This window comes from Neopararhizobium haloflavum (genome assembly GCF_002750855.1).
GTDB lineage: Bacteria > Pseudomonadota > Alphaproteobacteria > Rhizobiales > Rhizobiaceae > Georhizobium > Georhizobium haloflavum.
This window is the reverse complement of the sequence record NZ_NWUC01000005.1, coordinates 171,010-284,027: the sequence shown is the minus strand read 5'-3', so window position 1 is coordinate 284,027 and position 113,018 is coordinate 171,010. Positions and strand designations below refer to the sequence as shown.

At 63.2% G+C, this 113,018-nt stretch carries 110 protein-coding genes, 1 pseudogene and 1 riboswitch (2 of these 112 only partly in view); of the genes and pseudogenes, 59 read left to right on the top strand and 52 right to left on the bottom strand.

Annotation, left to right across the window (positions count from 1 at the left end):
- Positions 1–102: the start of a tRNA (5-methylaminomethyl-2-thiouridine)(34)-methyltransferase MnmC2 gene (gene mnmC2, locus CN673_RS13120; RefSeq protein ID WP_099866905.1), read on the bottom strand. Its footprint begins 609 nt before the window's first position; 102 of the gene's 711 nt are visible here — the first part of the coding sequence; it begins with the start codon at positions 100–102; its stop codon lies off the left edge, out of view.
- A 33-nt stretch (positions 103–135) separates the two neighbouring features.
- On the opposite strand from mnmC2, the gene CN673_RS13115 reads away from it, so the two are divergent.
- The 5 genes from CN673_RS13115 to CN673_RS13095 are packed head-to-tail and all read left to right on the top strand — an operon-like array spanning position 136 to position 4,344.
- A complete protein-coding gene (locus tag CN673_RS13115; protein ID WP_099866801.1) occupies positions 136–1,311 on the top strand; it encodes an NAD(P)/FAD-dependent oxidoreductase in 1,176 nt (391 codons plus the stop codon).
- A gap of 58 nt (positions 1,312–1,369) precedes the next feature.
- A complete protein-coding gene (gene puuE, locus CN673_RS21330; RefSeq protein ID WP_099866904.1) occupies positions 1,370–2,272 on the top strand; it encodes an allantoinase PuuE in 903 nt (300 codons plus the stop codon).
- Positions 2,273–2,281: 9 nt separating this feature from the next.
- On the top strand, positions 2,282–2,779 hold the full coding sequence (uraD, locus tag CN673_RS21325; RefSeq protein ID WP_099866800.1) for a 2-oxo-4-hydroxy-4-carboxy-5-ureidoimidazoline decarboxylase: 498 nt from the start codon (positions 2,282–2,284) through the stop codon (positions 2,777–2,779).
- A complete protein-coding gene (gene alc / locus CN673_RS13100; protein WP_099866799.1) occupies positions 2,780–3,826 on the top strand; it encodes an allantoicase in 1,047 nt (348 codons plus the stop codon).
- On the top strand, positions 3,823–4,344 hold the full coding sequence (locus tag CN673_RS13095) for an ureidoglycolate lyase (RefSeq protein WP_099866798.1): 522 nt from the start codon (positions 3,823–3,825) through the stop codon (positions 4,342–4,344). Before alc ends, CN673_RS13095 begins: the two co-directional genes overlap by 4 nt.
- A gap of 42 nt (positions 4,345–4,386) precedes the next feature.
- Here the strand turns inward: CN673_RS13095 and guaD are convergent, their stop codons facing one another.
- The 4 genes from guaD to CN673_RS13075 form a co-directional block, all read right to left on the bottom strand.
- Positions 4,387–5,691 carry a guanine deaminase gene (gene guaD / locus CN673_RS13090; protein WP_099866797.1) on the bottom strand — a complete coding sequence of 435 codons (1,305 nt, stop codon included), beginning with the start codon at positions 5,689–5,691 and terminating at the stop codon, positions 4,387–4,389.
- A complete protein-coding gene (locus CN673_RS13085) occupies positions 5,688–6,920 on the bottom strand; it encodes a urate hydroxylase PuuD (RefSeq protein WP_099866903.1) in 1,233 nt (410 codons plus the stop codon). Before CN673_RS13085 ends, guaD begins: the two co-directional genes overlap by 4 nt.
- 88 nt (positions 6,921–7,008) lie before the next feature.
- Positions 7,009–8,097, bottom strand: coding sequence for a patatin-like phospholipase family protein (locus tag CN673_RS13080; protein ID WP_099866796.1), 1,089 nt, complete (start codon positions 8,095–8,097; stop codon positions 7,009–7,011).
- A gap of 2 nt (positions 8,098–8,099) precedes the next feature.
- Entirely contained in the window at positions 8,100–8,882 is a 783-nt protein-coding gene (locus tag CN673_RS13075) for a 3-hydroxybutyrate dehydrogenase (protein WP_099866795.1), read from the bottom strand.
- Positions 8,883–9,249: 367 nt separating this feature from the next.
- Between CN673_RS13075 and urtA the strand changes: the two genes are divergently transcribed.
- From urtA to urtE, 5 genes are all read left to right on the top strand, one after another.
- Positions 9,250–10,521 carry an urea ABC transporter substrate-binding protein gene (urtA, locus tag CN673_RS13070; RefSeq protein ID WP_245409897.1) on the top strand — a complete coding sequence of 424 codons (1,272 nt, stop codon included), beginning with the start codon at positions 9,250–9,252 and terminating at the stop codon, positions 10,519–10,521.
- Positions 10,522–10,638: 117 nt separating this feature from the next.
- A complete protein-coding gene (gene urtB, locus CN673_RS13065) occupies positions 10,639–12,279 on the top strand; it encodes an urea ABC transporter permease subunit UrtB (protein WP_099866902.1) in 1,641 nt (546 codons plus the stop codon).
- Positions 12,276–13,427 carry an urea ABC transporter permease subunit UrtC gene (gene urtC / locus CN673_RS13060; protein WP_099866793.1) on the top strand — a complete coding sequence of 384 codons (1,152 nt, stop codon included), beginning with the start codon at positions 12,276–12,278 and terminating at the stop codon, positions 13,425–13,427. Before urtB ends, urtC begins: the two co-directional genes overlap by 4 nt.
- Positions 13,428–13,432: 5 nt before the next feature.
- Complete coding sequence (urtD, locus tag CN673_RS13055; RefSeq protein ID WP_099866792.1) at positions 13,433–14,200, top strand: urea ABC transporter ATP-binding protein UrtD; 768 nt, start codon at positions 13,433–13,435, stop codon at positions 14,198–14,200.
- 30 nt (positions 14,201–14,230) lie between these two features.
- Entirely contained in the window at positions 14,231–14,926 is a 696-nt protein-coding gene (gene urtE, locus CN673_RS13050) for an urea ABC transporter ATP-binding subunit UrtE (protein ID WP_099866791.1), read from the top strand.
- A 21-nt stretch (positions 14,927–14,947) separates the two neighbouring features.
- Here urtE and CN673_RS13045 read toward each other — a convergent pair whose 3' ends face one another.
- Positions 14,948–15,520, bottom strand: a complete 573-nt coding sequence (locus CN673_RS13045; protein ID WP_198585990.1) for a superoxide dismutase family protein — start codon at positions 15,518–15,520, stop codon at positions 14,948–14,950.
- 58 nt (positions 15,521–15,578) lie between these two features.
- Complete coding sequence (locus tag CN673_RS13040) at positions 15,579–16,091, bottom strand: MarR family winged helix-turn-helix transcriptional regulator (RefSeq protein ID WP_099866790.1); 513 nt, start codon at positions 16,089–16,091, stop codon at positions 15,579–15,581.
- Between the two features lie 93 nt (positions 16,092–16,184).
- On the opposite strand from CN673_RS13040, the gene hmgA reads away from it, so the two are divergent.
- From hmgA to CN673_RS13000, 8 genes are all read left to right on the top strand, one after another.
- Positions 16,185–17,510, top strand: coding sequence for a homogentisate 1,2-dioxygenase (gene hmgA / locus CN673_RS13035; RefSeq protein WP_099866789.1), 1,326 nt, complete (start codon positions 16,185–16,187; stop codon positions 17,508–17,510).
- Complete coding sequence (locus tag CN673_RS13030) at positions 17,507–18,409, top strand: MBL fold metallo-hydrolase (RefSeq protein ID WP_099866788.1); 903 nt, start codon at positions 17,507–17,509, stop codon at positions 18,407–18,409. Before hmgA ends, CN673_RS13030 begins: the two co-directional genes overlap by 4 nt.
- A complete protein-coding gene (locus CN673_RS13025) occupies positions 18,406–19,422 on the top strand; it encodes a fumarylacetoacetate hydrolase family protein (protein ID WP_099866787.1) in 1,017 nt (338 codons plus the stop codon). Before CN673_RS13030 ends, CN673_RS13025 begins: the two co-directional genes overlap by 4 nt.
- A 6-nt stretch (positions 19,423–19,428) precedes the next feature.
- The gene (locus CN673_RS13020) at positions 19,429–20,379 is read left to right on the top strand and encodes an MBL fold metallo-hydrolase (protein WP_099866786.1); all 951 of its coding nucleotides are present in this window, start codon (positions 19,429–19,431) and stop codon (positions 20,377–20,379) included.
- Between the two features lie 178 nt (positions 20,380–20,557).
- A complete protein-coding gene (locus CN673_RS13015) occupies positions 20,558–22,180 on the top strand; it encodes an FAD-dependent oxidoreductase (RefSeq protein WP_099866785.1) in 1,623 nt (540 codons plus the stop codon).
- Entirely contained in the window at positions 22,177–22,374 is a 198-nt protein-coding gene (locus CN673_RS13010; protein WP_099866784.1) for a DUF2783 domain-containing protein, read from the top strand. Before CN673_RS13015 ends, CN673_RS13010 begins: the two co-directional genes overlap by 4 nt.
- A gap of 66 nt (positions 22,375–22,440) precedes the next feature.
- The gene (gene mgrA / locus CN673_RS13005) at positions 22,441–23,490 is read left to right on the top strand and encodes an L-glyceraldehyde 3-phosphate reductase (RefSeq protein ID WP_099866783.1); all 1,050 of its coding nucleotides are present in this window, start codon (positions 22,441–22,443) and stop codon (positions 23,488–23,490) included.
- Between the two features lie 53 nt (positions 23,491–23,543).
- Positions 23,544–23,729, top strand: a riboswitch (cobalamin riboswitch).
- Between the two features lie 50 nt (positions 23,730–23,779).
- Positions 23,780–24,388 (top strand): HupE/UreJ family protein, encoded by a 609-nt coding sequence (locus tag CN673_RS13000; protein WP_099866782.1) that lies wholly within the window; start codon positions 23,780–23,782, stop codon positions 24,386–24,388.
- A 70-nt stretch (positions 24,389–24,458) separates the two neighbouring features.
- Here CN673_RS13000 and znuA read toward each other — a convergent pair whose 3' ends face one another.
- Positions 24,459–25,490 carry a zinc ABC transporter substrate-binding protein ZnuA gene (znuA, locus tag CN673_RS12995; protein ID WP_099866900.1) on the bottom strand — a complete coding sequence of 344 codons (1,032 nt, stop codon included), beginning with the start codon at positions 25,488–25,490 and terminating at the stop codon, positions 24,459–24,461.
- 109 nt (positions 25,491–25,599) lie between these two features.
- Here znuA and CN673_RS12990 point away from each other — a divergent pair, with 109 nt between their 5' ends.
- Genes CN673_RS12990 through CN673_RS12980 form a run of 3 tightly spaced genes read left to right on the top strand, consistent with a single transcriptional unit; the run spans position 25,600 to position 27,687 of the window.
- Positions 25,600–26,493 (top strand): ATP-binding cassette domain-containing protein, encoded by an 894-nt coding sequence (locus CN673_RS12990; protein ID WP_099866781.1) that lies wholly within the window; start codon positions 25,600–25,602, stop codon positions 26,491–26,493.
- Positions 26,486–27,289 (top strand): metal ABC transporter permease, encoded by an 804-nt coding sequence (locus tag CN673_RS12985; protein WP_099866899.1) that lies wholly within the window; start codon positions 26,486–26,488, stop codon positions 27,287–27,289. Before CN673_RS12990 ends, CN673_RS12985 begins: the two co-directional genes overlap by 8 nt.
- Positions 27,280–27,687: a Fur family transcriptional regulator gene (locus CN673_RS12980; RefSeq protein ID WP_370853042.1), complete on the top strand. Its 408-nt coding sequence runs from the start codon at positions 27,280–27,282 to the stop codon at positions 27,685–27,687. The genes CN673_RS12985 and CN673_RS12980 overlap by 10 nt, the downstream gene beginning before the upstream one ends.
- Before the next feature lie 10 nt (positions 27,688–27,697).
- Here the strand turns inward: CN673_RS12980 and CN673_RS12975 are convergent, their stop codons facing one another.
- A complete protein-coding gene (locus CN673_RS12975) occupies positions 27,698–28,123 on the bottom strand; it encodes a VOC family protein (RefSeq protein WP_099866898.1) in 426 nt (141 codons plus the stop codon).
- A 66-nt stretch (positions 28,124–28,189) separates the two neighbouring features.
- Between CN673_RS12975 and CN673_RS12970 the strand changes: the two genes are divergently transcribed.
- Positions 28,190–28,789 (top strand): TetR/AcrR family transcriptional regulator, encoded by a 600-nt coding sequence (locus CN673_RS12970; RefSeq protein ID WP_099866779.1) that lies wholly within the window; start codon positions 28,190–28,192, stop codon positions 28,787–28,789.
- A 120-nt stretch (positions 28,790–28,909) separates the two neighbouring features.
- Here CN673_RS12970 and CN673_RS12965 read toward each other — a convergent pair whose 3' ends face one another.
- A complete protein-coding gene (locus tag CN673_RS12965) occupies positions 28,910–29,332 on the bottom strand; it encodes a PilZ domain-containing protein (protein ID WP_099866778.1) in 423 nt (140 codons plus the stop codon).
- Between the two features lie 27 nt (positions 29,333–29,359).
- The gene (locus CN673_RS12960) at positions 29,360–31,993 is read right to left on the bottom strand and encodes a sensor domain-containing phosphodiesterase (protein WP_099866777.1); all 2,634 of its coding nucleotides are present in this window, start codon (positions 31,991–31,993) and stop codon (positions 29,360–29,362) included.
- A 426-nt stretch (positions 31,994–32,419) separates the two neighbouring features.
- Here CN673_RS12960 and CN673_RS12955 point away from each other — a divergent pair, with 426 nt between their 5' ends.
- From CN673_RS12955 to CN673_RS12940, 4 genes are all read left to right on the top strand, one after another.
- A complete protein-coding gene (locus CN673_RS12955) occupies positions 32,420–33,385 on the top strand; it encodes a DUF4214 domain-containing protein (protein WP_198585988.1) in 966 nt (321 codons plus the stop codon).
- Positions 33,386–33,662: 277 nt separating this feature from the next.
- Positions 33,663–34,103, top strand: a complete 441-nt coding sequence (gene copM / locus CN673_RS12950) for a CopM family metallochaperone (RefSeq protein ID WP_245409896.1) — start codon at positions 33,663–33,665, stop codon at positions 34,101–34,103.
- Between the two features lie 224 nt (positions 34,104–34,327).
- The gene (gene dusA / locus CN673_RS12945; protein WP_099866775.1) at positions 34,328–35,356 is read left to right on the top strand and encodes a tRNA dihydrouridine(20/20a) synthase DusA; all 1,029 of its coding nucleotides are present in this window, start codon (positions 34,328–34,330) and stop codon (positions 35,354–35,356) included.
- A gap of 144 nt (positions 35,357–35,500) precedes the next feature.
- Positions 35,501–35,947, top strand: a complete 447-nt coding sequence (locus CN673_RS12940) for a Kazal-type serine protease inhibitor domain-containing protein (protein WP_306456961.1) — start codon at positions 35,501–35,503, stop codon at positions 35,945–35,947.
- Between the two features lie 72 nt (positions 35,948–36,019).
- On the opposite strand, the gene CN673_RS12935 is transcribed toward CN673_RS12940, so the two are convergent.
- Entirely contained in the window at positions 36,020–36,232 is a 213-nt protein-coding gene (locus tag CN673_RS12935) for a cold-shock protein (protein WP_099866896.1), read from the bottom strand.
- A gap of 361 nt (positions 36,233–36,593) precedes the next feature.
- Here CN673_RS12935 and CN673_RS12930 point away from each other — a divergent pair.
- A pseudogene (locus CN673_RS12930) lies at positions 36,594–37,064 on the top strand (cell wall hydrolase); the annotation flags it as partial.
- 148 nt (positions 37,065–37,212) lie between these two features.
- Positions 37,213–38,715, top strand: a complete 1,503-nt coding sequence (locus CN673_RS12925) for an inorganic phosphate transporter (RefSeq protein ID WP_099866772.1) — start codon at positions 37,213–37,215, stop codon at positions 38,713–38,715.
- A gap of 50 nt (positions 38,716–38,765) precedes the next feature.
- Here CN673_RS12925 and CN673_RS12920 read toward each other — a convergent pair whose 3' ends face one another.
- Complete coding sequence (locus CN673_RS12920) at positions 38,766–39,233, bottom strand: NUDIX hydrolase (RefSeq protein WP_099866771.1); 468 nt, start codon at positions 39,231–39,233, stop codon at positions 38,766–38,768.
- A 111-nt stretch (positions 39,234–39,344) separates the two neighbouring features.
- On the bottom strand, positions 39,345–40,886 hold the full coding sequence (locus CN673_RS12915) for a sensor histidine kinase (RefSeq protein WP_099866770.1): 1,542 nt from the start codon (positions 40,884–40,886) through the stop codon (positions 39,345–39,347).
- Positions 40,887–41,109: 223 nt separating this feature from the next.
- Here CN673_RS12915 and CN673_RS12910 point away from each other — a divergent pair, with 223 nt between their 5' ends.
- The 3 genes from CN673_RS12910 (at position 41,110) to CN673_RS12900 (ending at position 42,998) form a co-directional block, all read left to right on the top strand.
- Entirely contained in the window at positions 41,110–41,721 is a 612-nt protein-coding gene (locus tag CN673_RS12910; protein WP_099866769.1) for a glutathione S-transferase family protein, read from the top strand.
- A gap of 104 nt (positions 41,722–41,825) precedes the next feature.
- Positions 41,826–42,404: a uracil-DNA glycosylase family protein gene (locus CN673_RS12905; RefSeq protein WP_306456960.1), complete on the top strand. Its 579-nt coding sequence runs from the start codon at positions 41,826–41,828 to the stop codon at positions 42,402–42,404.
- A 111-nt stretch (positions 42,405–42,515) separates the two neighbouring features.
- Positions 42,516–42,998: an Lrp/AsnC family transcriptional regulator gene (locus CN673_RS12900; RefSeq protein WP_099866768.1), complete on the top strand. Its 483-nt coding sequence runs from the start codon at positions 42,516–42,518 to the stop codon at positions 42,996–42,998.
- Positions 42,999–43,028: 30 nt separating this feature from the next.
- Here CN673_RS12900 and CN673_RS12895 read toward each other — a convergent pair whose 3' ends face one another.
- A complete protein-coding gene (locus CN673_RS12895) occupies positions 43,029–43,904 on the bottom strand; it encodes an NAD(P)-dependent oxidoreductase (protein WP_280951182.1) in 876 nt (291 codons plus the stop codon).
- Between the two features lie 84 nt (positions 43,905–43,988).
- On the opposite strand from CN673_RS12895, the gene CN673_RS12890 reads away from it, so the two are divergent.
- From CN673_RS12890 to CN673_RS12880, 3 genes are all read left to right on the top strand, one after another.
- On the top strand, positions 43,989–46,445 hold the full coding sequence (locus CN673_RS12890; protein WP_157928893.1) for a penicillin acylase family protein: 2,457 nt from the start codon (positions 43,989–43,991) through the stop codon (positions 46,443–46,445).
- A 152-nt stretch (positions 46,446–46,597) separates the two neighbouring features.
- The gene (locus CN673_RS12885; protein WP_099866765.1) at positions 46,598–47,770 is read left to right on the top strand and encodes a PAS domain-containing protein; all 1,173 of its coding nucleotides are present in this window, start codon (positions 46,598–46,600) and stop codon (positions 47,768–47,770) included.
- Positions 47,757–48,185, top strand: a complete 429-nt coding sequence (locus CN673_RS12880; RefSeq protein ID WP_099866764.1) for a response regulator — start codon at positions 47,757–47,759, stop codon at positions 48,183–48,185. Before CN673_RS12885 ends, CN673_RS12880 begins: the two co-directional genes overlap by 14 nt.
- Before the next feature lie 26 nt (positions 48,186–48,211).
- On the opposite strand, the gene CN673_RS12875 is transcribed toward CN673_RS12880, so the two are convergent.
- The 11 genes from CN673_RS12875 to CN673_RS12825 all read right to left on the bottom strand — a co-directional run bounded on the left by CN673_RS12875 (position 48,212) and on the right by CN673_RS12825 (position 59,469).
- Entirely contained in the window at positions 48,212–49,735 is a 1,524-nt protein-coding gene (locus CN673_RS12875; protein ID WP_099866763.1) for a sensor histidine kinase, read from the bottom strand.
- A 299-nt stretch (positions 49,736–50,034) separates the two neighbouring features.
- The gene (locus tag CN673_RS12870; RefSeq protein ID WP_099866762.1) at positions 50,035–50,865 is read right to left on the bottom strand and encodes an ABC transporter permease; all 831 of its coding nucleotides are present in this window, start codon (positions 50,863–50,865) and stop codon (positions 50,035–50,037) included.
- Positions 50,862–51,635: an ABC transporter permease gene (locus CN673_RS12865; protein WP_099866761.1), complete on the bottom strand. Its 774-nt coding sequence runs from the start codon at positions 51,633–51,635 to the stop codon at positions 50,862–50,864. The genes CN673_RS12870 and CN673_RS12865 overlap by 4 nt, the downstream gene beginning before the upstream one ends.
- Before the next feature lie 127 nt (positions 51,636–51,762).
- Complete coding sequence (locus CN673_RS12860) at positions 51,763–52,542, bottom strand: ABC transporter substrate-binding protein (protein WP_099866894.1); 780 nt, start codon at positions 52,540–52,542, stop codon at positions 51,763–51,765.
- Between the two features lie 166 nt (positions 52,543–52,708).
- Positions 52,709–54,007, bottom strand: coding sequence for a molybdopterin molybdotransferase MoeA (locus tag CN673_RS12855; protein WP_099866760.1), 1,299 nt, complete (start codon positions 54,005–54,007; stop codon positions 52,709–52,711).
- On the bottom strand, positions 54,004–54,543 hold the full coding sequence (gene mobB, locus CN673_RS12850) for a molybdopterin-guanine dinucleotide biosynthesis protein B (RefSeq protein WP_099866759.1): 540 nt from the start codon (positions 54,541–54,543) through the stop codon (positions 54,004–54,006). Before mobB ends, CN673_RS12855 begins: the two co-directional genes overlap by 4 nt.
- Positions 54,540–55,184 (bottom strand): molybdenum cofactor guanylyltransferase MobA, encoded by a 645-nt coding sequence (gene mobA, locus CN673_RS12845; RefSeq protein ID WP_245409895.1) that lies wholly within the window; start codon positions 55,182–55,184, stop codon positions 54,540–54,542. Before mobA ends, mobB begins: the two co-directional genes overlap by 4 nt.
- Complete coding sequence (locus tag CN673_RS12840) at positions 55,181–56,071, bottom strand: formate dehydrogenase accessory sulfurtransferase FdhD (protein ID WP_245409894.1); 891 nt, start codon at positions 56,069–56,071, stop codon at positions 55,181–55,183. The genes mobA and CN673_RS12840 overlap by 4 nt, the downstream gene beginning before the upstream one ends.
- Before the next feature lies 1 nt (position 56,072).
- Positions 56,073–57,329 (bottom strand): multidrug effflux MFS transporter, encoded by a 1,257-nt coding sequence (locus tag CN673_RS12835; protein WP_099866755.1) that lies wholly within the window; start codon positions 57,327–57,329, stop codon positions 56,073–56,075.
- Between the two features lie 78 nt (positions 57,330–57,407).
- A complete protein-coding gene (locus CN673_RS12830; RefSeq protein WP_099866754.1) occupies positions 57,408–58,319 on the bottom strand; it encodes a DMT family transporter in 912 nt (303 codons plus the stop codon).
- A gap of 124 nt (positions 58,320–58,443) precedes the next feature.
- Positions 58,444–59,469 carry a CHAD domain-containing protein gene (locus CN673_RS12825; RefSeq protein WP_099866752.1) on the bottom strand — a complete coding sequence of 342 codons (1,026 nt, stop codon included), beginning with the start codon at positions 59,467–59,469 and terminating at the stop codon, positions 58,444–58,446.
- Positions 59,470–59,573: 104 nt separating this feature from the next.
- On the opposite strand from CN673_RS12825, the gene clpS reads away from it, so the two are divergent.
- Positions 59,574–59,942 (top strand): ATP-dependent Clp protease adapter ClpS, encoded by a 369-nt coding sequence (gene clpS / locus CN673_RS12820; RefSeq protein ID WP_099866893.1) that lies wholly within the window; start codon positions 59,574–59,576, stop codon positions 59,940–59,942.
- 148 nt (positions 59,943–60,090) lie between these two features.
- Here the strand turns inward: clpS and CN673_RS12815 are convergent, their stop codons facing one another.
- Positions 60,091–60,723: a DUF922 domain-containing Zn-dependent protease gene (locus tag CN673_RS12815; RefSeq protein WP_099866750.1), complete on the bottom strand. Its 633-nt coding sequence runs from the start codon at positions 60,721–60,723 to the stop codon at positions 60,091–60,093.
- A 60-nt stretch (positions 60,724–60,783) separates the two neighbouring features.
- Between CN673_RS12815 and CN673_RS12810 the strand changes: the two genes are divergently transcribed.
- The 3 genes from CN673_RS12810 (at position 60,784) to CN673_RS12800 (ending at position 64,525) form a co-directional block, all read left to right on the top strand.
- Positions 60,784–61,131, top strand: coding sequence for a hypothetical protein (locus CN673_RS12810; protein WP_099866748.1), 348 nt, complete (start codon positions 60,784–60,786; stop codon positions 61,129–61,131).
- 958 nt (positions 61,132–62,089) lie between these two features.
- A complete protein-coding gene (locus CN673_RS12805) occupies positions 62,090–62,449 on the top strand; it encodes an endonuclease domain-containing protein (protein ID WP_099866746.1) in 360 nt (119 codons plus the stop codon).
- 120 nt (positions 62,450–62,569) lie between these two features.
- Positions 62,570–64,525, top strand: coding sequence for an ATP-dependent nuclease (locus tag CN673_RS12800; protein ID WP_099866744.1), 1,956 nt, complete (start codon positions 62,570–62,572; stop codon positions 64,523–64,525).
- Between the two features lie 79 nt (positions 64,526–64,604).
- Here the strand turns inward: CN673_RS12800 and uvrB are convergent, their stop codons facing one another.
- The 3 genes from uvrB to CN673_RS12785 all read right to left on the bottom strand — a co-directional run bounded on the left by uvrB (position 64,605) and on the right by CN673_RS12785 (position 68,984).
- Entirely contained in the window at positions 64,605–67,688 is a 3,084-nt protein-coding gene (gene uvrB / locus CN673_RS12795; protein ID WP_099866743.1) for an excinuclease ABC subunit UvrB, read from the bottom strand.
- Between the two features lie 152 nt (positions 67,689–67,840).
- Positions 67,841–68,428, bottom strand: a complete 588-nt coding sequence (locus CN673_RS12790; protein WP_099866741.1) for an SH3 domain-containing protein — start codon at positions 68,426–68,428, stop codon at positions 67,841–67,843.
- A 121-nt stretch (positions 68,429–68,549) separates the two neighbouring features.
- Positions 68,550–68,984: an acyl-CoA thioesterase gene (locus CN673_RS12785; RefSeq protein ID WP_099866738.1), complete on the bottom strand. Its 435-nt coding sequence runs from the start codon at positions 68,982–68,984 to the stop codon at positions 68,550–68,552.
- 173 nt (positions 68,985–69,157) lie between these two features.
- Between CN673_RS12785 and CN673_RS12780 the strand changes: the two genes are divergently transcribed.
- Both CN673_RS12780 and catB read left to right on the top strand, forming a co-directional pair.
- On the top strand, positions 69,158–70,447 hold the full coding sequence (locus tag CN673_RS12780; RefSeq protein WP_099866736.1) for an extensin family protein: 1,290 nt from the start codon (positions 69,158–69,160) through the stop codon (positions 70,445–70,447).
- Between the two features lie 203 nt (positions 70,448–70,650).
- Positions 70,651–71,277 (top strand): type B chloramphenicol O-acetyltransferase, encoded by a 627-nt coding sequence (gene catB / locus CN673_RS12775; RefSeq protein ID WP_099866892.1) that lies wholly within the window; start codon positions 70,651–70,653, stop codon positions 71,275–71,277.
- Positions 71,278–71,397: 120 nt separating this feature from the next.
- Here catB and CN673_RS12770 read toward each other — a convergent pair whose 3' ends face one another.
- Positions 71,398–72,492 carry a Shedu immune nuclease family protein gene (locus CN673_RS12770; protein WP_099866735.1) on the bottom strand — a complete coding sequence of 365 codons (1,095 nt, stop codon included), beginning with the start codon at positions 72,490–72,492 and terminating at the stop codon, positions 71,398–71,400.
- Positions 72,493–72,495: 3 nt separating this feature from the next.
- On the bottom strand, positions 72,496–73,503 hold the full coding sequence (locus CN673_RS12765; RefSeq protein WP_157928891.1) for a hypothetical protein: 1,008 nt from the start codon (positions 73,501–73,503) through the stop codon (positions 72,496–72,498).
- 123 nt (positions 73,504–73,626) lie between these two features.
- Here CN673_RS12765 and CN673_RS12760 point away from each other — a divergent pair, with 123 nt between their 5' ends.
- Complete coding sequence (locus CN673_RS12760; RefSeq protein ID WP_099866731.1) at positions 73,627–73,923, top strand: acylphosphatase; 297 nt, start codon at positions 73,627–73,629, stop codon at positions 73,921–73,923.
- Positions 73,924–74,084: 161 nt separating this feature from the next.
- Here the strand turns inward: CN673_RS12760 and CN673_RS12755 are convergent, their stop codons facing one another.
- From CN673_RS12755 to CN673_RS12740, 4 genes are read right to left on the bottom strand one after another with little or no spacing between them, the layout of a single operon-like run.
- Positions 74,085–74,537, bottom strand: a complete 453-nt coding sequence (locus CN673_RS12755) for a VOC family protein (RefSeq protein ID WP_099866730.1) — start codon at positions 74,535–74,537, stop codon at positions 74,085–74,087.
- A gap of 13 nt (positions 74,538–74,550) precedes the next feature.
- A complete protein-coding gene (locus CN673_RS12750) occupies positions 74,551–74,961 on the bottom strand; it encodes a VOC family protein (RefSeq protein WP_099866728.1) in 411 nt (136 codons plus the stop codon).
- 30 nt (positions 74,962–74,991) lie between these two features.
- Positions 74,992–75,372, bottom strand: coding sequence for a DUF1428 domain-containing protein (locus CN673_RS12745; protein WP_099866725.1), 381 nt, complete (start codon positions 75,370–75,372; stop codon positions 74,992–74,994).
- Between the two features lie 46 nt (positions 75,373–75,418).
- On the bottom strand, positions 75,419–75,895 hold the full coding sequence (locus CN673_RS12740; protein ID WP_099866723.1) for an SRPBCC family protein: 477 nt from the start codon (positions 75,893–75,895) through the stop codon (positions 75,419–75,421).
- 137 nt (positions 75,896–76,032) lie between these two features.
- Here CN673_RS12740 and CN673_RS12735 point away from each other — a divergent pair, with 137 nt between their 5' ends.
- Positions 76,033–77,136 carry a helix-turn-helix transcriptional regulator gene (locus CN673_RS12735; protein ID WP_099866721.1) on the top strand — a complete coding sequence of 368 codons (1,104 nt, stop codon included), beginning with the start codon at positions 76,033–76,035 and terminating at the stop codon, positions 77,134–77,136.
- Here the strand turns inward: CN673_RS12735 and CN673_RS12730 are convergent.
- Both CN673_RS12730 and CN673_RS12725 read right to left on the bottom strand, forming a co-directional pair.
- Positions 77,115–78,410, bottom strand: a complete 1,296-nt coding sequence (locus CN673_RS12730; RefSeq protein WP_099866719.1) for an RNA polymerase sigma factor — start codon at positions 78,408–78,410, stop codon at positions 77,115–77,117. The two genes, CN673_RS12735 and CN673_RS12730, sit on opposite strands and share 22 nt — an antisense overlap.
- Entirely contained in the window at positions 78,407–78,790 is a 384-nt protein-coding gene (locus tag CN673_RS12725; RefSeq protein WP_099866718.1) for a YciI family protein, read from the bottom strand. The genes CN673_RS12730 and CN673_RS12725 overlap by 4 nt, the downstream gene beginning before the upstream one ends.
- A 339-nt stretch (positions 78,791–79,129) precedes the next feature.
- Between CN673_RS12725 and CN673_RS12720 the strand changes: the two genes are divergently transcribed.
- Positions 79,130–80,356 carry an ATP-grasp domain-containing protein gene (locus tag CN673_RS12720; RefSeq protein ID WP_099866716.1) on the top strand — a complete coding sequence of 409 codons (1,227 nt, stop codon included), beginning with the start codon at positions 79,130–79,132 and terminating at the stop codon, positions 80,354–80,356.
- 127 nt (positions 80,357–80,483) lie between these two features.
- Complete coding sequence (locus CN673_RS12715; protein ID WP_099866714.1) at positions 80,484–82,493, top strand: hypothetical protein; 2,010 nt, start codon at positions 80,484–80,486, stop codon at positions 82,491–82,493.
- A 76-nt stretch (positions 82,494–82,569) separates the two neighbouring features.
- Here the strand turns inward: CN673_RS12715 and CN673_RS12710 are convergent, their stop codons facing one another.
- Complete coding sequence (locus CN673_RS12710; protein WP_099866712.1) at positions 82,570–82,785, bottom strand: hypothetical protein; 216 nt, start codon at positions 82,783–82,785, stop codon at positions 82,570–82,572.
- A gap of 149 nt (positions 82,786–82,934) precedes the next feature.
- Positions 82,935–83,861, bottom strand: a complete 927-nt coding sequence (thpD, locus tag CN673_RS12705) for an ectoine hydroxylase (RefSeq protein WP_245409893.1) — start codon at positions 83,859–83,861, stop codon at positions 82,935–82,937.
- A gap of 305 nt (positions 83,862–84,166) precedes the next feature.
- Between thpD and CN673_RS12700 the strand changes: the two genes are divergently transcribed.
- A complete protein-coding gene (locus tag CN673_RS12700; RefSeq protein WP_099866710.1) occupies positions 84,167–84,982 on the top strand; it encodes a sulfite exporter TauE/SafE family protein in 816 nt (271 codons plus the stop codon).
- Here the strand turns inward: CN673_RS12700 and CN673_RS12695 are convergent.
- From CN673_RS12695 to CN673_RS12685, 3 genes are all read right to left on the bottom strand, one after another.
- On the bottom strand, positions 84,972–85,673 hold the full coding sequence (locus tag CN673_RS12695; protein WP_099866709.1) for a retropepsin-like aspartic protease family protein: 702 nt from the start codon (positions 85,671–85,673) through the stop codon (positions 84,972–84,974). The genes CN673_RS12700 and CN673_RS12695 overlap by 11 nt on opposite strands.
- A gap of 2 nt (positions 85,674–85,675) precedes the next feature.
- Positions 85,676–85,897, bottom strand: a complete 222-nt coding sequence (locus CN673_RS12690; RefSeq protein ID WP_280951181.1) for a DUF1289 domain-containing protein — start codon at positions 85,895–85,897, stop codon at positions 85,676–85,678.
- 106 nt (positions 85,898–86,003) lie between these two features.
- Positions 86,004–86,780, bottom strand: coding sequence for an adenosylcobinamide-GDP ribazoletransferase (locus CN673_RS12685; protein WP_099866707.1), 777 nt, complete (start codon positions 86,778–86,780; stop codon positions 86,004–86,006).
- Positions 86,781–86,917: 137 nt separating this feature from the next.
- Between CN673_RS12685 and cobT the strand changes: the two genes are divergently transcribed.
- The 5 genes from cobT to CN673_RS12660 all read left to right on the top strand — a co-directional run bounded on the left by cobT (position 86,918) and on the right by CN673_RS12660 (position 90,340).
- Positions 86,918–87,937 carry a nicotinate-nucleotide--dimethylbenzimidazole phosphoribosyltransferase gene (gene cobT / locus CN673_RS12680; protein WP_099866705.1) on the top strand — a complete coding sequence of 340 codons (1,020 nt, stop codon included), beginning with the start codon at positions 86,918–86,920 and terminating at the stop codon, positions 87,935–87,937.
- A 58-nt stretch (positions 87,938–87,995) separates the two neighbouring features.
- On the top strand, positions 87,996–88,397 hold the full coding sequence (locus CN673_RS12675; protein ID WP_099866703.1) for a GFA family protein: 402 nt from the start codon (positions 87,996–87,998) through the stop codon (positions 88,395–88,397).
- Between the two features lie 92 nt (positions 88,398–88,489).
- Positions 88,490–89,293 carry a DODA-type extradiol aromatic ring-opening family dioxygenase gene (locus CN673_RS12670; RefSeq protein ID WP_099866701.1) on the top strand — a complete coding sequence of 268 codons (804 nt, stop codon included), beginning with the start codon at positions 88,490–88,492 and terminating at the stop codon, positions 89,291–89,293.
- 102 nt (positions 89,294–89,395) lie between these two features.
- The gene (locus CN673_RS12665) at positions 89,396–89,746 is read left to right on the top strand and encodes a diacylglycerol kinase (RefSeq protein ID WP_099866700.1); all 351 of its coding nucleotides are present in this window, start codon (positions 89,396–89,398) and stop codon (positions 89,744–89,746) included.
- A gap of 15 nt (positions 89,747–89,761) precedes the next feature.
- On the top strand, positions 89,762–90,340 hold the full coding sequence (locus CN673_RS12660) for a hemerythrin domain-containing protein (RefSeq protein WP_099866698.1): 579 nt from the start codon (positions 89,762–89,764) through the stop codon (positions 90,338–90,340).
- Between the two features lie 29 nt (positions 90,341–90,369).
- Here the strand turns inward: CN673_RS12660 and CN673_RS12655 are convergent, their stop codons facing one another.
- The gene (locus CN673_RS12655) at positions 90,370–92,307 is read right to left on the bottom strand and encodes a diguanylate cyclase domain-containing protein (protein WP_099866696.1); all 1,938 of its coding nucleotides are present in this window, start codon (positions 92,305–92,307) and stop codon (positions 90,370–90,372) included.
- A 161-nt stretch (positions 92,308–92,468) separates the two neighbouring features.
- On the opposite strand from CN673_RS12655, the gene CN673_RS12650 reads away from it, so the two are divergent.
- Positions 92,469–94,142, top strand: coding sequence for an NAD+ synthase (locus tag CN673_RS12650; protein ID WP_099866695.1), 1,674 nt, complete (start codon positions 92,469–92,471; stop codon positions 94,140–94,142).
- A 234-nt stretch (positions 94,143–94,376) separates the two neighbouring features.
- Here CN673_RS12650 and CN673_RS12645 read toward each other — a convergent pair whose 3' ends face one another.
- Genes CN673_RS12645 through CN673_RS12635 form a run of 3 tightly spaced genes read right to left on the bottom strand, consistent with a single transcriptional unit; the run spans position 94,377 to position 96,965 of the window.
- Positions 94,377–95,270 (bottom strand): DMT family transporter, encoded by an 894-nt coding sequence (locus tag CN673_RS12645; RefSeq protein WP_099866694.1) that lies wholly within the window; start codon positions 95,268–95,270, stop codon positions 94,377–94,379.
- Between the two features lie 10 nt (positions 95,271–95,280).
- Entirely contained in the window at positions 95,281–96,042 is a 762-nt protein-coding gene (locus CN673_RS12640) for an ABC transporter permease (RefSeq protein WP_099866693.1), read from the bottom strand.
- On the bottom strand, positions 96,039–96,965 hold the full coding sequence (locus CN673_RS12635; protein WP_099866691.1) for an ABC transporter ATP-binding protein: 927 nt from the start codon (positions 96,963–96,965) through the stop codon (positions 96,039–96,041). Before CN673_RS12635 ends, CN673_RS12640 begins: the two co-directional genes overlap by 4 nt.
- A 416-nt stretch (positions 96,966–97,381) precedes the next feature.
- On the opposite strand from CN673_RS12635, the gene rpsU reads away from it, so the two are divergent.
- Complete coding sequence (gene rpsU, locus CN673_RS12630; RefSeq protein ID WP_099866889.1) at positions 97,382–97,612, top strand: 30S ribosomal protein S21; 231 nt, start codon at positions 97,382–97,384, stop codon at positions 97,610–97,612.
- Positions 97,613–97,640: 28 nt separating this feature from the next.
- On the opposite strand, the gene CN673_RS21120 is transcribed toward rpsU, so the two are convergent.
- Positions 97,641–98,006 carry a hypothetical protein gene (locus CN673_RS21120; RefSeq protein WP_198586000.1) on the bottom strand — a complete coding sequence of 122 codons (366 nt, stop codon included), beginning with the start codon at positions 98,004–98,006 and terminating at the stop codon, positions 97,641–97,643.
- Between CN673_RS21120 and CN673_RS12625 the strand changes: the two genes are divergently transcribed.
- Complete coding sequence (locus tag CN673_RS12625; RefSeq protein ID WP_099866690.1) at positions 97,912–99,159, top strand: MFS transporter; 1,248 nt, start codon at positions 97,912–97,914, stop codon at positions 99,157–99,159. The two genes, CN673_RS21120 and CN673_RS12625, sit on opposite strands and share 95 nt — an antisense overlap.
- Before the next feature lie 61 nt (positions 99,160–99,220).
- A complete protein-coding gene (gene gltX / locus CN673_RS12620; RefSeq protein WP_099866888.1) occupies positions 99,221–100,600 on the top strand; it encodes a glutamate--tRNA ligase in 1,380 nt (459 codons plus the stop codon).
- Here the strand turns inward: gltX and CN673_RS12615 are convergent.
- Positions 100,518–101,258, bottom strand: coding sequence for a hypothetical protein (locus tag CN673_RS12615; RefSeq protein ID WP_099866689.1), 741 nt, complete (start codon positions 101,256–101,258; stop codon positions 100,518–100,520). The two genes, gltX and CN673_RS12615, sit on opposite strands and share 83 nt — an antisense overlap.
- Before the next feature lie 97 nt (positions 101,259–101,355).
- Positions 101,356–103,698 (bottom strand): NADP-dependent malic enzyme, encoded by a 2,343-nt coding sequence (locus CN673_RS12610; protein WP_099866686.1) that lies wholly within the window; start codon positions 103,696–103,698, stop codon positions 101,356–101,358.
- A 254-nt stretch (positions 103,699–103,952) separates the two neighbouring features.
- On the opposite strand from CN673_RS12610, the gene CN673_RS12605 reads away from it, so the two are divergent.
- The 5 genes from CN673_RS12605 (at position 103,953) to CN673_RS12585 (ending at position 109,453) form a co-directional block, all read left to right on the top strand.
- The gene (locus CN673_RS12605; RefSeq protein WP_099866683.1) at positions 103,953–104,777 is read left to right on the top strand and encodes a UDP-2,3-diacylglucosamine diphosphatase; all 825 of its coding nucleotides are present in this window, start codon (positions 103,953–103,955) and stop codon (positions 104,775–104,777) included.
- A gap of 227 nt (positions 104,778–105,004) precedes the next feature.
- Positions 105,005–106,219 (top strand): MlaE family lipid ABC transporter permease subunit, encoded by a 1,215-nt coding sequence (locus CN673_RS12600; protein ID WP_370853041.1) that lies wholly within the window; start codon positions 105,005–105,007, stop codon positions 106,217–106,219.
- A gap of 13 nt (positions 106,220–106,232) precedes the next feature.
- Complete coding sequence (locus tag CN673_RS12595; RefSeq protein ID WP_099866681.1) at positions 106,233–107,078, top strand: ABC transporter ATP-binding protein; 846 nt, start codon at positions 106,233–106,235, stop codon at positions 107,076–107,078.
- A gap of 6 nt (positions 107,079–107,084) precedes the next feature.
- Entirely contained in the window at positions 107,085–108,770 is a 1,686-nt protein-coding gene (locus CN673_RS12590) for an MlaD family protein (RefSeq protein ID WP_099866680.1), read from the top strand.
- Positions 108,771–108,862: 92 nt separating this feature from the next.
- Entirely contained in the window at positions 108,863–109,453 is a 591-nt protein-coding gene (locus tag CN673_RS12585; RefSeq protein ID WP_099866678.1) for an ABC-type transport auxiliary lipoprotein family protein, read from the top strand.
- 53 nt (positions 109,454–109,506) lie between these two features.
- Here CN673_RS12585 and CN673_RS12580 read toward each other — a convergent pair whose 3' ends face one another.
- Complete coding sequence (locus tag CN673_RS12580) at positions 109,507–109,929, bottom strand: VOC family protein (RefSeq protein WP_099866676.1); 423 nt, start codon at positions 109,927–109,929, stop codon at positions 109,507–109,509.
- A 234-nt stretch (positions 109,930–110,163) separates the two neighbouring features.
- Positions 110,164–113,018, bottom strand: partial view of an apolipoprotein A-IV repeat region-like domain-containing protein gene (locus CN673_RS12575; RefSeq protein ID WP_099866675.1) — the 3' portion only. The gene runs 3,355 nt beyond the window's last position; 2,855 of the gene's 6,210 nt are visible here — the last part of the coding sequence; its start codon lies off the right edge, out of view; it ends in the stop codon at positions 110,164–110,166.

Sequence of the window (113,018 nt, the reverse complement as noted above, 5' to 3'; positions counted from 1 at the left end):
ATCGCTCGTCGTGTAATAGTGATCGTCAAAGCGTGGCGAATAGGGCATATCACCCTCATGCCAGATCAGTCCCGCGCCCAGATCATCGTTTCTGTCGCTCATGCGCTTCTCCGCCGACCGGAAGATTGACCGGTCATGACCGGACGGCACCGCTATAGCCCCTCAGTGCGCCGCTTGTCTTGCGATCTTCTCGTCGCAGGGGGCGGCGTTGTCGGTCTTTGGACGGCGTATCTTGCTGCGGGGGCGGGCATGCGCGTCATCCTTTGCGATGCCGGCTGCATCGGAGCGGGCGCCAGCGGCGGATTTCTCGGCGCGCTCATGTGTCATATGCCGGAGCGCTGGAACGCCAAGAAGCAATTTCAGCTCGACGCGCTCGTCTCTCTGGAAGAAAGGATCTGCGATCTTGAGGCTGAAACCGGTCTGTCGACTGGCTATGGCCGTGTCGGACGCATCCTGCCGCTCAACAGCGCCGAGCAGCGGGCGCTGGCCGAAACTCGAAAGACCGATGCCGCGCGCAACTGGCGGGTGGCCGGTCGAACTTTTGATTGGCAGATCGTCGAGCTTGGCAGCCTGGCGAACTGGCCCGGCACGAGGGCTGTGGCGCACGGTGCTGTGGTCGAGACGCTTTCGGGGCGGGTCGATCCGCGTGCGCTTCTCGCAGCGCTTGGCGCCGGTGCGATCGCGCGGGGCGTCACGCTCATCGAAGAGCGCGGTCTCAAATCGGTGGACGGCGAGGTCGGCCTGCTCTCCGACGGCGCGGAAGTGCATGCCGGCGCCATTGCGCTTACTGCCGGGATCGCCACGCCCGCGCTTCTTCAATCGATAATGGCGGTTCCAGAAACGCTCGGCCGCCCTGTGAAGGGGCAGGCGGCCTTGCTGGCGGCGGACCTGCCGGCGGGGCGCCCACTCGTGTTCCGCGATGGCGTCTACGTCGTGCCGCATGCGAACGGCACTGTCGCCGTCGGCAGCACGAGCGAAAACGCATTTGCCGATCCTTGCTCCACTGACGGCCAGCTGGACACCATCATCGATCAGGCAGGGCGGCTTTGTCCTGAACTCGCCGGTGCGTGTGTGATCGAGCGCTGGGCTGCGCTGAGGCCGCGCGCTGTCTTGCCGGATCCGATGATCGGGCGCATTCCGGGCCGGGCGCGCACCATCGTGGCGACAGGCGGGTTCAAGATCACGCTCGGTATCGCGCACGAAATGGCCCGCGCCGTTCTCCTCATCCTCGATGGCGATGAGGACGCAGGCTTGCCGGAAACCTTTCGGCTTCAGACCCATCTTGCCCGCGCCGGCCTCAAGCAGACTTGACGTTCCACCCGATCGGCGATCAGGCTCGCCGCTGGCAATGCTCCGTCTTGAAAGGATGATGGTGACTTACCCGCGAGACATGATCGGCTACGGTCGAATCCCTCCCGATCCACGTTGGCCCCATTCAGCCCGGATCGCCGTTCAGTTCGTCATCAATTACGAGGAAGGCGGCGAGAACAACGTGCTGCATGGCGATGCCGCATCGGAGGCCTTTTTGTCCGAGATCGTCGGCGCGCAGCCCTGGCCTGGCCAGCGGCACATGAACATGGAATCGATCTACGAATATGGATCGCGTGCCGGGTTCTGGCGGCTGTGGCGCCTGTTCACCGGGCGCGCGCTCCCCGTCACGGTCTACGGCGTCGCCACCGCGCTCCAGAAGAACCCCGAAGCCGTCGCGGCCATGAAGGAAGCTGGCTGGGAGATCGCCTCGCACGGGCTGAAATGGATCGACTACAAGGACTATGAAAAAGCGGCCGAGCGGAAGGAGATGGCCGAAGCCATCCGCATCCATGAGGAAGCGACGGGCGAGGCGCCGCTTGGCTGGTACACGGGCCGCTCTTCCATCCATTCGACCACGCTCGCCGCGGAGGCAGGTTTTGCTTATTCATCCGATGCTTATGCTGATGATCTCCCATACTGGATCGACGGACCCCGTGGTGCGCACCTGATCGTCCCCTATACGCTCGACACCAACGATATGCGCTTTGCCACCGCACAGGGGTTCAATACCGGCGACCAGTTCTTCACCTATCTGAAGGACAGTTTCGACGTGCTCTATGCCGAAGGTGCCGCAGGGCAAGCCAAGATGCTCTCGATCGGCCTGCACTGCCGCCTCGTCGGGCGGCCGGGGAGAACGGCGGGGCTCGCCCGTTTTCTGGACTATGTGGCCGGGCATGACCATGTCTGGATAACGCGGCGCATCGATATCGCGCGGCACTGGCATGCCCACCACAAACCATGAGGACGTGACATGGACAGATCTGAGTTCGTCGACCGGTTCGGCGGCATCTTCGAACATTCTCCCTGGATCGCCGAGCGCGGGTTCTCGCACCTGCCGGATCAGGAGGCTGCTCCAAAGGCCTCGCAGGTTCACGTCGCGCTCTGCCAGGCCTTTCGAGAGGCCGACCGGGAGGACCGGCTCAAAGTTCTTGAGGCGCACCCGGATCTCGCGGGTAAGGTCGCAGTTTCTGGCGGTCTGACGGAAGCCTCACGCGGCGAACAGGCCGGTGCCGGTCTCGATCGTTTGAGCGAGGACGAACACCAGCATTTTGCCGACCTCAACCGGCGTTATCGCCAGCAGTTCGGCTTTCCTTTCATCATCGCCGTCAAAGGGCTTGGCAAGGAGGACATTCTTCGGGCATTCGAGAAGCGGCTGACCCATACGCAAGCCGAAGAATTCACCGCCGCATGCGATGAAGTGGAAAAGATCGCGTTGCTGCGGCTGGAGGCCATGAAGCCGGAGACCTGAATGAACCATTCCGCACCTGCATCGACGCAAGAGACCGCCATTCCCGAATTCGTCCGCGGTACGATCAATCTGGCTTCCGCCCGTCTCGGCGCCGTCGGACTGTTCTCCACCGACGCGTTCTTCGCGCCGCTGGAGCGGATGCTGAATGACGAGCCAGCCGTTTTCCTGCCGGACGAATACGACGACAACGGCAAGTGGATGGACGGCTGGGAATCGCGGCGCAAGCGCACGCCGGGGCATGATTTCGCGATCGTTCGCCTTGCCATGCCCGGTCGCATCCTCGGTTTCGATGTCGATACCAGCTTCTTCACGGGCAACTATCCGCCCCATGCCAGCATCGAAGTTGCGCGGATCGATGCGGGCGAGCCGGACGAGGCGACCGAATGGACCGAGATTCTGGCCAAGACACCGCTTGGCCCAAATGCACATCACTTCCTGGAAATCACCGACCCGGCGATGCGCTCGAGGGTGTGGACCCATCTGCGCCTTCATATCTACCCCGATGGCGGAATCGCGCGGCTGAGGGTCTTCGGCGCCGCGCATTTCGATTGGTCACGGGTCGGCACGTCCGACGAGGTCGATCTCGCTTACATCTTCCACGGTGGACGGGCGCTGGCCTGGTCGGATGCCCACTATGGCTCGCCCGAGCGCATGCTCGGCCCCGGCCGCGGGATCAACATGGGAGATGGCTGGGAGACGGCGCGCCGGCGAGGTCCGGGCTACGATTGGACCATCCTCAAGCTTGGCCACCCCGGGGAGATCGCGCGGGTCGTCGTCGATACGGCACACTTCAAGGGCAACTTTCCAGAAAGCTGCGAACTTCTTGGCGCCAATCTTGCTGATCACACCGGGCCTCTGGACGACGAGGCCCTTCGCGACAGCGAGGAGTGGACCACCATCGTGCCGCGCCGCAAGCTGCAGATGGACCACATCCACGAATTTGCCGGCGACGACATCGCGGCGATCGGGCCTGTCACTCATGTTCGCTTCAACATCCACCCCGATGGTGGCGTCAGCCGGTTGCGGCTGTTCGGGACGAAGGCATGACGCCGACGCATCGTCTCGACATCGCGCCGTTGACCGCGCGCGCCTTCGCGCCGTTCGGGGAGGTTCTGGACGTCGCGGATGCGGAACTGCGGCTCATCAACGACGGCAATACGGAGCGCTATCACCGCCTGGCCGCCACAGATATGGACTCAGCCGGCCGTGCGATCGTCAGTCTGTTCCGCGGCAAGGCGCGGTCGTTTCCGTTCACGATCGCGATGATGGAACGCCATCCGGATGGATCGCAGGCATTCTGGCCGCTCTCGGGTCGGCCATGGTTGGTGGTCGTCGCCGAGGACGAGGAAGGACGGCCGGGCCGCCCGCGTGCCTTTCTGGCCAGCGCCAGCCAGGGCGTCAACTACCGCCGCAACGTGTGGCATCATCCGCTGATGGCGCTCGATGAAATGAGCGATTTCCTGATCATCGATCGGGAAGGGCCGGGCTCCAATCTGGAGGAATTCTTTTATGAGAAGCCCTACGAAATCGTAGTCGTGCCGGCAGCCTCGACACTCGCCCGATAGCCGCGTCCGGTCAGCGGTGCCCTGCCGATGCAGGGGCGCCCATCAGGCCGGCGAAGTCGTCTTGGCCGGTCGCCCCGCGACGTAGACCTGGTGGACGGCCCGGTCGTCGCCCATGGTCTGCAGCAGGAAAAGCTCTTCGGCCAGCGTCGTCGCGCGCTCCATCTTCAGGGCCATGGCCGGCGTAGCACTGGCGTTGAGAACGACGACATCGGCCTCCGTTCCCTCGTCCAGCGTGCCGATTTTGTCGACAAGCGACAGCGCCTCCGCGTTTCCGCGCGTCATGTGCCAGGCGGTCCTCAGGGGATGAACCCGATGACCCTGGAGCTGCTGGACCTTGTAGGCTTCATCCATCGTGCGGAACATCGAATAGCTCGTTCCGCCGCCGATATCGGTGGCAAAGGCGGTGCGCACGCCGGCCCCCTCCAGCCGCTTCAGCCCGAACAGCCCCGAGCCGAGAAACAGGTTCGAGGTCGGACAGGAGACGGCCACCGATCCCGTTTCGGCAAGCGCGCCGACTTCTCGGTCGCTGAGATGGATAGCGTGACCGAGCAACGTCTTCTCGCCGAGAAGGTCATAGCGCGCATAGATGTCGGTGTAGTCGGCAGCATCGGGGTAAAGCCGTTCTGCAAAGGCTATTTCTTCTCGATTTTCGGAAAGGTGCGTCTGAACGTGAAGATCGGGATTGCGCTTTGTCAGAGCGCCCGCCACCTCCATCTGCGCCGGCGAGGAGGTGATGGCGAAGCGCGGCGTTATGGCGACGAGACCTCGCCCTTCGCCATGCCAGCGGTCGATGACGGCCTGGCTGTCGTCGAATGCCGATTGCGGCGTGTCGCAGAGTGCTTCGGGCGCGTTGCGGTCCATCATCACCTTGCCGGCGATCATGCGCATGTCGCGCCGCCTCGCTTCTACGAAGAAGCAATCGGCCGAGGCGCGATGGACCGAGCAGTAAGCTGCGGCAGTGGTCGTGCCATGCCGGATCAGTTCATCGAAGAAATGGCGCGCGATGCGCTCGCCATGGGAGGCATCGGCGAAACGCTGCTCTTCGATGAAGGTGTAGCCATTCAGCCATTCCAGAAGCGAACCGGCATAAGAGCCGACCACCTGCATCTGGGGAAAGTGGATGTGCGGATCGATCAGGCCGGGCATGATCAGGTGAGGGCGGTGGTCGACCGTTTCGACGGAGTGAGGTGTTAGCCTGCGGACCTCGTCGAAGGCTCCGAATGCTGCGATCAGGCCATCGCGCAGAAAGAGCGCGCCATCGTCTTCATAGCGATAGCTTGCCACATCGTTCGGCCCCTCCGGGCGGCGCAGGAACGTCAGCAGTCGCCCTCTCAAAAGCAGGTTCATCTGGCGTCTCCGCGTGTGGTGCTTTCATACCAGGCGGCGACGAGGGCGCGCTCCTCGGCTTGCATCGCGGTCACGTTGCCCGGCGGCATCGCGTGGCTTCGGCCGGCCTGCAGGTAGATGTCGCGGGCCGCTGCGGCGATCTCGCCCTCCGTCTCCAGCTTGACGCCCTTGGGCGGCCACGTGATCCCTGGCCAGACGGGTTCTGCTGCATGGCACATGGTGCAGCGGCTTTGAATGGTTTCGCTCGCACCGGCAAAATGGGTATTGGCGGCGAACCGTTCGATCTGCTCTGACAGCGCGGCGTCGCTGTCGCCTATCGGGCGCGGGACCGTCGACAGCCACATGATGAGAACGAAGATGACCGCCGTTGCCAGCCACGTCCAGGTCGGGCTGCCCCTTCTGGCATGGCGTGTATTGAACCAGTGCCGGATCGTTACGCCCATCAGGAAGACCAGCGAGGCGATGATCCAGTTGTAATGCGTGGCAAAGGCCAGGGGATAGTGGTTCGACAGCATGAGGAAGATGACGGGCAGCGTCAGGTAGTTGTTGTGAAGCGAACGCTGCTTCGCCTGCATGCCGAGCTTCGGATCCGGCGCTTTGCCGGCCTTGAGGTCGGCCACCACGATCTTCTGGTTGGGAATGATGATGAGGAAGACGTTCGCCGACATGATCGTCGCCGTAAAGGCGCCGAGATGCAGGAATGCGGCCCGGCCGGTGAAAAGTTGCGTGTAGCCCCAGGCCATTGCGACAAGCATGACGTAGAGGAGGAGCATAAGGCCCGTTGTGCTCTTGCCGAGAGGCGATTTGCACAGTTGGTCGTAGACAAGCCAGCCGACACCGAGCGAGGCGAGGGAAAGGACGATCGCGGCCGGCGGCGACACATCCAGCACGGCCCTGTCGATCAGATAGAGGTCGGCGCCGGCATAATAGACGATGGCAAGCAGCGCGAATCCGGAAAGCCAGGTCGCATAGCTCTCCCATTTGAACCAGGTCAGGTGCTCCGGCATGGATGCGGGCGCGATCATGTATTTCTGGATGTGGTAGAAACCGCCGCCGTGCACCTGCCATTCCTCGCCCGACACCCCTTCGGGCAGGCCGGGGCGCTTGGTCAGGCCGAGGTCGAGGGCGATGAAGTAGAAGGACGACCCGATCCACGCGATGGCGGTGATGACGTGCAGCCAGCGCACGGCGAAGGAAAGCCATTCCCACGCAATGGCGAATTCGTACATGATGCGTCCATCCCGTTCGACGATGGTGATCCTTAGCGCGTCGCCCGATTCACGCAAAGACGGTTGATGGAGGCCGCTTCTTCTGACGTCAGACGCCGGACGCGCCGAGATACTCGCTTTTCAGGTCGACGGTGGTGGTTTCGCCGAGGTGCACGAAATTTTGGTCCAGCCAGATTCTCGCCTCCTCGCGCCCGCGATCGCGCAGGTCCTGGAGAAAGCCCCAGCCGAGATCGAACTTCGATGCCACGGAAAGATCGGCCAGGGCATCGTCCGAGCGGATCGAGTGCACGAGAATCTTTTTCAGGCGGTCGCGATATTCGTCCTTCAGCCACTCCTCGTCGATCAGCTTGCCGACGAAGTCGATCGCCCGCAATTCACGCACGAGAGATGAGTTGAACGAGATTTCGTTGATTCTGTTCATGATGTCGGGCGCCGACATGGGCACTTCGTCGCGGACCATCGGGTTGACGTGGACGATCATGACGTCGCGGCTGTGGCATCGATAGAAGAACGGGAAGATCGCGGGATTTCCCATGTACCCGCCGTCCCAGTAATGCTCCCCGTCGATCTCGACCGCCTTGTAGACGAATGGCAGGCAGGCCGAGGCCATGATGGCGTCCAGCGTCACGTCTTCGTTGGTGAACACCTTGACCTTGCCGGTCCGCACATTGGTCGCCGAGATGAAAAGCTTGGTCGATGCGCAGGCGTGCAGCGCCTCGAAATCGACCGACCTGTCGACGATATCGCGCAGCGGATTGAAGTTGAACGGGTTCCACTCATAGGGCGAGAACATCCGTGTGATGTTGTCGAACACGTTGAAAGTCAGCGATGCATCCATCGAATAGGGGCCGAGCAGCTTTTCCCATGGCAGTTGCTTGACCGGCGAGAACGCATCGCCGGCCAGCGACATGTCGCGCCAGAAGGCGGCGAGCGCTTCCCTCGCACCATCGGCGCCGCCGGTCATGTTGCCTTGGGCGTAGACGGCGGCATTCATGGCGCCTGCAGATGTGCCGGAGACGCCCTCGATCGCGATCCGGCCGTCTTCCAGAAGGCCGTCGAGCACGCCCCATGAAAACGCGCCATGGGCGCCACCGCCTTGAAGGCCCAGATTGATCGTCTTGACGGCGGACTTGCCGCGGCCGACCGCCGGGCTTTGAAGATCGACAGGACGATGCATGGTCACTGGGCCGTCCAACCTCCGTCCATTGCCAGCGCCGCACCGGTGATGGATCGGCCGGCGTCGCTGCTCAGAAAGAGCGCATAGTCGGCGATCTCCTCGACCGTCACGAATTCCTTGGTTGGCTGCGCCTTGAGGATGACGTCGTTCTTAACCTCTTCCTCGCTCATGCCGCGCGCCTTCGCCGTATCGGCGATCTGGCCGTCGACGAGCGGCGTCTGCACATAGCCAGGGCAGATCGCATTGACAGTGATGCCATCCTCGGCCGTTTCCAGCGCGATCGTCTTGGTCAGCCCGACGATGCCGTGCTTGGCCGCTACATAAGCGGCTTTGAAGGGTGACGCGATCAGCCCGTGAGCCGAGGCGATGTTGATGATGCGTCCGCTCCCGCGCGCCTTCATGCCGGGTACGGCGGCGCGGATCGTGTGGAAGGCGCTGGTCAGGTTGATCGCGATGATGGCGTCCCACTTTTCGGCGGGGAACGCCTCGATCTTCGCGACATGCTGGATGCCGGCATTGTTGACCAGAATATCGACGCCACCGAATTGCTTCTCCGCTGTCGCGATCAGATCCGCGATCTCGGCTGGTTTGGTCATGTCGGCGCCGTGAAAGATCACCTTTCCGTCACCGCGGTCGTCGACCGCCCGCCGGGCGGCCTCGGCTTCGTCCGGAGAACTCAGACCGTTCAGGACGACGTTCATGCCTTCTTCGGCGAAACGTTGTGCGATGCCAAGGCCGATGCCGCTTGTCGAGCCGGTTATGACGGCGGTTCTTCTATCGCTCATTGCTCATTCCTTGCTGCAGTCGCTCAATGAATTGTGCGTTGCAGCATATATAGTGCGCATCGGAGCGTCTGGCCAGCGATGGCCAGATCGGTGATATGAGAAAAAATTAAGCAACTATTGCTAAGTGATCAAATAGTATGCAGAGCTCGGCGAGATCGTAGGCGATTTCGCATTCCCCCGTGCGGCTCGCGCAAGTGTCTTTCGACGCTTTTGCTACGATGATCCAAAAAACCCTTTAATGTCAGAGGCATAAAATTGGTACGCCTCTGCTCCCGGCGATCTGGCATGCGGCTTGCTCCGATATTTCGGGTGCAAATCGAGACCGTTGGAGGGAAAACGGATGTCCGCATCGACAGGGAAATTCACAATGGCGACGGCAGCTCTGGCGCTGGCTGCGTCGACGGCATGGACCGGCGCATTCGCGCAGGACGAGGGGCCGATCAAGGTCGGCATTCTCCACTCGCTTTCGGGAACGATGGCGATTTCGGAGACCACACTCAAAGACGTGATGCTGATGCTCATCGAGCAGCAGAACGAGAAGGGCGGCGTTCTCGGCCGTCAGCTCGAACCCGTCGTCGTCGACATCGCGTCGGACTGGCCGCTGGCGGCCGAGAAGGCGCGCGAGCTCATCGAGGTCGAAGAGGTCGACGCGGTGTTCGGCTGCTGGACCTCGGTTTGCCGCAAGTCGGTGCTGCCGGTGTTCGAGGAGCTCAATTCGCTGCTCTTCTATCCGGTTCAATACGAAGGCGAGGAAAGCCAGCGTAACGTCTTCTACACCGGTGCTTCGCCCAACCAGCAAGCGATCCCGGCCGTCGACTATCTGATGAACGAGGTCGGCATCGAGCGCTGGGTGCTCGCCGGCACCGACTACGTCTATCCGCAGACGACCAACAAGATCCTCGAGCAATATCTCAAGGACGCCGGTGTCGCCGAAGACGACATCATGATCAACTACACGCCGTTCGGTCACACCGACTGGCAAACGATCGTCTCTGACATCAAGGCTTTCGGATCGTCCGGCAAGCCGACGGCCGTTGTGTCGACCATCAACGGCGACGCCAACGTTCCTTTTTACCGCGAACTCGGCAATCAGGGCATCGACGCGGTCGATATTCCCGTCGTCGCCTTTTCGGTCGGCGAAGAGGAACTGGCGGGCCTCGATACCGCACCGCTCGTCGGCCACCTCGCCGCATGGAACTACTTCATGTCGGTCGATACGCCTGAGAATGCCGAGTTCATCGAAGCGTGGACTGCCTTCATCGGCGATGAGGAGCGCGTGACCAACGATCCGATGGAAGCCCATTACATCGGCTTCAACATGTGGGTCGAAGCGGTGGAGAAGGCCGAATCCACCGATCCTGACGCTGTCATCGAGAACATCGTCGGCGTCGAGGTGCCGAACCTGACCGGCGGAACCGCCGTCATGCTGGCAAACCACCACATCACCAAGCCGGTGCTGATCGGCGAAATCCAGGATGACGGTCAGTTCGACGTGGTCTGGGAGACCGATGATCTCGTCGAGGGCGATGCCTGGTCGAACTTCCTGCCTGAATCGGCCCCGCTCGAAGCCGATTGGACCGATCCGATCATGTGCGGCAACTACAATACCGAAACCGAGACATGCGGCAGCGGATCCTGATCCTCTCCTTCCCGTGAGGGATTCGCGCAACGAGGGGAGGCGGTGGCCATGGCCGCCTCCCTTGATCCAGGGCACCGGCTCCGGCCGCTGCCGAACTGTCCGTCGGGGACGTCGCTCATGATCCGCACTTTCGCCGCCCGTTGGCTCGCCTGCCTCGCGCTCGGCCTCCTATTCTCTTTGAACGGTGCATACGCACAGGAAGCGCCGATCGATCCGGCCGGGCCGGTCGCCGATCTCGTCCGGCAGTTGCCGGATGGCTCCTATCGCGACCGCGGCGCCGTCATCGGCGAGCTTGCCGCTACCGGGGATAGCGCCCTTGTGCCGCTCCTGCGAACGCTCGAAGCGGGTGAACTCTTCCTGCTGACGGAAACAGGCGCCATCGTCACCATCGAACCGGAAGGCGACGAGGTCGTCGCGACCGATGTTCTCACGGGGGAGGCGATCGGCACCTTCGGCGAAGACGCGGTGGAGGAAATCCGGGTCAACAACCTTATCCGCCGGGAGGTGCGCGCCGCGGTCAGCCAGCTGACCTTGATGAGCGACAGCCCGTCGGTGCGCATCGCTGCTGCGCGCGAGATGTTCAACGGCGCAAATGCCGACAGCATCCCGATGCTGGACGAGGCGTTGGCGCAGGAGGACAACGAAACGGTCCGTGCCGTCATGGAAGAGGTGCGCGCAGTTGCGGTGCTGCGCTCCGATGCCGGTCCGGACGAAACGGCCGCTGCTGTCGATACGATCATCGAAAGGGGCGGGCGCCAGGCGCTCGGTATCCTGCAGGCGAGCCTCGGCTCGGCTTCGGCAGACGTCGCCCCGGCGATCGAGGCGGGCATCGCGCGCATCGAGCGCAACCTGGCGCTTTGGGGTGTGGGCCAGAACATCTGGTACGGCCTGTCGCTCGGGTCGGTGCTGCTGCTCGCCGCCATCGGACTCGCGATAACCTTCGGCGTCATGGGCGTCATCAACATGGCCCATGGCGAGATGGTGATGCTCGGCGCCTACACGACCTATGTCGTCCAGGAAATCATTCGCAACGCCGCGCCGGGCCTGTTCGATTATTCGCTCGCCTTTGCGCTGCCGCTGGCCTTCCTCGTCACCGCGCTCGTCGGCATCGCGATCGAACGCGGCGTCATCCGCTTTCTCTACGGACGCCCGCTCGAGACGCTGTTGGCAACCTGGGGCCTGTCGTTGATCATCCAGCAGGCGGTTCGCACAATCTTCGGTGCATCGAACCGCGAGGTCGGCAATCCATCCTGGATGTCCGGCGCCTTCGAGGTGGGCGGTCTGGCCATCACCAACAACCGACTTTGGATCATCGTCTTTTCGCTCGTCGTCTTCGCCGTGCTGGTTTTCGTCATGAAGAAGACCGCGCTCGGGCTGCACATGCGCGCCGTCACGCAGAACCGGCGGATGGCATCGTCCATGGGGATCAGAACGCCCTGGGTGGATGCCATGACGTTCGGTCTCGGTTCGGGCGTCGCGGGACTTGCGGGGGTTGCGCTCTCGCAGATCTCCAACGTCTCGCCCAATCTCGGCCAGGGCTACATCATCGACAGCTTCATGGTCGTCGTGTTCGGCGGGGTCGGCAATCTGTGGGGCACGCTGGTCGGGGCCTTCACGCTCGGTGTCTTCAACAAGCTGCTGGAGCCGCATACCGGAGCGGTCCTCGCCAAGGTTTTGGTGCTCGTCGCCATAATTCTCTTCATTCAGAAACGGCCGAGGGGGCTCTTCGCGCTCAAGGGCAGAGCGGTGGAAGCATGATCAGTCAGGCGCTTCTTCGCGGCCTCAACGGCAAGGCCATGTGGGTGGTGGCCCTCCTGGTCGCAGCGGCCATCCTCGTGCCGGCTTCGAACCTTCTCCTGCCAGCCGGCCATCCGTTGCGCGTGCCGAACTATCTGGTGCCGCTGATGGGCAAATATCTTTGCTACGCGATGCTGGCGCTCGCGCTCGATCTCGTGTGGGGCTATTGCGGCATTCTTTCGCTCGGCCACGGCGCCTTCTTCGCGCTCGGCGGCTACGCGATGGGCATGTATCTCATGCGCCAGATCGGCGACCGAGGCGTCTATGGCAATCCCGACCTGCCGGACTTCATGGTGTTTCTCAACTGGGACGCGCTGCCGTGGTACTGGCAAGGGTTCGACATGTTCTGGTTCGCCATGCTCATGGTCATGGTCGTGCCGGGTCTTCTCGCCTTCGTCTTCGGCTGGTTCGCCTTTCGCTCCCGCGTCACGGGCGTCTACCTGTCGATCATCACCCAGGCTATGACCTATGCGCTGCTGCTCGCCTTCTTCCGCAACGACATGGGCTTCGGCGGCAATAACGGGCTGACCGATTTCAAGGATATTCTCGGTGCCTCCGTCCAGGCGGGTGGTACGCGGGCCGCGCTCTTCGCCGCGTCGGCCCTGATGCTGGCAGCCGCATTCGTGGTGTGCTCCGCCATCGTCAACTCAAAGCTGGGCAAGCTGATGATCGCGGTGCGCGATGCGGAAAGTCGCACGCGCTTCCTCGGCTTCCGTCCTGAGTACGTCAAGCTCTTTGCATTCGTCGTTTCCGCCGTGATCGCTGGCATAGCGGGCGCGCTCTACGTACCCCAGGTGGGCATCATCAATCCTGGCGAATTCGCGCCGGCAAATTCCATCGAGGTGGTGATCTGGGCAGCCGTCGGCGGGCGGGGTTCGCTGATAGGCCCGATCATCGGCGCCATCCTCGTCAATGTCATGAAATCCTACTTCACCGTCGCCTATCCCAATCTGTGGCTCTTTGCGCTCGGCGGCATGTTCGTCTTCGTCACGTTGTTCATGCCGAAGGGCATCGTTGGTTTCCTCAGCGGACGACGCTGGCCCGGACGGCCGGCGCGCACCACAACGGATGCCGGGCTCGACACGGCCAAACCATCGCCCGCGGAGTGAGCGTCATGACAAGCATAGCGCCCGCCAGGGCAGAAGATCGTCCACTGCTCTACCTCGACGGGGTATCCGTGTCGTTCGACGGGTTCCGTGCGATCAACAACCTTTCGCTCTATCTGGAGAAGGGGGAGATGCGCGCCATCATCGGACCCAACGGCGCGGGAAAGACCACAATGATGGATATCATCACCGGCAAGACCCGGCCGGACCGTGGCGACGTTTTCTTCAATGGGACGATCGACCTCACCCAGCACGATGAGCCCGCGATCGCGACGTTCGGCATCGGGCGCAAATTTCAAAAGCCGACCGTGTTCGAAAGCCATACGGTGGAAGACAACCTGCTCCTCGCCATGAAGGGCAAGCGCAGCGTCGTGGCACAATTCTTTCACGTGTCGTCGCGCCACGAACGTGAGGCACTCGACGGCATCCTGGAGACCATTCGGCTGACCGGGCGCCGCGCCGACCAGGCGGCGAACCTCTCGCACGGCCAGAAACAGTGGCTCGAAATCGGAATGCTGCTTGCCCAGGATCCGAAACTGTTGCTCATCGATGAGCCGGTCGCAGGCATGACCGATGCCGAAACCGAAGAGACGGTGCGGCTTTTGAAGGAAATCGCTCGGGATCATTCGGTCATCGTCGTCGAGCACGACATGCATTTCGTGCGCGAGCTCGGCGTAAAGGTTACCTGCCTGCATGAAGGGTCGGTTCTATCGGAAGGCACGCTCGATCATGTCAGCAACGACAGCCGCGTGATCGAGGTCTATCTCGGGCGATAAGAGCCGGGAAATTCGGACAAGGAATGCGTCATGCTGGAAGTTGAGAATGCCGATCTGCATTATGGCGCCGCGCAGGCGCTGCGCGGGGTCTCCCTGACCGCCAGGAGCGGCGAGATCACATGCGTTCTCGGCCGCAACGGCGTCGGAAAGACAAGTCTGATGCGGGCTATCGTCGGCCATCATCCGCTAACGCAGGGGAGCGTCCGTCTGGACGGCGTCGCGATCGACCGCAAGGCTGCCTATGACAGGGCCCGCGCAGGTATCGCGTTTGTTCCGCAGGGGCGGGAGATTTTTCCGTTGCTCACCGTGCGCGAGAACCTCGAGACCGGCTACGCGCCGTTGAAAAGCGGTGAGCGATTGATTCCCGATCATGTTTTCGAACTTTTTCCCGTGCTGGGCGACATGCTCGCAAGGCGCGGGGGAGATTTGTCGGGCGGCCAGCAGCAGCAGCTTGCAATTGGACGAGCGCTCGTCACCCGGCCGAAGATCCTGGTGCTGGATGAACCGACCGAAGGCATTCAGCCCTCGATCATCAAGGATATCGGGCGGGCGATACGCTATCTTCGCGACAGCGCCGGCCTCGCCATCGTGCTCGTCGAACAGTATCTCGATTTTTGCCGGGAACTGGCCGACCGCGTCACCATCATGGATCGTGGGCAGGTGGTGCATCACGGCCCGGCCGAGGATCTCGACCGGGCCGACATTCGTGCGCATCTGACCGTCTGAGCCGTCACAAGAGGTTACAGATCAGGTTGCCTGTTCGATGACGCCGCAGGCGATCCGATCGCCGCTGTCTCCGGCCGGATCGGTCGTATAGTCGTCCGGTCCGGCGTGAATGACGAAGGCGGAGCCATCGTCGTCCATCAGCGTGGCCGGCCCCTCAGCGGTGATCGTCACGTCGCCGACAAAAAATTCCGCATGCGCGATGCCGTCGTCCTGAACATGAACGTTGGGCAGGTCACCGGGATGGGGGCCGTTCTCGTTCATGACGCCGTGCTCTCCTTCACCGGCGATGTGGCCGCCAGCCGATTCGTGCCCGCCCTCGGCGTCGCACGAACCGGTCTGATGCAGGTGGACGCCGTGCGGACCCGGTTCCAGCCCGCTGGCCTCGATTTCGACGATCATGATGCCGGTCGGTGTCTCGGTGAACGTCACCGTGCCCTCTATGCCATCGCCTTCCAGCGTGGCTTGGGCCGTTGCACCGGAAGCAGCCATTTCGGCGGTGGCGGCGCCATCCTCGGCCGGCGCGCTTTCTTCCTGGCCAAAGGCAGGGACGGCCATCGCCGCTATCAGGGCTGTCGAGCAGAAGAGCATCTTCATGGGGAATCCTCCGATCCACGGACTTCACCGAGAATCGGCGAAGTTCTCGAAGGCTAACTCACCGCTTGCCTGTTGGTTCGCCTCCGACCGGCAATTTCGTCGTCTGCGATGTCGGATGATCCGGCTTCGATGCAATCGTCAGAGCCGCTTCGACCGCATCCAGGCCGTGCGCGAGCTGCGCCGACTGCTCATCGCCCAGTGCCGCGATTAGCCGTCTTTCGTAAGCCTTTGCTATCGTCACCAACGCGCGATAGCAGGCCACGCCTTCGCGCGTCAGTGTCAGGTGCTCGATGCGCCGGTCGTCGGTATCGGTGCTGCGGCTGATCCAGCGGCGCTTTTCCAAGGCGACGACGGCGCGGCTGACCTTCGTCTTGTGCAGCGATGAATGGCGGCCGATCGCCGTGGCGGTGATCCGGCCGAACTGTCCGACCGTCGCGAGCACCCGCCATTCCGGCCGTGTCATGCCGTAACGCTCGCGGTAAAGGGTTGCGAAATCCCGGCTGACCGCCTCGGCCGCGCGGGAGAGCCGGTAGGGCAGGAAATGGTCCAGTTCGAGCAGCGCCTTCGGCATTCTCCGGTTGCCTCCTCGTCGGGTCAGACTTGATAGTTACAAAATAAAACGGTTACGTCTGTAACCAATTCGCAGCGGTCAGGGAGAGGCGCAATGCAGCCGCGCTACATGCCGGGTTTCGGCAATGATTTCGAAACCGAGTCGCTGGAAGGCGCCCTGCCGCAGGGCATGAACAGCCCGCAGCGCCCCGCCTACGGGCTTTATGCCGAACAGTTGTCCGGCTCGCCCTTTACCGCACCGCGCGGCACGAACGAGCGATCCTGGCTCTATCGCATGCGCCCCAGCGTTCGCCACGCCGGCCGCTTCCAGCGCGCGGATTATCCGCAGTGGAAGAGCGCCCCTTGCCTGGGGGATCATTCCCTGGCGCTTGGTCAATTGCGCTGGGACCCGCTCCCGGCCTTGCCGAAGGGAACCGATTTCCTGGCCGGTATACGCACCATGACCACCGCCGGCGACGCCCTCGGGCAATCCGGCATGGCTGCCCATGTCTACAGCTTCGATGCGGACATGCAGGATGATTACTTCTTCAATGCCGACGGCGAATTGCTGATCGTGCCGCAGGAGGGCACGATTCGGATTTTCACCGAGATGGGCATCATCGACGCCGGACCGCAGGAGATCGCGCTCGTTCCACGCGGCACGATGTTCAAGGTATCTGTGTTGGACAAAGGGCCGGGCGGTGGTGCGCGGGGTTATATCTGCGAAAATTACGGCGCGAAGTTCACCCTGCCGGATCGGGGCCCGATCGGGGCCAACTGCCTGGCCAATCCGCGCGATTTCAAGACACCCGTCGCCGCCTATGAGGACAAGGAGAGCCCCTGCCGGGTGACCGTCAAATGGTGCGGCCAGTTCCACGTCACCGAAATCGGCCATTCACCGCTCGACGTCGTCGCCTGGCACGGGAACTATGCGCCATACAAATACGATCTGCGGACATTCTCGCCCGTGGGGGCGATTCTTTTCGACCATCCCGACCCGTCGATCTTCACCGTGCTGACGGCACCGTCGGGCGAGGAGGGCACGGCAAATGTCGACTTCGTCATCTTTCCGCCGCGCTGGCTGGTGGCGGAGAACACCTTCCGTCCGCCCTGGTACCATCGCAACATCATGTCGGAATTCATGGGCCTGATCGTGGGTCAGTACGACGCCAAGGAAAAGGGCTTCGTTCCGGGCGGCATGAGCCTGCACAACATGATGTTGCCGCACGGGCCGGACGCGGCGGGCTTCGAGAAGGCGTCGAATGCCGATCTCAAACCGGTCAAGCTTGAGGATACGATGGCCTTCATGTTCGAGACGCGCTTTCCCCAGCAACTGACGAAATTCGCGGCCGAACTCGAAACGCTGCAGGATGATTACATCGATTGTTGGAACGGTCTCGAACGGCGCTTCGACGGAACGCCGGGAGGGCGAAGGTCTTGAGCGATCGCCTCGTCTTGCTGGGAACAAAGGGGGGGCCGGCGATCCGGCCCTTGCCGGGTGGCGGCAGCGGTCCCTGGCCGACGTCGTCGCTGGTCGAAATCGGTGGCCGGCGCATCGTCGTCGATTGCGGCCTCGGCGTCACGCGCGGGCTGGTCGACGCAGGCCTCAGGCTGGCCGATATCGACGTGATCGTCATCACCCACCTGCACTCCGATCATGTGCTGGAACTCGGTCCGCTCATCCACACGGCATGGACGGCGGGCCTCAATCGGAGCGTGACCGTTTACGGCCCGGCCGGAACGTCGGACTGCTGGCGCGGCTTCCTCGGTTCGATGCAATACGACATCGACCTGAGGATTGAGGACGAGGGCCGGCCGGATCTGCGGGATCTGGTCACGGTGAACGAATATGGCGAGGGCATTCTGTTCGACGATGGAAACCTTAGGATTGCCGCGCTGAGGGTCGACCACCCGCCCGTGACCGAATGTTTCGCGCTGAAAATTGAAGCAGGCGGTTCCTCCATCGTATTCTCGGCCGACACCTGCCATTTCCCGCCGCTGGCGGACTTTGCGCGCGGCGCCGAGATCCTCGTTCACGAAGCCATGCTGGAGGCCGGCGTCGACGCGCTTGTGGCGCGAACCGGAAATGGCGCACGGCTGAAAGAGCACCTGATGGCAAGCCACACGCTGGCCGAGGACGCTGGCGCCATCGCCGCGGCGGCCGGTGTCGGACGTTTGGTGCTGCATCACCTCATCCCCGCCGACGATCCGGCCTTTGGCGAGGCCGACTGGGTGGCGGCGGTGCGGCAGACGTGGGATGGTCCGCTGACCATAGGCCGCGACGGCCTGTCGATTGCATTGGCGTTTGACGACGCACAAAGGGAGAGAAACACCGCATGAAACTCGCCACCCTCAAGGATACCACGCGCGACGGGAAACTGGTCGTCGTCTCCAGGGATCTCACGGTCTGTTCGGAGGTCGGACACATCGCCCGCACGCTGCAGGCCGCGCTCGATGATTGGGCGCATGTCGGGCCGCGGCTTTCGCGTGTCTATGAGGGACTGGCGACCGGCACACAGCCGACCATGCGCTTCCACGAGCATGACGCGCATTGCCCGCTGCCCCGCGCTTACCAGTGGGCGGACGGCTCGGCCTACGTCAACCATGTCGAACTGGTCCGCAAGGCGCGCGGCGCCGAAATGCCGGCCAGTTTCTGGGAAGATCCGCTGATGTATCAGGGCGGATCGGACACGTTCGTCGCGCCGCGCGATCCAATCCGGATGGCGGACGATGCATGGGGCATCGACATGGAGGGCGAAGTCGCGGTGATCGTCGACGACGTGCCGATGGGCGCCGATCTCGACGTCGCGCGCGCGGCCATCCGTCTCGTCATGCTGGTCAACGACGTGTCGCTGCGTGGCCTGATCCCGGGCGAACTCGGCAAGGGCTTCGGATTTTTCCAGTCGAAACCCTCATCGGCTTTCTCACCGGTCGCCGTCACCCCGGACGAGCTCGGCGAGGCATGGGATGGCGGCAAGGTTCACCTGCCACTCTGCGTCGACCTGAATGGCCAGCCCTTCGGCAGGGCCAATGCCGGCATCGACATGACGTTCGATTTCCCGCGCCTCATCGTCCATGCCGCAAAGACGCGGGCGTTGGCTGCGGGCACGATCATCGGCTCGGGAACCGTATCGAACAAGCTCGACGGCGCCCCTGGAAAGCCAATCTCGGAGGGTGGGGTCGGTTACTCCTGCATCGCCGAGACCCGCATGATCGAGACGATCAACGGCGGCAAGCCGCTGACGCGTTTCATGACATTCGGCGACACGGTCAGGATCGAAATGAAGGATGCGCGCGGTCATTCCATCTTCGGCGCGATCGAACAGACCGTCGAGACATACGGCAAGGAGTAAGGCAAGATGGCCAAGGCATTTGCGTCGCAAGGCGATCTCAAGGAAAAGACGATCTCCTTCACCGAGGTTGGAAGAGACCTTTTCGCCTTTACGGCCGAGGGCGATCCCAATACAGGCGTCATCATCGGCGACGACAGCGTGATGATCGTCGATGCGCAGGCGACACCCCGGCTGGCGCATATGGTGGTGGAAAAGGTCCGTTCGGTCACCGACAAGCCGATCAAGCATGTGGTGCTGACGCATTATCACGCGGTGCGTGTGCTCGGCGCATCGGCCTACGGCGCGTCCGAGGTCATCATGTCAAACGCAGGCCGCGCCATGGTGGTGGAACGGGGCCAGGAAGACTGGGATTCCGAGTTCCAGCGCTTCCCGCGCCTCTTTCAGGGCCATGAGAGCATTCCGGGTCTCACCTGGCCGACGCAGACGTTCGAAAAGCGCATGACGGTCTATCTCGGCAACCGCCGCGTCGATCTGATGCACCTCGGCCGGGCGCATACGGCAGGCGACATCGTGGCCTTCGTGCCCGACGAGAACGTCATGTTCACCGGTGATATCGTTGAGTACCACTCGGCCTGCTATTGCGGCGACGGGCACTTTGCCGACTGGGGCGGCACGCTCGATGCGATCAAGACCTTTGATGTCGACGCCATCGCGCCTGGCCGAGGCGACGCGCTCACCGGCAAGGCAAAGGTCAAGGAGGCGATCGAGAACACGCGCGATTTCGTCGCCAGCACCTATGCACCCGCCGTCAAGATCGCCGCTCGGGGCGGTTCACTCAAGGAGACCTGGGACGCGATACGCGCCGAATGCGATCCGAAATTTTCCGACTACGCCATCTACGAGCATTGTCTGCCGTTCAACGTCGCGCGGGCCTACGATGAGGCACGCGGCATCGACACACCGCGCATCTGGACGGCCGAGCGGGACAAGGCGATGTGGGAAGAGTTGCAGGGCTAGGTCCGTTCCCGGCGAGGCACGCGAGAGGGGAGAATGGGAATGTCGTATTTCCCGAACTTCTTGTCCGCTGTCAGAATGGTGAGGTCGCTGGTTTGGGCCTGAACGATCAGCACGCGGTCGAACTGCTCATGTCCTGAATTTCGGGGCATATTCTCTAACCGGACATTGTCGAACGCTGATGCCCCGTTACACCTACACACCCTTTGACGTCGTCACGCCGGCCGAACTTGCCGGCCGTGCGGTGCCCGATCGCTATCCGGTCGTCATTGTCGGTGCGGGGCCGGTCGGGCTTGCGCTGGCGATCGATCTGGCGCTGCACGATGTGCCATCGGTCGTATTGGACGACAACAATGTCGTGTCGCTCGGCAGCCGAGCGATCTGCTGGGCCAAGAGGACGCTGGAGATCTTCGATCGGCTCGGCGTCGGAGACCGAATGGTCGACAAAGGCGTCACCTGGAAGGTCGGGCGCGTCTTTCACGGGGAACGGGAGATCTACAGCTTCGACCTGCTGCCCGAGCCGGGTCACAAGATGCCAGCCTTCATCAATCTCCAGCAATACTATGTCGAACACTACCTCGTTGAGCGGTGTCGCGATTTCCCCGGCCTGATCGACATTAGGTTCCGCAACAAGGTCGTGGGTGTGGAGCAGCGTGAGGGTGGCGCGCGCGCCCGTGTCGAGACACCGGACGGCGCTTATGACATCGTGGCCGATTGGCTCGTCGCCTGCGATGGCGCGCGCTCGCCAGTGCGTTCTCTGCTCGGCCTTGAATTTGTCGGTCAGCGGTTCGAGGAACGTTTTCTCATCGCCGACATCGAGATGCGGGAGGATCTCTTCTCCGCTGTTCGGGTCGACGCATCGGGGCCTGAACGGCACTTCTGGTTCGAGCCGCCTTTCCACAGTGGTCAGTCCGCCCTGGTGCACAAGCAGCCTGACGACATCTACCGGATCGACCTGCAACTCGGTCCCGAAGCCGATCCGGTCGAGGAGAAGAAGCCTGAAAATGTCATCCCGCGCATTCGTGCCGTGGTCGGCGATCGCCCCTTCACGCTCGATTGGGTCTCGGTCTATTCCTTCCAGTGCCGGCGGCTGGAGCGATTCGTTCATGGCCGCGTGCTGTTTGCGGGCGACAGCGCGCATCTGGTGTCACCCTTCGGAGCGCGCGGCGGCAACGGCGGCATTCACGATATCGACAATCTTGGCTGGAAACTCGCCGCCGTGATCCATGGCGACGCAGGGGAATCCCTGATCGACAGCTTCAACGAGGAGCGCGTTCGCGGCGCTGACGAGAACATCCGGCATTCCGCCAATGCGACGAATTTCATGACGCCGAAATCGGACATGGAAAAGGTTTTTCGCGGCGAAGTCCTGTCGCTGGCTACCCACGCGCCCTTTGCGCGCCGGCTCGTCAATTCCGGCCGCCTTTCGCTGCCGTGTTCGCTGGACGGGCTGTCCCTGCAGTCGCCGGCAAGCAACGAAATCGGGCTTCGGCCGGGGTCGGTCGTGCCAGATGCGCCACTCATCAAGGGCAAAGACGCATGCTGGCTGCTGAACGAGATCGGCGGCGACTTCGCACTGCTGACGACGGGAAAAACGCCTTCAAGCGGGGTGCGCACGGTTCGCATCAGCCGCGGGGCGGACGGTGGCGCGCTGGTTGACGGGGAGGGGATGGCTTTCGAGCGTCTCGGCGAGGACATGACCTACCTTGTGCGGCCGGATCAGCATGTCGCGGCGGCCTTCCGCGCGCCGGACCGACCGGCCATCGAGACGGCGCTTGCGCGCGCCCTGGGAGGAGTTTCATGAAGGACGATCCCTTGCAGGACAGGCTTGGCCCGGCGGGCGACGCTTTCTACGCTGATCTGATGTCCGCGCACCGCGAGCTTTCCTTCGAAGAAAGCGCGCGTCTCAACGCGCGGCTGGTCCTTCTGTTGGCAAACGCCGTCGGTGACCAGTCCCAGCTGACCGCCATCCTCAACGCGGCAACGCAGCGTCGGTGAGGGCTTTCGCTCTCCTCTGCAAGAGACTAACCATGGCGCCTTCTGTTCCACACGAGGAGATGCACCATGGCATGGCAGCCGGCCGACAATCGCTACGAGACCATGAAATACAATCGCTGCGGGTCAAGTGGGCTCAAATTGCCGGCGGTCTCGCTGGGGCTATGGCACAATTTCGGAAGCGACACGCCGCACCAGACCAAGCAGGCGATCTGCCGGCGAGCCTTCGATCGCGGCATCACCCATTTCGATCTTGCCAACAATTACGGCCCGCCGCCCGGTTCGGCGGAGACGGCGTTCGGCGAGATCCTGCGAACCGACTTTGCCGGCTATCGCGATGAACTGATCATCTCCTCGAAAGCCGGCTACGATATGTGGCCCGGCCCATACGGCGAGTGGGGCAGCCGCAAGTATCTGATCGCCTCATGCGACCAGAGCCTGAAGCGCATGGGCCTCGACTATGTCGATATCTTCTATTCGCACCGCTTCGACCCCGAAACGCCGCTTGAAGAGACGATGATGGCGCTCGACCAGATCGTGCGCTCCGGCAAGGCGCTCTATGCCGGGATTTCGTCGTACAACGCCGAGCGTACGCGCGAGGCCGCCGCTATCCTGAAGCAGCTCGGCACGCCCTGCCTCATTCATCAGCCGAGTTATTCCATGCTCAATCGCTGGGTGGAGGATGACGGGCTGCTTGATGTGCTCGATGGGCTGGGGATCGGCTCGATCGTGTTCTCGCCGCTCGCTCAGGGCATGTTGACGTCGAAATACCTCAAGGGAGTTCCAGAGGGTAGCCGCGCCAGCCAGGGCAAGTCGCTGATGCCGGAATTCCTCAACGACAAGAACGTCGAGAACATCCGGGCCCTCAACGCCATCGCGGACAAACGCGGGCAGACGCTCGCACAGATGGCGATCGCCTGGGTCCTGCGCGGCGGCCGGGTGACGTCCGCCTTGATCGGCGCGAGCCGCCCGGAGCAGGTCGATGACTGCGTCGGCGCGTTGAAAGCCCTTGAATTCAGCGACGCGGAACTGGCGGAGATCGACGGCCATGCGCGTGAAGCGGACATCAACCTCTGGGCGGCCTCAGCCGAGCGCGAGGGACCTGCACGCAAGAAATAGAGTGGTGCACAAAATAGCGGCTGGCTGAACGGTTGCCTTTTCGTTGCCTGCCTGCAATCAGTCAGTGTGACGGTGCCTTCCATTCGAAGGTGAAACGGGAAGCCGGTCGAAAGCCGGCGCCGCCCCCGCGACTGTAAAGGATGGATGTTCTGCCATGATGCCACTGGTGCGCTTCTTGCATCGGGAAGGCGGCAGGATCAGTCCCAAGCCAGGAGACCGGCCGTCAAATCCGCGGTTCAAGCCGCACGAATGCACTGCGCTGGGGCGGAGGGCCCCGAAAGGAAAACACATGCGTATCATCACACTCATCGCCACCTTCGTCGCATCGACGGGCGCTGCCATGGCCCACACCGGCCACGGGACGCACGACAACGCCAGCTTCGCCTATGGCTTCATGCATCCGCTCGGCGGGCTCGATCATCTTCTCGCGATGGTCGCCGTCGGGCTTCTCGCCTATCTCATCGGCGAGCGCACGGCGACCAGCCGGCCACTCTGGCTCGTGCCTGCGGCCTTCGTCTGTGCTATGACCGTCGGTGGCACGCTTGCGGTTGCGGGCGTGACATTGCCGCTGGTCGAACTCGGAATCGCCTCTTCCATCGTCGTGATCGGCGCGGCCGCCGCCTTCGGCAGCAGCCTGCCCGTGGCCGGCGCCATGGCGCTGGTCGGTTTCTTTGCGCTGTTTCACGGTCATGCGCACGGCACGGAAATGCCGGCCAATGCGTCCGGGATGGCGTATGGTCTCGGCTTCATGGTCGCAACGGCGCTGCTGCATGCCGCCGGCGTTGCTGCCGGACTTGGCATCGGCAAGCTGTCGCGCGCCAACGGCGTTCTCGCGGCACGCGCCGGCGGCGGGGTCATGGCTCTTGCCGGCATCGCCATCATCGCCGGCGTTCTCTGACATCGTTCTGGGTGGGCCGCTTGACGCCCGGCCCACCCGATGCCGACAAAGCAGCGGTGACGCCGTCCACTCAGTCTTTCGCTGCGAGGCAAGTCTGGAAGGACGACGCCATGTTCCGCATGAGTTCGAAATAGAGCTCCGGCCCGTCCTCTATGGTCGCGCCGAGCGGATCGAGTACGCCGCTGGCGGCGTTCGATCCTTCTGCGACGACTTCCACGATGCGGGGTTCGAACTGCGGTTCGGAGAAGACGCAGGCAGCATCGAGCGTTCGCACGGTTTCCTGTATCTCGCCGATGCGCCGGGCACCGGGCTCGATCTCCGGACTGACGGTGATCGAGCCGGCCGCTTCCAGGCCAAAACTGTTCTCGAAATAATGATAGGCGTCATGGAAGACGACGAAGGGACGGCCGGCGAGCGGGGCCAGCTGCGTCTCAATCTCTGACGACAGCGCCTCGATGCGCTGTGTCATCGCGCTGGCGTTCGTCGCATAGGTTTGTGCGTTGGCAGGGTCGGCGGCCGCAAGCGTCTCTTCGATCGCACCGACCATCGCCTTGGCGTTTTCCGGATCGAGCCAGATATGCAGGTCGTGGCCGGCATGATCGTGGCCGGCATGGTCGCCACCTTCGTCATGATGGTGCTCGCCAGCGCCATCGTGATGTTCGGCTGCATGATCATGATCGTGATCATGATGGGCGTCTTCGTGCTCATGCTCAGCTGCGTCGGCATCTGCCCGATCCTGCTCCTCGAAGGCTCCGCCTTCGCGATAATCCAGCAGCGTCAGGCCATCCGCATCCTCTAGAGCCAACACGGTTGCCTGCTGCGAGAGCGCCAGCAAAGGATCGGTCAGGAATGTCTCCATCGTATCGCCGATCCAGAAGACGAGCGCAGCATCCTGAAGCAGGGAGGCCTCGGAAGGGCGCAGTGCGTAGCTGTGCGGCGAAGCGGCCCCCTTGATCAGCAACTGCGGCTCACCGACCCCGTCCATGACCCCGGCCACCAGCGAGTGGAGCGGTTTGATGGAAACCACGACATTGTCCATCGCGAGGGCCGGGAGCGGCAGCGTAGAGACGGAGGCCGCGAGGGCGAGGGCAGTTCGGCGCATGAGCAATCCTTCCATAGCCTGATATGTTATTGTGTAACATGAATTGCGTAACGCTATAACGTGTGCCATATGGTTGGACAAGTGTGAATTCGGGTCAATTTCATCAGCGATGCTTGGACGTCATCAACATGCCCCGGCCGGCGAGGGCAATCTCATCGCCATGCAGGGCGTCGGGGTCAGAAGCGGAGGACGCTGGCTTGTGCGCGGCGTCGACCTGACGGTGGCGCGCGGCGAGATCGTCACGCTGATCGGGCCCAACGGTTCGGGCAAGTCCACCACGGCCAGGACAGCGATCGGCATCCTGGCGCCAAGCGAAGGCACGGTGAGACGCCGCACCGATCTCGTCGTCGGCTATGTGCCGCAGAAGCTGACCATCGACTGGACGCTGCCCCTGGCGGTCCGGCGCCTGATGACGTTGACCGGCTCTTACCCCGGCGATGCCATCGAGGCGGCGCTGGCGGCGGTCGGCATCACGCACCTGGCGGACAGGCAGGTGCAGCATCTTTCGGGCGGCGAATTCCAGCGCGCGCTGCTTGCTCGTGCTATGGTGCGCAAGCCCGACCTTCTGATCTTGGACGAACCGGTTCAGGGCGTCGATTTTTCCGGCGAGATCGCGCTTTACGACCTCATAAAGCAGATCCGGAACGATACGGGCTGCGGCATCCTCCTGATCTCGCATGATCTGCACGTCGTCATGGCGGAGACCGACACCGTTATCTGTCTCAATGGCCACGTATGTTGCCGCGGCACCCCTCAGGCGGTTGCCGAGAGTCCTGAATATCTTCAGCTTTTCGGAGCGCGCGCCGCTGCGACGCTGGCGGTTTACAACCATCATCACGACCATACGCACCTGCCGGACGGGCGCGTTCGTCATGCCGACGGCTCGGTCACCGAGCATTGCCACCCTGGCGACGGTCATCACGGGCATACGCACGACCATCCTCATGGGGAAGGACACGATGACGCCGCGCCGCATGGCGCGAAAGGGCAGGGACATGCTTGACGACTTCTTCACGCGGGCCATCCTTGCCGGCGTTGGCCTTGCACTTGCCGTTGGCCCGCTCGGATGCTTCATCGTCTGGCGGCGCATGGCCTATTTCGGCGACACCATGGCGCATTCGGCGCTGCTCGGCGTCGCGCTGTCGCTGCTTTTCGACATCAACCTGATGGCTGGCGTCTTCTTCGTCGCTGTTGCCGTCTCGGTGGCGCTGATCGTGCTGCAGCGCGGGCGCTCCCTGTCGACCGACGCCCTGCTCGGCATCCTCTCGCATTCGACGCTGGCGATCGGCCTCGTGCTCGTCGCCTTCATGTCATGGGTCAGGGTCGATCTGATGGGTTTTCTGTTCGGCGATATCCTTGCCGTGTCGCGCGCGGACATCGGCTTCATCTGGGCAGGCGGCGCGATCGTTCTGGCCGGGATCTGGGCGCTCTGGCGCCCGCTTCTTGCCGCCACCGTCAACGCCGAACTGGCCGAGGCGGAAGGCATGCGACCTGAGCGCGCGCGCTTCGCCTTCATGCTGCTCATGGCGCTCGTCATCGCCATCGCCATGAAGATCGTCGGTATCCTTCTCATCACGTCGCTGCTGATCATTCCGGCCGCCGCCGCCCGCCGCTTTGCACCGACACCGGAGGCGATGGCGGTTCTCGCCTCTCTCATCGGCGTTGCTGCCGTTGTCGCGGGGCTTTATGGTTCTCTCAGTTTCGACACGCCGTCCGGCCCGTCGATCGTCGTCGCGGCCCTGCTTCTCTTTCTTGTCGGCCAGATTCCGGCGCTCGGGCCGAAGGAGCCATCCACGTGACCGCTGAAACCCCGGATCTCACGAAGAACCAGCGGCTCGTCTTCGATGCCTTGTCGAGGGCCGATGGGCCGCTCAGCGCCTATACGATCCTCGACCAGTTGCGCGACGATGGCTTTCGAGCGCCACTCCAGGTCTATCGGGCGCTCGACAAATTGCTTGCTTTCGGTCTTGTGCACCGGCTGGAAAGCCTCAATGCCTTCGTGGCCTGCGCCCATCCACATTGCCACCGGCACGCCATGATCGGGTTCGCGATCTGCGAGACCTGCGGCCAGGTCGATGAGTTCTCGGACGAGGTGATCGAGGATCGTCTCGCCAGCTTCGCGCAGGCGCGCGGTTTCGTACCGGCCAAGACAACCGTGGAACTGCGCGGCCAGTGCGCGCGCTGCCGGCCCAACTGAAGGCGCCGTCTTAGCTGGGCAATGCTTCGGTCGCATACTGGGCGGCATGCTCGCTGTCCGGCGCGATCGGCGTGATCACATCGATCAGAACGCCGTTGGGATCCCTGGTGATGAAATGGCGCTGGCCAAACGTCTCGCTGCGAAGGCTCAGCAGTATCGGCAATCCCGCTTTTCCCACACGCTCATATTCCGCGTCCACATCGTCGACTTCGAAATTGAGGAGCAGCCCGCAAACAGGCTTTTGGGCACCCTCGGGGATCGTTTCGTGCCGATAGTCGAGGACCGCAAGGTTCACCGTTTCGTCGTCCCCGGATTGCAGATGGACGTACCAGTCGGCCGTATAGAGGGGGCGAAAACGAAAATGCGTCTCGTAGAACTGCGCCGTCGCGGCGACGTTCTCCGTCATGATCACGGGGTAGTAGCTGGTCGTCTTCATTGACGCCTCCATGTCAAATACATACTGTATGTATGCATCAGTGTTAATAACATGCAGGCTGTATGTATGCAAGATCGAAGTCGAAGAACGAACAAGGACCGCTCGCAGACCACGCGGACGCAACTGATCGACGCGGCCCGAACGCTGTTCGTCGAGAGGGGCTATGCCGGAACGGGCACGCCCGAACTGGTGGCGGCTGCCGGCGTGACGCGCGGAGCGCTCTATCATCATTTTGCCGACAAGCAGGCGCTCTTCCGCGCCGTCGTCGAGCGGGAGGCCCGTGACGTCGCGACAACGATTGAGCGGAGCGCCGCTGACATTGATGATCCTGTCGAGGCGATCTTGAGGGGTGGCGAGACCTATCTGGCGACGATCGCCGAAGCAGGGCGGGTGCGTCTCCTCCTCATCGACGCGCCAGCCGTCCTTGGCAGGAGCACAGTCGACGCGATCGATGCGGAAACGGGTGGTGCGACGCTTGAGGCCGGCCTTGCGGCAGCCGAAGCGGCAGGCCGCCTCAAGCCGCTGCCGATCGCGGCAACCGCTCGGCTTCTTTCGGCTGCCTACGACCGCGCCGCGCTCGCCATCGCGGCGGGCGAGGACGCAGGCCCCTGGCATGAAGGGCTAAAGGCACTGGTCCTCGGCTTGACTGCGTCCAGCAAGAGATGACTTGGGCGAGGCCTTATCCAACCACCCAGTACCCGTTCTGGATGTCGGCGTTGGACAGGCCGACATACTCCGGCAACTGGGTGAACTGCACCAGAACGTCGGAACCGCAGCCGTGTCCCCTCAGGCCGCAGGTCCGCTTTTCTTGAAAGGCTCGAACTCGGTGCCGAGCTTTTCAAGCGTGGCATCGGGCGGAGCGAGACGCGACAGCTTGTTGATGAAGCTCGCGGAACAGTCGGCGAGGAAGCGCGTGTGCAGGTAAATGGTCTGCCGCTCGACCACGCTACAGCCGATGAAAAAATCGAACTCGCCGAGCACGAGATAGAAGTGATCGGGAATCGTGCTGCTTGGTCCGACCTCGATCTTCGCGCCGCCCTCGCTGATGTCGATCATCCGGCAGGTCCTTGTGGCGATCTGCCGGATGCCTTGTCCCAGAAACAGGATTCGCACGAGAAGGTCGGTCGGGCGGCGATAGTATTTGCGGCGATCGCCATCTGCCGGGACACGGGTCAGATAGTGCCTCTTGCGCGGCGTTTCAGGGGGCATCGGAATAGCCTTCGAGTGAGAGAGGCATCACAACGAGAGGATGCGTGCCGGCGTCGATGGTGCCAGATGATCGATGATGAACCGTCTGGCCTGTCCGTGTGGCAGCGCTTTTGCGTAAAGGTATCCCTGACCGAAGCGGCAGCCCATGGCGTGCAGCATCGTCTCCGTCTCCTTGTCCTCGATGCCTTCGGCAACGGCCGTCAGGTCGAGCCCGTGGGCGAGGGTGCACATGGTCTGCACGATCGTCCGGTCCTTTTCGCTGTCCGCCATCTTTCGCACGAAGGACATGTCGATCTTGAGCTGCGTGATGGGGAACTGCGTCAGGTGCACGAGGGAAGCATAGCCCGTTCCAAAATCGTCGAGCGCGATGTCGAAGCCCATGTCGCGGATGGTGGCGAGGACCTGCGCGGCCTTGTCGGCGGTTCGCCCGAAGAGGACGCCCTCGGTGATTTCCAGCTTGATGCAGGATGTCGGCAGACCGGCTGCTTCGACGCGCCTCAGCTGGTCGAGAAAGGAGGGATCGCGCAGCTGGCTGGAACTGATGTTGACGGCGATCTGGCCGAAGTGCAATTCCTCGGCGCTCCAGCGCGCGGCGGTTTCGATCACCTGGCTGAAGACGAGATCGGACAGGCGATGGCCGATGACGGGATCGTCGATGAGATGTGCGAAAACACCGGCCGATACGAGGCCGCGTTGCGGGTGATGCCAGCGAAGAAGCGCCTCGAACCCATCAAGGCGGGCCGTGCCAAGGTCCATGATCGGCTGATAGTGGACCTCGAATTCGCCATGCTCGATCCCCGCGACGATCGCGCGCCGCAGTTCCTGCTCCCGCTCGGTGGCAGTTGCCATGGCGTCGGTGTAAAAGACGAACCGCGCGCGGCCGGACTGTTTTGCCTGGCGCAGCGCAAGATCGGCCTTGCGAAAGAGGCCCGCCGCGGTCTCTGACGCAGTATCGGAAAGCGCGATCCCCATCGAAAGACGCGAGGTGAGGTGACGGTCCTTCACCGCCACTTCGCGCGTGATCGCCTGCTTGATGCACCTGGCCCGAAGCCGCACCGCTTCCGCGTCGTCGGCACCGGCGAGGAGAACGGCGAATTCATCGCCGCCGAAGCGCGCGAATAGCGCGTCAGGCTCGCCAGCCAGATGGTCCGACAGACGGCGCGCGACTTCCTTGATGACCGCATCGCCGGCTTCGTAGCCGAAGGCGTCGTTGATGTCCTTGAAGTGATCGAGATCGAAGAAGAGCAGGGCATGGGATTGCCCGTCCGCCCGGCGCGACAGCACGTCTTCGAGCTGTCGGAAGAACGATGCCCGGTTGGAAAGGCCCGTCATATGGTCGTGCGAGGAGTGGTAGAGCGCGCCGGCCAGAAGCTCCTGCATCTCGGTGATGTCCTGGACCGAGCCGACGAGACGCGCCGGCCGGCCATCCTCGAAATGTTCCACCTCGCCGATTGTGCGGACCCAGCGCCGTTCACCAGCGGGCGTGATGATCGCATACTCCATCTCCATGGTCTCGCCGGTCTCGGCAATCTGCTGGAGCTTGCGTTTGAGCAACGGCCGGGCCGCGGGATCGCAGAGCCCAAGCGCGCTGTCGAGCGATGCGTCGAAGGTGTCGGGTGTGACGCCGTGCAATGCATAGACTTCCGGCGTCCATGACACCGCGCCGGTGTCAATCTGGACCGCCCATGCCCCAACCTTCGACATGCGCGCGATCTGGTTCATCAGCATCTGGTATTCGCTGAGTTCGCGATATTGATGCTCGAGCGTGCGGCGTGCCTCCTCCAGTCGCTCCTGCTCGGCCACCCTCTCGGTCACGTCCATGAGGCAGCCCTGCCAGGTGATCAGGCCATCGACGTTGCTGACGGGGTGCGACGCCCCGAGGACCCAGAGTGTTCCCTTGACGGGATGCTGGACGCGGAACTGGTGTTCCCACGCCGATGCAGTGCGGTAGACGGCGTCGATCGAGGCCAGAAAGCCAGGGAGGTCATCAGGATGAACGTTGGCGAATGCGCGCCCGATGTCCATGACAGCATCGTGGGGGCAAATACCGATCGTGTCGATGAAGCCGCGGCTCGCAAAACTCAGCCGCTGGTGGCCCGACCGGTCGCGCTTGAACTCGAAAATGCCGCCTGGTGCGTTGTCCGTCAGACCGTTGACCAGCACCTTGCTCGCGTCCATGTCGAACCCGAGACGCCGTGCGTCAAGCAGGCTGATCGTGATCCGGGCGAGATCCCTGAGCAGGTTTATCTGTCCCTTGTCGGGTGTTCTGGGCGCGCCATCGAGCACGCAGATCGTCCCCAGGCTGCAATTTTCAGCCGTTAAAAGCGGCGCGCCGGCATAAAACCGCACCCGGCCGTCCTTGACGAAAGGAATGTCCGCAAAGCGCCGATCGTGGCTGGCATCGTTGACGACAAACACGTCGTCCTGCTCGATCGCCCAGCGGCAGAAGCTTTCCTCAAGCCCGGTTTCCTGTTGGTCGAATCCGACCCGAGCCTTGAACCATTGGCGATTGCGGTCAACGAAGCTGATCAGCGATGTCGAGACGCCGAAGATGCGCGCGGCGGTGTGCGTCAATGCGTCAAAAATCGGATCGGGCTCGGTATCGAGTATCTGATAGCTGTCCAGGACCTGCGCTCGCCAAACTTTGTTCGCCTGATTCATCACCACTGCCTTCGGATGTTCTCAAGGCCCAAATTCGCGGCAACTGATTAAGAAAAGTGCACAAATTGCCACCTGAAATATTGTGGTCGGGCATGAAATCCTGCCGCGATTCAACTTGCACGATCAGCCGTCTTGCCGAGGTTGAGTGATGCGGGTGCTCTTGGTTCTTGCCGCCAGTCGCGGCTTTTGCTTCGTCGCGTTCGCCAAGATCGGCCATAGCCATCATCTCGACAGATAACGGCCTCTGCCGGTGACGATTTCGCGCCTTTCATCTTCGACATATACCGATTGGGCGATTGCCACAGTCGGGCCGGCCACCGTAGCTATTTGGCCGACGCGGGTTCTGTTGTATGCGCGACATGCCTCGTGCGTCATGCAGGGCGTCTGTTCTGCTGCCATCAAGCAAATTATCTGGGGGTAATGATCATGGCTCAACTCACATTGAGGCAACCTTTCGACATCGTCACATTCGATGGATTCAACGGCGAAATCATCGATTTCAGCGCCACGCGCATCACCGAATCCGACGGCGTCAGTCTTGTCCATTACGAGGGCAGTTTCGGTTTGACCGCTGAGGAAGAAATCACGGGCACCCTGACCGGGATCGAATATTTCGACGCCGGCGTCCACATCTTCTCCGCCGATCAGCTTCGCATCGATGCGACCGAGTTCGCCTATCTCATCGACACGGACCAGATCGATGCGGCCGTGGATCTCGTCCTTGGCGGTGACGACACGATCATCGGGTCCGGCGGCAAGGACGTGATGGCGAGCTTCGGCGGCAATGACACGATTCAGGGCAATGGCGGCGACGATCAGTTCCTGCCTGGCATGGGCTCCAACTTCGTCGATGGCGGCGCGGGGACCGACACCGTTCTTTACGAGGGCGTGTCGTCTGATTTCGACATCACGATCGGTGAGGACGCCGTGACGGTGAGCAACAATGTCAACATCGAAGACCGTCTGGTCGGCGTTGAGCGGCTGGCCTTTACAGACGGGTTTCTGGCGGTGGACCTCGGCGGCAATGCCGGCAAGGCCTTCAGGATTTACGAGGCCGCCTTCGACCGGGCGCCCGGCGCGCCGGAGGTCGGCTACTGGATGAGCAACATGGATACCAGCTGGTCGCTGGAGGACGTTGCTGCGCGTTTCATGGATACGGCGGAATTCGCCGCGCTCTATGGCGACAATCCAACCAATGCCGAGCTCGTCGACCGGATCTATTTCAACGTTCTCGACCGAAAGGCCGATGCCGGCGGCGCGGCCTATTGGGAAAGCCAGCTCGACGCCGGCGCGATGTCGCAGGCCGAAGTCCTCGCGCGGATTTCCGAAAGCCCTGAGAACATCGCCGGCGTTCTGCCGCAGATCGAAGGCGGCATCTGGTACAGCGTCTGATCCAGAACCGGCGCCGCTCGTCCGATCCGGGCGGCGGCGTCGATGGCATATGCGCCGGCATCGATGATCCGAAAACAGGACGCTTGCCGTGGGGGGATTTATGGTCGGGCAATCGTCGCGCCGTGCATCCTGACGAATAACGCGTCCAATTCGTATGGCTCCATCAGCTCTTGACCTTCCAGCAGGTGGAAGCACGATCTTTCGCCTTTCGAGCACCGATCCCGGTGCGTCGTGCCGACCGCAGCGATAAGCCCGGTCCTGAACAAAGGAAAAGACGATGCGGAGCATGAAGGTGTTGATGCTGTTGATTGGCGCAGGCGCGTTTTCAGCCACGGCGATGGCTCAAGGTGGGCATGGCGCGGGCCACGGAGGCGATGTCGGCAGTGGGCAGGGCGCCGGCATGATCATGGACATGGGTTCGATGCAGTCCATGATGGAAACGATGATGCCGGCCGATGGCGACACGGAATCGACAAAAGCCTACAAGCGGGCGGATATGGATATGATGCACGGCATGGCGATCGACTATACCGGCGATCCGGATATCGATTTCCGGCTCAAGATGATCCCCCACCACCAGGGCGCGATCGACATGGCCAAGGTCGCGCTCGAACATGGCGCCGACCCCGATACCAAGCGGCTCGCGGAAGCGATTATCGCGGCTCAGGAGCGCGAGATCGCCGAGATGAGGGAATGGCTGGAAGAGCATCCGCAATAACGCCCCATCCTGCCACGCTGAGGGTGCGATCCTTCGCCTGCCAGAGAGCTGGCGAATAGGACTGCCATTTTCTTCGCGCAGCACTTGGGCTAGAAGGACGACCGTACCAGTTCGCGCTGCGCGTCCGCCCGTTGAGCGCGGCCCCGGCGCGCGGTGGCCTTTGCTCTGGCGCAAGGACACCCCACAAGCCAAGCCGTCGCCGAAAAAGAAGCAAGTCCGAACAGATGCCGTTTGAACAAGCCGAAAGAGCTGCAAGGCTCGGTGACTATGGTGATCATCGCTTCGCCGTCGCGCCCATGATGGATTGGACCGATCGCCATTGCCGATATCTGCACCGTCTGCTGACCAGGCATGCGTTGCTTTATACGGAGATGGTGGTCGCCGATGCGGTCATTCATGGCGATCGTCAGCGGCTCTTGCGCTTTGATCAAGTGGAACATCCGCTTGCGCTGCAGATTGGTGGCAGCGAACCCGACAAACTGGCCGAGGCCGCCCGCATCGGAGCCGATCTTGGCTTTGATGAGATCAATCTCAATGTCGGGTGTCCCTCCGACCGGGTGCAGTCGGGCACGTTCGGGGCCTGTCTGATGCGCAAGCCCGCGCTGGTCGCCGAGGGCGTGGCGGCGATGAAGCGCGCCGTTGCCATTCCCGTCACGGTAAAATGCCGCATCGGGGTCGACGACCAGGACCCGGAAATCGCTCTCGATGAGCTCGCCGACCGGGTGGCCGGGGCAGGGGCCGACGCGCTCTGGGTGCATGCACGCAAGGCCTGGCTGCAGGGGCTGAGCCCCAAGGAAAATCGGGACATTCCACCGCTCGACTACCCGCGCGTCTATCGGCTCAAGCAGAGATTGCCCAATGGATTCATTGGCATCAACGGCGGCATTGAGAATGTGAATCAGGCGATGGAACACCTGCGTCATGTCGATGGGGTCATGCTCGGGCGGGCGGCTTATCACAATGCGTCACTGCTGGCCGAGGTCGACCAGGCGCTGTACGGGGCGCAAACACCGCCGGTCGACTGGATTGTCGTGCGCGATGCAATGATGGAGCATGCGGCCCGCCACATCGGCGAGGGTGGCCGCCTCATCCATGTCACCCGTCACATGGTCGGCCTTTTCCAGGGTGTGCCGGGCGCCAGGCGGTTCCGCCAGGTGCTGTCCACGGGGGCAAGCCGCCCCGAGGCCGGGCTGGACGTCATCGCGACCGCATTCGACGCGGTCCTGCCGCATCTGTCCGCATGTGCCGCCTGAAGGCCGCTTCAGTCACGCAAGTGTCCAGCGGGGTCCATGCCGCGTGGCTCCGCGTTGCCTGAGAGCGCTTCCGTGCGGCCGTGAAACGGTTTAGCGTTCCTTCCGGGGAAGGTCGGGGTATCGATCGGTAGAAGGAGAGGACGCTTGACACCAATTATCGCCAAACTCGCGGGCGTGGGCATGCTGGCGCTCATCGCGCTCTCGGGCTGCGTTGTTGTGGAGGAGGGCGGCCCGCCCTATCGGCCGCCGCCGCCCGGGCCCGGACCAACCGTCTGCCCGCAGATCTACGCGCCCGTATGTGGCGTGCGTCGCGGCGACAGGGAAACGTTTCCGAACCAGTGCACGGCCGAGGCGCGCGGCTTTCGGGTCATTGCGGATGGAGAGTGCCGGCGCGAACGCCCGCCGATCTCGCGTCCGCCAGGCCCTCGTCCCCCGTATGGTGGTCCGCCGCCTCGTCCTGGCCGTCCGCAGGTGTGCACGCGCGAGTTCGCGCCGGTCTGCGCCATTCGCGGCGGTGAACGCCGGTCATTTGGCAATGCCTGCAGCGCAGTCTCCGAGGGCTTCCGCGTGGTCGGCCAGGGCGGTTGCTGACGCGCTGCCACAAACGAAAGCGGGCGGCATCGCTGCCGCCCGCTTCAAAATCGTCTCAGGCTTCTGCCGCGCTTAGAGCTGCTGCAGGTTGACAGCCTTGTCGCCCTTGCCGCGGCGGTCCGCTTCCGTGTCGAAGGTGACCTTGTCGCCTTCGTTCAGGTGCGCGATGCCCGATGCCTGAAGAGCGGAAATATGGACGAAAACGTCCTTTGCGCCGCCATCCGGCGTGATGAAGCCGTAGCCTTTGTCGGCGTTGAAAAACTTAACGGTGCCCGTCTGAGCCATGATGAAAGGGTCCTTTCCCCTGATTGTTCCGACCGCCGCGCGCCTATCGCGCGGTACGGCAGGCCGCGTCATGCGGCGGTGTCGAGCAGTCACAGTTACGGGGAAAGAACGTCCATAAACAGTCCAGTCTCCGGGTCAGTAAATCCCGAACGGCCGAGGCATGACACGAGAAAGGCAAAAATGCAAGACCGATTCGGCCAAGCGCGCGCCCATTGATTCCATTTTGGCGGGGATTGCCCGCATCATCCAAGGCCTTTGTCTCGCCGCATTGCGAGGCGAAACACCATGCTTTCGGGTCAGGCATTTGGAGAGGGCGGGCGTGTTTGGGGATCGGGTTGTCGCGCGTTGGAACGGTCGTACCATGACCGTATCGGTCATTCTTGCGTCCGCAGTGTCACTGTCCGCGTGCACCAGCAGCGCGGTCGATGAATTGGCAACCGGCGCCATTCCGGCCGAGGCGGCCCAATCCTACTCGGCGAAAGAGCGTGAGTGCCTGGAGAGGGCGATCTATTTTGAATCCAACCGCTCCAGCGAGGAGGGCCTCCTGGCGGTCGGCACGGTCGTCATGAACCGCGTGCACTCGTCCGAGTTTCCCAATAGCGTCTGCGGCGTGGTGGGGCAGAAAAACCAGTTCGCGCCCGGCGTCCTGACGCGGACCATGCCGCGCGAGAAAGTCCCCGACATTCAGGTTGCGGCTGAAAAGGTCCTTGGCGGTCATCGCCATCCCGACCTCAGCGACGCCATGTTCTTCCACATGGCGGGCCTCAAATTTCCGTACGACAACATGCATTACAAGCTCGTGGCCGGCGGCAACGCATTTTATGAGAAGCGTTGATCTCGGCGCATTTTCCTGGGGGCCGGGGACGATTTCGTTGCACTGACAGGTAAAAAATGTCGCGGTGGGCCTGTACCGGCCCGCCGATAATGCTATGCGCCGCCTCGTATGACAGTTCTGTGACAAGAATGGCGGTGCGGCAGGCATGGCGAAAAGCGCGTTGGACAAGGACCTGAAGAAGGTCGGCTCGCTCGAAACAGCGACTTTCGATCTTTCCCGTTCTCTCGCTGCGCCGGGGCTGGCCTTTCTCTTCCTGCTCGCCGCAATGGTGCTGGCGGCGCTGTTCGTCGAGGAGGGCCCATTCGGCTACCTCGTCATCATCGCATCGGTCATCGCGGGCTATATGGCACTCAACATCGGTGCCAACGACGTTGCCAACAATATGGGTCCTTCGGTCGGCAGTCGTGCGCTGACCATGGTGGGGGCCATCACGATCGCGGCGATCTGCGAGGCGTCGGGTGCCCTTCTGGCCGGCGGCGACGTCGTTGATACGATCTCCAGCGAGTTGCTCCGTCCGGGCGCCGATCTGTCGCCCGTCGGCTTCACGCTGGTCATGATGGCGGCGCTTCTGTCGTCGGCCCTGTGGATCAATCTTGCGACCGTCCTCGGAGCACCGGTTTCCACGACACACTCCGTGGTTGGCGGTGTGATCGGGTCCGGCGTCGCGGCCGCCGGTCTCGCAATGGTCAACTGGCAGATGATGACCGCGATCGTCGCCAGCTGGGTGATCTCCCCCGCGCTTGGTGGCATCCTCGCGGCGCTGCTTCTGACGATCACCAATGCGACGATCGTCAACAAGGACGAAAAGGTCGAGGCCGCGCGAATCTGGGTGCCGGTACTGATCGGGCTGATGACCGCCGTCTTCGCGATGTATATGGCGATGAAGGGTTTCAGCCGGCTTTGGGACCCGTCTTTCGGGGCGGTCGCGATGCTCGGCCTGCTGTTCGGCGGGCTCGGCTGGGCGCTGTCGCGGCCTTGGGTATTGCGGCGTTCGCAGGGGCTTGAGAACCGGTCCAAGAGCATCAACGGTCTTTTTCGCCTGCCGCTCATCTTCGCGGCGGCGCTGTTGTCCTTCGCGCACGGCGCGAACGACGTGGCCAATGCGGTTGGTCCTCTGGCCGCCATCGTCGCCGTCGCCGACAGCGCCTCGACGGACGTTGCAGCCGTGCTCTTGCCGATCTGGGTGCTGGCCATCGGCGCTGCGGGCATTGCCGTCGGTCTTGCCCTTTTCGGCCCGAAGCTCATTCGCACGGTCGGTGAGCGCATCACGAAAATGAACGAGATCCGTGCCTATTGCGTGGCGCTGTCCGCCGCCACCACGGTTCTCATCGCTTCGGCGCTCGGCCTGCCGGTATCGTCGACACACATTGCTATCGGCGCTGTCTTCGGTGTCGGGTTCCTCCGCGAGTTGACCTCCAACAAGGGCGTTCCCAACCCGGCCGTCCAGCCGCGTTCTCTCTTCCTTCAGCCGACGACGCTGAACGAGACCGCCGAGGAAGCCCTGGCCAATTTCCAGAAGCGCGAGCGGCGTCGCCTCGTTCGCCGGCAGCATGCCTTCGGCATCGCGGCCGCATGGGTCATCACGGTGCCGGCTTCGGCGCTTCTGTCGGCGCTGGTCTATTTCATGCTTGAAGCGGTGGTCGGCTAGACCAATTCACGTGCGGAAATGAAACGGCACAACGGCAAACCGTCGGTCGGTCAGCCCGTCTCGGTGACGCGCTTGTTCAGCTTCTGCGCCAGGCTGATCGCGCCCTTGTCTGACAACAGCCGCTTGGCTTCGGTCAGCAGGACCCAGTGGCGGCGGCGTTGCGTCATTTCGGGCCATTCATCCAACTGGTCTTCGACCAGGAGCGGGAAAACCTGCACGTCGATCTCGGTCCTGCGCAGGCGCTGTTTGATCGTGCGGTAGGTGCCGATCGGAGTCATGTCGACGGACCCTCGCACGCCGGCTTCCTCGAAGGCTTCCTGCGCTGCCGACTTGGCGGGCGACATCCCATCGATAAGCCCGCCTTTGGGAAAGATCCAGCGCCCGGTGCGTCGCGACGTGATCAGAAGGAATGCGGCGCGACCCTCGACGACCCGGTAGGGCATTGCACCATACTGCACGACCGCCGCGCTGTCGCGGGCACTCGAAGTCCAGTTGCTCGTCAAGGTGGCCAGGTTCATATCTTCCTCAAACAGCGAATCGCGTCACGCCATTATGCTCAACTACATATTTCAGTGTGAAGGGCCGCATGTGGGCGATTTTGCCCGTTGTTGCAAGCCGCAACGTCGTTTTCACGCAAATGCCGGCTTTCTTGCCTGGCGCGTCGGCAGATCCCCATCGTTGATCGGCGGCAGACCTTGCAGCACGCGCCTTGGCGGTAGAATGGCAATGGCCTCCGTTCCCTCGCGCAACCGGGACTTCAAGACAAACTGACCACCATGCTTGGCGAGGATCGCCTGAACGATCGGCAAGCCGAGACCGGTACCCTGTTCAGCGCTCTTGATAGCGATCGAACCTTGCCCGAAAGCGGAGAGCACGATCGGGATCTCCTCTTCGGGGATACCCGGCCCGTTGTCGGAGACGGCGATGTACTGGCCGCCGCCCGCGGTCCAGCCGACCTTCACCGTGATGTGGCCACGAGCCGGGGTAAACTTCACGGCGTTCGAAAGAAGATTGAGGACCACCTGGCGCATGGCGCGTTCGTCGACCCAGACGAGGGGCAGGGTTCGCTCGAACTGCTCGGCAATCGTGATTTCCTTGCTGCGTGCCTTCAACTGCACCATGCCGATGCAGTCTTCCGCGATTTCTGCGAGCGACAGGGCGTCTTCTGCAAGGTCATAGCGTCCCGCCTCGATGCGTGAGAGGTCGAGAATCTCGTTGATCAGGTTCAGCAGATGCTGGCCGGACCGATGGATGTCGGCGGCGTAGTCCTTGTAGGTCGGATTGGCGAGCGGGCCGAGCACTTCGCCGCTCATCACCTCGGAAAAGCCGAGGATGGCATTGAGCGGCGTTCTCAGTTCATGGCTCATCGAGGCAAGAAAGCGGGACTTTGCCAGATTGGCTTCTTCAGCCCTGCGGCGTGCCTCGTCCGACATCGCCTTGGCGACTTCCAGTTCGGCGATCAGTGCCACCTTCTCCGATTGAAAGGACAAGAGCTTGAGATTGGAAAAATAGAGCCGGTCGGACACGAAGATGAAAAAGCCGAACGCGGCCACGACAACGATCGCCATGCCGATATCGTAGGGATTCTGCGTCAGATAGGCGAGTGCGCTGAAAACCAGGACTGGCGGCATGAAGGAGGCGACGATGGCCCGTCGCAGGGTAAACGTCGTCATCGCGGTGGCGGCGACGGCGACGAGCAGGATGACGCCCTTGTAGAAGGAAAAAGACGGATCGGTGCATTCGGCGCAGTCCTGTGCCGCGAATATCGCCCAGCAGATGCCGATGGCGAGATGGCCGAGCAGGAACCGGCGGGCCCATTTCGCCGTGGTGTCGCGGTCGAACGTCTGGCTCGATGCGCGGCGCGCGAAGAAGACGAGGGCCGCATAGGCGGTCAGCGTCACCGCGGCCCACGGAATGAGTTCGAAGGATTCGCCGAAATAAATGCTGATCGCCGTTGCGGCCAGGACGAGGATTGGCATCGCCGCCGCGCCCTGCAGGATCGCGTTGATATGCAGGAGCAGCATCTCGCGGGCGAATTCGAGGTTGCTCGGCTGGCCCACCTGGAGCCGGTCGCGCGTAGCGCGCACGGTCTTGGCCACGCCCGCATTGCGTCTTGGACGCGAGCGGTCGACGATATTCTTGTCGTTGCTGCTTTCTACGGCGATGGACATCGCAATCGTTTGCACGCTGACCTTTGATGATTTTGAATCAAGGTTAACGGCGAATGATTAAGAAGACCCTTCCAACCAGCCGAACTGCGGTCGCCTGCTCGGCCGGTCCGCGGAAACCATCGTGGGACTTGAGCGCGGCGAGGCTTCATGCAACCTTCCGCGCGCCAGCCGAAAGGGCTGGAAGAGACAATGCCGCGCAACGTCCGAGGGAGGATGCACCAAGATGAAGCTTTATGACGGCGGCCGCGCGCCCAACCCGCGCCGGGTCACGATCTTTCTCGCCGAAAAAGGCATCGACATCGATATCGTCCCGGTCGATATGGGCAAGCTCGGTCACAAGAGCGAGGAAATCACCGCGCGCAATCCGTTGCAGCGCCTGCCGGTGCTCGAGCTTGATGATGGAACGATCCTGACGGAGTCGGTCGCCATCTGCCGCTATATCGAGGCGCTTCATCCCGAGCCCAACCTCTTTGGCAAGAATCCGCTTGAGACGGCTCAGATCGAGATGTGGAACCGGCGCATGGAACTCAACTTCCTCGGTTCGGTCACGGCGGTCTTCCGTCACACCCACCCTGCCATGCGCGACTGGGAAGTGCCGCAGGTCCCCGAATGGGGCGAAGCCAATCGTTCGCGCGCCGTCGATTTCCTGACCCTGCTCGATGGCGAACTGGCGGAACGGGACTACATCGCCGGAGACCGCTTCACCATCGCCGACATCACCGGAATCGTCGGCATCAGCTTCATGAAACCGGCGAAGATCGAGCTGCCGGCGCATCTTCAGAACGTTCGCCGCTGGCACGAGGCGGTGTCGGCTCGGCCCAGCGTCAAGGGCTGACACAGGTCGCCTTGACGCTGACGATCAGAAGGACATTTCTGACGCGTCTTCAAAAGGACATCGCGGCGTGTCGCATCTGCCGCGACACGCCCGATGGAGGGCCGGTGCGCCGGCTGCCGCATGAGCCGAGGCCGGTCTGCGTGCCATCGCCGACAGCGCAGATCATCCTTTGCAGCCAGGCGCCCGGCGCACGCGTCCATGCGTCGGGCCGGCCGTTCACGGATCCCTCGGGCGACCGGTTGCGCGACTGGCTCGGTCTTGACGAGGCGACGTTCTACGACGCCAACCGGATTGCGATCGTTCCGATGGGGTTCTGCTTCCCCGGTCTCGATGCGAAAGGCAGTGACCGCCCGCCGCGCGGCGAATGTCGTCGGCATTGGCACGATCAGCTTTTCGACGCGATGGCGCAGGCCGACCTGGTTCTGGCGATCGGCCGCTACGCACAGGCTTATCATCTGCCCGAGTGGTCGCGCGCGAGCATGACGGCGACCGTCGCCTCATGGCGAACCATCGCGGCGACCACCCGTCGCGGGCGCACGATCATCCCGCTGCCGCACCCTTCCTGGCGCAACAATGCGTGGATCAAACGCAATCCCTGGTTCGCCGAGGAACTGCTGCCCGATCTCAGGGCGCGGGTGAGCGAAAGGGTTGTTCCCAAAGGGCAGCAGCAGGGCGAAATCTGATTGCGGCCCGACGGGCCTCATGATAGCACCGCGCAGGCGAGCAGAACGTTATTGCTTAAATGCAACAAAATTCGCTGCTCATGAGAAATTCATTCCAGTTGGATGTGATTCATGGACCGTCTCGACCGCAAGATCCTTAGGCTTCTTCAAGAGGATACGACGCTTGCCGTCGCCGATCTTGCAAAGAAGGTCGGACTGTCGACGACGCCCTGCTGGCGACGGATCCAGAAGCTGGAGGAAGAGGGCGTCATTCGCAAACGGGTTGCGCTGCTCGACCCTGCAAAGGTCAACACCAAGGTTACCTGCTTCGTCTCGATCCGCACCAACACCCACAGCCAGGAGTGGCTCAAGCGTTTCTCGGAGGTCATCGTCGACTTCCCCGAAGTGGTGGAGTTCTACCGGATGAGCGGTGATGTCGACTACCTCTTGCGGGTCGTCGTGCCGGACATCGCCGCCTATGACGCCTTCTACAAGCGCCTGATCCAGCGGATCGAGATACGCGACGTGTCGTCAAGCTTTGCCATGGAGCAGATCAAGTATACGACCGAATTGCCGCTCGACTATCTGGCGATCGACGGCGCGCGGGGGGAATAGCGCGCCGTCTGATCATCGTAGGTCGCCGCCTCAGCGTTCGAGGCGCGCCAGCAGCGACGAGGTGTCCCATCGATTGCCGCCCATCGACTGGACCTCGGCGTAGAACTGATCGACGAGCGCTGCGACCGGCAGAGATGTCTTGTTGCGGCGCGCCTCTTCCAGGATGATGGAGAGGTCCTTGCGCATCCAGTCGACGGCGAAACCGTGCTCGTATTGTCCGGCCACCATGGTCTTGAAGCGGTTTTCCATCTGCCAGGAGCCGGCGGCGCCCTTCGAGATGACGTCGATCACCGCGGGAATGTCGAGGCCGGCCTTCATGCCGAAATGGATGCCCTCGGCAAGACCCTGAACGAGCCCGGCGATGCAGATCTGGTTGACCATCTTGGTCAACTGCCCCGCGCCGACTTCGCCCATCAGCCCGACCATCTTGGCATAGGCGTCGATCACGGGCTTTGCCTTGTCGAAGGTCGCCTTGTCGCCGCCGACCATGACCGTCAACGCTCCGTTTTCCGCGCCGGCCTGACCGCCCGAAACCGGCGCATCGAGAAAGCCGAAGCCCCTTTCCTTGGCAATGCCGGACAGTTCGCGGGCAACCTCGGCGGAAGCGGTGGTGTTGTCGATAAAGATCGCGCCGGATTTGACGGCGCCGAAGGCACCGTCTGGTCCCGTTGTGACCGAGCGCAGATCATCGTCATTGCCGACGCAGGAGAAGACGAAATCTGCGCCCTGCGCGGCCTCGGCCGGCGTCTTGGCGGCCTTGCCGCCGAACTCCTCAACCCATCTTTCCGCCTTGGCGTGCGTCCGGTTATATACCGTGACCTCGTGGCCACCCTTTTTTCTCAGGTGACCAGCCATGGGGTAGCCCATGACGCCGAGGCCTATGAACGAGACGTTTGCCATTGCGATGCTCCTCACTAACGATGCAAGCTCTTTAGCGCGCGCCGCCAAAAAGCGTTTCAATCAAGAATTTCAATGCAAGGACATAAAACAATGAAGCGGCTGCTCAAAGGGTTGGTCCTGTTTATTTTTGCGGTCGTGCCGCTCCTTGCCGTTTTTGCCGGTCTCGGCCTGTTGTGGATGTCGCGCTCGCTTCCCCCTGCGGCGGGTACAGTGCAACTTGACGGCCTCGACGGACCGGTGACGATCGCGAGGGACCGGCAAGGGGTTCCGCATATTCAGGGAGAAAGCCGCGACGACGTTTTCGCCGCCCTCGGATTTGCTCATGCACAGGACCGGCTCTGGCAGATGGAGGTGGCGCGCATGGCAGGAAAGGGCCGGCTGTCCGAAATGTTCGGCGATGCCACCATCGGCACCGATGTCTGGCTGCGCACCATCGCCATCTACGACGCCGCCCGGCGATCCTACGAAACGTTCCCCGATGAGGCGAAGCGCGCGCTGGAGGCCTATGCTGCCGGGGTCAACCGCTGGCTGGCCCGCGAGCCTCGCGCGTTCTCGTCGGCGCTGCCACCTGAATTCGTCGTTCTCGGTCACGAGCCCGAACCCTGGCGGCCGGAAGACAGCGTTGTCGTTGTCAAGATGATGTCGGTCGGCCTGGCCGCCAATATCGCCGATGAGGTGAACAGATTGGCGTTCGCCCGAAAGGGCCTGTCGCCGGACGAGATCGATGATTTGTTGCCTTTGCTCCCTGACGAGACGAAGGTGCCGCCGCTCCCCGACCTCAATGCCCTTCTCGATCTGAACCCTGCCGCCCAACAGGCGCATCTGGATGCCGCGGCGTGGGGCGATATTTCCAGGGTTGGATTGACGGGTAGCGGGGCCTCCAACAACTGGGTGGTTTCCGGCGAGCGCACCGATACCGGCCTTCCGATCCTTGCCAACGATCCGCATCTCGGCCTTTCGGCCCCGTCGGTCTGGTATCTCGCGCATCTTCGGGTGGAAAACGGGGAGACGGCGAAGAACCTCGTCGGGGCGACGTTGGCTGGCGCGCCGCTGGTCCTGCTCGGCCGCAACGATGCTGTCGCCTGGGGGTTCACCAATACGGGCACGGACGTTCAGGATCTCTTCATCGAGGCGGTCGATCCTGAGGATGCCTCGCGCTATCGCACACCCGATGGCTGGCAGGCTTTCGGAGAGGCGGAGGAGCGCATCCGTGTCGACGGTGCCGAGGATCACGTCTTCACCCGGCGATGGACGCGCCATGGGCCGGTCATGCCGGCAAGCTATCGCAACCTCGGCGCCCTCTTGCCGGACGACAAGGTGGCCGCACTGCGCTGGACGGCGCTCGCCGATGACGATCGCACCATGCTCTCAGGCCTTGCGCTATGGGACTTTGCAAGCGTCGCAGACTTTCAGGATGGCATGCGCGACTTCGTCACGCCCATGCAGTCGATCGTCCTTGCGGACACCGAGGGCGCGATCGGCCTGATCGCGCCCGGCCGCGTGCCGGTGCGCGATCCGGACAACGCGGTGATGGGGCGTGCGCCGGTTCCCGGCTGGGAGGCGCGCTATGACTGGCAAGGCTTCATTCCCTATGGCGATCTCCCGACCGCGCGCAATCCCGAGGTCGGCGCGATCGGAACGGCGAACACCCGCATGGTGCCTCGCAGCTACGAACCTTTCCTGACGCTCGATTGGGACGAAGCCTACCGTCAGGCCAGGGTCGATGAGCGCGTTATCGAGGCGGATCAACCGCATGGCATGGAAACGTCGCGGGCGGTCCAGGCCGACACTTATTCAGGCGGGTTTGCCGAACTCATGCCTTTGATGCTCGATGCCATTCGGGACCGTGACGGCGTCGACCGGTTCGTCGTTTCGTTGATGAGCGACTGGGATTTCGAGATGCAGCGTGATGCGGCCGAGCCATTGATCGCCATGGCATGGCTGCGCGAGGCGATGTACGCGATTTTCGTCGATGATCTGGGGGACGCCTTTGAACCCTGGCTTGAAGCGCGCGGGCAGGTTCTTGCGCGTATTCTGACCGGTCGGTCGGCGCGCGACTGGTGCGATGTGGCGGATACTTCGCAGGTCGAGGATTGCGCCGCCGTGTTGAGTTCCGCGCTCGAGACCGCACTCGGCACACTTGAGGCGCGTTACGGTGATGACCGAAACGATTGGCGATGGGGCGATGCCCATGTCGCGCTCAGCGTTCATCAACCCTTCGGGCAGGTCTGGCCGCTCGATCGCATCTTCAATGTGAGCGTCGAGAGCGGGGGCGGGCCCTTCACGCTCGATCGCGGGCGCACTGACCTTGGCGACGAGGATGCACCGTTCGCCAACCGGCATGCGGCGAGCTTCCGGGCAATCTACGATCTTTCTGATCTGGACAATTCGACATTCGTGATTACGACCGGGCAGTCCGGTAACGTGTTTTCGTCGAACTACAGCAATCTCGCCCAGCCTTGGTCCGCTGTGGAAGGCATCGAGATCCCGAGCGATCCGAGCCTCTACGAACGCGATGTCGACAGCGTCTGGCAAATGGTTCCTTAAAGAAATTCAAAGCCCTTGGCAGGATGCGCCGGCCATTGTGCCAATATCGCATCGGGGATGGAACCGAGTCGGCTACTGCCGAGTTGACCGTCACATCACAAACGTTGTCGCCGCTGTTAACGCGGGCGTTCACCTGAGTTCGAGGCCTTCCGTTGACTGACCGGAGACAGAAACCGACAGAAGGTCAGATAGACAACGCGAAGCTTGCCGAGCAGCTGCTTTATTCAAAGCATGAGACGGGCGATCCCTTCGCGGCGGCCATCCGCGGCACGCGCATGGCGATGATCGTCACAGATCCGCGCCAGGAAGATAATCCGATCATCTTCGCCAATGACAGTTTCTGCCGGCTCACCGGGTATCACCACGACGAACTGATCGGCCGGAATTGTCGCTTCTTGCAAGGTCCGGAAACCAATCCGCGGGATATCGCAGCGCTCAACAGGGCCGTGGAACGGGAAGAGGATGTTCATGTCGAGATCATGAACTATCGCAAGGACGGCACCCCGTTCTGGAACTCGCTGTTCATTTCCCCGGTGCGCAACGATGACGGCGAGGTCGTCTTCTTTTTTGGCTCGCAACTTGATGTCAGCAACAAGAAGCAGACGGAATTCGCGCTGCATTCGGTCAACGACGAACTGCGAGAGACGAAGACCCTTCTGGAACAGCAGATCGACGACCGCACGGCCGAATTGATGCGTCTGCTCGCGCAGCGTTCGCGGCTGGTGAACGAGCTTGACCATCGGGTGAAGAACAATCTCCAGCTCATCAGCTCGCTGCTCGGCTTTGAACTTCGCAACGATCTGGGAGAAGAAGCGCGCGAACTCGTCACACGGCTGCATCAGCGGGTCGACGCGTTGGGGCTGGCGCATCGTGATCAGCACAACAAGGATGCGATTGGATATTTCCGCGTCGACAATTTCATCCGTGTCCTGATCGGCAAGATTCTGGTCCAGCACGAACAGTGGGAGCGCGAGCCACGCTACGCGCTCGATCAGATCAGCTTGCCCATCGGCAAGGCCGCGCCTCTGGCATTGGCGCTGAATGAGTTCGTCCGTGCGCTGCTTGGCGGCGTAGACAGCTCTCCGGCTGGCGACAATCTGCTCATCATCTCGGCGACAACGCGCAACGGCCGGTTGCTCATCACCATTTCGTCGCGAAATCTCGTTCGCTCGGCTTGCCAGGACGCTCTCGACGCAGTCGAGCCGTGGACCGTCAAGCTTCTTGAAAAGCAGCTCAACGCTCAGATCGATTTCGTCGATGACGACAACAGCTGCGGCGTGGTGCTGACAATGCCTGTTAACGGAACCCACGATGAAGAGCGATAGCGTTAAGCGTAGCATTGTGATCGTTGAAGACGAGGTCTTGCTCGCGCTCGATCTTGAAATGATTGCCGAAGAAGTCGGGTATTCCGTTATTGGTCAGGCGGCCAAGAAATCCGAGGCGATCGCGACCATCGACAAGGGAAGGCCCGATCTCTGCCTGATCGACGTGCATCTGCTGGACGGGCCGACTGGTGTCGATGTCGCACGCCATGCTGTCGAGAACACCGATGCTCTGGTCGTGTTCGTCACGGCTAACAGAGCGGCGCTGCCCGACGATCTGGCGGGGGCTTACGGCGTGATTGCGAAGCCATACACCGTGTCCGGCATGCGCGAAGCACTTGCCCATCTGATGAAGATCATCAATCAGGAGGTGGATCGCGCCGACCAGACCCCGATCGAATTGCGTGCTGCGGGATAGCTCTGACAGCAAGCATTATCGACCGGTCAGATCGCGGCGTTGTCCAACGGAAAAGCCAAGTCGACTTGTGCGCCTTCCTTCGGCCAGTTGAAGGACAGTCGTCCCCCCAGCTGGCCCTCGACGCTGATGCGCGCCAGCCGGCTGCCGAAGCCGCTTGGCAGCGGCGTACCTTCAATCGGCGGGCCGCCGGCTTCCCGCCAGCGGATTGCCACTTCCCCGGCCGTAATCGTCCAATGCACGGAAACGCTGCCGCCAGGCGCTGTGAAGGCGCCGTATTTCACAGCGTTTGTCGCCAGTTCATGAATGACGAGTGCGAGACTGGTCGCGGCTTTCGACCCCAGCATCAAAGGCGGGCCGTCCGCCTCCAAACGGCTCCCGTCACCAACATGGGGTGCCATGACCTTGCGCAGCAATTCGGAAAAAGCAATGCGTCCGGCGTCGGGCTCCAGGCCGCCTTCGTTCATGACCATGCCGTGGGCATGGGAGAGCGCGCTCAGCCGACCGGTGAGTATTTGCGCCATTTCACTGGGCGACGTGGCGTTGCGGGCGGTCATGTTGACCATCGACATGGCGACGCTGAAAAGGTTCTTCACCCGATGGTTGAGTTCACGCAAAAGCAGTTCGCGGCTTTGATCCGCCTTCATGCTTTCCGTGCGATCCATGCCTTGCACGAAAATGCCGTTCACTGCACCGTCATGGTCGAAGATTGGATGGTAGGAAAAATCGAGGAAGGCTTCTTCTGCAGGGCCGTTGGGCGTGTATTGGATCACGATGCGCGCACCGTTGATGCTGACGGGGTTGCCGCTCGTATAGACGCCATCCAGCATCTCGAAGAAGCCTTGACCATCGATCTCCGGCAGCGCATCGCGCACGGTCTCGCCGACCACCCGCCGCCCACCGATGAAGCGTGTATAGGCTTCATTGGTGAAGGTGAATACGTGTTCCGGCCCGGAGAGAACCGCGATCATGCCAGGCGCCTGATTGAAGAGGCGGCGGAAATCGTTGTTTTCCGCGAGCAGGGCCCTGTGCGCCTCCTCAGCTTCCTGGGCGCGTTGGATCAGGTCGGTCTCGATCTTGGCATAGCGGAACGGCAGGACGCTTGAATTGCGCAAATTGTGCAGTTCGGTGACATCGACCGTGTTCTGCACGACATAGGCGACATATCCGTCCTCGTTGAAGATCGGGAAATGGACGGCCGTCCAGTAGCGATCCTCGAAGGTCTCGCCTGTGGCATCCGGGATCGCATAATGGATATAGGAAAGCGTATCGCTCTTGCCGGATTCGATGACCCGCATGAAGGAACTCTTCAGGTCACGGCCCGCGGCACCGTCATTGGGAAAGACATCGAATATGTTCTGGCCGAGAAGGAGTTCAGGCGTCGAGTTGGTCGCCTCGAGATACGCCTGATTCGCCGCTACGTAGCGCAGTTCGGTGTCCAGCATCATGTAAGGGCTCGGGATGGCGTCAAAAAACTGTTCGAACGCGTCGAATCCAACCGGGGCGTTCGCCGTCAGTTGCCGTCTCGCTCCGCCTTGCTCGTTGGCCACCATGCATTTCGGCACCGCTCGGCACCGCCTCGTCTGGCCTGCGGGGCGTCCCGACCCTTAAGACCTCTGTATCCAGAAAGTTTACAATCCCGCCTTCCGCCCGCTCCATGCCGGTCGGCGTATTCATCGACGTTCCGGCCTGGAAGAGTGCTTCCGAGACGGCGTATCGCGGCCCGCGCGTGATGGAAGTAACTTGATCCCGACAGAGGCGCCCAATCGCACAATCGCGCAGGAGGTCTGTTTTTTCAAGTGGGTAGCGCTCGCTGCCGCAGCATTTCTTCTCCAAAGCGCTTCGGTTATTCTCAGCGTTTGAGATGTCGGGTGAGCCTGTTCTCCAACACGGCCCAGACATTGCGCAGGGCCTCGACGATGATGAGGTAGAAAATCGCTGCCCAGATGTAGGTCTGGAAGTCGAAGGTGCGAGAATAGGCGCGCCTGGTCTCTCCCATCAGATCGAAGACAGTGATGATCGCGACGATGGCGGAGCCCTTCACCATCAGGATGATTTCGTTACCATAGGGCCGCAGCGCGACCATCATGGCCTGCGGCAACACGATCTTGCGGAACGTGATCCATCGGCTGATACCGAGCGCGGCTGCGCCTTCATGCTGGCCGCGCGGCACGCTCTGGATCGCACCTCGCAGGATTTCGGCCTGATAGGCCGCCGTGTTCAGGGTGAACGTGAAGAGGGCGCAATTCCAGGGGTCGCGGAAGAACGTCCAAAGATGCAGCGCGTCGAGTGTGTCGCGGAAGCTGCCGAGCCCGTAATAGATGAGAAACAGCTGGGCGATCAGTGGCGTGCCGCGAAATGCATAGACATAGGCGTATGCCAGCCACGAGATTGGCTTGTTGGCGCTCATCCTGCCGATCGCAACGGGAAGCGACACGAGCGCTCCGATCGCCACCGCCATGATGACAAGCTGTAGCGTGATCCAGAGGCCGCTCAGGTAATCCGGCCCGTACGTCCTAATCTTCTCGATGTCGAAGCTGCCTACGAGAAAAAGGAACAGCCCGACGCTTGCGGCGACCCACAGCCCCATCAGAGAATGGCCGACGAGCTTCTGGCCGGTCCAGGCCTGCGGCTGCGGGGCGGGCGGCGCCTTGGGCGCGATCAGGCGTTCGGCGACGCTCATCGCTTCATCTCCGCCTTGCTTGCCCATTGCTCGATCGCGCTGATGACGATCGATGACAGAATGGCAAGCACCAGATAGAGCAGGCAGGCAAGACCGAAGAACATGAACGCTTCCTTGGTCACGCGAGCCGCAACGCCTGTCTGGCGCAGGATATCGGAAAGGCCGATCACCGAGACCAGCGCGGTCTCCTTGAGCAGGATCATCCAGAGATTGCCGAGGCCCGGAAGCGCGATGCGGACGAGTTGCGGCAGGATGATCTTGCGCATCGTCGTGCCGCGCCGCATGCCGAGCGCGTTCCCCGCCTCGTACTGGCCGCGCGGGATCGCGTGGAAGGCCGAGACGATGACCTCACTGGAGTAAGCCGAGAAGACGAGGCCGAGTGCCACCATGCCTGCGATGAAGGCGTTGATCTCGATGACGAGGTCCGCGCCCATTGCGCGCATCGCCTGCTGGATGCCGATCTGGGCGCCGTAATAGACCAGGAAGAGCGTCAGCAGCTCCGGCAGCCCGCGGAAGATGGTGGTGTAGACATTTGCTGCAAGGCGCAGCGATTTCTCGTTCGACTGCTTGGCGAGCGCGATGAAGAACCCGGCGACAAGGCCGAGCGGAAGCGTAGCCAGCGCCAGCGAGACGGTAACGAGGACGCCGCCTGCGATCTCGTCGCCCCAGCCGGCGTCACCGCAGGCGAGCAGGCTATCGGACAGAAACAGCGAGAAAAGGCCGACCGGGCCGCAGAACGGGTCGAACCATGTCGTCAGGAAGCCAGGCATGCATGCTTTCCCGGAACTTCGCTCAGCGGTCGGCAGGACGACGGTGCTGAAAGCGGTTGCTGTCCACAGGCGAGGGCGGCGGAGAAACGCTCCGCCGCCATTTTGTCAAAGCCAATGTCAGGCGCGATCAGCTGCCATAGACGTCGACATCAAAATACTTGTCGTTGATTTCCTGGTAGGTGCCGTTCTCGCGGATTGCCTGGATCGCCGCGTTGAACTTCTCGCGCAGTTCATCTTCGCCCTTGCGCACGGCAATGCCGGCGCCTTCGCCGTTGATGACCGGGTCGATCGGCAACGTATCGAGAATCTTGCAGCAAGCGCCATCTTCCGATTCAAGCCACTCAGACAGCACGATAACGTCGTCGATGACGGCGTCGATGCGGCCGGAGGCGACGTCGAGCTTGTATTCGTCAGGGGTCGGATAAAGACGCAGGTCGGCGTCCGCGAACTTTTCCTCGGCATAGTTGGAGTGCGTCGTCGACGACTGCGCGCCGAGCGCAATGCCCGCCAGCGCTTCCGGCGTCGCCTCGGTCAGATCGCTGTCCTTGGGAACGGCGATGGCCGGCGGCGTGTTGTAGTATTTCTCGGTGAAATCCACCTGTTCCTTGCGCTCTTCGGTGATCGACATCGATGCGATGATCGCGTCGAAGCGCCCGGCCTGCAGCGCGGGGATGATGCCGTCCCAGTCCGATGTGACGAACTCGCACTCGACTTCCATCTCGTCGCAAAGCGCGTTCGCGATGTCGATGTCGAAGCCGGTCAGCGAACCGTCCGATTCAATGACGTTGAAGGGAGGGTAGGCGCCTTCGGTGCCGATGCGCACAACGTCCTGCGCGCTGGCTGCGCTCATGGTCACGGCCAATAGCGCCGTGGACGCGGCGAGCGTGAAAGCTTTTGAAATAGGCATGCTGGTCCTCTCTGCGGTTGTGCCGGCGGCTTTTTTTCTGCTGTGCCGATCCGGCTTCGGCTTGCGCGCCATGCGTTCACAGCGCTTCGAATTCAATAATCCCACTGTTTTTCGCGCAATTGCAACAGGAAATCCCTTACGTGAACGAAGTCCACGTCATGCTAGCTCATTGAGCGATCCCGAATGTGGAGAACGGGATGAACAATACCGTGTCGCCGCGCGCCACGCGCTCGGTGTCCTCGGGCAGCTCGATCAGTCCGGTGGCCTGCCGCAGGCCCGTGATCAGTCCCGACCCGTCGCTGGCGAACTTCTCGACCGCCGGTCGACCATCCTCTCCGGTGCCCAGCCACCCGCGCAGGAATTCGCGGCGACCTGGCTTCTTGCGGGCGATCTCGAAATTGGCCGGAAGCGGATAGCGCGCGATGGTTTCGTCCGCTCGCCCCCCAAGCCTTTGGAGGACCGGCCGGACATAGAGGAGGAAACAGACGAACACGGCGACCGGATTGCCGGGCAGGCCGAGAAAGACGCAGTCGTGGGCATCGTCGCTGATCTGCCCGAAGGTCATCGGCCGTCCGGGCTTGACCGCGATCTGCCACAGATGCCGCTTGCCGATCCGGTCGAGGATTTCGACGATGTGGTCCTCTTCGCCGCGGGATGCTCCGCCTGTCGACAGGATGAGGTCATGACTGGCCGCTGCCTCGCGCAAGGTTTCCTCGATCGTCGCGCTGTCGTCGGTCAGGATGCCGAGATCCGTCACCGTCACCGGCAAGCTGGCGGTCAGTGCGCGCAGCATGGCGCGGTTGCTGTCGAACACCTGTCCGGGCACCAGATCATTGGCCGTCCCCGGTTCGACCAGTTCGTTGCCGGTGGAGACGAGGGCAATCCTCAAGGGGCGATAAACTTCCAGTTGGCCGACCCCGAGCGACGCCAGCGCTGCGATCTCCTGGGGTCTGAGGGCGTCTCCCTGTTCCAGCACCGGCTGACCGGCCTCAAGGTCCTCGCCGGCCCGCCGCCGGTTCGCGCCCGGCTTCAGCCCCTTGGGCACCGTGACGGTGCGACCGTCATCGGAGACGTCACAATCCTCCTGCATTGCGACGGTGTCGGCGCCCAGCGGCATCACTGCTCCGGTGAAGATACGTGCCGCTTCGCCGCGCACCAGTTCGATGGAGCCGAGGTCGCCGGCAGCCACGCGGCCTCGCACACCGAGGGTATTGCGGCGAAAATAGTCGGCATAGGCAAACGCATATCCGTCGACTGCGGCGTTGTCGGCCAGCGGTACGTCGCGCGGGGCGGTCACCGGCGTGGCGAGATAGCGGCCTTGCGCCTCAGCCAGGCCAATCGTCTCGGTGGGTGCGATGATCGTCAGGCGCTCGCGGATCATCGCGACAACATCGTCGTGGCGCACCCGGTCGCGATCGGTCAGAAAGCAGTCGTCCAGAAGCCGGCGTTCCCTGGACCGGCTCATGGCGCGGTCTTTCGCAGCGTCGAAAGTCCCGTCATCGCCTCGACGAAATCGCAGATCGCGATGGTGTCGTTCAGGTCGAAAACCGGCAGGCTGGTCTCCCCTGGCGGTTGGTCGGCGGCTATCGCCACGATAGCGGGATCATTCGGCGCAAGCGGCATCTGGTTGGCCGAATCGCGCCTCCGCGTCTCGATCTTCATATGGCCCTCGCGCTTGTAGCCTTCGATCACCACGAGGTCGCATGGCGTAAGGCGCGCCAGAATATCGGCCAGAGCGGGTTCCTTCTCGTTTCGCAGTTCGTGCATCAGGGCCCAGCGGTTGCCGGAAACGATCGCCACTTCTCCGGCGCCTGCCTGCCGGTGGCGCCAGCTGTCGCTGTCCTGGCGGTCGATGTCGAACTCGTGATGCGCGTGCTTGATGGTCGAGACCCGCCATCCGCGGCGTGTCAGTTCCTCGACGATGCGCACGGTAAGGCCCGTCTTGCCGGAGTTCTTCCAGCCCGTCACACCGAATACGCGCGGGGTGGAGGCGCCGGTCACGTCAGACGCTCCGCGAAATAATGCTCCGCCGCCGCGATGTCTTCCGGCGTGTTGGCATTGAAAAAGGGATCGAGCGTCTGGCTGCCATGTTCGATCAGTGGAAAGTCGACGACCGCCAGGCGGTGCCTCTCGATCCATACGAGGACCTTGTAGGTGTCGGTGGTGCGCAGCCAGCTATCCAGATCATCGGCGAGAGCGACGGGCCACAGACCGAACACCGGATGTTTGTTTCCACCCGAGCCGGCCAGCACGATCGTGGTCTCGTCACGCGCGGCGTCGGAAAGCTGCTCGACGAGATCGAGCGGGAAGAATGGCGTGTCGCTGGCGGCCGATGCGATGTGGGTGATCGCTGGATGATTGGCCTTGGCGTGGCGCATCGCCGCGAGAATTCCCGCCAATGGCCCAGTAAAGCCTTCGATCGTATCCGCGACAATCGGAAAGCCATAAAGATCAAAGTGATGCGGGTCGCCGTTGGCATTCAGAATCAGGCTGGAAACCTGCGATTCCAGCCGCGAGATGACATGGTCGAGCATCGGCTTGCCACCGATTTCCTTCAGCGCCTTGTTGCCGCCGCCCATCCGTCGAGAGAGGCCGCCAGCAAGGATACATCCGAGAATCTGCCTTGGCTCTGGTCTTGTCACGCGTCGACCTCTGCGCCGGCGTTTGCGCCTTTGCGTCGATGCTTACGGTCCTCGTCAGGTACACTGTCGGGATCGAGATCGAAGACGATACGCTCGTGGCCGGAAAGCGCGATGAACCGTTTCCCGCGCGCCCGCCCGACCAGGGTCAGCCCGATCTTACGGGCAAGTTCGACGCCCCAGGCAGTGAAACCGGATCGCGACACGAGAATCGGAATGCCCATCATTGCGGTCTTGATCACCATCTCGGATGTCAGTCGGCCGGTCGTATAGAAGATCTTCGAGGCCGGATCCTCGCGGTTGCGATACATCCAGCCTGCGATCTTGTCGACGGCATTGTGGCGCCCGACATCCTCCATATAGACCAGCGGGCGGTCTTCCTCGCACAGCACACAGCCATGGATCGCGCCTGCCTCGAGATAGAGCGACGGCACCGTGTTTATCTTCTGCGTCAGCCCATATAGCCAGGAAGTCTTCAACCGGGCGTCCGGATCGAGAGAGAGATGCTCCAGATTGTCCATGATGTCGCCGAAAACGGTGCCTTGGGCGCAACCGGATGTGCGCACCTTCTTCTGCATCTTCGTCTCGAAATCGGTCTCGCTGTCGGTGCGCACGACGACGACGTCCAGATCGTCGTCATGGTCTATCGCGGTGACCCGGTCGTTGGCGCTAAGCATGTTCTGATTGAGGAGGTAGCCGAGCGCCAGAAGGTCCGGATGATCGCCGATCGTCATCATCGTCACGATCTCCTGGCGATTGAGATAGAGCGTCAGCGGCTTTTCGGTGACGACCCTCGTCTCGATGCCACGGCCGGTCTGGTCGACGCCCGACACCACGGTCGACAAGCGTTCGTCGGCTGGATCCGGGCGGATCAGGAATTCGCGCACCACGTCATTCTCCCACAATGCGATCCGGTGCGGCGTCTTCCAGCGCGGTGGCCGCAACGCCGGATCGCCGGGAAGCATAGACCACGTAAAGAGAGGCCGCGACCCCTGCCATGGACGAAATCAGCATGGTGACGAGGAGGGGATAGGGGCCTGTCTCGGGAGACAGGGAGGCGCTTGCGATCACCGACAGGCCGGCGCCGCCGCCGATCATCATGGCGCCGCCGAGACCGGAAGCAGAACCGGCGAGGTGGGGACGCACCGAGACGACGCCCGCATTGGCGTTGGGCAGTGTCATGCCGTTGCCGAAGCCGACGAAAAAGATCGGTCCGAAGAATGCCATCGGATGGAAGAACCCCGCGAGGAACAAGCCGATCGACAGCACCATGCCACAGGCGGCGACGAAATTGCCGATCACCATCATCGGGTTGAGGCCGATAACGATCGAAAAGCGGCCGGCGAGGAAATTGCCGATCATGTAGCCAAGGGCGATGAAGAAGAAATGATAGCCGACCTCGTGCGGTGCCATGCCGAGGACGTTGGAGGCGACATAGGGGCCGCCGCCGAGGAACGAGAAGAATGCACCGGATGCAAATGTCGCGGTCAGCGCATAGCCCCAGAAACGCCGGGCCCGGAGCAGTTCCGGGTACGCACGGAACTGCTGGGCGAAGCTCGCCGACATCGTCTCGTTGGTTTCGCCAAGGTCGCGCCAGACCACGACAAGCACGATGACGCCGAAGATGAAGGTCACGACAAAATTGGCCTGCCAGCCGAACAACTGATCGAGAATGCCGCCGAGCGTCGGCCCGAGCATCGGAACCAGCGTCATGCCCATGGTGACATAGCCGATCATGCTTGCGGCCTTGGCCGTGCCGACCATGTCGCGGACCACGGCCCGCGACAGAACGAGCCCGGCGATGACGACGGATTGCAGCACCCTGCCGATGAGCAGGATTTCGATCGTCGGTGCAAAGACGCAGACGAGAGTGGCGGCGAGGAACAGCCACAGGCTCGCCAGCATGACGGGTCGGCGGCCGAAACGGTCGGACAGCGGGCCGAGGAACAGTTGCAGCAACGCTGTGCCGGCGAGATAGAGCGACACCGTCAATTGCACAAGCGCGTAGTCCGTCTCGAACCACGCGGCCATCCCTGGCAGAGAGGGCAGGAAGATGTTCATGTTGAGCGCGCCCACGGCCGCCATGAGGACGAGCGTGATGATGTGCGGCGGCGTGCCGGCGTCGAGAAAGCGGGATGGCTGCTGCATGCGCGGTCTAGATCCTTCGCGGCTCACTTGGCGCAGGACGAGTAAAAAGGAAAGGCTCCCTTACAAAAAATCTGGCCGTCAGGGCGCGTGGCGCGCCGGCGTCTCGGCGGCAACGGGCTCGGCTTCGGGCTTCCTGCGTTCGCGATAGAGCGTATAAAGGCCCGATCCGACGATGATCGCGGCGCCGACGATCATGTAGCGATCGGGAATGTCTCCGAAGACGAGATAGCCGACCAGCATCGCCCACAACAGATTGGTGTAGCGGAACGGCGCGATGAAGGAGATGTCGCCCTCGCGCATTGCCATGATGATGAACTGGTAGCCGAACAGCAGGAGTATCGCGCCGAACAGGATGAGGCCGGCATGTTTCGCCTCGACCGGGCTGAAGCCGCCCATCAAGGGCGCCATGACGAGGCCGGTGAGGGCGACGATCGGACTGGTGACCACGGACAGGAACAGCGATGGCACATCGGCGCGGACCATACGGGTGGCGAGATCACGCAGCGCGGCAAACCCGACCGTGGCGAGGACCAACAGCGAATAGGCCGAAAAACCCGCAACGCCCGGGCGTACGATGATCATGACGCCGAGGAAGCCGACGGCGATCGCCGTCCAGCGGCGCCAGCCCACCGGTTCGGCGAGGAAGAGCGCTGCGCCCATGGTCACGGCGAGCGGCAGGGCCTGCAGGATGGCCGAGGCATTGGCAATGGGGATGTGTGTCAGCGCGATCAGGAAGGTGACGGTACCGCCGACCTCGCCGATGACGCGCAGGACGATCATCGGTTCCATGATCGTGGCCAGCGGGCGCAGCGCGCCACGGTGCCAGGCGAGCGCGGTGATCAGCGTCGTGGCGACCATGCCGCGCAGGATCATGACCTGACCGACATTCATGTCCGACGACAGCACCTTGACGATGGTGTCGTTGAACAAAAATCCGGCCATGGCGAGCGACATGAACAGCGCGCCGCGGACATTGGCAGAAAGGGGCATGGGCCGACCCGAGGACAGGGGTGATAAGGCGGGCTTACGGACTTTCGCTAGACGGCGGCGGTGGCGCCGACAAATCAATATTGGTGATCGATGCGGCGCAAGCGGTGATGGTTTCGGGCTGGCCTCATCTTATGCTGTCGCGGGTCAGCGGACTGGGTCCGAACCAGCCCTTGGTGGCTGCGCGCTCGTCTCCCTCGTCGCCGACCTCGGCCGCGTGGGAAGCGGCGGGTGCCTTTCTCATCTTTTCGGCATCGGCGGCGCTCTTCCACCAGATCCGCCAGCGCCGCTTCAGCGCCTTCGGCTTGTCGGCGAAGAGCCGCCTGCCGAGGACGAGGCTATCCTGCTCCAGCGCGGCGGCGCGGCGCGTTGCCAGGACAGCGAGGGTGCCGCGCGCCTCGACCGGGCCAGCGGCGGGATCGGCCATGCGCTCGGCGAAGACGCAGGCGTCATGGTGCTCGCCGAGCATGGCGGCGAGCGCGCGGGCGGCGGCGATGTGCGGACCCGTCGCCTCCGGCCAGGCGAGGGCGAGGAGACGGGCGTGCTGGCTGTGATACTTCACTTGCTTGCGCCAGGCGTGCAGGGCCTCGACCCGCTCGGGACCCGCCGGCGTCTCCACGGCGCGGTCGAGACCGTCGCGGGCAGCGCCATAGGTGGCGGCCAGCCCCTTGCCGAGCGCGGCGAAGCCCGTCTGCGACAGGTGCCAGCCATCGATGCGGGCCCGCATCTCACGCAGCGCGTCGAGGGCGCCGGTCAGCGCGGCATCGATATCGCCCGTATCGGCGGCGACACTGCGCTGGCCGGTGAGGGCGCGGCGCACCGGCGCCAGCGCCGGCCGGTCGATGCCGCCGGCGTTCGCCGCGCACAGCGCGTCGTAGACATTCGTCATCACCGCGTCGTCGCGATAGGGCGAAAGCGCGCTGGCGATTTCGCGGCAGGCGGCGTTCTCGCGCTTTCCGGCGGGAAAGACCGGCCGCACGAGCCGAACGAGGCCGCGCAGCTTCTTCAGCCGCTTGCGGGCCTGATGGACGCGCACCGGCGCGGCGAGGTCGCCGTCCTCCAGCTCGGCGATCGCCTTGTCGACCTGCTCGGCGGCGATGCGGCGCAGGGCCTTTCCGACGGCACGGGTGCCGGGCTTGAAGCGATAGGCCATGGATGCTCGAACCTCGCGACCTTGGAGCTTGCGGCGGCGCGGCAGCCTTCCGGGGCAGCACACCCCCCGTGAAATCCGCGCGTCGGCGCGCTATGTTCTTGCCCATGATAGCGCAGTCAACCCTTTCTGCCCGCATCGCGTCCGGACCCGGTCCCGGCTCGGGCGACGACGTCACGGCGCCGGCCAAGCCGAAGACAGTGACCCGGACCAAGCTGGAGCGGCCGAAGCTCTACAAGGTGCTGCTCCTCAATGACGACTACACGCCGCGCGACTTCGTCGTCATGGTGCTCGAAGCCGAGTTCGGCATGGGCGAGGACCGGGCGACGCAGGTGATGCTGACGGCGCACCGCAAGGGCTCCTGCGTCATCTCGGTCTATCCGCGCGATGTCGCCGAAACCAAGGTCCAGCGGGCCAACGAATACGGCAAGAAATTCGGCTTTCCCCTGCAGTTCATCGCCGAACCGGAGGAGTGAGGAGCGGTCCGCGCAGCGGACGAAAAGCCAACGGTTGGGCTTTTCGAGCGACGAACGCCCTGAGCCATCGCGAAGGGCAGGGCGACCCGCGCAGCGGTCCGCTTCTCACCCTCACCTCCCATCACGGGAGAGGTGGGAGCCGGCGCGCTTACGGGTTGACGAGTTCCAGGATCAGCCGGTGGACGTTGCCGCCTTCCGACATTTCGGCGCGGTCGAAGCTGCGGGCCTTTTGCAGGCGCCAGGCGGCCATTTCGGCGAGGAAGGCCTGGAGCTTTTCGCGCACCTTCGTGCATTGCGGATCGTCGGGCGCGGAGAGGTTGCGGCTGAAGGTCTCGATCCGCTCGGTCATCTCGATCAGATGATCGCCATGGACGCGCTCGTGCTTTTCGACGCCGGCGATGAAGCGGGCCCATTTGGATGCGGCCGGCTCCGGCAGGCCGGCGGGCGCCTTCGGCCAGCGATAGATGATGGTGAGGCTCGGCCGGGCGAGCGCGAGGACGCAGGAACCATCCGGCTGCGGGCGATAGTCGCGCGTCCACAAAAGCTCGAAATCGGTGTGGGCGATGGCCGAGCCGACGCCGGCAGCGGGCGCCCTGTCGCCGATGGAGCGATAAAGCGCGATGCCGCTTGCGCCGCTCACCGCATAGGTCTCGATGCGCTCGGCCGGTTGCCAGTCGCGGGCGTGCGCCGGGCTTGCGGCAAGGCCGAGCGCGAACGCGAGGCCGAGGGCGGCGCAACGGGAAAGGCGGAAGCGGAGGACGGCGGGAGGGCGAGGGCGCATGAAGCGGTTCTAGGCGAAATCCTTCGGCCAATAAAGCGCCGGCTCGGACGGCGGGGGCGTTTGGCCCACGGGTTCTGGCCGGGCGGCGCCGGGACGCTGCGGCTGAACGCCGGCGGGATCGCCACCGGGCGGGCGCTTCCGGCGGCGGGCCGATGTCCCTACGGCCTCGCATGCCGGGCCGCAGGCGCGGCGGACGGCATCGCTCTGGCAGGCGCGGTGGCGACGGCAGGCGGCAAGGCGGCAGCAGGCGGCATCGTCGCGCGGATGCGGCTGCCAGCCTTCGCGGGCGAGCGCCTCGATCTCGTCGCGGATGCGGGTGATGTCGCGGCGCAGCGTGGAAAGGGCAATGCGGCGTTTGAGATCGGCCATCGAAAATCCTCGTCTCCGGGTCGTCCCGGCGCCGCCTGAAGCGGGCAGGCAGGGGCGCGCGAAAGCGCCCTTCGGCCCATGCGGGCGCCAGGGGGAAAGCAGCAGTGACGGGTCCGGGGCGCAAAGATCGAGCCGCCTGGAGATGTGTGTTGTCATGGCGCGGTCTTCGCGCCCCGGCGGCGTTCTCGGGGGCATCCTCCGTCAGATCCCGGTTCAAGCTCTCTGCGCGGACCGGCCATCCCTTCGGGCGCTCGGCCTTTCGGGGACGCGCGGCCGGCCCGCTTGCACGGGCACGCAGCCGAACCTGGTCATAGTGCCAGGGGGAGCCGTTTCGGGACCTCTCCGGCCGGCGGCCACGTTTCACCGCCGGCGGAAGCGCCGGCCGCCACCTGGAACCGGACCGTCGACCTGTCCCATCCCGCTCGGTAGCAGCGAGGGGATTATGGCATGGGCGTCAGGGGCGGGGAAAACAAAACCTCTCCCCTTGGGGAGAGGACGCAAAATCGGTGCCTTGGCGCAGCCAAGTGCCAGATTTTGCTGGTGAGGGGGCGGCGTGGAGGCATGATCTCGCCGACCTCACCGTCCCCCTCACCAAGCGCGCCGAACCGCTCGGCTTCGCCTCGCGGGGCTTGCTATCCTCTCCCACCAGGGGAGAGGTGGGGCATCCGGGCTGCCGCGCCGTCACCTCTCCCCAAGGTGGGAGAGGACGCGATTTCTTGGGCTTGGGTTTACCCAAATCCATAGAAATCGCTGGTGAGGGGGTCGTTTTGGGGCAAGATCTTGCGTCCATGGCGCTGCGCTATGGCTCCGCGCGTTCGTCGCTGAAATCGCGATGCGATTTCTGGCCTCCGGCCATCGCTCCTCACCCCCTCACCAGCAAAAACTAAGGCTTGGTCGCTGATCGCGCCCAAACCAAAGTTTTTGCAACCTCTCCCACCTTGGGGAGAGGTGGGGGTTGCCGCTCGCCTTTCGGTACAACCATTGCTATCGTCGGGGGATGAGACACGCGCCGCCGCCGGTCCATCGCGTTCATGCCCGCGCCATGCGGCGGCAGATGACGGATGCGGAATGGGAGCTTTGGGAGTGCCTGCGCGACCGGCGGCTGGAGGGGTTCAAGTTCCGCCGGCAGGTGCCGCTCAAGGGCTATATCCTCGATTTCGTCTGCTTCGAGGCGCGGTTGATCGTCGAGGTGGACGGGGCGCAGCATGCAGAAAGTTCGCGTGATGCGCGGCGTGACTCGATGATGGCGGGGGAGGGGTTTCTGACTCTGCGGTTCTGGAACGACGAGGTCTTGCGGAACGGGGACGGGGTGTGCCGGGTGATCCTGGAGGCGTTGTGGACGCGGGTGGGGCGGTAGATGGGGTGGTCACCTCTCCCCTTGTGGGAGAGGATAGCAAGCCCCGCGAGGCAAAGCCGAGCGGATTGGCGCGCTTGGTGAGGGGGCTAGTGTAGATAATGGGCTGGTTACGATGGATAGTTGAAATCTTTTTTGAGCCACCGAGTGCTTTACTATCCAATAAGGGGGGTGAAGGTGCAAATAGGTCGAGTTAGAATTGAAAACTACAAATCAATACAAAGTATCGATGTTGATTTTTGTAATTTGAATGCCTTGGTTGGAAGCAATAATGCTGGCAAATCCACCATAATTAAAGCAATTGATCTGTTTTTTGATAGCTCTCCTCGTGTAAGGAAAGAAGACCATTATTTGTATGATACAGACCGGCCAATTTCTATCGCGCTGGTTTTTACTCGCCTGACCCCCATCGAACGTCAGGAGTTTGGGTCCGCGATCAAAGACAACGCCCTCATGGTTGCGCGTGAATTCGGTGGGCCGAATCAAGAGAGGGGCGAATATTTTGTTTACACTGATGTAATGGCGGAATTCGACGAATTTCGTCAAGAAAGTAATGGCACGAAAAAGCGCAGCATCTATGCGCGTTTGCGCGATCAATTTGGGCTTCCATCTGCGTCTGGAGACCAAATGGAAACCGAATTGAAGAACTGGGAAGCGCAAAATGAAGATCAGCTAACGTTCGACAAAGTTCGTGGCTTTTTCGGCGCGATGAACGTTGCAAATGGCAAGCTGAAAAAGAAAACGGCGGTACGATTAGTTCCTGCGGTTAAAGATGCATCAGAAGAGGCCGGGGACCTCAAAAAGAGTCCAGTGGTTAGTTTGCTAAATGATATTATCAAACAAACCTTCGAAAACAAAGAAGAGTTCACCGAGTTTATCCAGGCGTCGAACACTCGTCTGGCCGAGATAACCGACCCAAAAAATATACCTCAGTTGTCTTCAATTAGCTCCCGTCTGACTGACACACTTCAAAGGTACTATTCAGATACTCACCTAATTGCGGACCTTCAAAAAGCAAATGAGATATCTGTTAGCTTTCCTAGTCCGCTTATTTCAGTTCAACACAGAGGGTTGCGTGTCGAGGTCGGCAACGTGGGTCACGGCCTCCAGCGAGCTATCTTCTTTTCCTTGGTTCAATTTCTTGCCGAGGAGACATCCGGCGACGGTGGTGAGAATGAGGGACGCTTCGAAGAAGCGTATAGTGACATAATTTTGCTAATTGAAGAGCCGGAAATTTATCAGCATCCAATAAAGCAGCTTTTATTTTATCAAGCGTTTAAAGAAATAACGACTGGATTTAATAATATTTCCGGTATTCGTATTCAAATTATTTACACGACACATTCGGAAAAATTTGTAAACATAGTCGACGTTGATAACATACGCTTAATTTCAAAAAGCGATCTGGATGGCGAACTGCAAACGACCTGTCGAAGCCTTTCCATTGAGAGTTTCAGCGCCGGAATGGCGTCCCATATCGGTGCTGATACTACCCCCATGAGCCGTGACCGTTTTGCTGTTGGACTTCATATATTTACTCGGGAGATAAATGAAGGATTCTTTGCGGACAAAATCGTTATTGTCGAAGGAGCAAGCGATAAGGCAATTCTTGAAGCAGCCTTTAAGAGACGCGATATCGATCCGTATACATTTGGAATATCGATTGTCGATGTTGGCGGCAAAACAAAAATTGATAAGCCGCTATACGCATTCAAAAGCCTTGGAATGATAGCGTATCCTGTATTGGACTCTGATGAAGGAGGTAAAAATCGTAATCAGGCTTTGAAAAGAAACCGATTAATTCAATCAATTGCAGGGGCACCTAATTTAACGGATTTTCCATCTGGCGTGAGTGATTACTACGCAGCGTTCCCTGGTAATTTAGAAAAGTATATTTCAGCAAAGATCGGCGATTTGTATGGTGATATTAAACAGAAAGTCTGCAGCAATTTTGATATTGCAGGAGGCGAAGCATGCAAATCGCCAGTAGCTGCCGCCGCTATCATTGAAATAGCGATTTCCAAAGGCGTTGATTTCAGTCATCTGGACAGTATCGTTGACACCGTACGGGGACTCTGACCGAAATGTTGATTTAACATTTGTTGGCTTCCCCCTCACGATCTCCCACCAAGGGAGAGGTGGGCATTGCGCCATCCGCTTACCGACCAGGACGGCCAGTTTTGCTCGGGCGGCGTTTGCGGCGGGCGTCGCCTTCGTCTTCGTAGGAGCCGGCGCCGATTTTTTCGCGTTTGAGGGGGGCGGGTGACTCCGCGTCCGCCGCTTGCCCCCTCACCGAGCGCGCCGAACCGCTCGGCTTTGCCTCGCGGGGCTTGCCTGCCGGCCCCTCGCTTTCGCTCCGGGCGTTCGTCGCTCGAAACGATTCACTGGATCGTTTCGTCTGCTGCGCAGACCGCTTCTCACCCTCTCCCACAAGGGGAGAGGTGCCGCGCGGGGCGGGCTTCTCGGTTCTTCCCACCGTCATTTCGTCGAGCTCGGGCTTGCGGAATAGGGAATTGCTTTCGTTCCTGCCCGTGGACTTTGATTTGCCCGATTTTCCGCCCGCGCCTTCACCCGCGTTGCCCTGCGACCGCGCCAGCGGGTCGTCCATGACTTCCAGTTCCTTGGCCTTCAGGCGCTTGATTTCGTCGCGCAGTCTGGCCGCGGTCTCGAAGTCGAGGTCGGTGGCGGCGGTGCGCATGCGGCGTTCGAGGTCTTCCAGGTGGGCGGCGAGGTTGTTGCCGATGAGGTTGTTGGGGTCGTTCTCGCCGCCGCGGCGGGAGCCCTTGCCGCCGATGTCTGTGCGGTAGTGGTCCTTCTCGTAGACGCTGTCGAGGATATCGGAGATCTTGGCCTTGACGCTTTCCGGCGTGATGCCGTTGGCGGCGTTGTATTCGAGCTGCTTTTCGCGGCGGCGGGCGGTTTCGTCCATGGCGCGCTGCATGGAGCCGGTGACATTGTCGGCATAGAGGATGACCTTGCCGTCGACGTTGCGCGCCGCTCTACCAATCGTCTGGATGAGGCTCGTCTCGGAGCGCAGGAACCCCTCCTTGTCGGCGTCGAGGATGGCGACGAAGCCGCATTCGGGGATGTCGAGGCCTTCTCGCAGGAGGTTGATGCCGACGAGGCAGTCGAAGGCGCCGAGGCGCAGATCGCGGATGATCTCGATGCGCTCCAGCGTGTCGATGTCGGAGTGCATGTATCTGACGCGGATGCCCTGCTCGTGCAGATATTCCGTCAGATCCTCGGCCATGCGCTTGGTCAGCACGGTGCAGAGCGTGCGGTAGCCGGCGTCCGAGGTGGCGCGGATCTCGCCGAGCACGTCGTCGACCTGGGACTTGGCGGGGCGGATCTCGACCGGCGGGTCGATGAGGCCGGTGGGGCGGATGACCTGCTCGGCGAAGACGCCGCCGGCCTGCTCCATCTCCCAGCCGGACGGGGTGGCCGAGACGGCGACGGTGGCGGGGCGCATGGCGTCCCACTCCTCGAAGCGCAAGGGGCGGTTGTCCATGCAGGAGGGCAGGCGGAAGCCATATTCGGCGAGCGTTGCCTTGCGGCGGAAGTCGCCGCGATACATGGCGCCGATCTGCGGGATGGTGACGTGGCTCTCGTCGACGAAGAGCAGCGCGTTGTCGGGGATGTATTCGAAAAGGGTGGGCGGCGGCTCGCCCGGCGCGCGGCCGGTGAGATAGCGCGAATAGTTCTCGATGCCCTGGCAGGAGCCGGTGGCCTCCAGCATCTCGATGTCGTAGCGGGTGCGCTGTTCGAGCCGCTGGGCTTCCAGCAGGCGGCCGGCCTTTTCGAGCTCGGCGAGGCGGAGCTTCAGCTCTTCCCGGATCGACTTGATCGCCTGGTTGAGCGTCGGCTTGGGTGTGACGTAGTGCGAATTGGCGTAGATCTTCACCGATTGGAGGTCGGCGGTCTTCTGGCCGGTCAGCGGATCGAACTCGGTGATCTGCTCGATCTCGTCGCCGAAGAGCGAGATGCGCCAGGCGGCGTCCTCAAGGTGGGCGGGGAAGATCTCGATCGTATCGCCCCTGACACGGAAGGAGCCGCGCTGGAAATCCATGTCGCGGCGCTTGTATTGCTGGGCGACGAGATCGGCGAGGAGCTGGCGCTGGTCGAGCCGGTCGCCGACCTGCATCTGGAAGGTCATGGCCGTATAGGTCTCGACCGAGCCGATACCGTAGATGCAGGAGACCGAGGCGACGATGATGACGTCGTCGCGCTCCAGAAGCGCGCGGGTGGCCGAGTGGCGCATCCTGTCGATCTGCTCGTTGATCGAGGATTCCTTCTCGATATAGGTGTCGGAGCGCGGGACGTAGGCCTCGGGCTGGTAGTAGTCGTAATAGGAGACGAAATACTCGACCGCGTTTTCGGGGAAGAAGTTCCTGAACTCCGAATAGAGCTGGGCGGCGAGCGTCTTGTTGGGCGCGAGGATGACGGCGGGGCGCTGGGTCTCCTCGATGACCTTGGCCATGGTGAAGGTCTTGCCTGAGCCCGTTACCCCGAGAAGGACCTGGGAGCGCTCGTTCTCGTTGGCGCCGGCGACGAGGTCGGCAATGGCGGTCGGCTGGTCGCCGGCGGGCTGGTAGTCCGTCGCCATGGTGAAGGCGATGCCGCCCTCGGACTTTTCCGGCCGGGCCGGGCGATGCGGCGTCCAGATCTTGCCGTTCTTGTGCAGCGGATTGCCGCTCTCGATGAGGGCGGAGAGGGCTTCCACCGTCGCCGTTACGGAAGTGGAGGCGAGGGAGCCGGCGTCTTCCAGGCTGACATCCATACCGGCGACCGGGTTGAGGCCGGCGGCGGCGCGGGTCTTGGGATCGGTCGAGCCGCCCATGGAGGTGCCGCGGGAAGATTTGATTGCGGTGGTTTTTTCTGTCTTCGCGGCCGTACCGCGCTTCGCGCTGGCCTGCGGACGGGACGGCGCATCGGCGCCGGCGCCCGTTCGGGCGCTGCGCTCCGCTCTTTCTTGGCGATCACTGGCTTCGCGTTCTGCGCTGGCGGCGCGTTCGACCTTGCGGCGGTGCTTGCCGGCCTTGGAGGCGACGTCGTGGCGGGTCTCGATCGTCTCGGCCTCGGCCATGCGCTCCATCTCGCGGGCCCAGTCGGAAACGCCGCCGGACAGCGGCTGGCCGCTCAAGGGGCGCTGGGGCGGCTCGTCGAAGCCGCGGGCGTGCGTCGGGTCGAAGGTCTCGCCATCCCGGTCGGGACGCGGGGCGGTCTTTTTGTCTCGGGATGCCATCAGGGGAATATGGGCGCAGTGCGGACGGATTGGAAGGGTGACGGTGCGGCTCGCGGCGGCGAATTGCGACCGCCGGCGCCATAGAAAAAGCCGCGTCGCGGGAGGAGGAGCGACGCGGCTTTGCAGTCACGCCGGGGCGTGACGGATCACGATCACCGACCGGTGGTCATCTCGCGCATGATCCGGCGGTTGTGGGCGTTGTTGGGGAGGCGCGAGCCGCGCATGGCCTCCCAACCCTCACGGTCGAACCGGCGGGCGTCGCGCCAGTCCTCGCGGCGGTCGATCCGCTCGTGCCGCCAGTCGCGGCGGGCATCGCGGCGCCATTCGCGGCGGTCGCGCCAGTCACGGTCGCGATAATAGCGGCCCGGACGGCGGACATAATAGTCGTCGTCGTTGGAAAGGACGCTGCCGATGACGACGCCGGCGATCAGCGGGATGCCGATGGCGGCGGCGGTGGAGTTGTAGCTGCGGCCTGCATAGCCGCCTTCCTGCTGGGCGAGATAGCGGGAGGAGGCCCAGCCGTCATAGCCCTGATAATTCACACGGCACCAGGAATAGCCGCTGGTGCAGCCGGCGACGTTGACGACCGCGCCATTGGGCAGGACGCCGACGGACCGGTATTGCGTGCCGGGGCCGGAGCGAATGTTGAGATCGGTGGTGACGAGCGCTGAGGCGGCCATGGCGCTGGAGGCGCCGAACAGGCCGACCGCGAAGGCCGCTGCTTTCAGTAATCCTCTCATGACGAAACCTCACTGTCAGTGGATGACACATTTCTTGTTCGATGCGTGAAACGGTCCCAACCGATTTTTGTTCCCCTCCGACACGCCGTTCACTGCAACGTGAAGGCGGTGCCAAGCCGCGCTACACGCCGGTGTCCGGAACCGGGGTCGGTCTGCCCTCGCCATCAAGGGCGACCATGACGAAGGTGGCATCGGTGACACGGTCCATGCGGTCGGAGAGGTAACGCTGGGCGAAGGCCTCGACCTTGAGCGTGATGGAGGTGCGGCCGACGCCGGTGACGTCGGTATAGATGCAGAGCGTGTCGCCGATCTTGACCGGCATGGCGAAGGCCATCTCGTTGACGGCGGCGGTGACGACGCGCCCGCGCGCCCGCTCGGCGGCGCGGATGCCGGATGCAAGGTCCATCTGCGCCATGACCCAGCCGCCGAAGATGTCGCCGGCGGCGTTGGCGTCGCCGGGCATGGCGAGGGTGCGCAAGGTGAGCTCGCCGGCAGGCCTGGCTAAGGGGGCGGCGGCGGACGACCGGGTGGTCGCGGGATCGGTCGGATGGTGCATCGGAACTCCTGAAGGGGGCGGCGGGATCAAGCCTTGCGGCCTGACGGACGATCGCAGTTTTCCCGCGCCGGCCGGCAATGGCAAGCCGATCGCGCGTTCAGAACTCGTTTACCACAATCCCATAGGATTCCGGCTTGAGGAGCTCGGCGAGCACCGTCCACAGAGTATCGCGTATGGCCATCGGCGCCCATCATCATCACCGCAAGGCCATCCGGCACCTTGGCCGAACGGTGTGCCGCACGGCGCTGACCACGGGCGTGCTTGCCGGGTTTCTCGTATCCTGTTCCGTTTCCAGCGTGCTGGAGCCGCCGTCATCGGTGCCGACGGGCTCCATCACCCCTTCCTACAGCGCACCGGCCGAGCCGGCGCCGCAATCGCCAAGCGCGGACCCATGGGCGCGCACCGCCGATGAAGGCCCGCTCGAGGCGCTGCCGCCGGAAACCTATGGCGCGCCGCAGGCGCGCGTTTCGCAATTGCCGAGCTACGATTCGCTCGCCAGCCAACCGCAGACGCAGGTCCGGGGCGCACCGCCGGCGTCGCTCGGCACGCTGACGATCGACAGCGCGACGGGCCAGCCGGTGGCGCCGGGGCAGGCGTCCGCATCCATCGGCGACAACTACTCCTCCGGCGGCGGACTGGCCGCCGTCGCGCCGATGCCGGCGGGCGGCTACGGCGCTGACATCACAGACCAGCCGGCACCGATGGAGATCGCGCCGGCGCCAAGCGTCGCGGCCCTGCCGCCGGCGGCCGCCGCGCCCGCAGCCCCGGTTTCAGCGCCGCCATCGCCGCCGGTTGCCGCGGCACCGCAACAGGTGGCGCCCGAACCCGAGCCGCGGCGCCTTGCCGGGCTTATTCCGCGGGCGCTGAACCCGCTGGCCTCGTCGCGGCGCGAAACCGCGCGCAGCGGCCTGCCGGCGGCGGAAGCGGCCTGCCGCGACCGGCTGCGCCGGCTCGGCGTCACGTTCACCGACAAACCGGCGGTGGGCAATGGCGGCTCGTGCGGCATCGGCCATCCGGTCGAGATTTCCGCCCTCTCGGGCAACGTCAAGGTGCGGCCGGCGACCACGCTGAACTGCCCGATGGCCGAAGCCTTCGCGACCTGGGTGAAGAACGAACTGGCACCGGGCGTGCGCAAGCGCTACCTATCGGGCATCGACACCGTCGGCTCGATGGGCGGCTATTCCTGCCGCACCATGAACTCGCGGCGCGGCGCGCCGATGTCGGAACATTCCAAGGGCAACGCCATCGATGTGGGCAGCCTGAAGCTGAATTCGGGCAAGACGATCAAGGTCCGCTCCAAGGGCTTCTTCGCGTTTCGCGAGCGCGGCCTTCTGAATTCGGTGCGGGACGACGGCTGCAAATATTTCACCACCATTCTCGGCCCCGGCTCCGACGCCAACCATGCCGACCATTTCCATTTCGACCTCAGGGCCCGCCGCAACGGCTACCGGCACTGCGACTGAGGGCAGTTGCCAAACGGTGCTTGCGTGGCCATGGTGCGGGGATGAAGTCCGCAGACTGTACCACCTGAACCCGCATCCCGCCTTTGAACGCGGGGTGCCGCCATGTCGGCGCGAATGTTCGTTCCGGCAGGTTCCCGCGCGCGCCGCCTTTCGCCGCCGCGCTTTTCTGCCGTCCTGCGGCAACGCATTTTCCGGTACGTCTCATGCACAATCATTTCGAAAGCCCGTTCAAGGGCATCACGCTCGACCGCCAGGTCAGCAATCCCAACATTGTCGTCGGCCGCTACAGCTACTATTCCGGCTATTATCATGGCCACGGCTTCGACGACTGCGCGCGCTATCTCTCACCCGAGGCGGGCGCGGACAGGCTGATCATCGGCAGCTTCTGCTCGATCGGCTCGGGCGCGGCGTTCATCATGGCCGGCAACCAGGGCCATCGGAACGACTGGATCAGCACCTTCCCCTTCTACTGGATGAACGAGGTGCCGGCCTTTGAGGGCGCGCAGAACGGCTATGCGCCGGCCGGCGACACCGTCATCGGCAACGATGTGTGGATCGGTTCGGAGGCGATCGTGATGCCGGGCGTGCGCGTCGGCGACGGCGCGGTGATCGGCACCCGCGCGCTGGTCACCCGCGACGTCGCACCCTACGCCATCATCGGCGGCAACCCGGCCAAGGTGATCCGCATGCGCTTTTCCGAGACGGACATCGAACGGCTTCTGGCGATGCGGTGGTGGGACTGGAGCGATGAAGCGCTGAAGGAGGCGATGCCATTTTTGACGAGCGGAGACGTGGCGGCGCTTCATGGGTATTGGATGGGGGGTGGGTGAGGGGGTGGCCGGTGGCTGCTTTCGATCCCATTTCGGACGTCCAAGTCGGATTTCCCGCTTCCCAGATCCGGAGATTGGCACATGTCCCAAGCATTGCAGAGGCAAGTCGCCGCGAGTCGGCTAGAATGAGACCTCTGCGCCGTCCATCGCTTCGCGACTGATGTTGGCGACGATGAACTTCGCTCGATGAAACAACTCGTCGAAAGTCAGAATTTCCGGCGCGCGAATGTTTCGGCGGTAGAGCTCGAAGCAAGCGATCTTATCGTCATTTCCGATAAGCTCCGACAGATTGCCAACGACCAAATAGCTTCGCGGCTCGATCGAGTAGGTGCTCTCTCCGATGTCGGTGCCGTCACCATTCTTGAGCGCTTCCCTGAAACGGGTACGGCCAAATTCGAACGCCGTTTTTTGAATCTGCGTCACGGCGTTAGACACTTCATCGGATACACCCCAGCACCCAGCGCGATATGGCTTGCCCGATCGCAACAGCGCCGTTTGATCCTTCTTGATTTCGACAAGCACATACTGGCTGATTTCCGCGCGAGTTCGCAGTAGTGCGTCAACGGTTTTGCCAGGCTTATCGAAGGTGTTTCCCGTCGTACGGCTTTCGAGAGCGTCCGCTGCCTTATCGAGAAAAACGTAATTCAAGCCGTGCCCAAAAATCCACGGGTTGCTTTCGAAAAAACTCTGCCACTCAGGTTCCGATAGCCCCGATCCGAGCTTGGCTTCGAAATCGCTCAACACCTTGCGCTTGGCGGCCACGGCGTAGATGTCATGATGCAAATCGGGAGATTCGGCTAGTTCGTGAATTAGCTGAGCACCCTTTGAACTACTCAGTAGGGCATTTAGGGCGCCTAAGTTCAGATTATCCAGAGAAATTCTGGTTTTCTGTGCATCATTGAAATCTAAGTTCGATATAATCGCTAGGAAATCGTTTATCTGAGCAAGTTGGAAATTGTTGACTTGGATATGACCGTCTTGCTGCCATCCGTATGTCTTGTGAAAGCGAAGCTTCGTTATCTTAAGGGTTCCGAAATTCGCTTTGTCGCTCACGTAGAATGTTGAGACGGCCAGCTTGCATCTACCGGTGACATCGATTTCGCCGAAGACCTGTTCGCTCTCGCCAACTATAGTAGCGTAAGCACCCGCCTTACCAGGATGAGTATAGAGCTGGTTTGCCCTGTAATTCGCGAGATATTCAATGTCATCGGACACTAGCTAGTCCGCCTCCGGCGTTTCCTGCCTCGATCTTAGTATGGCTGCTACCCCTTGCGCGGCGTAGGTCTCTCGATTTGCGCCGAGACGATCGAGTGCAGATATCAGGCCCATTTGCCCCATGGACCAAATCACGAGTCCCCGTTCGTCATCAAGGATGCTGGATGGTGCGTCTGAAATCAGCGCGAGCGCTTCCTCATCGGTGAGCTTTCGTCCCGTCATCGCACAGAGATAGGCATAGCTGGCCGGATGTTTGTCTCGTAGAAGATGCAAGATATCATCGGGTATTGAAGTCGCTCGCAAAGCGGCTTTGCTGATGATCCATCCTTCCGCGCATCCAGCTGCAAGCTCAGCGAGGTTTCTGTCTAAAAAAGCAGGCTCTGCCTGATAGGCTAATATCTTCGCCGCGCGCGTACTGCGCGATTCCAACCAATATTCGAATATTGCCTTAGCGTCGAATAACGGCTCATCGGAAGCCATGGCTTTGAGCCATCTACTCGCGGCGCCCCTTGTACCGCGATCAATCCAATGTTCGAGTACCGCATGCCGATGGGGAAGGGGTAACCACGAATAGACGGCGGAGAGAAGCGCGTCCACGCGCGTTCGCACGACATGATTACCCTCAGCGAGCGATTGCGCTTTATCGGCTAGGAGCGAAATCCGCTCCGCAAGTTCGCCATCGGATAAACGCAATAGCCTTAACAGCCTTCCCCTAAGGGCCAGTCGCACGGGCGCGTCCGCTTCCAGTGTGCTGCAAATCGCCTCGCAGAGTTCTTCGAATGTTAGGCAGGCGACGTAGGCGTGGAGCAGGCTACGTTCTATTCCATATGGTACCGGATTTTGTGCGCACTCAAAGATGCGCTCCAATTTTTTGCTTAACGGATACTCCATGCCAGTCAGTTTATCGGATTCTGATGGGAAATAGCGAGCGCGAAAGTCGGTGCCACAAACAATAGTGCGGAAGCATCGGTTGCCTGCATTTCTGGGCACGTAAATGCTGGCGTGCTGCAACTGAACGAACGGCCGTAAATTCTCGGACCGCCGCCGAAACCTGCCGGTCCGCACTCCACCCCCAATCCGCCCACCCCACCCCCACCCTTGCATCGCGCAGCAATCTGCCTCAGCCTTCCTGGCATGAGCGAGAAATTCGAGACGGGCGCGGTGGCGTTTCAGCTGGCCATTTTCGGGCGGGTGCAGGGGGTGGGGTATCGGGCGTTTGTGCGTGAGGTGGCGCTGGCGCACGGGCTTTGCGGGCATGTGCGCAATGCGCCGGAGGGGCATGTCGAGGCCCTGATCGGCGGCGAGCGCGGCGCGGTGGAGGCGGCGATCGCGCGGCTGGCGGAAGGGCCGCCGGGTGCGCGGGTTTCGCGGATCGACCGGATCGCGGCGGGTGCTGCGGGGCTGCCTGCGGGCTTTTCCATTTTGCGCTGAGGACGGGCCTGCGCTGAGGGCGGGGCTGCGCTGAGGGCGGGGCCTTTTTTGAAGGGTGGCTCCCACACCGAGCGCGATGTCCTGCACAGGAAGGCCGGCGGCGCGGTGCATCGGCTTTTTGCCGCAGTGGGGCGCCGCCGGGGGTGTCGCTGGCTGGCGGTTCAGCCGTGCCAGGCGCGCTCCAGTTCGGCGACGTCGAGCTTGATCATCTTCATCATCGCATCCCTGACGCGGCCGGCCCTTTCGCGGTCGGGGTCCTGCATGGCGCGCGGCAGGATTTCGGGGACGACCTGCCAGAAGAGGCCATAGCGGTCCTTCAGCCAGCCGCACTGGCGCGGCGCGCCGCCGTCCAGCAGCTTTTGCCAATAGTGGTCGACCTCGGCCTGGTCGCGGCAGGCGATGGTGAAGGAGACGGCCTCGTTGAAGGTGAAGTGCGGGCCGCCGTTCAGCGCCTGGAAGGTCTGGTCGGCGAGGCGGAAGACGGCGACGAAGAGCCTGCCATCGTCGTGGCGCACGGTTTGAAGGATTTCGGCGTCGGGGAAGATCTCACTGTAAAAGGCGATCGCCTCCTCCAGCTGGTCGTCGAACCAGAGGCAGGGCATGAGCTTTTGCATGGCCGTGCCCCACTCACTTGCCGTCCGGCGGGCCGACGATCGCCCAGGCGTGGCCGAAGGGGTCCTTCACCTGGCCGTAGAGATCGCCCCAGAAGGCGACTTCGAGCGGCATCGTGACCTCGCAGCCAGCCTCGACCGCGCGGTCCCACCAGCGGCGCGGATCGGCGACGGCGAGGGTCAGCGTGGTGCCCTGCGGGGTCTGCCAGCCATGGCCGTATTCGGGCATGGCGTCGCCGAGCATGAAGGCGCCGCCGTTGATTTCGAGCTGGCAGTGCATGACGCGCTTGCCGTCGTCCATGCGCATGATGTCGCCGACGGTGCGCGCATCAAAGGCGCGGGCGTAGAAGTCGATCGCGGCGCTGGCGTCGCTCGACATGATGTAGGGCACGACGCCGGGCATCGCGGTTTGCGTGGTTTCGGCCATGTGAGGTCCTCCAATGGGGGTTGCGGCGCGTCAGAGCGCCATGAAGCTCTTGAAGCCGCCGAAGATCATGCGCTTGCCGTCGAAGGGCATTGACGCCATGTCAGCCTGCATGCGCGGGTCCTCGAAGATCTTCTTCATGATCTCGTCGCGGCTCTGGCGTGAGGTGTAGGTGATCCAGGCGAAGATCACCGTCTCGTCGTCGCTCGCCTCGACGGAGCGCGGGAAGGAGGTGCGCTCGCCATAGGGCACGTCGTCGCCGACGCATTCGACATAGGAAAGGGCGCCATGCTCCATCCAGATGTCGCCGGCGCGGCGGGCCATGTCCTTGTAGGCGTCGAGCTTGTCGGTGGGGACGGCGAGGATGAAGCCGTCGACATAGGGAAGGTCGGTCTTTTCGGGCAGGTCGCTCATCGGTCGTTTCCTTTCGCGATCGGATGGTTGTCAGGTGCGGAAGACGTCAGATGCGGGCGGCAAGGGCGGCGAGCTGGTCGGCGCACACGCCCCAGCCTTCGTGGAAGCCCATCTTCTCGTGCGCCTCCATGTCCTCCTGGCGCCAATGACGGGCCCTTGCCGTGTAGCGCGTCTTGCCGTCCTCCTCCTCGAAGGTGACGATGCCGGTGAAGAACGGCTTTTCGGTGGGCACCCAGCCGGCGGTGAAAGCGTCGGTGAAGACGATCTTCTCGTTTGGCACGAGTTCGAGATAGACGCCGTCATTGGGATGCTCGTTGCCGTCGGGATCGGCCATGACGATGAAGCTGCGTCCGCCGGGGCGAAGATCGGTCTCGACGTGGGCGATGGTCCAGGGCGCGGGGACGAACCACTGGCGGATCAGCGCCGGCTCGGTCCAGCAGCGATAGAGGCTGGCGCGGGGCGCGTCGATCAGGCGGGTCAGGGTCAGCTCGTGGCTGGCGGGGCGTGCGGCGGTCTCGGTCATCGGTCAAACTCCCATATCGTGCTTGTCGGCCATAGGACGGGCGTTGGCAGTGATATCCGACAGCTTTCGGATTTTTTTGTTCAGGTCGCGATTTTTCCCGCTAAACTGCCCCGATCGGATCGGGGGTTGGGGCACCTTTGGACGCGACAGACAGGATCATCCATCAGATCTACGAGGCTGCGGCCGCGCCGGAAGGCTGGCCGGACGCCGCGGTGGCCTTGTCGGACCTGGTCAAGGGCGGAACGGTGCACATGATGCTCGCGGCGCAGGACGGCAGCGCGGCTTATGTCAATCTTTTCTCCGGCGACCCGGATTTCGCGCCGATCTATCTGAACGATTTCTCGCCGATGGACTTCCGCGTGCCGCGCGTCATGGCCCGGCCGCTCGGCGCGTTCACCGACGAGCGGGCCTATGTCAGCCCCGAGGAGGCGAAGGTCAGCCCGATCCACCAGGATCTGTTGCCGCGCTTTGAGGTCCACCGGATCGGCGGGGCGAACATAAGCCTGCCCGGCTGCATCGGGTTTTTCGGAATATCGACGCGCCGGGCCGAGGAGGATTTCGATCCCGGACAGACGGCGCTGCTGGCGGCGCTGTCGCGCCATGTGCTGCGGGCGTTCGCGATCACCAGGTCGCGGCACGAAATCAGTCTTGGACGCGACCTGGCGATGGGCGCGCTGGAGCGGCTCAACACGGCGCTGTTCCTGATGCGCGGCGCGCGCGTCATCGATGCCAACGCCGAGGCGCGCCGATTGCTGGGGCAGGGCTTCTTCCTGCTGCACAACGATCAGCTGGCGGTCGCGAACCGGGGCGAGCGGGCGCGCCTTGAACGTTTCATCGCTTGCGCGGTGCGCGGTGAGACCGGCGGGCCGATGCTGCTGCGCGATCCCGATACGGCCGGACGGTATGTGCTGCGGGCGGAACGGCACGAGCCGCAGTTTCCCGGCGGACATCAAGCGCCTGCGCGGCATCTCATCGTGACGGTCAGCGAACTGAACCGAGCGCAAAGCCCCGACGAGGCAGAGGTGATTGCGTTCTGCGGTCTCTTCGGCGTTTCGCGCGCGGAATCGCTTGCGGTGGCGGCCGTGCTTGGCGACGTCTCGCTGTCGGACCATGCGGCGGCGCGCGGCATCCGGCCCGGAACGGCGCAGCAGCAACTGAAGTCGGCGATGGCCAAGATGGAGATCCACAGCCAGAAGACGCTGCACCAGATGTTCGAGCGCTACCGCGTCTTCGGCGCCTGAGGCGCGGCGCAAAGTCCGTCGAGATGCTGGCGGATGTGCGAGGCCTCGGCGGTGGTGGTGGCGAGCGCGATGGCGCGGTCGAAGGCTTCGCGGGCCTCGTCGATGCGGCCGAGTTCACGCAGAAGGCCGCCGCGAAGACCGTGGAAATAGAAGTAGCCCGCCAACCGGTCGGCGAGAGGCGCGATCGCGGCGAGGGCCGCTTGCGCACCGTGCAGCTTGTGGGTGGCGACCGCCCGGCTGAGGCTGACGACGGGCGAGGGCTGAATGCGTTCAAGCGTCGCGTAAAGCTGGTCTATCCCCGCCCAGTCGGTCAATTCGGGACGCTGCGCACGGGCGTGAAGCGCGGCGATGGCAGCCTGGATCTGATAGGGGCCGGGGGCGCGGTGGCGGATCGCCTTGTCGATCATGGCGAGGCCTTCGGCGATCATGGTCCGGTCCCAAAGCCCCCGGTCCTGATCCTCGAGAAGAACGATCTCGCCCTTTGCGTCGAAGCGGGCGCGGCTGCGCGCATGCTGGAGCAGCAGAAGCGACAGCAGGCCCATGACCTCAGGCTCGGAGGGGAAAAGGCCGGTGAGGAGCCGCGCCAGACGGATCGCCTCCTCGGCGAAGAGCGCCGCGGACCGGCGGGCGTCCTCGTCCTTGCCGCCGCCTGCAAGGTCGCTGGCGCGGGCGGAATAGCCTTCGTTGAAGACGAGATAGATCATGGCGCCGACGGCGCCGAGCCGCGCGGCGCGCGCATCCGCGTCGGGGGTCTCGAAAGCGACACCGGCACGCCCAATCTTTGCCTTGGCACGGGTGATGCGCTGCTCCATTGCGCTGTCGCTGACGAGAAACGCTCGGGCGATCCGGGCAACGCTGAGGCCGGAGACGATCCGCAACGCCAGCGCGATCTGCTGCGTTGCCGGCAGATCAGGATGGCAGCACACGAAGAGGAGACGCAGGATATCGTCGCGGTAGTGTCCGTCGTCGAGCCGGTCGGCCATGTCGGCTTCGGCGTCGGACAGATCTGAAATCGCATCCTCGTCCGGCAACTCGGTGTGGCGTGCCACTTTGCGGACGGCGTCGATGCCGGCGTTGCGCCCGACGAAGATGAGCCAGGCAGTCGGATCGCGCGGCGGACCGTTTTTCGGCCAGGCGGACAGCGCCTTGAGCGAGGCTTCCTGGAAGGCTTCCTCCGCCCGGTCGAGATCGCGGAAATAGCGAAGCAGCGCGGCAACCGCCCGCGGGCGTGCGGCGGTCAGCGATTTCTCGATCCAGGCGGGGTCAGCGGTCATCTCGTTTCGGCTTTCGTTTCATTGGGTCGATAGAGCATGACGGGCCTGATCTCATAGGCGCCGTTGCCCGGATTGGCCTTGGCAAGGTCACGCGCGACGTCGAGGGCGGCGTCGAGATTCTCGCATTCGACGACGTAGAAGCCGAGGAACTGCTCCTTCGTCTCGGCGAACGGCCCATCGATGACGAGCGGCTCTTCGGCCGACTTGCGCAAGGTGGTGGCGGACGTCGTCGGCATGAGCCGTGCGACCGGCCCGAGACGGCCTTCTGCCTCAAGACCCTTCTGAACCGTCATGAGACGGCCCATCACGGCGTCTTCTTCTTCCTGCGACCATGCGCCGGTGACCGCTTCGTGGTCGTAGCAAAGGATGGCGTAGAGCATTGGCTTGGCCTCGCGGGTTGTTCCAAGGACGAAAGGAAAAATCCGTAGCCGACAGCGATGAGGCCGACAACGCGGATTTTTCGATAGTGCATCTGCGATCAACCACAGATTGTGCATCGTAGTGAATCGCAACGTCATGAAAGAATAATGCGCCATCGGTTGAATTATAATCGATCTGTTGCGCTGCTTTTCCGCAGACTCATCACAAAACGATTCCCAGCGTCACATGTTGAAAATCCTGATGGCGTGCGCTAATATTCGAGCAACAGCATAAAGTTCGAATGAGAATACGAGCGGGCTCCGTCGTGGGCCCGAATTTTATTTGTTAGAGGAGTTTAGATGGCCGAGAAGAACCCCGACAAAGGATATGTCGCCGTACTGGGCTGGAGCCTGAGAGCGATCGATGCGATGGCGCGGTTCGACCGCCGCTATGTCATCGTGGCGCCGGAATGGGCCGAGTCCTATGCCAAGGAACACGACATTCCGTTCATCAGCTGGAATTTCGAGCGGCTGAACGACCGGTCGCATGAGATCGCGCAGACGCTGAAGGACATGGGCGTCGACGTCGCCATCCCGCTCTTCGAGGAGACGGTGGAATGGGCCGGCGCGATCAATTCCGTGCTGCTCAACAATCCGCGGCTCCTCGGCCAGTCGATGCTTTTCCGCGACAAGTCGCTGATGAAGCGGCGCGCGCAGCTTGGCGGCATCCGGGTCGGGATCTTCGAAGAGGCGATGGACAAGTCCGATGTCATCCGTTTCCTGAAGCGCGTCAACCAGACGCTGCTGAAGCTGGAAGGCGACGTCAACGACCCGATCCACATGAAGGCGTTCGACAAGGCCGGCTGCCTCGGGCACCGCGTGATCCGCACGGCCGACGATGTCGACGCGATCTCCGACGACGAATTCCCGGCGCTGCTGGAATCCCACCTAGACGGCTGGGAATTCGCGGTCGAGGCCTGGATCAAGGACCGGAAAATCCAGTTCCTGAACATTTCGGAGTATGTGACGCTCGGCTATTCGGTGTTCGTGCCGGCGACGCCGGAGCTCGAGAAATGGCGCGGGCGCATCACCGAACAGATCGAAAAGCTGATCGACGTGTTCGATATCGACTTCGGCTTCATCCATCCGGAATACTTCGTCACCAATGACGGCACGCTCTATTTCGGCGAGGTGGCCTACCGCCCGCCGGGGTTCAACGCGTTCGAACTGATGGAGCGGGCCTATGGGTTCAACGCCTATCAGGCGCTGGTTCTGGCTTTCGACCCCAAGACGACGCAGGAAGAAATGGACGCCTTCTTCCCCGAGCCGGTGAAAGGGGCATCGGGGCACGCCGGATGCTTCGGCGTCTATCCGCGCCGCCGCGTCGTCAGCGACCTCGACATACCGGAGGAGACCGAGGACCATCCCTATTTCGAGTTCCACGAACTGGCTCCGCCGATGGAGCAGAAGGTCACGAAGCGCACCGCTTTTGGAACACATTGGGGTCTCGTCTATTTCTTCGGCGAGGACCCGCACGAGATGCGGGAGCTCCTGAAGAGACAGGAAGAACTGGACTTCTACGTTTGACCTCGGCAGCCGGCCGGCGCACGCTGTGCGGTGACGGGGACAGCGAATCGCCGCGCCGGTTGGCGCTTTTGCGAAAGGACGCGGCAGCAAAGCCGCGTGCCGAGCCAATGGCCGGCAAGGGGTAGGCATGACATCCAGCGACGCCTTCGACATCAGTGCTTTCGCCGCCCGCCTGGATTATGCGCTCGAACAGCTGGAGCGGGCCGCGCCTTTCGCCAAGGTCAGCTATCGCAGCCGCGTGCTCGATCAGGCGCGACGGCTGTTGATGCGGCCAGGCGGTGTTGCCGCGCTTTACGAGCGGGCGGGCCGTCTCGACGATGCAGGCATTTTCGGCGGCACCGACTGGGACAAGCCGGCGGGACTTCTGCCGCGTCTCGTCGGCAACACGCTGCGCTACGGCGAACGCGCGACGATCATCCTGGAATGTCTGAGCCTCTTGCGGTTCCTGGCCGTGGCAAAGGGCGCGCATTCGGTGTCCGGCCTGCCGGGTGACCAGGCGCAACACTTCCTGACACAGGTGCTGGCGCTCAATCTGGAGCGCATTTTCGGCTCCACGAGCGAAGCGTCCCGCGTACAGGCGGGTAAACAGGAGATCGGCGAGACGGTCGACGCCGTCTTCGCCTTCCTGCTCGACAAGATCGGCACCGACGACATTCTCGGCATCCTGATCGACGAGATCTGGCGCATACTGGAGCAGCGGCCGCTGCAAGTGGGCCACGTCAAGGGAATGATCGTCCAGATCGCCGTCGTGTTGGAAGGCGACGCGGTGCATGGCGGCGAGATGCGGCTCGGCGCCGACCGCCTGATCAGCGCGCTGTTCGGCCCGACGCGGCTTTCGGCCGACGATGTCGGCGTGGAGCGCTATCGCAGCCGGCTCGATCACAGCGATTCCCTGGCTCATCTGAAGGAAGCGACGGGTTTTGCCCGTGCGATGCACGACACAGGCCTTGTTTCCGACTACCACGCCGCGTTCGTGCAGTGGCTGATCGAGACCGACAAGACCAACCTCATCCCGCACGCGCTGGGCCTGAGCAGCACGGGACTCGACGGCTATCGCTGCTACGAGCCGCTGATCATCGCCATCATCCGCGAGGCCATTCATCCGGCGACCGGGCAGACGCTGCTCGGCCTGGCGCTGATGCTTGAGCGGGGCATTCTTTATTCACCGCCGATCGCGCCATCGCTCTGGCGAATGCTGTCGATCAACGTCTCAGAGCATACGGCCGCGACGATGACAGCCGCGTTCGGCAGCGCCTGCACGCCGCGGGCCTTCCTGCTTGCCGGCCTCATCGACCTTCTGGGCCAGCCACTCGGCATCGGGCAGGGCAACAATCCAACCTGCCAGTCAGCGCGGGCGCTGTCCATGTGGGCGCTGAACGATCCCGACTACCTGTTCTATCTTGTGGCGCGGGTGGCGCTGTCGGACCGGATGGTGATGCATTTCGAAGGGCAGCTGCTCGACAGCGCCGAGCTGCCGGCAGGGCTGACCTCACTGACGCCGCTCGATACCGACCCTGTCTCGGTGCTGCTGGTGCCGCATCTCGACAGGATCTATGCCGAGATGGGACGCCGATGCGGCGACCGCGGCGAGGACCCGCATCGCTGGATCAATCCGGAGTTGCACGGATGGTGGGTGAGCCGCTCGTTCCACATCGCCGTCGACGTCGCGACAGGGATGATGAAGGACCACGCCGCTTTCCTTGCGCGGTTCCACGCGTCGTATCATCCGCTCTACAACGGCAATCAGCCGGTCATCCACCCGCAGCCGGCAGGCATCGCGGTGACGGACAGCCGGGGCGTCTTCGTTGGCTGGCACGCGATCTCGATCATCCGCGCCGCGCTCGATCATGACGGGATCATGCGGGTCTATTTCTTCAATCCGAACAATGACAGCGGGCAGGACTGGGGCCACGGCGTCGTGGTTTCGACCAGTGGCAACGGCGAGCGTTTCGGCGAAGCGTCTCTGCCGTTCGGGCAGTTTGCCTCGCGTCTCTACATCTTCCACGACGACGATCTGTCGGCCCAGGAAATGGGTGCGGGCGTGCCGGCCGAGGAGATCGGGGCCATCATGGCAATGGCGCGAGAGAGCTGGGCGGGGGACAGGCAACCGCTCGATGCGGCGGCGCAGGCGATCTGAAGCGTATCACGGCGCGTGACAAGCGCGCTTTCTGCGGCCGGGCACGTCCCGACCGCCAATCCTTCAGATAGCGATATCAGGCCGGCTCAGGCTCGTCGGCGAGAACCAGAACTTCCTGTGTGACGTCGATGGCAAAGCGGCCATCGCCGAGATTGGTGACCTTGCGGCCGTCTTCCAGAACGTGATGGCGCATGCCGAGCGCGCCGCTCGCCATGACGTCGTGATACTCGTCGACCCGGTGCTGTTTGCCCTTGTCGTCGACGACCTTGAATGATCCCGTCTTCTTATCCATGACCGATCGATCCTCCCGTCGTAAGCGTCCGTCCCCGATGGACGGACTGCCGAACGGTGGATGACCAATCGCAGGATCGGCACCACCGTTCAACCCCTGGTCGCGTCCGGATGGGCGCGCCGATGTGTTTATCGCCCACGGGCGACCTTTCAGGCCGCCAGCGGCTTGGCGTTGCGGCGCGTGGGCGTGACAACATCCGTGTGACGACGCGCGCCAATAAATTCCGGGCGCGGCTCCTTCGCGGCGAAGGGCGCCACCAGTCTATTCGAAACCGCGTTGAAAACGAAGAACGCATTGGATCGCGGCAGCGGCGAAATGTTCGATGCCGATCCGTGCAGGGTGTTGCAGTCGAAGATCAGCAGCGAGCCGGCCGGCCCTGTCGGCGTCGACATGCCGTGGCGCTCGTAGAGCCTGGCAAGATTTTCATCGTCAGGTACGCCGGTTTCCTGGGCCTTGAGGGAAGACTTGTAGTTGTCCTCCGGCGTTGCGCCAACCGTGCCGACGAAGGTCTGGTGCGAGCCGGGCACGAGCATCAACGGTCCGTTGTGCGGCTCGTTGTCGGTCAACAGCAAGGACATGGACAGGGCACGCATGCGCGGCATGCCGTCCTCGGCGTGCCAGGTCTCGAAATCGGAGTGCCAATAGAATTCCTTGCCCCTAAAGCCGGGTTTGTAGTTCAGCCGCGACTGGTGAATGTAAACCGCCTCGCCGAGAAGAAACTCCGCGATGCCGGCCAGACGCTCGTCGGCGGCCAGGCTCTGCATGACGTCGGACTGGCGATGCAGGGCGAAGATCGAGCGCACGTCGCCCGAATCCGGCTCGCTGACGAGGGTTTCGGGCTCAAGGCGGGATGTGTCGGTTCTCAGCCGCGCAGACTCATCAAGGAGGCTCTTGAGCTCTTCCGCCTTGAACAGGCCGGGCATGAACAGAAAACCGTTGTCGCGATATGATTCGTACTCGCCCCTGGTGAGCGGTGCGTCTTCGCTCCATTCCGAATAAACGACCGGATCCTGACGGCTTCGGATGTCAGGGGTCGTGCCTTTTCGGGTGGGATAAAGATCGCGCATCTCAGCCATCATTCGTCTCCTCTTGCTGGCTGTTGTCGTTCAACGGCCAGGTGCGGGACAATTGGCGGGCGCCTGAAGGCGCATGACGCGTCACGGGACTGCATCGCAGTCCTTGCCGGGCTCCCGTGACCGCTACCTGGCAGTGTCGGAACTAGCCGGATATGCGAGTGTTCCTCACCGGTTCAAAGTTTTTTGCCGACGCGAACATTCCGCCAGCGCATGGGACCCATCGGCACCGCGCAATTGCCGGGGCGCATGACGCACGCTAGAAGGGGCGGGCCTCCCGCCTTTCAGCCGCAAGCCGCGATGGACCCATGCCGCCCTTTGAGGATCTGATATTCTTCGCCATCGCGCTTGCCGGCGCGGGCGCCGTCGCCGGCGTGCTCGCCGGGCTGTTCGGCATCGGCGGCGGCGCCATCCTCGTTCCCGTCTTCTACCAGGTCTTCGGCCTGGTCGGTATCGACGATGCGGTGCGCATGCATGTGGCCGTCGGCACGTCGCTCGCGATCATCGTGCCGACCTCGGTGCGCTCGATGTTGTCGCACCGCAAGCGCGGAGCGGTCGACGATGCGCTGCTGAGGAACTGGGCGATCGCGGTGCCGCTCGGAGCCGTGCTCGCCTCGGGGGTCGCGGCCTATGCGTCGAGCGAGGCGCTGAGGGGAATCTTCGCCGCAATCGCGGTCGTGATCGGCGTGCGGATGGTGCTCAACCGCAAGAGCTGGCGGCTCGGCAACGACCTGCCGCGCAATCCCTATACATGGCTGGTGGGGGTGGCGATCGGACTTCTGTCGGGTCTGATGGGGGTCGGCGGCGGTGTCTTGAACAACACTTTCATGACCAGCTTCAACCGCCCGGTGCATCAGGCCGTTGCGACATCAGCCGGGGTGGGCGTCCTGATCGCGATTCCCGGCATGATCGGCTACATCATCGCGGGATGGGGCGAGGCGGGCCTGCCGCCGTTTTCCACGGGTTACGTCAACTGGATCACAGCGGCGATGATGATTCCGGGATCGATGCTGATGGCTCCGGTGGGCGCCAATCTGGCGCATCGGCTGAGCCGGCGCCAGCTGGAGGTGCTGCTCGGTATCTTCCTGTTCCTGGTGGCCGCGCGGTTTTTCCTCAGTCTGTGAGCACCAGTTCGTCGCGCTGCATGCTGAAGGAGGAGAGGTCGCCGAGGAAATTCATGCCGAGAAGGCTCTGGCCGAGCGCGCCTTCCGCGGAGACGGTCGCGCGCACGTCATGGCGCACGATGGGGCCGATCGTGATCTGGCGCAGGCGGACCGGCGCGGCGCGGGCCGGCCCGTTGGCGGTCATGACGGTGCGGCTGAAGGCAAGGGTCTGCGGATCGAGGCCAAGTCGCTCAGCGTCGCGATAGGTCAACGCGATCGTCGTCGCGCCGGTGTCGACGAGAAAATCCACTGGTGTGCCATCAATCTCCGCCTCGATCTGAAAATGACCGCCAAGGCCCTTGCGCACGATCACCTCGGTTTCACCCTCGGCGGTCTGCCGGGTGACGGCGCTTCCCGGCATGAGGCCGGCGGAAAGCCGCGTGCCGACGGCCTGCAGGTCATAGCGGTAGAGATAGAGCGTGGCGAGAGCCAGGATGATGACCAGCCAGATCAGCGCGTTGCGCGCCGCCTCGCCGAGATTGCCGCGCCGCACCACGCCGGCGCCGACGAGCGCGACCAGCATCACGAGGCGGGCGAATTCGTCGTTGGCGAGGCCAAAACTCGTGCCGGCACCGTGGTTGAAGAACAGAATGGCGAGCCCGGCGGCAAGAATGCCCATCACGGCATAGAAGAGGAAATTGCCGCGCCGCATTCTCAAATCTCTCCGCGTTCGCGGGCGATGCGAGCGCGTTTCGTCTCGCGCCTGGGCTTGCGTTCGAGCTTGGCGAGCCTGGCCGGCAGTTCGGCCATGACGGCGCGGCGCAGTTCCGGCGAATAGCCGATCCAACCGGCGATTTCGGCGCTGGTACGCCCGCAGCCGAAGCAATATCCGGTCTTCATGTCGATCGCGCAGACGAGGATGCAGGGGCTTTCGATGGACACGGGGGGCGCCGGTTTGCCTCTTTCTCAATCGCCGGCCGGCACCATGCCGGTCGGCTCCATCGATATAGGGTCGGGCAGGCGCAGCACGCAACCGTTCATCTCAGACCAAAAGGGCGAGACACACGAGGCAGGCTGTTTCGACGATCTGCTGGCAGGCGCCGATCGTGTCGCCGGTATGGCCGCCAAGACGACGACGCGTGCGGCTGGTGAAACTGAAGAGCGCCAATGCAGCGGCCGCGAGCAGAACAAGCGATGCGACCGGGCCCATGGCAAGGACAATGAGAGAGCCGGCGATCACGATGCCTGATGCAAGGGCGAGCCGGGCGGCGCCGGGGTCGGGCCGGCCGGCGGCTGCTGCCACGCCGGTGGTGCGCGCCGATGGCAGCATGTGCCAATGCCAGACCATCGCCGCGCGGCTGAGGCAGGCGGCGGCGAAAAGCACGAGAACGAGCGCCGTCGGCGGCAGTATCGCGAATAGGGCCGCCAGCGCGGCGGCGCGTAGCGCCAGCGTCAAGACGAGCGCGACAACGCCGTATACGCCGGTGCGGCTGTCCTTCATGACCGCGAGCGCGCGCTCGCGGTCGCCGCCCGCGCCCAGTCCATCGGCGGTGTCGGCCAGACCGTCCTCGTGCAACGAGCCCGTTGTCAGGACCAGTACGAAAAGAACAAGCACCGCCGATACCAGATCAGGCGCCGCGATGACCATGAGCGCCGCGGCTGCGAGCGCCTGGGGAAGTGCGATGATGAGGCCGGCCAGAGAAAAGGCGCGAACGACCCTCGTCAGCCTGCCGTCGTCACCGACAAAGAAGCCGGCCGGTACCGGCAGCCTGCTCAAAAAGGCGACGGCGCGCGCGATGTCGGTGATGAAGGCGCGCATGCGGTGACATCTCCGGTTCAGCGGGATTTCCGGCGTGCGGGAGGACCGAGGCGCCGTATTCGCTGTTGTGGCGGAGCGACGAAGCTTTTACCAGAGGTGGGTCCGCTTCTCCGAACCTCCCTCGACAGGAAAGTGCCATGGCCGCCACAACCGGAATGCCCTTCGACGATTTTCGCACGCTGATCGATACGCTGCCGGGACCGGACATGGCGGCGGTGGAAGCCGTCAGGGCGCGAGACAAGGATCTGACCAAGCCGCAAGGCTCGCTTGGCAGGCTGGAGGAGATTGCCGAGTGGCTGGCAGCCTGGACGGGGCGTCCGCCGGCCGTCAACCGCCCGCTGGTCGCTGTCTTCGCCGGTAACCACGGCGTCACGGAAGAAGGTGTCTCGCCTTTTCCGGCCGCGGTGACGGCGCAGATGGTTTCGAATTTCGCCGCAGGCGGGGCAGCGATCAACCAGATCTGCATCGCGCACGACCTCGGCCTCAAGGTCTTCGACCTGGCGCTCGACATGCCGACAGGCAATATCACCAGGGAAGCGGCGCTCGACGAGCGCGGCTGCGCAGCGACGATGGCCTTCGGCATGGAGGCGGTCGCCGGCGGATCCGACCTGATCTGCATCGGCGAAATGGGAATCGGCAACACGACGGTGGCAGCGGCCGTGATGCATGGCCTTCATGGCGGGACGGCTGCGGAATGGGTGGGGCCGGGAACCGGCGCCGAAGGCGAGACGCTGGCCCGCAAAGTCGCTGCAGTGGAGCGCGCGGTGACGCTTCACCAGGCGCATCTCGGCGATCCCCTAGAAGTGCTGCGTCGGCTTGGCGGGCGCGAACTGGCGGCAATGGCCGGCGCGATCCTCGCCGCGCGGGTCGAGCGGATCCCCGTCATCATCGATGGCTATGTCGCGACAGCCGCGGCGGCGGTTCTGCACAAGGCCAATCCCAAGGCGCTCGACCATTGCCTGATCGGCCATGTATCGGCCGAGCCGGGACACATGAAGGCGATCGAGAAGCTCGGCAAGACGCCTCTGCTCGCCCTTGGAATGCGGCTTGGCGAGGGAACGGGCGCGGCTCTGGCCGCCGGGATCGTCAAGGCGGCGGCCCAATGTCACTCGGGCATGGCGACATTCTCCCAAGCCGGGGTAAGTGGCCGCGACTGACCGCTGGAGGTCGCATTCGAGCAAGTCTTTCCGGCCTGTTGGGGCCACCATCGGCCTTATGGCGAGCGATGGGATCAGGACCGGATCATGCTCCTGCGGACGGGTGCGCTACACCGTCAGCGGGCCGCTGCGCGCGATCATCGCCTGCCACTGCATCGAATGCCGCAAACAGAGCGGCCATTTCTTCGCGGCGACGGCCGCGGCGGACAGCGACCTCGTTGTGACCGGTGAAAAGCATATCACCTGGTATGCGGCATCAAACGTCGCGCAACGCGGGTTCTGCCGCCACTGCGGCTCGGCGCTCTTCTGGAAGCGGCAGGCAAGCACGACGACCTCGATTCTTGCCGGGAGCCTAGACGGCAAAACGGAAATGACGATTGCGCGCCACATCTTCTGCGGTGAGAAGGGCGACTATTACGATATCGCCGACGGCGTGGCTCAATCGGTCGGGAATGGCTGATCGTCTTCAAATTGCGAACGCTGCGTGGCGCTTATCCCATCTTTTGTGAACATGCTTCTTCGCCTAGATTTCGAGGCAAAGGAGTGCACGACATGGATGCGTTGCCGACAATCTTCATTTCCCATGGTTCGCCGGACACGGCGATCGCAGATACGGCCGCTGCGACGTTCCTGAAGGGGTTTGCCGCGACCATTGCGCGGCCGCGCGCGATCATCGTCGTGAGCGCGCATTTCGAGGTCGAGGGCGGTGTCGCCGTCACGGCCGATGCGATGCCCGAGACGATCCACGACTTCGGCGGCTTCGACCGCAAGCTCTACGAGATACGCTATGGGGCACCCGGCTTGCCGGGGCTGGCCGCAGACATCGCCAGACGGCTGACAGAGCAGGGGTTCAAGGCGCGGACCATCGGCGATCGCGGCTTCGACCACGGCACCTGGGTGCCGCTGTCATTGATCTATCCCGAAGCCGACATTCCGGTCGTGCAGGTCTCGGTCGATCCGGGCCGCGATGCCGCCTACCACATGAGCCTCGGGCGGGCACTGGCCGACCTGCGGGGGGAGGATGTGCTGATCATCGGGTCCGGCTCGTTCACGCACAATCTCGGCGAAGCGTTCAAGGCGCTGCGTGCCGGCCGGCGTGATGCGCCCGTGCCGGACTGGGTGGCGGAATTTGCCGCGTGGATGGATGATCGCATCCGGGCGGGCGACGAACAGGCGCTCACCGGCTGGCTGGAGCAGGCGCCGCACGCGGCGCGCAACCACCCGACGCCCGAGCATCTGATGCCGCTCTTCGTCGCGATCGGCGCGGCAAACCGAAACGCTGGCTGGCGAGCCGACGCGATCCACGCGAGCAACGAATTCGGGGCGCTGGCGATGGATGCCTATGCGTTTCACTGACTGCGGCGCGCAGGGTGGGCATGACGTCGCCCATTGCGGTAATTGCGTGTTCAGCGCGGAGCCGCTACCTCGTTAGACAGGGCCGTCGACGCGGGGGAAGGCATGCAGCGCATCTATCACGCATTCCGGCACTCGTGCGCCGGCATCTATTATGCGGCCGGCCACGAGGCCTCGTTCAAGCAGGAACTGATCCTCTTCGCCATCGCGGTGCCGCTTGCCGCGCTGATCAGCGACAGCCTCGTCATGTTTCTGGTGCTGATCGGGGTCGTCGTCTTCATGATGATCGTGGAACTGCTCAACACGGCCGTGGAGGCGGTTTGCAACGGGCTTTCGCGCAACTACATGGAAGAGATCAAGATCGCCAAGGACTGCGGATCGGCTGCCGTCCTCTTCTCGGTGATGTTGTCCGGGTCCGTCTGGCTCGCCGCGCTATATCTTCGCTTCTTCAACTGACGAACCGAGCATCCCATGTCCGACGAAACGCTTTATGCCCGCTCCGGCCTGCCGGACGACCTCAGGGTGCTTCTCGCCAAATATCCGCGTGAGGGATGGCATCGCGATCACACGATCGGGCAGACCGGTTCGTTCTGGCTGCAGCGGCACGACATGTTCCGCGAACTCGGCCGGGCGCTGGTGACGACGACGAACGACCTGAAAGAAGGGCGGATGGCGCCGGATGCCTTTGCCGGCTGGTTCGTGCCGCGACTAAATTTCTTCCTGTCGCAGCTCGAAGGGCACCATCAGATCGAGGACCAGCATTACTTTCCTGCCTTCGCGGCGGCCGATCCACGCCTCAAGCGCGGCTTCGACATCCTCGATTCCGACCATCATCTGATTCACGATCTGCTGAAAGCCAATGCGCACGCTGCGCGTGGCTTCCTTGAGGGATTGCGGGCAGGCGGGGATCAACTGAAGCGGGCGAGCGAGGATTACGGGCAGCAGGCCGAACGGCTCCTTGCGGGCCTGCTGCGGCACCTTGAGGACGAGGAAGACCTCATCATCCCGCTTATGATCGACAGGGGTGAGGATCGGCTGGGGCTCTATTGACGGCAGGGCGCGGGCGCCGCTCGCAAGGATCAGCCGGCGGCTCGGCATTCCCGCGGATCGATCTGCGCGTCTGAGAAGACGTAGCGGCTGCCGCCGGCGCGCTTGGCGCTGTACATGGCGGTATCGGCCGCGATCAGCAGATCCGTCGCAGTCGTCCCGTTGACCGGGTAGCGACCGATGCCGATGCTGGCGGTGATGGGCGGCGCGGCATCGCCCGTCGAAAGGCTTGCGCAGCAATCGACGAGCCGCCCGGCCATCAGCGAGACAAGCTCGCGGTCGCAAATGCGTGGGAGGGCGATGACGAACTCGTCGCCCCCGAGCCTGCCGATGACCGCGCGCGGGCCGGCCAAAACCTGAAACCGCTCGACGACTTCCTTCAGGATGGTGTCTCCCAACGCATGGCCGCACGTGTCGTTGACCGCCTTGAAGCCGTCGAGGTCGACATAGAGGAGGCTGAGCGTGCCGGCCGGACCGTCGATCTCCTGCATCAGGGTGGACAGTTCGGCCGAGAACGCGCCGCGATTGAGCGCACCCGTCAGCGTGTCGTAGCGCGCAAGGCGCTGCAACCGATGCTCATTGGCCTTGAATTCGACGATGAGGCGGACGAGATCGGCGCTTTCCTCGATGAGGCCGACCTGCTGCTCGCTGAGCGCCCGTCCGATCGGACGTTCGATGAACATCAACGCCAGGACACGACCCTCGGCGCCTTTGATATCATGCCGCTCGACGCCGGCGGCGGCGACGTGACGGTACCGCTTCGACGTCGCGCCGACATCGATGCGGACCTTCCAGTCGGGGGCCGTTCGTTCGATTTCCCGCTCCAGCGTCGACAGCAGGGATTCCAGCCGCTCGCCTGTGGTCAGCTTCTGGAGCAGACGGCTGCGGCCTTCATTGATGCGGGAAATCTGCGCGTGCTGTGCCGCTTCCATGGCGAGGCGGCGATTGGCATTGTCGAGCGCGGCGGTGCGGGCGCGAACGAGGTGATCAAGACCCTCCAGCGTTTCCTTGAGCCGCGCCTGGCTGAAGCGGCGCTCGCCGCTGGTGGCAGTGAGCAGAAGGCCGGTGACGGCGAGGACGGCTATCAACGCCTGCAGCATGATCAGCGCCTCACGCGAGGGTGCCGCGTTGCTGATCGGCCCATGGCCGAAGGCGGTGCACACGGCAATGGCGACGGACATGACGAAGACGAGGGAGGTGGTGGTGAGCAGCGTGCCGCGCAGCGCCGCCCAGATGATCAGTGGAAACAGCAAGAATTCCAGCGAGAGGTGATGCAGCGGGCCGCCAACGAGCATGTCGCTGAACACGACGGCGACCAGGCCCGCGCCAATCAGCATGACGGCGAAGGTTTCGGTCATGATCATGTCGCCGCGCGGCTGAGCCCACGGGTGAAGCGCGATGAGGATGATCGGGGTGAGGATCAAGATCGCGGTGATGTCGCCGAGAGCCCAGCGCATCCACTCCACCGGGAAGGCGCCGAGCTTCATCCAGCCGGCCATTGCAAAGCCGACCGGTCCGAGGACGGCGCCGTAGAGGCAGCAGCCGATGAACGTCGCGGCGACGAAGCAGGCGACGCCGCGGCCGGTGAGAAACGGGCTTTCCGGGACGGACCAGCGCCGCAAGAGCGCGACGATCAGCAACGGCTGGGACGCATTGACGGCGGCGAGCCAGACAGCGATCGCAAACGGCGCCTTGAGCGAGAGATTGGCAAGACACGAACCGATGAAGATACCCGGCAGGGCGGCCGGCCCGAAGCGCATCACAGCGGCCAGCGCGAGGCCTGACGGCAGCCAGAACGGGACCCAGTTCTTGCGGATCGAGCCGTCGGCCACGAGATCGGCGAAGAGAATGCTGGCGCGGGTGCCGAGGATATAGAGGATGGCAAGACACACCGTCAGCGCGATGATGCGAAAGGCATTTTTTGCCGCGCCCGTCGGAGGGGCGCGATTGAGTTGGAGGCGCAGGAACATCGATGGTCTCGGTTGTGCTTGTGAGCCCACATTGCGCAGCCGGGGTAAATTCAGCGTAAAGCTTTTCACTTCAAGCAACGACCATTCCGGTCGGCGGCTTCCGTCCGGGCATGAACCGGGCTAGAGCAGGCGGACCGGACGACAAGGCATGAGTTTTCGCAATGACCGCATCCACCGATACGCTTTCCATCGCCATCGCGCAGCTCAATCCGACCGTCGGCGACATCGCCGGCAATCTGGAAAAGGCACGACGGGCGCGACGCGAGGCTGCGGAGCAGGGCGCCGACCTCGTGGTTTTCACCGAACTCTTCCTGTCCGGTTATCCGCCCGAAGACCTGGTGCTGAAGCCGGCGTTCCTCGCGGCATCGGCGCGCGCGCTCGAGGCGCTTGCGGACGATACGGGGGACGGCGGGCCGGGCGTGGTGATCGGCTATCCGCGCTTTGACGCCCATGGCCGCTACAACGCGGTGGCGCTGCTCGACGGTGGCCGGGTCGCGGCGACGCGCGACAAGGTGGACCTTCCCAATTACGGCGAGTTCGACGAAAAGCGCGTGTTCCAGCCCGGCGCGATGCCAGGGCCGGTCGACTTTCGCGGCGTGCGGATCGGCCTGCCGGTCTGCGAGGACATCTGGGGCGACCTCGATGTCTGCGAGACGCTGGCCGAGAGCGGCGCGGAGCTGCTGATCGTGCCGAACGGCTCGCCCTATTATCGCGGCAAGATGGACGTCCGCCAGCAGGTGGCGATCAGGCAGGTGATCGAAAGCGGGCTGGCGCTGGTCTATGCCAACCAGGTGGGCGGCCAGGACGAACTGGTGTTCGACGGCGGCTCGTTCGCGATCAACCCCGACAAGACACTTGCCTTCCAGCTCGGACAATTCGACGAGACGGTGGTGCTGACGCGCTGGGAGCGCAGCGTCGAAGGGTGGGTCTGCCGGTCCGGCCCTATCGAGGCGCTGCCGCAGCCCCAGGAGGCCGACTACCGCGCCTGCATGCTGGGCCTCAGGGACTACGTCAACAAGAACGGTTTCAAGCAGGTGGTGCTTGGCCTTTCCGGCGGCATCGATTCGGCGATCTGTGCGGCGCTTGCGGTCGACGCGCTCGGTGCGGAAAGGGTGCGCACGGTGATGATGCCCTATCGCTATACCGCCAAGACATCGCTCAGCGACGCGGAGGCGTGCGCAAGAGCGCTCGCATGCCGTTACGACATCGTGCCGATCGCCGAGCCGGTGGAGGGCTTCCTTGCCGCACTCGACCAGATGTTCGAAGGCACCGAGGAGGGGGTGACGGAGGAGAACCTGCAAAGCCGCACCCGCGGGACGATCCTGATGGCGATCTCCAACAAGTTCGGTTCGATGGTGGTGACGACAGGCAATAAATCGGAGATGTCGGTCGGCTATGCGACGCTTTACGGCGACATGAACGGCGGCTTCAATCCGATCAAGGATCTCTACAAGAGCGAAGTCTACAGTTTGTCACGCTGGCGCAACGCCAATCGGCCCGCCGGCGCCATGGGGCCGGCGGGCGTCGTGATCCCCGAAAGCATCATCGACAAGGCGCCCTCGGCCGAACTGCGCGAGAACCAGACCGACCAGGACTCGCTGCCGGATTACGATGTGCTCGACGATATCCTGGAATGTCTCGTGGAGGGCGAGATGTCGACGGAAGCGATCGTCGCGCGCGGACATGAAGAGGCGCTCGTGCACCGCATCGAACATCTGCTCTACATCGCCGAATACAAGCGCCGGCAGTCGGCGCCGGGCGTGAAGATCACGCGCAAGAATTTCGGCCGGGACCGGCGATATCCGATCACAAACCGATTCAGGGATCGTGGCTAACGCACTGACAAAGTTAAATTTTCATCAATATAGTGAAATTCACATTCTCGTGATGACGACTGTGAAACTTTCTATCTCGCGTTTCGTATCGAAAGCGGGTTTCGTCGGGTTGGGGGCGCGAGGAAAAGCCCCAGATGCGACATCAATATCCAGACCCGATGCGTCAGCCGCCGCTGCGCTCTGCCATTCGCCTCAAGCTTGGAGGCAGCCCGATGCGGCTCTTCGTGAGGCGTTTTATTGTGCGTTCCGCTGGGCCCGGGTGGTGAGCGCGACGCCGGCGGCAATGATAAGCGCTCCGACCCATGTCAGTGCCGCGTAGCGTTCTCCCAGAAGGAAGATGCCGGCCAGAAGGCCGATTGCGGCGGCGACATACCCGATCTGGCTCAGATAGACCGGGCCTCCGACTTCCTGAAGGCGGAAGAAGAAGACGAACATCGCCGCCGCGCTCGTTATCTGTGCGAGCGTGATCCACGGGATCGTCGGAAGCAGCGCGAAAGATGCCATGTCACCGGTCAGGAAGAGGCCGGCAAAGACGATCGCGGCGGATGCAAGGTGGCTGCCGGCTGCAAGCTCGGTCGGACCGGCGTCGGCCGGCCAGTCGAAACTGCGGTAGACGTTGCCGGCGGCGAGGCTGATCGGGATCATCAGCCCGACCACGACCCAGCCTATGCTGGCCGGCGCGCCGGCAGCACCACGCGTCGTGGCGACGATCAGCGCACCGATGAAGCCGACGGCAATGCCGATGATGCCGAGCCGATTGGGTGGCTGAACGCCGAGCGCGATCGACATGGTCAGGGTGATCACCGGCGAGAGCGTGAACATGATGCCGCTGTAGCCGGCGCCAAGGTGCGGCACAGCGGAAAACAGCAAGACGTTCGGGATGGCATAGGAAACGATCGCCGCCAGCAGATAGAAACGCAGCTTGTGGGGCGTCAGACCGAGCCCGCGGCCGGTTGCCAGAAGGCCGGCGAGGAGGATTGCGCCGGCGCCGAACGAGATGACGAATGCCCAGAGCAGCGGCGGCGCACCGGCCGCTGTGGCCGCCTTGCCGAGTGGCGGCGTGGCGCCGAGCAGCGTGCCGGTGACGAGAAGCAGCCCGAAGACCGATTGCGCGAGCGGTGTCCGCATGGTGTCCCGCTCAGCTTTTCAGCTGATAGCCGGTCTTGAAGATCCACCAGACGATACCGAGCGCGAGCGACAGGAACATGCCGATTGCGGCAACGGACCAGACGATCGACACGTCCGAGACCTCGTAGAAGCTCCAGCGGAACCCGGAGATCAGATAGAGGACCGGATTGAACATCGTCACGCCCTGCCAGAAGGGGGGCAACATGTCGACGGAATAGAAGGAGCCGCCGAGGAAGACGAGCGGCGTGATGATGAGGAGCGGGACGAGCTGAAGCTTCTCGAAATTGTCGGCCCATATGCCGATGATGAAGCCGAGCAGCGAGAAGGTGACAGCCGTCAGGAGAAGGAAGGCAACCATCCAGAACGGGTGGGCGATCCTGAGATCCACGAAGAGCGAGGCGGTGATCAGGATGATCGTGCCAAGGATGATCGATTTGGTGGCGGCAGCGCCGACATAGCCGAGAACGATCTCGAAGAAGGAGACCGGGGCCGACAGGATCTCATAGATGGTGCCGGTGAACTTGGGAAAATAGATTCCGAAGGACGCGGCCGAGACCGATTGCTGCAGAAGCGTTAGCATCATCAGGCCGGGCACGATGAAGGCGCCGTAGGAGACGCCTTCAACCGTTTCGATGCGCGAGCCGATGGCGGCGCCGAAAACCACGAAATAGAGCGACGTGGAGATGACCGGCGAGACGATCGACTGAAGCACGGTGCGCCTCCAGCGATTCATCTCGAAGGCATAGATGGACTTTACGGCCTGGAAATTCACGCCTGCTCCTTCACGAGACTGACGAAGATGTCTTCGAGCGTGCTTTGCTTGGTGTCGAGATCGCGCACGCGGATGCCCGCGCTCTGGAGGTCTGCCAGAAGCGAGGTGATGCGCGTGCGCTCGCCTTCGCGGTCGAAGGTGTAGAGAAGGGTCTTGCCGTCGTCCTCGATCGTCAGGTCGTAGCCCTGCAGTTCCGCAGGCAGCGCGGATAGAGGCTCGCGCAGCTCCAGGCGCAGTTGCTTGATGCCAAGCTTGCGCATGAGATCTGCCTTGCGCTCGACGAGGAGCAGACGGCCACCGGATATGATGCCGATGCGATCGGCCATCTCTTCGGCTTCCTCGATGTAGTGGGTCGTGAGGATGATGGTGACGCCCGATTCGCGCAGCTTGCGGATGACTTCCCACATGTCCTTTCTGAGCGAGACGTCGACGCCGGCCGTCGGCTCGTCGAGGAAAAGGATCTTGGGCTCGTGCGACAGCGCCTTGGCGATGAGAACGCGCCGCTTCATGCCGCCGGAGAGTTCTCGCAGCTTGTTGTCCCGCTTGTCGATAAGGGAAAGGTCGGTGAGGACCTTCTCGATATAGGCGGGATCGGGCTTCTTGCCGAAAAGGCCGCGCGAAAAGGAGACGGTGTCGAAGACCGATTCGAACTGATCGGTCGTCAGCTCCTGCGGGACAAGACCGATCAGGGAGCGTGCGGCGCGATAATCAGCAAGAATATCGTGGCCGTCGACGCTGACGCTGCCGCCCGTCGGATTGACGATGCCGCAGATGATCGAGATCAGCGTCGTCTTGCCGGCCCCGTTGGGGCCGAGGAGTGCGAAGATTTCGCCACGGTCGATCTCCAGATCGACGCCTTTCAGGGCCTCGAATCCGGAATCGTATCGTTTCGAAAGGGAGGAGATTGCTATGACGGGATGCATGGCGCGCAATGTATGGCGGCGCCGGCAAAATACAACGCGCAATCGTCAACTTCGCGTCCGCCAGGTCAAATGCGAGGCGATTTCGTCCCACGCCGGGCGCGCGGGCATTGATTTCAGGGTGTGCGATGCCATATGATAGCAAACATGGGTGCTCCATAGGGAGCGCCGACTGCCCATATGGCGGTTTCCATCATCTACCCATGACGGACAATGTGCAGGCGGGCGAAGCCTCGCCAACGCACGGATCAGGCCGCTTGTCTCGGTCTATCGGTCCCATTGCTTCGTCTGGCGAGCGCCGATCCGGCGCGTTGCCTCGGGTTCGGACTTTCAACAGGGATGCCGGCGCTTTCGAGGCGCCTGAAGGCTTTCCGCAGAAACCGGTGCGCGATTTCAGGGCGATCGGGTTAGGAGCAGTTTTGCAGGTACTGGTACGCGACAACAACGTTGAACAGGCAATGCGGGCGCTGAAGAAGAAGCTGCAGCGCGAAGGTCTTTTCCGCGAGATGAAGCAGCGCCGGGCTTACGAAAAGCCCTCCGAGCGCCGCGCACGCGAAAAGGCGCAGGCGATCCGCCGGGTTCGCAAGGCAGCCAAGAAGCAGGCGCAGCGCGAGGGCCTGCTGCCGCGTTCGGCCGGCGCACGGCGTTAACGGTTCGTTAACCAATCGGCGCCTAGATTCACGTCCAGGCGATTTGCTGTGCCGGATGCTGACCACGGATGTACTGGCAGCGACGGCACGCAATCTCCGGGTGGAGCATCCTGCGGCAGAACTTGCCGCGCGAGAGCTCCACTCCGGGGAGCAGCCGCCGGGCGTTCCAGCGGCACGTAGATGACAAGGCGGGGGACACCCCGCTTTTTTTGTGACATCCAGCCGCCCAGCGCTTACAGGCCGGGCAACCGAACCCGCGGTTCGGTTCGATTTGCAAGCCGTTTTCCTCGCAGGGCTTCATGTCGTTCTTCAGGTTCATCACCGAAAACAGTCGCTGGCTTGCCGGCGGATTCTTGCTGACCTTCTTTTCCAGCTTCGGCCAGACGTTCTTCATTTCGCTGTCGTCGGGCAACATCCGCGCGGCCTACGATCTCAGCCATGGCGAGTTCGGCACGCTTTACATGATGGCGACATTCATGAGCGCACTGACGCTGCCGGTGCTGGGCAAGGCGGTGGATTACATTCCCGTGGCGCGCGTTGCCGCCTTCAACATTCCGCTTCTGGCCGTCGCAGCTGTCGGCATGGCGCTTTCCCAGTCCCTGTTCTTCCTGTTCGTGACGATTTATGCGCTGAGGCTGTTCGGACAGGGGATGATGACCCACAACGCCCTGACTGCGATCGGGCGGTGGTATGCGGCGCAGCGCGGGCGCGCGATGTCGGTAACGGTGATCGGACACCAGTTCGGTGAGGCCACGCTGCCGCTGGTGTTCGTCGCCGTGGCCGCGGCCATCGGATGGCGCGGCAGCTGGCTGCTTTCGGCCGCTTTTCTGGTGACGGTCGGTCTGCCCGTCATCTACGGACTGATGCGGGTGGAACGAGCGCCGCGCGCGACGGACGGCGTGGAGCGCCGCAGTGCCGGCCGGGACTGGACGCGCGGCGAGGTCTTGCGCGACCCGATCTTCTGGCTGGCTTCGCTCGGGGTCCTGGCGCCGGGGTTCATCGGGACGACGATCTTCTTCCACCAGGTCTATCTGGTGGAACTGCGCGGCTGGTCACTGCAACTCTTCGCGGCCTTTTTCGTCGTCATGTCATCGATGACCGTGCTCTTCTCGCTGATCAGCGGTGCGCTGATCGACCGGTTCAGCGCCGTGAGGATGCTTCCGGTGTTCCTGCTGCCGCTTGGCGTTGCCTGCTTCATTCTCGCTTTCGGCGAGGCGCAATGGACGGCGCTCGCCTTCATGGTTTTCATGGGCGTGTCCTACGGCTTTTCCTCCACGCTGATGGGCGCGCTCTGGCCGGAAATCTACGGCACCAGACATCTGGGCGCGGTGCGCTCGGTGATCGTGGCGATCCTGGTCTTCGCGACATCGCTAGGGCCGGGACTGACCGGCTTCCTCATCGATTTCGGCGTCAGCTACCCTGCGCAGATCGGGGCGATGGGGGTCTATTGCTTCGCCGTTTCCGGACTGATGGTCCATGTCGCAGGAACGATCAGATCACGCAACGTCATCGACGCGGGGGGTGGTGTCGGGGCGCATTTGACGTGATACGCCTTGCATCGTCCTTTCAGGTTGACTAACGCGTCTTGCCATGAAGACCTTCGAACGCATTCCCGTCACCGTCCGCTTCGCGCCTTCGCCGACCGGGCTGATCCATATCGGCAACGCGCGCACGGCGCTCTACAACTGGCTTTTTGCCAAGAAGCAGGGCGGCGAATTCATCCTTCGGTTCGACGATACCGACCGGCAGCGTTCGAAGGCGGAGTATGCCGAGGCGATCGCCGCCGATCTCGAATGGCTCGGTATCATGCCGGACCGGGTGGAGCATCAGTCGAAGCGATTTGCCAGCTATGATGCCGCCGTCGAGGCGCTCAAGGCGCGGGGCCTGCTTTATCCCTGCTATGAGACGGCCGACGAACTGGAGCGCAAGCGCAAGCTGCGGCTGGCGCGCAAACTGCCGCCGGTTTACGGCCGCGATGCGCTGAAGCTGTCGGAGACGGAGCGCGGCGCCCTCGAAGCGGAAGGTCGGCGGCCACACTGGCGGTTTCTCCTGCCCAATTTCGCGGACGACCCGTTCGAGACGCGACGCACGGAAGTGCACTGGTACGACGTGGTGCGCGGACCGCAGACGGTCGATCTCGCGTCGATGTCCGACCCGGTTCTGGTGCGCGAGGACGGAACGTATCTCTACACCCTGCCGTCGGTGGTCGACGATATCGAGATGGGCGTCAGCCACGTCATACGAGGCGACGACCACGTGACCAATACCGGTGCGCAGATCGCGCTCTTCAAGGCGCTCGATGCGGAGCCGCCGGAATTCGGGCACCACAACCTTCTGACGACCGTATCGGGCGAGGGGCTGTCCAAGCGCAGCGGCGCGCTATCGCTTTCCTCATTGCGTGAGCGTGGCTACGAGCCGATGGCGATCGCATCGCTTGCCGTGCTGATCGGTTCGTCCGATGCGGTTGCAGCGGTGCCGGGCATGGATGCGCTGATCGAGGCGTTCGAGCCGGCCAAGGCGTCCAAGTCCGCAGCGAAGTTCGATCCAGCCGAACTGACGACGCTGAACCGCGCATTGGTGCATGAACTCAGCCATGAAGCGGTGGCCGACCGGCTCGATGCGATGGGCGTCTCGCGCGAGCAGAGCGCGGCATTCTGGTCAGCAGTGCGGCGCAACTGCGATTTCGTCGCCGATGCCGCGGGGTGGTGGGCGATCATCGCAGAAGGTCCGGACAAGACGGGCGATCAGGGTTTCTCTGACGAGGACCGGGCCTTCGCGCGCGCCGCTTTCGACCATCTGCCCGAAGGTCCCGTCACGCCCGATACGTGGAAAGCCTGGACGGATGCGGTCAAGACCGTGAGTGGGCGCAAGGGACGGGCGCTCTTCATGCCGCTGCGGATCGCGCTCACAGGAAGGGCGTGGGGACCGGAGATCGCAGATCTATTGCCTCTGATTGGTCGGGAAGGAATTGCGGCCCGACGACCCTGACGTCGCGCTTGGCCATGCGGTCTTCCAGATCGACGATCTCGTGCTTGAAGGGTTCGGCCGGCGTCGGTTCGGTGGTCGCTGTCGCATCCGGCGGCGTCAGCACGAGTTTCCGGCGCTCCTCCTGCTGAGGCTCGACGGAAACCTGCTGCGGCGCGGACGGGGTGAGCTCGATGATCGAGCTGTGGCCGGCCGGGCGGCGGAACTGGCTATAGGACGCCGTCTGCTGCGCGGTGGAACCGGGAGCAGCGCAACCATTGTCCGAAATCTGCCGGCGGATCGCATCCGGATCCGCCCCAGCGCCCAGGCGATCGGCTGCCTGGCGCTTGGCGAAGAGATCGTTGAGCTTCATTTCAAGCGACGGCAGCTGGTCGGCGATGACGCGGCATAGGTCGCCTTCGCCGCCACGGATCACGATGACACTGCCGGTGCAGCCGCGATGGCGCAGTTCCGTCTCCAACTGATTGATGCGCTGAAGCGTGCCGTCGATCTGCCGGTTGATGGCGGAAGGCGTCAGCGCGCCGGTCGCGACGGCGAGGTCGGCCTGCATCCCCGCGCACCTGGCCGCGCTGTCGACCTGATCGGCCAATGCCACGCCGGCATGGAGCGTTGCCGCCAGTGCGGCGATGGCGAGCGCGAAGCGCCTCGAAACGGTTTCCATAGCGAAAGTCCTGCCCAGTTTGAGCGCCGGCGGCAATGAACGGCCGCGGGCGCTCGCGTCCCGCAGCCTCAACGCGCGATCGGGCAGATTGGTTGCGCTATTGTGCCGTATTACTGCCTTCTTCCGGGAACGAGGCCTCGACCACCGCCAGTGTCGACATGTTGACGACGCCGCGCGAGGTGACGGAAGGCGTGAGGATATGCGCCGGCCGGGCCGCGCCGAGCAGGATCGGTCCGACATGAAGCGCGTCCATCATGGTCTTGACGACGCCAAGCGTGATGTTGGCGGCATCGAGATTGGGGAAGACGAGCAGGTTGGCCTCTCCGGTGAGCGTGCTCGACGGCATGACGCGTTGGCGCAGGAATTCCGAGATGGCGGAATCGCCATGCATCTCGCCGTCCGCCTCAAGCTCCGGATCGAGCTTCTTCACGAGCTCGGTCGCCTTCTTCATCTTTTCGGCACTGGCGGATTCGCGCGAACCGAAATTGGAGTGCGAGACGAGCGCGGCACGCGGCACGATGCCGAAGCGGCGGATTTCGCGCGCCGCCATGATCGTGGTCTCCGCAATTTCTTCCGGGCAGGGATCGTAGGACACATAGGTGTCGGTCATGAAGGTGGCGCCGCGCTGCGAGATCAGGAGACTGAGGGCGGAGTATTCGAGCACGCCCTCGCGTTTGCCGATGATGTGCCCGATATCGCGCAGGTGCCGCGCGTAACGGCCTTCCAGGCCGCAGATGAGGGCATCGGCCTCGCCGCGGATGATCGACAGGGCGCCGATGACGGTGGGGTTGGTACGCACGACCGTGCGGGCTGCCTCGGGGGTCACGCCCCTGCGGCCGACGAGGGCGAAATAGTCGTCGACATAGTCGCGATACCGCGGATCGTCCTCGGGATTGACGACGGCGAAATCCTTGCCGGGACGAATGCGCAGGCCATAGCGTCGCAGGCGCGTCTCGATGATGGCGGGGCGGCCGATCAGGATCGGCTCGGCAACGCCTTCCTCCAGCAGGACCTGGGTGGCACGCAGCACACGCTCGTCCTCGCCCTCCGCGTAGATGACACGCTTCTTCGTCGCCACCTTGGCGGCCGAGAAAAGCGGCTTCATGATCAGGCCGGAGCGGAAGACAAACCGGTTGAGCTGATCGGCATAGGCCTCCCAGTCGGCGATCGGACGGCGGGCAACGCCGCTCTCGGCGGCAGCGCGTGCCACAGCCGGTGCGATCCGCAAGATCAGTCGCGGGTCGAAGGGTGAAGGGATCAGATAGTCCGGTCCGAAGATCGGCGTCTCGCCGGAATAGGCGCGGGCGGCGACGTCCGAGGGCTCCTCGCGGGCAAGGCCCGCTATGGCCCGCACGGCGGCAAGCTTCATCTCCTCGTTGATCGTGCGGGCGCCGCAATCGAGCGCGCCACGGAAGATGTAGGGAAAGCACAGGACGTTGTTGACCTGGTTGGGATAGTCCGACCGGCCGGTGCAGATCATGGCGTCCGGACGGGCTTCACGCGCGATATCGGGCATGATCTCGGGCGTCGGGTTGGCGAGCGCCATGATCAGCGGCTTCTCGGCCATGTCCTTGAGCATCTCGGGCTTCAGCACGCCGGCGGCGGAAAGACCGAGGAAGACATCGGCGCCGCCGATCGATTCGGCGATGGCGCGCTTGTCGGAGTCCTGTGCGTAGACCTCCTTCCACTCGTCCATCAGTTCCGTGCGGCCCTGGTAGACGAGGCCTTCAAGGTCGTGGACCCAGATGTTCCGGGTGCGTGCGCCGAGCGCGACGAGCAGGTTGAGGCACGCGAGGGCGGCAGCACCGGCGCCGGCCGTGACGATCTTGACGTCCTCGATCTTCTTGCCGGCCAGTTCCAGCCCATTGAGGATGGCGGCGGCGACGATGATCGCGGTGCCGTGCTGGTCGTCATGAAAGACGGGGATGTCCATCATGTCGCGCAGACGGCGCTCCACTTCAAAGCATTCCGGCGCCTTGATGTCCTCGAGATTGATGCCGCCGAAGGTGGGCTCAAGGGCGGATATCACCGAGACCATCCGCTCCACGTCGGGCGCGTCGATCTCGATGTCGAACACGTCGATGCCGGCGAACTTCTTGAAGAGGACGGCCTTGCCTTCCATCACGGGTTTGGAAGCGAGCGGGCCGATCGCACCGAGGCCGAGGACGGCGGTGCCATTGGAGACCACCGCGACAAGATTGGAGCGGCTCGTATAGTCGGCGGCGAGATCGGGCTTGTCGCGTATCGCCAGGCAGGGCGCAGCAACGCCGGGTGAATAGGCAAGCGCCAGGTCGCGCTGGTTGCCAAGCGGCTTCGTGGCCTGAATTTCCAGCTTACCCGGTCGCGGGTGGCGGTGATAAAACAGCGCGTTTTCATCAAGGTCGCCGGAATCCGGCCGCGACCCGGAATTGCGGTGGCCGGGGGTGTCCTTGAGTGTCATGGGCTCTTATCCAGCAATCGATGAGACGGTGGGGCTGCGTCGATCGCCTGCGGCGATCTCCCGCTCCGACCCGCTTCTTGCGGATTCGGCAAGAGGATGTCCAGTCGGGGCAGCCCATGCGGGCGATAAAATCACTTATGACAAAACGGTATCAAATGCCACGCGTCCCTTTCCGTGCGCAGGACGAAACGCGTCTGTCATCGAACTGAAACAGGACTCTGGTTAGCCCTTTCGAGAAGGAAGGGGACCGACCGATGTCCATCGATGCGACCATCATTCCCACGCGCAAATATCGCACGCTCTTCATTTCCGACGTGCATCTTGGGTCGAAGGCGGCCCAGACCGATTGCCTGCTGGACTTCCTGAAGCATCACGACGCCGAAACGATCATCCTTGTCGGCGATATCGTCGACGGCTGGCGGCTCAAGCGGAGCTGGTACTGGCCGCAGAACTGCAACGACGTGGTACAAAAACTCTTGCGCAAGGCGCGCAAGGGCGCGCGGATCATCTATGTTCCGGGCAATCACGACGAGTTCCTGCGCGACTTTCCGGGTTCGCATTTCGGCGGCATCGAGGTTGCGTCGAAGACCATCCACGAGACGGCGGACGGCAAGCGCTATCTGGTCCTTCACGGCGACGAGTTCGACGTGGTGGTGCGCCATGCGCGCCTGCTCGCCTATCTCGGCGACTGGGCCTATGACGCGGCGATTGCCATCAACTGGGCGCTCAACATCGTCAGGCGGCGGATCGGCATGCCGTACTGGTCGTTCTCGGCGTGGGCCAAATACCGCGTGAAGCAGGCGGTCAATTTCATGGGGGAGTTCCAGCGCGTCGTCGCGGAGGAGGCCCGCCGCAACAATGTCGACGGCGTCGTGTGCGGCCATATCCACCATGCCGTGATCGCCGAGATGGACGGCATCACCTACATCAACACAGGCGACTGGGTGGAAAGCTGCACCGCCATCGCGGAGACCTTCGACGGGGAAATGAAGCTTCTCGTCTGGCGCGACGTCATGCCGGCGGGGGCCATTGCGCCCACCATGCCGGCGAAATTGACGAGGGAGATCGAGGCGGCCTGATTCGCACCGGCCGTCACAGCGATGTGATCACAAGGCCCGATTGGGTGTCGTGAGCGACGCAATCATGCCGCAAAGCGGCTTTCCCGTGTGACGCGAAAGCGTCGTTACGATGCGCGTTGGCAACGCGGCGAGAAAAAAGCCCTCGATGCAAATCAAATCCGTGTTTCGCGCCGTTATCGTTGGATGACAGTGGCTTAGCGAGCGGATAAAGGGTGCCCATGGTTGATGTGCTTACCAACGGCATGAGCGTCGGCAAGGGCACGCGAAACGAAGCCGATGAAGGCCCGGGCCAGAGCGTGAGCGTTCTGGGCCGGGCGGATGTCGAAATCGGGGATCGCGAGGGCGGAACCGTGCGGCTGCGGCTTGCCGGTGACTGGCGGCACCATGCCGTGCGAAACGTCAACGAGACGCTGCTGGCGTTCCAGAACCAGCCGAATGCCGAGGCGATCGTCGTCGACATGACGGCGGTGGACCATCTCGATACCGCAGGCGCCTGGCTTGTCCGACGCCTGCAGGCGGCGATGCGGGCCGCGAAGATCGGCTTCAGCATCGAAGGGGCCGACGAGAAGGAGAAGGCCCTTCTGCTGGCGGTTCCGGAGACGCTGAGCGACGGGCGAGAAGACAAGGCCGCGCCCGAACCGCTGTTCCATCGCATGTTCGCGCCGACCGGCAAGGTCGTCTACGGGGTTTACGACGACATCGTCGCCTCGCTGTTCATTCTCGGTTCGGCGGTGCGCGGGGCCCAGGAAAAGCTGGAAAAGAACGCGCGCGTCTCGCCGGCTGCGATCATATCGCAGATCGACCACATGGGCGTCAGAGCCGTTCCGATCATCGCGTTGATGTCGTTCCTGATCGGCGCGATCATCGCGCAGCAGGGCGCCTTCCAACTGCGTTACTTCGGCGCCGAACTCTTTGTCGTCGATCTTGTCGGCATTCTCCAATTGCGCGAAATCGGCGTCCTGCTGACCGCGATCATGATCGCCGGACGTTCCGGCAGCGCGATCACGGCCGAGATCGGCTCGATGAAGATGCGCGAGGAGGTCGACGCCCTCAAGGTCATGGGTCTCAATCCGGTCGGGGTTCTGGTCTTCCCGCGCCTGGTGGCGCTGACCATCGCGTTGCCGCTGTTGACGGTGATCGCCAATTTCGCCGCGCTTTTCGGCGCCGCGGTCGTTGCCTGGACCTATTCGGGCATCACGCCGGACGTGTTTCTCGGGCGCCTGCAGGAGGCGGCGGATCTTTCGACGCTGATCGCCGGGATGATCAAGGCGCCGTTCATGGCCCTGATCATCGGCATCGTCGCCTCCGTGGAGGGGCTGAAGGTGGGCGGCAGCGCCGAATCGCTCGGGCGCCGCGTGACGGCGTCGGTGGTGAAGGCGATCTTCGTCGTCATCCTGGTCGACGGGCTGTTCGCCATTTTCTACGCGGCGATCGATTTTTGAGGGGGCGGATGCGATGAACGAAGCGAAAACTGCCCCAAAGTCCGCCGATGGCCGCACGCCGGTGCTGTCCGTTCGCGGCGTCAATGTCGCGTTCGGGAGCAACGTCGTCCTCAAGGACCTCGACCTCGACATCTGGCGCGGCGAAGTGCTGGGCTTCATCGGCCCTTCGGGCACCGGCAAGTCGGTGCTGATGCGCGCCATCTTGAGGCTCTTGCCACGCCAGAGCGGGAAGATATGGATCCTCGGGCACGACTACGAAACGGTGTCGGAGGAGGAGAAAATCGCGCTCGACACCCGGCTCGGCGTTCTCTTCCAGCACGGCGCGCTGTTTTCGGCGCTGACGGTTCGCGAGAACATCCAGGTGCCGATGCGCGAATATCTCGATCTGCCGCAATCGCTCATGGACGAGCTGACAATGCTCAAGATCGAGCTTGTCGGTCTTTCTCCTTCCGCGGCGGACCGCTATCCCTCCGAACTTTCGGGCGGCATGATCAAGCGCGCCGCACTGGCGCGGGCGCTGGCGCTCGATCCCGACCTCGTCTTTCTCGACGAGCCGACGTCGGGTCTCGATCCGATCGGCGCGGCCGAGTTCGACGAACTGATCGCCAAGCTGCGCGATACGCTGGGGCTTACGGTCTACATGGTGACGCACGATCTCGACAGTCTGTTCTCGGTCTGCGACCGGATCGCCGTGCTGGGTGACAAGAAAGTGATGGCAGCGGGCACGATCGAGGACATGCTGGCCTATGAGGACGGCTGGATCCGGTCCTATTTTCACGGCAAGCGTGCCCGCGCGATTCCGCGCAAGGACCACGCCGCTCCGGCCGATGCAGCGCAAGCACCGAATTCGAACGGATAAGAAGACATGGAAACAAGAGCCAACTACGCGATCGTCGGTCTCTTTACGCTGCTGGTGCTCGCCGCCGCATTCGGCTTCGTCTACTGGATGACGAACTACGGCAGTTCGGGTGACGTGGCGCCGCTCAACATCCGCATCCCCGGATCGGCGAACGGGCTGAGCGTCGGCTCGCCCGTGCGTTTCAACGGCATATCGATCGGCTCCGTGCGGGGCCTCAATCTCGACCGGGAAGACCCGAGCTTCGTCGTCGCGCGGACCGATGTCAGGGCCGACGCTCCGGTGACGGGATCGACCAAGGCGGTGCTGGAAATCCAGGGGCTGACGGGCTCGGCCTATATCGAGCTTTCGACCGGCGACGTGCCGGGCGACAACATTCTGCAGGAGGCGCTGGAGTCGGGCGTTCCCGCCGTTCTGACCGCCGATCCATCCAGCGTCACCAATCTGCTCGCAACGGCCGACCAGATCCTGACACGGGCCAACAACGTGGTGGGCGAGATCGAAGGGTTCGTGCAGGACGCACGCGAGCCGCTGACCGAGACGCTGCGCAATACATCGGAGTTCTCCCAGGCGCTGTCCGACAATGCCGATGGCATCGATCAATTCCTGGAAAGCGTCGCCTCGCTGTCGGATACGTTCACCGGTCTGTCCGGGCGTCTCGACACCACGTTCGAGGCGGCTGAAAACCTGATGACCTCGATCGATCCGGCGAAGATCGATTCCATTCTCGGCAATGTCGACCAGGTGACGGCGGATCTCTCGCAGGCCTCCGGGCAGATCACCGAGATCGTCGGCACGTTCCGCCAGACGGCAGAGACGTTCCAGGGCTTCACGCAGACGGCCAGCCAATCGATCGACCGAGTGGATTCGATCGTCAGCAATGTCGACACCATCGTCGCGAGCGTCGATGCCGAACGCCTGTCCGAGACGCTCGACAACATCGCTGCCGCAAGCGCCGACGCGCGCGCGGCGATCGCCAGCACCGAGGCGATCACCCGTCGCTTCGGCGAACGCGGCGAAGACATCGACGGCTTCATCACCGATGTGATCGAGACGGCAGACCGGCTCAATGCGGTGGCGGTGCGTGTCGACGGCGTGATCGCCAAGGTGGACACGGCGCTGGGCGAGGGCGAGGTGAACGACATTCTGGCGCAGGTGGAGACGGCTGTCTCGTCCTTCGCCGAGGTGGCGCAGGCGATCGACGCGACGCAGATCGGCGAAGCGGTCGACGATATCGCCGCCGCCAGCCAGAGCGCACGCGAAGCGGTGGCCAACACCGAAGCGATCACCCGCCGTTTCGGCGAGCGCGAAGAGGATATCGACCAGTTCATCACCGACGTGACGCAGATGGCCGACCGGCTGAACGCCGCATCGGTGCGGGTCGATGGGGTGCTGGCCAAGGTCGACGGCTTCCTTGGCGAAGGCGATGCATCCAATCTGCTTGCCGAAGCGGAAGCGGCGATCACCTCCTTCCGGCAGGTCGCCGACAACATCAACGGCCGGGTCGGACCGATCGCGGCCAATCTGGAGCGCTTTTCGAACAGCGGTCTTCGCGACGTGGAAGCGCTGATCGCGGAGACACGCCGGTCGATCAACCGCATCGAGCGGAGCATTTCCTCCATCGAGCGCAATCCTCAGCGGCTGCTGTTCGGCGGTGACGAAGTGAAACAGTTCGACGGACGCACGCGGCGGTAGAAGCGGGCGTTGACAGAGATGCGGCATCGTCGCATCAGGACCATGGATTGCCCGTCGTCGCGACGACGGGAGAATGAAGAAGGGGACGTGCATTGCTGAAGCGGGTTCTTGCCACGGCAGCCCTGGTTGCCTTGCTCACGGGCTGTGCCGGTTTTCCGGGCGGCGGCGTGACGACCGATACGTTCTCGCTGAGCAACGAGCCTGCGGTTCCCGCCGTGCCGTCGGCGCGCAACCGTCAACTCCTGGTGGTCGAGCCGATCGCCCTCAAGCTGCTCGACAGCGAACAGGTGGTGATCCGCACGTCGGAGTCGGCGGTGCAGTATCTGGCCGATTCCCAGTGGAACGACCGGCTGCCGCGGCTTGTCCAGGCCAAGCTCATCGAGGCCTTCGAGAATACCGGAGAGGTCGGCGGTGTCGGGCGTTCGGGCGAGGGGCTGGCGATCGACTTCCAGGTCGTGCCGACGATCCGTACCTTCGAGGTCGTCTCCTATCAGGGCGTCGCCAACATCGAACTTTCGGTCAAGATCATCAACGACCGCAACGGCGTCGTCGTGGCGCAACGGGTCTTCACCGGCAGTGCCGCTCTCAACGGCACGGAGAACGAGGCCTATGTCCGCGCGCTCGACAATGCCTTCACCGGTGTCGTCGCCGAGATCGTGCCCTGGGTGATGGGCACGATCTGATCAGACGTCAGGACCGCGCAGGTCGACCGCTTCTGCCAGGGTGAAACGGGGTTTCAGAGACCGAACGTGACGTGGCCGTCGTCGTCGATCGCCCAGGCCGGGTTCCACGCGATTTCCCAGGCGTGGCCGTCAGGGTCCTCCACATAGCCCCGCACGCCGCCATGCGGGGGCGAATCGGCCTTGCGCAGCAGACGGCCTCCCGCTGCGATCAGTTGCTCAATGACGAGCGGCACATCTTCCCTGGCAGGAACATTATGGCCGAGCGCGAATGCGCTGCGGGTCGTCAGGTCCGTGCGATTCATGTCAGCGGCGAGCGCCGACGTCGCGAAGGTGCCGAGCACGAAGCCGTTCATCTGATAAAAGACGATCTCCTCGTTCTCGAATATCGGTTTCCAGCCGAAGCCTTCGACGTAGAATTCACGCGACCGGCTGAGGTCGGCGGTGCCAAGGGTGACGACGGATATCTGCTGTTTCATGACCAAGCCTCTCATTCGCCGGCGCACGATTGCGCGGGCGTTCGAGTCTTGGGCCGTCGCGCTGCGACGGAAGGACCCGCATTCGCGGGGGCCGGGCCAACCGCACCGACCTAACCTGTTTCAGACACCCACAGGTTTTCATATCGAAGGTCTGAGCGCAAGGCATCAGTGTGAGGATCTCGCGATCAAACGAAGAACCCCGCGGGCAGTCAAGCCCGCGGGGTTGCCTTGCGATCAGCTGAAACGGCCGGCGGCGTGGGCGAGCATCGTGTAGACCTTGCCGGTGTCGGACGTCAGATAGGTCTGCGTCATCATGTTGTCGCGGTCATTGCGCGAGACGTCGGCCAGCAATTTCTCGAAATCGGAAATGTAACGGTCGACGGCAGTGCGGAACTCCTGCTCGCGGGCGTATTTGTCACGAATGTTGTCGAAGGTCTGCTGGCCCTTCAGCGTGTAGAGCTTGCGCGTGAAGACATCACGCTCGCCGCGCTGGTAGCGCCGCCACAATTCGACCGACGCCTCGTGGTCGATGGCACGGGCGATATCGACGGACAGCGAATTGAGCGACTCCACGACGTGACGGGGATTGCGCCCATCGGCGGTCCGCACGGGCTGTGCGGGCTGCGGCTGGCGGCTGCGCTCGCCTTCACCGCGCGCTTCGCTCAAGGCGGGCTCGTCGCCTTCCTCGCGCGAGGCTGCGCCGCGCAGAAGGTCGCTGACCCATCCGCCACCCTGCAGCGGGGCTGCTTTCGGGGCCGCGGACGGTTCGATCGTGCCGCGCAGCGGGGCGGGAGCTGCCTGTTGTGCCTGCTGCGGCTGGGGTTGCGGCCGGGCCGGCGAAGCGGCAGGCGCGGCGGCAGCGGTTTTCGCCAGCGTACCGCTGCTCCCGGCAAGATCCGTCGCCCGGTCGGAAGCCTCGACGATGCGTGACAGGTCCTTCAGTGCCTGGATCTGCTCAGCGACCGCCTGGCGCATCGCCGCGGCGCTGCTGCGGGTTTCTTCCGGCAGGTCGAATGCGCCGCGCTTCAGCTCTTCGCGGGTTGCGCCAAGCTCCTTGCGGATGTCGGCGGCCGATTTGCGGATTTCCTCCGTCGCACCGCCGAAACGGCCGACGGCATCCTCGACGGCTTCCTTGACCGCCGCGCGCACGCTCTCGGCAACGCCGGTGGAACGGCTTTCGGCATCCGACAGAAGCTTGCCGATCTCGTCAAGCGAGCCGCCAAGACCGCCGGAGAGGCGCGATGCCGTGCTGTCGGCCTTTGCCGTCGCCTTGGCGAAGGCTTTTTCGACGATGTCTTCCAGCGACCGCATCGTCGCCTCGATCTGCTCGGAACGTCCGACGAGGCCGACGGAGAGGCGTTCCAGCGCCTCGCGCCGCTCTTCCAGCGTGTTGGCGAGGTTGGACTGGGCCGCACCGAGGAGGTCGGACGCCGACGACAGGACACGGGAGTGCTCGTCGAAGCGATGCGCGATCTGTCCGACCTGGGAAAGCGTGCTGGAGGCGATGGTGTCGAGCTTTTCGACATTGCCTTCAAGCAACCGGGTCGAACTGGCCACCATGGAGGCTGCCTTCTCGGCCGAACCGGAGAAGCTTTCCGTCGTCTCGCTGAGGCGGCGATCGACGGCACCGAGGTTTTCCGAGGCTTCGCCGACGACGGTCGAAATCGCGGCATTGCTTTCGGCCAGCCGGTCGATCAACGCCATGACGTTGTCCTTGAGACTGGATTCCACCGTCTCGACAGCCGACAACGTCTCGCTGGTGCGCGCGTTGAGCGCTTCGACAAGCGCCGCGTTCTCCGCGCGCAGCTTGTCGCGGCTGTCGCGGGTGACGGCTTCCACTCGGGAGGCGAAATCCGCGCCCGAGCGACCGATCTCCTCGGCTGCGCCGCTGGTGGTGCGGGCGAACTCGTCGACCAGCGGACGGGCCTGTTCGTCGATCAGGCGCGAGAGTTCGCTGGAACGGCTGGCGAGCATCGAATTGAGTTCGCGCGTACGCTCGTCGAGCGTGGCACGGATGGCTTCGTTGCGCGCATGGAGCGCCTTTTCCGTTTCCGACAGCTTGCCGCCGATGGCGTCTGACTGCTCGGACAACTTGCTGGTCAAGGCTTCGGCTTGCGCCGTCAGGCGGCGGGTCAGATCGTCGGACTGCTCACCGAGCAGGACGCCCGTGCTGCGAACCGTGTCGGCGATCGCGTCGGCCTTTTCACCGAAGAGCGCGCGCGAGCGATCGATCAGGCCCGTCATCTCGCTGACGCGCTCGGTGATCTCATCTGTGCGCTGCGACAGGCGCTCGTCCAGCGTGCGGGCGAATTCTTCACTCTGACGGCCGAGGCGATCAGCAAAGGCGTCGCCGACACCGGACAGCGTGTCGCTGGCTTTCGAAGCTTCCGTGCCAAGGTCGCTCGATGCTTCGGCAACCGCGTCGCGCAGTTTCGCCGCGAAACCGCCGGCCTGGGTCTCGATGGTCCGGCTGACGTTCTGCAACCCGACATTGAGGGCCGCGTCCATCGTGCCGAAGCGCTCCTCGATCTGACCGGAGCGGGTGTCCAGCGTCTCGGCCAGCCGTTCGGCAGCCTGTCCGGCCTTGATCTCGAAATCCTCCGAGCGGCGGGCAAGCGTCTCTTCCAGATGGCGGGCACTGTCGGCAAAGCCACTACGGATCGGCTCGCTGGCGGACTGGATCGTGTCGTTCAGGCGGTCTGCGCCGGATGTGATCGCGGCTTCCAGTTCAACGGCGCGGGTGGACAGCGTGCGATCGATCGATTCCAGACCGCCGGACAGGGCGGCATCGATGGCTGCGCCGCGCTCGCCGAGCGTGCCGGTGATCTCCTGCGTGGTCCGGTCGAGGCGTTCGTTGAAGCCGGTCGAGGCGTCGCGCAGGCTTGCGTCGATGCGCTGGGCCCCGCCGCCGATAATCGATTCCAGCTCTCCGGCGCGCTCGCCAAGTGCGCCGGTGATCTCCAACGTGGTCCGGTCGAGACGTTCGTTGAAGCCGGTCGAGGCGTCGCGCAGGCTTGCGTCGATGCGCTGGGCCCCGCCGCCGATGATCGATTCCAACTCCCCGGCGCGCTCGCCAAGTGCGCCGGTGA

Excerpts from the sequence above, each read along its gene's own strand:
- CN673_RS12720 (WP_099866716.1), top strand. The coding sequence starts at position 79,130 with ATGGCCGAGAAGAACCCCGACAAAGGATATGTCGCCGTACTGGGCTGG.
- CN673_RS13115 (WP_099866801.1), top strand. The coding sequence starts at position 136 with ATGACCGGACGGCACCGCTATAGCCCCTCAGTGCGCCGCTTGTCTTGC.
- CN673_RS21120 (WP_198586000.1), bottom strand. The coding sequence starts at position 98,006 with ATGAAGAACGTCTGGCCGAAGCTGGAAAAGAAGGTCAGCAAGAATCCG.
- CN673_RS12725 (WP_099866718.1), bottom strand. The coding sequence starts at position 78,790 with ATGCTCTACGCCATCCTTTGCTACGACCACGAAGCGGTCACCGGCGCA.
- CN673_RS12855 (WP_099866760.1), bottom strand. The coding sequence starts at position 54,007 with ATGAGCCGGTCCAGGGAACGCCGGCTTCTGGACGACTGCTTTCTGACC.
- guaD (WP_099866797.1), bottom strand. The coding sequence starts at position 5,691 with ATGAACCTGCTTTTGAGAGGGCGACTGCTGACGTTCCTGCGCCGCCCG.
- CN673_RS12710 (WP_099866712.1), bottom strand. The coding sequence starts at position 82,785 with ATGGATAAGAAGACGGGATCATTCAAGGTCGTCGACGACAAGGGCAAA.
- CN673_RS12745 (WP_099866725.1), bottom strand. The coding sequence starts at position 75,372 with ATGAGCGACCTGCCCGAAAAGACCGACCTTCCCTATGTCGACGGCTTC.
- CN673_RS12685 (WP_099866707.1), bottom strand. The coding sequence starts at position 86,780 with ATGCGCGCCTTCATCACCGACATCGCGCGCGCCGTCGCCTTTTTGAGC.
- CN673_RS12780 (WP_099866736.1), top strand. The coding sequence starts at position 69,158 with ATGGCCATCGGCGCCCATCATCATCACCGCAAGGCCATCCGGCACCTT.
- CN673_RS12990 (WP_099866781.1), top strand. The coding sequence starts at position 25,600 with ATGCTTGGACGTCATCAACATGCCCCGGCCGGCGAGGGCAATCTCATC.
- CN673_RS12960 (WP_099866777.1), bottom strand. The coding sequence starts at position 31,993 with ATGAATCAGGCGAACAAAGTTTGGCGAGCGCAGGTCCTGGACAGCTAT.
- urtE (WP_099866791.1), top strand. The coding sequence starts at position 14,231 with ATGCTGGAAGTTGAGAATGCCGATCTGCATTATGGCGCCGCGCAGGCG.
- CN673_RS13010 (WP_099866784.1), top strand. The coding sequence starts at position 22,177 with ATGAAGGACGATCCCTTGCAGGACAGGCTTGGCCCGGCGGGCGACGCT.
- CN673_RS12830 (WP_099866754.1), bottom strand. The coding sequence starts at position 58,319 with ATGCCCCTTTCTGCCAATGTCCGCGGCGCGCTGTTCATGTCGCTCGCC.
- CN673_RS12790 (WP_099866741.1), bottom strand. The coding sequence starts at position 68,428 with ATGAGAGGATTACTGAAAGCAGCGGCCTTCGCGGTCGGCCTGTTCGGC.
- CN673_RS12975 (WP_099866898.1), bottom strand. The coding sequence starts at position 28,123 with ATGAAGACGACCAGCTACTACCCCGTGATCATGACGGAGAACGTCGCC.
- cobT (WP_099866705.1), top strand. The coding sequence starts at position 86,918 with ATGGCCGCCACAACCGGAATGCCCTTCGACGATTTTCGCACGCTGATC.
- CN673_RS12865 (WP_099866761.1), bottom strand. The coding sequence starts at position 51,635 with ATGCCTGGCTTCCTGACGACATGGTTCGACCCGTTCTGCGGCCCGGTC.
- CN673_RS12655 (WP_099866696.1), bottom strand. The coding sequence starts at position 92,307 with ATGTTCCTGCGCCTCCAACTCAATCGCGCCCCTCCGACGGGCGCGGCA.
- uvrB (WP_099866743.1), bottom strand. The coding sequence starts at position 67,688 with ATGGCATCCCGAGACAAAAAGACCGCCCCGCGTCCCGACCGGGATGGC.
- CN673_RS12925 (WP_099866772.1), top strand. The coding sequence starts at position 37,213 with ATGGCGAAAAGCGCGTTGGACAAGGACCTGAAGAAGGTCGGCTCGCTC.
- CN673_RS13045 (WP_198585990.1), bottom strand. The coding sequence starts at position 15,520 with ATGAAGATGCTCTTCTGCTCGACAGCCCTGATAGCGGCGATGGCCGTC.
- puuE (WP_099866904.1), top strand. The coding sequence starts at position 1,370 with ATGGTGACTTACCCGCGAGACATGATCGGCTACGGTCGAATCCCTCCC.
- CN673_RS12860 (WP_099866894.1), bottom strand. The coding sequence starts at position 52,542 with ATGCCTATTTCAAAAGCTTTCACGCTCGCCGCGTCCACGGCGCTATTG.
- znuA (WP_099866900.1), bottom strand. The coding sequence starts at position 25,490 with ATGCGCCGAACTGCCCTCGCCCTCGCGGCCTCCGTCTCTACGCTGCCG.
- CN673_RS12730 (WP_099866719.1), bottom strand. The coding sequence starts at position 78,410 with ATGACCGCTGACCCCGCCTGGATCGAGAAATCGCTGACCGCCGCACGC.
- urtA (WP_245409897.1), top strand. The coding sequence starts at position 9,250 with ATGGCGACGGCAGCTCTGGCGCTGGCTGCGTCGACGGCATGGACCGGC.
- CN673_RS12755 (WP_099866730.1), bottom strand. The coding sequence starts at position 74,537 with ATGCAAAAGCTCATGCCCTGCCTCTGGTTCGACGACCAGCTGGAGGAG.
- urtD (WP_099866792.1), top strand. The coding sequence starts at position 13,433 with ATGACAAGCATAGCGCCCGCCAGGGCAGAAGATCGTCCACTGCTCTAC.
- CN673_RS13095 (WP_099866798.1), top strand. The coding sequence starts at position 3,823 with ATGACGCCGACGCATCGTCTCGACATCGCGCCGTTGACCGCGCGCGCC.
- uraD (WP_099866800.1), top strand. The coding sequence starts at position 2,282 with ATGGACAGATCTGAGTTCGTCGACCGGTTCGGCGGCATCTTCGAACAT.
- CN673_RS12660 (WP_099866698.1), top strand. The coding sequence starts at position 89,762 with ATGTCCGACGAAACGCTTTATGCCCGCTCCGGCCTGCCGGACGACCTC.
- CN673_RS12700 (WP_099866710.1), top strand. The coding sequence starts at position 84,167 with ATGCCGCCCTTTGAGGATCTGATATTCTTCGCCATCGCGCTTGCCGGC.
- CN673_RS12610 (WP_099866686.1), bottom strand. The coding sequence starts at position 103,698 with ATGACACTCAAGGACACCCCCGGCCACCGCAATTCCGGGTCGCGGCCG.
- CN673_RS12910 (WP_099866769.1), top strand. The coding sequence starts at position 41,110 with ATGAAGCTTTATGACGGCGGCCGCGCGCCCAACCCGCGCCGGGTCACG.
- CN673_RS12590 (WP_099866680.1), top strand. The coding sequence starts at position 107,085 with ATGGAAACAAGAGCCAACTACGCGATCGTCGGTCTCTTTACGCTGCTG.
- mgrA (WP_099866783.1), top strand. The coding sequence starts at position 22,441 with ATGGCATGGCAGCCGGCCGACAATCGCTACGAGACCATGAAATACAAT.
- CN673_RS12825 (WP_099866752.1), bottom strand. The coding sequence starts at position 59,469 with ATGGCCTATCGCTTCAAGCCCGGCACCCGTGCCGTCGGAAAGGCCCTG.
- CN673_RS12955 (WP_198585988.1), top strand. The coding sequence starts at position 32,420 with ATGGCTCAACTCACATTGAGGCAACCTTTCGACATCGTCACATTCGAT.
- CN673_RS12615 (WP_099866689.1), bottom strand. The coding sequence starts at position 101,258 with ATGGAAACCGTTTCGAGGCGCTTCGCGCTCGCCATCGCCGCACTGGCG.
- catB (WP_099866892.1), top strand. The coding sequence starts at position 70,651 with ATGCACAATCATTTCGAAAGCCCGTTCAAGGGCATCACGCTCGACCGC.
- hmgA (WP_099866789.1), top strand. The coding sequence starts at position 16,185 with ATGCAGCCGCGCTACATGCCGGGTTTCGGCAATGATTTCGAAACCGAG.
- CN673_RS12835 (WP_099866755.1), bottom strand. The coding sequence starts at position 57,329 with ATGCAGCAGCCATCCCGCTTTCTCGACGCCGGCACGCCGCCGCACATC.
- CN673_RS12695 (WP_099866709.1), bottom strand. The coding sequence starts at position 85,673 with ATGCGGCGCGGCAATTTCCTCTTCTATGCCGTGATGGGCATTCTTGCC.
- CN673_RS13015 (WP_099866785.1), top strand. The coding sequence starts at position 20,558 with ATGCCCCGTTACACCTACACACCCTTTGACGTCGTCACGCCGGCCGAA.
- CN673_RS12900 (WP_099866768.1), top strand. The coding sequence starts at position 42,516 with ATGGACCGTCTCGACCGCAAGATCCTTAGGCTTCTTCAAGAGGATACG.
- urtC (WP_099866793.1), top strand. The coding sequence starts at position 12,276 with ATGATCAGTCAGGCGCTTCTTCGCGGCCTCAACGGCAAGGCCATGTGG.
- CN673_RS12985 (WP_099866899.1), top strand. The coding sequence starts at position 26,486 with ATGCTTGACGACTTCTTCACGCGGGCCATCCTTGCCGGCGTTGGCCTT.
- CN673_RS12875 (WP_099866763.1), bottom strand. The coding sequence starts at position 49,735 with ATGGTGGCCAACGAGCAAGGCGGAGCGAGACGGCAACTGACGGCGAAC.
- CN673_RS12785 (WP_099866738.1), bottom strand. The coding sequence starts at position 68,984 with ATGCACCATCCGACCGATCCCGCGACCACCCGGTCGTCCGCCGCCGCC.
- CN673_RS12645 (WP_099866694.1), bottom strand. The coding sequence starts at position 95,270 with ATGCGGACACCGCTCGCGCAATCGGTCTTCGGGCTGCTTCTCGTCACC.
- CN673_RS12670 (WP_099866701.1), top strand. The coding sequence starts at position 88,490 with ATGGATGCGTTGCCGACAATCTTCATTTCCCATGGTTCGCCGGACACG.
- CN673_RS13040 (WP_099866790.1), bottom strand. The coding sequence starts at position 16,091 with ATGCCGAAGGCGCTGCTCGAACTGGACCATTTCCTGCCCTACCGGCTC.
- dusA (WP_099866775.1), top strand. The coding sequence starts at position 34,328 with ATGCCGTTTGAACAAGCCGAAAGAGCTGCAAGGCTCGGTGACTATGGT.
- CN673_RS12935 (WP_099866896.1), bottom strand. The coding sequence starts at position 36,232 with ATGGCTCAGACGGGCACCGTTAAGTTTTTCAACGCCGACAAAGGCTAC.
- CN673_RS12970 (WP_099866779.1), top strand. The coding sequence starts at position 28,190 with ATGCAAGATCGAAGTCGAAGAACGAACAAGGACCGCTCGCAGACCACG.
- CN673_RS12880 (WP_099866764.1), top strand. The coding sequence starts at position 47,757 with ATGAAGAGCGATAGCGTTAAGCGTAGCATTGTGATCGTTGAAGACGAG.
- clpS (WP_099866893.1), top strand. The coding sequence starts at position 59,574 with ATGATAGCGCAGTCAACCCTTTCTGCCCGCATCGCGTCCGGACCCGGT.
- CN673_RS12625 (WP_099866690.1), top strand. The coding sequence starts at position 97,912 with ATGTCGTTCTTCAGGTTCATCACCGAAAACAGTCGCTGGCTTGCCGGC.
- CN673_RS13080 (WP_099866796.1), bottom strand. The coding sequence starts at position 8,097 with ATGCATCGTCCTGTCGATCTTCAAAGCCCGGCGGTCGGCCGCGGCAAG.
- CN673_RS13075 (WP_099866795.1), bottom strand. The coding sequence starts at position 8,882 with ATGAGCGATAGAAGAACCGCCGTCATAACCGGCTCGACAAGCGGCATC.
- CN673_RS12605 (WP_099866683.1), top strand. The coding sequence starts at position 103,953 with ATGTCCATCGATGCGACCATCATTCCCACGCGCAAATATCGCACGCTC.
- CN673_RS12715 (WP_099866714.1), top strand. The coding sequence starts at position 80,484 with ATGACATCCAGCGACGCCTTCGACATCAGTGCTTTCGCCGCCCGCCTG.
- CN673_RS12870 (WP_099866762.1), bottom strand. The coding sequence starts at position 50,865 with ATGAGCGTCGCCGAACGCCTGATCGCGCCCAAGGCGCCGCCCGCCCCG.
- CN673_RS13000 (WP_099866782.1), top strand. The coding sequence starts at position 23,780 with ATGCGTATCATCACACTCATCGCCACCTTCGTCGCATCGACGGGCGCT.
- CN673_RS12750 (WP_099866728.1), bottom strand. The coding sequence starts at position 74,961 with ATGGCCGAAACCACGCAAACCGCGATGCCCGGCGTCGTGCCCTACATC.
- CN673_RS12675 (WP_099866703.1), top strand. The coding sequence starts at position 87,996 with ATGGCGAGCGATGGGATCAGGACCGGATCATGCTCCTGCGGACGGGTG.
- CN673_RS12580 (WP_099866676.1), bottom strand. The coding sequence starts at position 109,929 with ATGAAACAGCAGATATCCGTCGTCACCCTTGGCACCGCCGACCTCAGC.
- CN673_RS12740 (WP_099866723.1), bottom strand. The coding sequence starts at position 75,895 with ATGACCGAGACCGCCGCACGCCCCGCCAGCCACGAGCTGACCCTGACC.
- CN673_RS13025 (WP_099866787.1), top strand. The coding sequence starts at position 18,406 with ATGAAACTCGCCACCCTCAAGGATACCACGCGCGACGGGAAACTGGTC.
- urtB (WP_099866902.1), top strand. The coding sequence starts at position 10,639 with ATGATCCGCACTTTCGCCGCCCGTTGGCTCGCCTGCCTCGCGCTCGGC.
- CN673_RS12890 (WP_157928893.1), top strand. The coding sequence starts at position 43,989 with ATGAAGCGGCTGCTCAAAGGGTTGGTCCTGTTTATTTTTGCGGTCGTG.
- CN673_RS12665 (WP_099866700.1), top strand. The coding sequence starts at position 89,396 with ATGCAGCGCATCTATCACGCATTCCGGCACTCGTGCGCCGGCATCTAT.
- CN673_RS12635 (WP_099866691.1), bottom strand. The coding sequence starts at position 96,965 with ATGCATCCCGTCATAGCAATCTCCTCCCTTTCGAAACGATACGATTCC.
- CN673_RS12760 (WP_099866731.1), top strand. The coding sequence starts at position 73,627 with ATGAGCGAGAAATTCGAGACGGGCGCGGTGGCGTTTCAGCTGGCCATT.
- CN673_RS12595 (WP_099866681.1), top strand. The coding sequence starts at position 106,233 with ATGAACGAAGCGAAAACTGCCCCAAAGTCCGCCGATGGCCGCACGCCG.
- CN673_RS12805 (WP_099866746.1), top strand. The coding sequence starts at position 62,090 with ATGAGACACGCGCCGCCGCCGGTCCATCGCGTTCATGCCCGCGCCATG.
- CN673_RS13020 (WP_099866786.1), top strand. The coding sequence starts at position 19,429 with ATGGCCAAGGCATTTGCGTCGCAAGGCGATCTCAAGGAAAAGACGATC.
- CN673_RS13085 (WP_099866903.1), bottom strand. The coding sequence starts at position 6,920 with ATGTACGAATTCGCCATTGCGTGGGAATGGCTTTCCTTCGCCGTGCGC.
- thpD (WP_245409893.1), bottom strand. The coding sequence starts at position 83,861 with ATGGCTGAGATGCGCGATCTTTATCCCACCCGAAAAGGCACGACCCCT.
- copM (WP_245409896.1), top strand. The coding sequence starts at position 33,663 with ATGCGGAGCATGAAGGTGTTGATGCTGTTGATTGGCGCAGGCGCGTTT.
- CN673_RS12650 (WP_099866695.1), top strand. The coding sequence starts at position 92,469 with ATGACCGCATCCACCGATACGCTTTCCATCGCCATCGCGCAGCTCAAT.
- CN673_RS12815 (WP_099866750.1), bottom strand. The coding sequence starts at position 60,723 with ATGCGCCCTCGCCCTCCCGCCGTCCTCCGCTTCCGCCTTTCCCGTTGC.
- CN673_RS12915 (WP_099866770.1), bottom strand. The coding sequence starts at position 40,886 with ATGTCCATCGCCGTAGAAAGCAGCAACGACAAGAATATCGTCGACCGC.
- alc (WP_099866799.1), top strand. The coding sequence starts at position 2,780 with ATGAACCATTCCGCACCTGCATCGACGCAAGAGACCGCCATTCCCGAA.
- CN673_RS12920 (WP_099866771.1), bottom strand. The coding sequence starts at position 39,233 with ATGAACCTGGCCACCTTGACGAGCAACTGGACTTCGAGTGCCCGCGAC.
- CN673_RS12965 (WP_099866778.1), bottom strand. The coding sequence starts at position 29,332 with ATGCCCCCTGAAACGCCGCGCAAGAGGCACTATCTGACCCGTGTCCCG.